The sequence below is a fragment of the Bradyrhizobium sp. USDA 3256 genome, from assembly GCF_054058275.1.
Genome location: NZ_JBSSAE010000002.1, coordinates 2270140 through 2385482 on the forward strand (window position 1 = coordinate 2270140; position 115343 = coordinate 2385482).

Below are 115343 nucleotides of genomic sequence, written 5' to 3' on the forward strand. Positions count from 1 at the left end.
GTTCAGCCTTGTGCACCGCACGGTGAGAGGCTGATCGCTCCAGGCTTTCCCAATCGAGAAGTTTGATCTGTATGAACAGGACATTCGCCGACACGGTCTTCCGCAACGGCCGAATCTACACGTCGAACCGCGGGCAGCCCTGGGCGACATGCGCGGCCGTCAAGGCCGGCCGGTTCATCGCTGTCGGCGAGGAACGCGACGTCGCGGCGCTCATCGGCGAGGGGACGGCGACCGTCGATCTCGGCGGACGCATGGCGATGCCGGGGATCGTCGACATCCACAATCACATCATGATGGGCGGACAGGCCGATCTCTACGAGCTGCGCTTCTCCAACGCCGACAGCATTCCAAGGATCGCCGAGACCCTGCACAAGGCCGCGTCAGCGGCTGCGCCGGGCGCCTGGATCGTCGGCGGGCAGTTCGGCAACAATCTGTTGAACGAGATGAACACCGCAGAGTCCTGCGCGCTGCTGGACGCAGCCTGCCTCGGTCATCCCGTCGTATTGCGCGACGACACCTATCACAATCGCTGGGCGAGCTCGGCGGCGCTGCGGCTGGCCGGCGTTGCGGCCGACACGGCTGATCCGACCGACGGCGAGATCGGCCGCGACCTCAAGTCCGGAACGCTCACCGGAATCATGATCGAGGCTGCCTCCGGCCTGGTCGAGCGGGCGCTCGCGGCCTCCGGTCACTACACGGCCGAGATGGACCGCGCGGCGGTGGCGCGCTCGATCTCGGTGCTGAATGCCTATGGCGTCACCGCCTTCATCGACGCCGCCAGCATGCAGCCGATCATGGCGGCGCTGAAGGGGCTCGACGACCGCGGCGAGCTCACCGCTTGGGCGGTCTGCTCGATGCCGGTGGTCGAGCCGGGCTTCATGTTCGGCAAGGCCGGCGAGGAGCTGTTTGCGTTGCGCGAGGATTACCGCGGCGCCCATGTGAAGCCCGACTATGTGAAGGTGTTCCTCGACGGCGTGCCGGGCGCCAAGACCGCGGCCTTCCACGAGCCCTATGTAACCGATCCCGTGCGCGGCTGCTGCTTCCGCGGCGCGACCATGCTGACCGTGCCGGACCTGATCCGCTGGCTCGGGCGCTGCGAGAAGCTCGGCCTTGCCGCGAAGATCCATTGCGCGGGCGATGCCGCGGTGACGCAGGCGCTCGACGCCATCGATGTCGTGCGCAGCTTCAACGGCCCGACCCATCTGATCCATCAGATCGCGCATGCGAGCTATATCGCACCCGACGATATCAAGCGCTTCGCAGAGCTTGGTGTCGCCGCCGATCTGTCGCCGATCATCTGGTATCCGACCATCTTCCTCGAGGCGCACAAGGCCGCGATGGGCGAGGAGCGCGCGCAGCGCTTCTGGCCCAACAGGGATCTGAAAGAGGCCGGCGCACTGATGGCCGGCGGCTCGGACTGGCCGGTGATCCCGATCCCCGATCCCTGGCAGGGCATCGAGGGCATGGTGACGCGGCAGAATCCGACCGGGGATTTTCCCGGCAAGTCGCTGTGGGCGGAGCAGGCGCTCGACCTCAAAACCGTGATCGACATCTACACCATCGATGCCGCGCGCGCGGCCGGCCTCGGCCAGTCGATCGGCTCGATCGAGGTGGGCAAATCCGCCGATTTGATCGTGCTCGACCAGATGATCTTCGACATCCCGCCGGATCAACTGGCCGATACGCGGGTCGAGATGACCTTCTTCGAGGGCTGCAAGGTCTACGAGCGGGGCGCGTGATGGCAACGGCGGATCAGATCCCGGTCACGGTGCTGACCGGCTTCCTCGGCAGCGGCAAGACCACGGTGCTGAACCATTTGCTGCGCCAGCCCGAGCTTGGCGGCGTCGTCGCCATCATCAACGAGTTCGGCGAGGTGGCGCTGGATCATCTGCTGGTCGAGAGCAGCGAGGACCGCCTGGCGCTGCTCGACAATGGCTGCATCTGCTGCTCGGTGCGCGAGGACCTGATCGAGACGTTGGCCGACCTTGCGTCGCGATGTGCTGACGGCACGATCCCGCCGTTCCACCGGGTGCTGGTCGAGACCACCGGGCTCGCCGATCCCGTGCCCGTGCTGCACACACTAATGACGGCGCCTGATGTCCTCAGTCGCTACCGGATCGACGGCGTGGTCGCGACCGTCGATGCGGTTAATGGTGCGCACACCCTTGCGGCCCATGGCGAGGCCGTCAGGCAGATCGCCGTCGCCGACCGGTTGCTGGTGACCAAGATCGACCTTGCCGCCGAGGACGCACTGGCGCGGCTTGATGCGCAGCTTGCGGCGATCAATCCGGTCGCGACGCGCACGAAAGTGCAGAACGGGATCGTCGATCCGGCGAAGGTCCTCGATGCCGGGCTGTTCGATCCGGCGGCGCGCTCCGCCGATGTCGTGCGCTGGTTCGATCTGGCATCGCAGGCGGCCAACTCGCCACACGGGGATCATCACTGCGAAGGCGAGGCGTGCGGCCACCACAGCCATCACGCGCACGATGCCGGCGTGTCATCCTACAGCCTGGTCATCGACGAGCCGATCCAGCGCGAGGCGTTCGCGCGCTGGCTCGACTATGTCGCGGCGCTCAGAGGCGAGGACCTGCTGCGCTTCAAGGCGATCGTGCACGTCGCCGAGCAGCCCGATGCGCCCATCGTAGTGCATGGCGTGCAGCACGTGTTCCATCCGCCGATCACGCTTGCCGGTTGGCCGTCGGCGGACCGGCGCTCGCGGCTCGTCTTCATCGTGCGCGGCATCCCGCGCCGGATCATCGAAAACACCTTGTGCAAATTCGCCGCGGTGAGCCGTGCGGCGATCCAGCGATCGGCTGCGTGAGCCGCGGTCAGGCATCTTCATTGGTTGTGGAGGGAGAGGGACATGACTGAGACAAAGAGCAATACGGCGTCAGGCCGGCTCGACCGGCGTACTCTGCTGAAAGTGGCCGGTGCCGCCGGTCTCGCATCGGCGATGAACGTGCCACTGGTCAATGTCGCGCGGGCCGCCGGCAACACCATCAAGATCGGCTGGGTCGGCTGCCTCTCCGGCGTCCGCGCGCAGTTCGCCGAGCCCGATCCCTGGATCCATGAGCGCATCAAGGCGCGGCTGAAGGATGGTCTGAAGATCGGCGGCAAGACCTATCAGGTCGAGCTGGTGTTCAAGGACAATCAATCCGATCCGAATCGATCGTCGGTGATCGCGAGCGAGCTGGTGCTGCGTGAAAAGTGCGACCTGATCCTGATCGAGGACGGCGACGCCCAGCCGCCGGTGCAGGAGCTCGCCGACGCCCGCGGCATTCCCACCATCTCGACCATGGTGCCGTGGCAGGGCTGGATGTTCCCGCGCAAGTCGGCGCCGGACAAGGGTTTTCCCTACAGCTACCACTTCTTCTGGGGCGCCGACGACGTCGCGAAGAATTTCTTGGGCATGTGGCAGTCGGTCGAGACCAACAAGAAGGTCGGCACGCTCTACATCGATAACCCGCCGGGCCAGGCATTCTCCGATCCGAAGCTCGGCCTGCCGGCAGGCATCTCGGCGGCCGGCTATCAGGAATTCTCGGCCGGCAAATTCCAGATCGCGACCGACGACTTCACCAACCAGATCGCGCTGTTCAAGAACAACGGCGTCGACATCGTCTCCGGCTTCACCTTCAGCAATCACTGGGTGACGCTGTGGAATCAGGCGGCGCAGGCCGGTTTCAAGCCGCAGATCTGCACGGTGGCGGCGGCCTTCCTGTTCCCGGCCGCGGTGAATGCGCTCGGCGATCGCGGCGACGGCATGTCGACCGAGGTGTGGTGGACGCCGGCTTATCCATTCAAGTCCTCGCTGACCGGGCAGAGCGCCGCCGAACTCGCCGCGGAGTGGGAAAAGACCACCGGCAAGCAGTGGACGCAGCCGATCGGCTACGCCCATGCGCTGTGGGAGGTCGGGCTCGCGGCGTTGCAGAACAGCGATCCCAAGGACAAGAACTCATTGCGCGATGCGATCGCCGGTCTCGACATGGAGACCGTGGTCGGCCGGGTCAAGTTCAAGGACAGCCCGATCAAGAACGTCGCGGTGACCTCGCTGTCCGGCGGGCAATGGCGCAAGGCCAAGGGCGGCAAGTCGAAATACGAGCTCCTGATCGTGCACAACGGAACGGCGCCGTTCATCCCGAAGCAGGCCGATCTCCAGCTGCTCTCCAAGCTGGCCTGAGATGGCACCGCTTCTGCGCGTCAGCGGGCTGGCCAAGCGCTTCGGCGAGATCGTGGTCGCCGACAATGTCAGCTTCGAGCTGGCGCGCGGCGAGTGCCTCGGCGTGATCGGCCCGAACGGCGCCGGCAAGAGTTCGTTGCTGAACCTGATCGTCGGCCTGCTCACGGCCGACGGCGGCTCGATCATGCTCGACGACAGGGAGATATCAGCCCTGCCGCCGCATCGCCGGGCGCGGATGGGGCTCGGGCGGGCGTTCCAGATCCCGCAGCCGTTCCCGCATCTGTCGGTCTACGAGAACGCGCTGGTCGCGGCATCCTATGGCGCGGGCTTCACCGGCGAGGCGGCATCGAGCTGGACCATGGAGGTGTTGCAGCGCACCGGGCTCGACGCCAAGGCGGACAGGCTCGCCGGCGCCTTGCCGCTGATCGACCGCAAGCGGCTGGAATTCGCCAAGGCGCTGGCCTCGAAGCCGAAGCTGATCCTGCTCGACGAGATCGCCGCCGGGCTGACCGAGCCCGAGGTCGAGCGCCTCGTTGCCATCATCCAGTCGGTGAAGGCCGACCATGCCACGATCTGGATCGAGCACATCCCGCACGCGCTGCGCGCGGTGTCGGATCGCATTCTGGTGCTCGACTTCGGCCGCAAGGTGCTGGAGGGACCGCCGGCCGAGGTCATGGACAGCGCGGTGGTGCGCGAGATCTACATGGGATTGAAGGCCGATGGCATTGCTTGATGTGAACGGCCTGCAGATCTTCTACGGCGATCTGCAAGCCGTGTTCGACATGAACTTCACCGTCGCGGACGGTGAAGCGGTGGCGCTGGTCGGCGCCAATGGCGCCGGCAAGTCGACGTTTCTGAAGGCGCTGGTCGGTCTCAACGAGGAGCGTCGCGGCGCGGTGCAGTTCGACGGCATCGATATCTCGCAGATGCCGGCCGAAGAGGTGTCGCGGCTCGGCCTCATCATGGTGCCCGAGGGCCGCCTGCTGTTCGACTCGTTGACGATCGAGGAGAACCTCTTGATGGGCAGCGTCAACCGGCGCAAAGGCAGCTGGACCCTGCGGCGGGTATTCGACCTGTTTCCGATCCTCGAGGAGCGGCGGCGGATGTTTCCCGGCCAACTCTCCGGCGGCCAGCAGCAGATGGCGGCGATCGGCCGCGCGCTGATGTCGAACCCGCGGCTCCTGTTGTGCGACGAGATCTCGCTCGGGCTCGCCCCCGTCGTGGTCGAGCAAATTTACCGCTCCTTTGCCGACATCCGCCGCGAGGGCACCGCCGTCGTGCTGGTCGAGCAGGACGTCAAGCGCGCGCTCGCGACCTCGGAGCGGATCTATTGCCTGTTGAAGGGGCGGGTGTCGCTGACCGGCCCGGCGCAAGGCTTGCAGCCGGAGCAGCTGACGCACGCCTATTTCGGTAACTAGCCAGGATTGGCAACGACATGATCTGGGTTGAGACATTGATCAACGGGGCCCTGCTTGGCGGGCTCTATGGGCTGCTCGGCATCGGGCTCGCGCTGGTGTTCGGTGTGATGCGCGTCGTCAACATCGCGCATGGCGAGTTCATGGTGCTGAGCGCGTTCTGCGCCGTGCTGCTGGCCAACCTGTTTCCGCAGGCGTCGCCGCTGTTGATGCTGATCCCGGTGATTGCGCTGTCCTTTGCGGTCGGATGGCTCTATCAGGCCGCCATCGTCAACCGCGTCGTGACCTCGCCCGATCCGCTCTCGCCGCTGCTTTTGACCTTCGGCGTGTCGGTGATCCTGCGCAACGTGATGGTCGAGGTGTTCGGCGCCGACGTGCGCAGCCTCCAGGTTGGCGAGCTCTCTCGCGCCAGCCTCGAGGTCGCCGGGCTGAACATCGGCATCATGCCGCTGCTCACCCTGGTGCTCGCCGCATTGCTGTTCATGGCGCTGCAACTCGTGCTGCGTCATACCGAGTTCGGCCGGATCGTGCGCGCCACGGCTGACCGCCGGGACATCGTCCGGCTGTCCGGGGTCAAGCCCGACCGGGTCTATAATTACGTCATGGGCCTGTCGCTCGCGCTCGGCGCGATCGGCGGCGTGCTGCTTGCGGTGCGCTCGAGCTTCACGCCGTTCTCGGGTGCCGAGCGGCTGTTGATCGCGTTCGAGGTCGTGGTGCTCGGCGGGCTCGGCTCGTTCTGGGGCGCGCTGCTCGGCGGTATCGCGCTCGGCATGGCGCAATTGATCGGGCTGAAAATCGATCCGAATGCCGGGCTGCTCTATGCGCACCTCCTGTTCTTCATCATGCTGCTGATCCGCCCGTCGGGTCTCGTGTCGAGCAGGGTGTGATTCCGATGCCGACACGGACCATTCTTGTGGCCTCTGCCATCTTGCTCGTCGCGGCAATTGCCGGCGCGCCCTTGGTGCTGAACGAGGGTTTTCTGCGGCTCGCGACCGAGTGCCTGCTCTTGCTGACGATGGCGCAGATGTGGAACCTGCTGGCGGGCTATGCCGGGCTTGTGTCACTCGGCCACCAGGTCTTCATCGCCTTCGGCGCCTATGCGCTGTTCCTGACCTCGGGCTGGCTCGAGGTCGCGCCGATCTGGGTGCTGCCGGTCGCGCCGCTGGTGGCGGGCGCCGTTGCGGCGATCATCGCCTTTCCGCTGTTTCGTTTGCGCGACGCCTATTTCTCGATCGCGATGTGGGTGTTCGCCGAGATCATCGGCGCGTTCACGATGAAGTCGCAGGCCGTCGGCGGCACGTCGGGCGTGCCGCTCGCGACCAGCAGGCTGATCGATTTCGACTGGTTCGAGCCGACGATGTTCTGGCTCGCCGGCGGCCTGACGCTGGTGACCATCGCGGCGCTGTACAGGATGATGACCTCGAGCTTCGGGCTCGGGCTGATGAGCGTGCGCGACAATGACCTTGCGGCGATGAGCGTCGGCGTCGACGTCCGGCATAATCGTTTTGTCGCCTTCGTGCTCTCGGCGGCGGGATGCGGGTTTGCCGGCGCGCTCAACTTCATGGGCAATCTGTTCATCGCGCCGCTGGCGGCCTTCGACGTCAACTGGTCCGTGTACATGATGTTCATCGTGATCATCGGCGGTATCGGAACGCTGGAAGGCCCGATCCTCGGCGTCATCATCTTCTTCGGCCTGCGCGAGCTGATGACCGGACCGCTCGGCCTGTCCGGCGGCTGGTATCTGGTCGGGCTCGGCATCATCGCCGTCGTGGTGATGATTGTGGCGCCGCGCGGCCTCTGGCCGGCCTTGCGCGATCGCATCGGCGTGCGGCTGCTCGATGTACACCGCGCCGCACCACGCCCGGCCGCGGCCGCGATCCTGCCGGCGGCGTCGGAACAGGTTACCGGATGAAGAAGCGGGCCTTCACGTCGCCACCGTTGCTTGTATTCTGACAGTTCTGGCTTTGAGTGGAGGGCGGAATGGCTCTGATATCCCGGCACGGCGTGTGGGCAGTGGCCGGTCTGATGGTCGCGACATTGGCGGCGCCGCTGCCGGCGAAGGCCGAGCGGCGGATGTGGCCGCAGGCGGCCGCAACGCACCCGATGGACGGGCTCACCACCGACGAAATCCGCTCGGTCTCCGATATCCTGCGCGGCGCCGGCAAGCTCGACGATTCGGCGCGGGTCGTCTCGATGTCGGTCGAGGAGGATCCCAAGGACGAGGTGCGGGCGTGGAAGCCCGGACAGCCCTTCACGCGCCGGGCCAGCGCGACGCTGCTGAGCGGCGGGCATCTCTACGAGGCCCATGTCGATCTCGCCGCGCGCAGCCTGCTCGGCTGGCAGGAAGTCAGGGATCATGAGGCTGCGCTGACCTTCGACGAACTGATCTCCGCCGGCGATCTGCCGAAGCAGGACCCGCGCTGGATCGCCGCGATGGCCAAGCGCGGCATCACCGATTTCCGCAACGTGCTGTGCCTGCCGCTGACCGTGGGTCCAGTGACCGATCCGGCGTTGAAAGGCCGCCGCCTGCTCAACGTTCCCTGTGTCGACACCGCGGGCGCCGCCAACAATCTCTGGGGCAAGCCGATCGAGAACCTGTTCGCCCAGGTCGATCTCAAGAGCAAAACGGTGCTGTCGGTGACCGATCTCGGCGTGGTGCCGCCACCGCCGCAGACGCCCTCGCACGCCTATGCCGACTCCGGAACATATCGCAAGCCACCGAAGCCGATCGAAATCGCAGCGCCTGAAGGCAGCAACGTGAAGGTGGAGGGCGGCCAGGTCCGCTGGGACAACTGGTCATTCCATGTCCGTCTCGAGCCGCGCGTCGGCGCCGTGCTGTCGCTGATTCGCTACGATGACCACGGCACGCTCCGCGACATCGCCTATCAGATATCGGCGAGCGAGATGTTCGTGCCCTACATGGACCCGGCGCCGACCTGGTCGTTCCGCGCCTATATGGACATCGGCGAGTACGGCTTTGGCGTGCTTTCCAGCGAATTGCAGCGCGGCGTGGATTGTCCCGAAGGCGCGCATTATCTCGACCTGACGATCTCGGATACCAAGGGTGCGCCGGTCGTTTCCAAAGGCGCGGTCTGCATCTTCGAGCGCCCGACCGGCGATCCGATCTGGCGCCACAGCGAGCTGATCAACAACACCGCCGAGGTGCGGCCGAACAACGAGCTGGTGGTGCGGATGGCGCCGGTGGTCGGCAATTACGACTATCTGGTGGACTACGTGTTCGACCGTGCCGGCAATATCGATGTGCGGCTCGGCGCCTACGGCATCGATGCGACCAAGGGCGTCGCGAGCAAGACATTGAGCGACCCGACGGCTGCGCAGGACACCGCCTTTGGGACGCTGGTCGAGGAACGGCTGCTCGCGGTCAATCACGATCACTACATGACGTTCCGGATCGACATGGACGTCGACGGCACCTCGAACCGGCTGGTCGAGGATCGCTTCAATGTCCGCCGGCTGGAGCAGGGCCAGCGCAAGAGCCTCTGGCAGGTCGACACCAGGCCGGTTGCGACCGAAGGTCCGATCACCATGCCGCTGAACGCGGCGCAGTTCAGGATCGAGAGCACGGGCAAGACCAACGGCCGCGGCTATCGCACGAGCTATCAGCTGATGCCCGGTCACTCCGACGTCTCGCTGCTCGCCAAGGACGATCCGATCCAGCTGCGCGCCGGTTTCAGCGCCTACACGCTGTGGACCTCGGCCTACGCCAAGGACGAGCGCTACGCCGCGGGCCTGTATCCGAACGGAAACCCCGAGGTCGACGGCCTGCCGAAATGGACGGCGGCGAAGCGGCCGATCGAGGACCGCGACCTCGTGCTGTGGTACACGGTCGGCTTCCGCCACGTGCCGCGCGCCGAGGATTGGCCTGTCATGCCCGGCCTGTGGCACGGCTTCCGGCTGCGTCCGTTCAACTTCTTCGATCGCAATCCCGCGCTCGACGTGCCCCCGATGGTGAATGCCAGGGAGACGAAATGAGCGGGCGCGCGCATCGCATCGGAGCGGTGGCCGGCGCGCTGCTAGCGCTATTGGCGGCAGGGCCGGTTGCTGCCGGCGCGGTGGGCGAGAGCAGCGTTGACGACGCGTCCTTGCTCTATCTGAGCAGCAACGATTGGGAGCGCCAATCCGAGACGCGCAAGGTCGCGCTGGCGGCCGACTTCATGCGCATCTTCTGCACCGATCAGACGATGTCGGCCATATCGCTGGCCGATTGCCTCGACCGCGACAAGGCTAATGGCGCCCTGTTCGAGCGCGCCATGGCTTGCGTCAGTGCGCTGTCAACCGGCCGCTGAGAGGCCGGCGTCGATTCCTTCGGCGATCCGTCTCACATCCGCTGCCGTGAGGATCAGGGGCGGGGACAGGATCAGGTTGTTGCCGGAGACGCGCAGCATCACGCCGGCCTCGTAGGCGGCATCGGCAACCTTCGCCATCGTCTTCTTGTCGGCGGCCTTCTTGCTGTCGCGATCAGCGACCAACTCGAGTGCGGCCATCAAACCCTTGCCCCTGACGTCGCCGACCAGCGCATGCTTTGCCTTGAGCGCGGCAAGCGCCCGCGCAAGGTCCTCGCCGCGCGCGTGGGCATTCTCGTCGAGCTTGAGGCGGCGAGTCTCGGCGAGCGCCGCAAGGCCCGCGGCGCAGCCGACCGGATGGCCGGAATAGGTGTAGCCATGGCCGATCGAGCCGAACGCGGTCGTGTCGGCCTCGAAGGCTTCCGTGACCTGCTCGCCGATCAGCGTCGCGCCAAGCGGGAAATAGCCCGAGGTGATCGCCTTGGCCATCGTCATCATGTCGGGCTTCACGCCCCAGAGCCGCGAACCCGACCACGCGCCCGTGCGCCCGAAACCTGTGACGACCTCGTCCGCGATCATCAGGATGCCGTGACGGTCGCAGATCTCGCGCGCCAGCTTCATGAAGCTGTCCGGCGGCACGATCACGCCGCCGGCCCCTAACACCGGCTCCATGATGAAGGCCGCGATGGTGTCGGCGCCCTGGAATGCGATCTCCTCCTCCATCGCCGCTGCGCACAGCTGCGCGAGTTTTGCTGCATCGGTCTCGTTGAAGGGATTGCGGTAGGTCGACGGCGCGGGGATATGGAACACGCCGGGCAGCATCGGCTCATAGTTGCGGCGGAAATTGGCGTTGCCGTTGACGGAGGCGCCGCCGAAATGGGTGCCGTGATAGCCCTTCTTCAGCGCCAGGAACTTGGTGCGGTCGGCCTGGCCCTTGATCTTCCAGTATTGCCGCGCGAGCCGCAGCGCGGTCTCGACCGAGTCCGAGCCGCCCGAGGTGAAGAAAGCGCGCACCATGCCTTCCGGCTTGAACCATTCGGTGAGCTCGTAGGCGAGCTCGATCGAGGGGCCGGATGAGGTACCGCGAAAGCCCGAATAGTACGGCAGCGCGCTGAGCTGGTCCGCGATCGCCTGCTTGATCGGATCGCAGCTGTAGCCGAGATTGACATTCCACAATCCGCCGACCGCATCGATTACGGTCTTGCCGTCGATATCGGTGACTTCGACGCCTTCGCCCTTCATCACGATCCGCGGCGGCTGCGCTCGCATCTCGGCAGGATGGGCCATCGGGTGCCAGATCGGCTTGGCGTTGTTCTCAACCAGGAAGTTTCTGTCGCGCATGGTCGCCCTCTGTCCGGCTGGAGCCTGTTCCGTTTCGATGGAATCGGAACGGGGCTCCAGATTCTGGTTTTGACGCGTTTTCGAACCGGTACCCGCTTCGCTCGAAAACGCTTTAGTCGAATTGCAGCCCGAAATGCCGCAGCGCCTCGCCGTAGGACGCGGCAGGATTGCGCACATCGAACAGCACCGTGCGCATGTTGCACGCGGCGGCGCCTGCGATGTTGCGGCGCTGGTCGTCGACGAAGACGCAATTGTCTGCCTCCAGCGCCAGTTCGTCCAGCACGCTGTGATAGGCGCGGGGGTCGGGCTTCAGGATCCCGGTATGCGTGGCATCGACGATGGTGTCGAAGCGCTTGAGGATGGAGAGACGGCTGCGGAAATCGGCGCCGTAGAACAGGTCGAGCTCGTTCGACAGGATGGCGAGGCGGAACCCGGCATCGGCGGCGAGGGTGATCGCGCGCGCTGCCTCGGGGCGGATCACGGTGTCGGGATCGGCGCCACGCGCGCGTTTCACGAAGGTCTCCATGTCGCGCCAGTCCTCGCCGACCAGGCGCCCGACCTCGCGGCTGCGGGTCAGCCAGTAGTCGCGCTCAGAAATTTCGCCACGCTGCATGGAAGTCCAGAGCGGATCGCTGTCGGGCGCGAACGGTCCGAGCCATTTCAGTGTGCATGGGGCGAGTCCGAGCGTGCGCTCGGTCAGGTCGTGGGTCTCGAACAATGTCTTCGAGATCACCCCGCCGAAGTCGAGCACCAGCGCCTGGGCACGCGGCCTCCTCATGCGGCAACCGTGGTGCGGCCGCGAGGGACAATGCCGGCAGCGACCCATCGGTCGAAGATGCCGAGCACTGTTTCGTTGAATGCGGCGCTGTTGATGTGATCCTTGATCTCGTGCAACTCGACCGGCGCCCTGATCGCCGACCGCATGGCTTCGACGAAGGCGGCGAGGGCGTCAGGATCGTGCAAGGTTTCGCCTTCGCGATCCCATTGCTGGATGCCGCCGGTGGGCAGCACGAAGGCAACGGGAGCGTTGGCCTGGGACAGTTTCTCGGCGATCGCGCGTGCGATCCGTTGGCGATCAGTGGATCCCGACGTTGCCGACGCAAGCAGCCGGTTATGCGCGTGGAACGGGCGATCCGACAGCTCGTTCGGAACCCCAAGCCATGCCGGGAAATCCACCATGTCGATCGCCCCGGGCGCGACGATCTGTGGAATGCCGGCTCTTCCGGCATTCTCAAGCCTGTCAGCGCCGGAATTGACCACCGAGCCGGTGAGCTGGTTGGCGACCTCCTGCAAGCTGAGGTCCAGCACCGCGGCGAAGCCACCTTGCGCGGCGATCGATTCCATCGCGCGGCCGCCCATGCCGGTGGTGTGGAAGACGACGACCTCGTAGCCGCGCCGTTCGAGCTGCGGCTTGAGCTCGACCATGTAGTGCAGGCAGCTCTTGCCGAGCGAGGTGATCGCAACGACCGGCCGGTCCTTGCGCGGCCTGATTGCGCTTCTGGCGGCGCCGACGATCGCGCCGCAGGCTTGCGACAGCACGGCGGTGCAGGCGCCGTTGAGGCCGTAGAGACCGCCGGCCCACAGGATCATCATCAGATCGGCGGCGACGCGCTCGGGCGGGATCAGATGCGAGAAGGCGACGGTCGAGACGATCAGCTTCGGCAGGCCGAGCGGCAGCGCCTGCGCGACGTCGAGCGCAAGGTCGGTGCCCATCGTGCCGCCGATCGCGATCGCGCCGTCGATGGCATCGCGCTCCGCGAGCGCGCGCGCCAGATTGGCGGCGCCAACCGCCATCAGTGACATCGCGGAATTCTCGTCGCCGCTCGATGCGATCGCCTCGATCGTGGTTTGTGCGGCCGCCGCCACCGCGTGCTTGTCATGTGCGGGCCGGTACGGCGGATCGCCGAGCACGCTGATGTCCATCATGATGGTTCGGCCACCGGCGCGCGCGATGCACTCGCTCATGAACAGCAGTTCGTCGGCCTTGGTGTCTCCCGTTCCGATCAGGAGGATGCGGGGCTGCGTCATCTCGGGCATGACCTTCGGCTCGCCGGCAGGCGTAAGGGATGGTGACAACCGGTTTGCATAACGCAGGCGGAGCGCTCGGCCATCGTGCGATCACGCTATGGGGGCGCGCCTTGCCGTGACATCCACCTATCGGTTGATTGCTGCCAAGGCCTTGATTTGGCGAGGATTGCGCCGTGCCAGCGGTCTCGCTCGGAAGCCGCTTTTGTCATTGTCACAATTATCTCGCATGCAGCAAGCCCAGATCGATCGACTACGCGCGGCCGCCATTCCGGCCCAGCAGCTCTTCATCGGCGGCCGGCCGACATCGGCGATCAGCGAGGCACGGTTTGATGTCGTGTCGCCGATCGACGGCCAGGTATTGACCAGCATCGCTGACGGCGATGCGGCCGATGTCGACGCCGCAGTGAGACACGCGCGGCAGGCCTTCGAGCAGGGCAGCTGGTCACGCGCGGCGCCGGCGCAGCGCAAGAAGGTGTTGCTGCGGTTCGCCGATCTCATCGAGCGGCACGCGCTCGAGATTGCGGTGCTCGGCGTGCGCGACAATGGCACCGAGATCAGCATGGCCTATAAGGCCGAGCCGCTCTCGGTCGCCGGCACCATCCGTTACTACGCCGAGGCGATCGACAAGGTCTATGGCGAGATCGCCCCGACCTCAGGTGATGTGCTCGGGCTCGTGCATCGCGAGCCGCTTGGTGTCGTCGGCGTGATCGTGCCGTGGAATTTCCCGCTGATGATCGGAGCGTGGAAGATCGGCCCGGCGCTTGCCGCCGGAAACTCGGTCGTGGTCAAGCCGCCGGAGCTGGCGTCGCTGACGCTGTTGCGACTTGCCGAGCTCGCGACCGAGGCGGGGTTGCCCGACGACGTGCTCAACGTCGTCACCGGCCGCGGCGCATCCGCCGGCGAGGCGCTTGCGCTGCACATGGATGTCGATGTGCTCGCTTTCACTGGCTCGGGCGCGGTGGGCCGGCGTCTCCTGGAATGCTCGGCGCGATCGAACCTGAAGCGCGTCCATCTCGAGCTTGGCGGCAAGTCGCCCAACATCGTGTTCGCCGATGCGCCCGATATCAAGCATGCGGCCAAGGTCTCGGCGAACGGCATCTTCCGAAACTCCGGCCAGGTCTGCGTGGCCGGATCGCGGCTCTTGGTGCAGTCCGCGATCTATGATCGCTTCATGGCCGAACTGCGCGACGCAACCGCCAAGCTCCGCGTCGGTGATCCCCTCGAACTGACCTCGGATATCGGCGCCATCGCGAGCAAGCCGCAGTTGCGCAAGAACCTGGATGCCGTTGCCCATGCGGAAGCGCAGGGCGCGAAGCGGCTGATCGGCGGCGAGCAGATCCGCGTCGAGAGCGGCGGCAACTTCATGGCGCCTACGATCCTCACCGACGTGACGCCGTCGATGCAGGTCTGGCGCGAGGAAGTGTTCGGCCCGGTGCTGGCAGTGACGCGGTTCGAGGGCGAGGAAGATGCCACAGCGCTCGCCAATGCGACCCCCTATGGACTTGCGTCGGCGGTGTGGACCGCAAGTCTGTCGACGGCGCATCGCATGGTGCGCGCCATCAAGGCCGGCGTCGTGCACGTCAACGCCTATGGCGGCGCCGACATCACGGTGCCGCTCGGCGGCTTCAAGCAATCAGGCTTCGGACGCGACAAGTCGCTGCACGCGCTCGACGCCTATACCGACCTCAAGACCGCCTGGATCGCGCTATGACATCTTTGGCTGCCGAACGCGCCGGCGTTCTGAACCGATTGCTCGATGCCGAGCAGGAGCGCTTTCGCGCGCTGCATCCGCGCTCAGCCGCGGCCTGGCAGGAGGGAACGGAGCACTACCTTTACGGCGGCCCGTCGCACTGGATGCGGCGCTGGGCCGGCGGCTTCCCGGTTTATGCCGAGGAGGCGCAGGGCGCGCATATCAGGGACATCGACGGACGCGACTACATCGATTTCTGCCTTGGCGACACCGGCGGCATGTGCGGCCACGCGCCCGAGGCGGTCACTGAGGCGGCGCTCGCTCAGCTCAAGCGTGGCGCGACCATGATGCTGCCGACGGAAGACAGTATCTGGGTCGGCGCCGAACTGTCGCGACGCTTCGGCCCGAAATACTGGACGCTGACGACGTCGGCGACCGACGCCAACCGTGCCGCGATCCGCATCTCGCGCATGATCACCGGCCGGCGCAAGGTGCTGGTGTTCTCCGGCTGCTACCATGGCGGCGTCGAGGAGGCGCATGTCGAGATCCGCGACGGCCGGGTCGGCCTGCGCAACATGATCCATCCGAACGGCATCGATCATGATGCGGTGAGCAGGGTCGTCGAGTTCAACGATGTCGCGGGCCTCGAGGCGGCGCTTGCGCATGGCGACGTCGCCTGCGTGCTGACCGAGCCGCTGATGACGAATTTCGGCATGATCCCGGTCGATCCTGGTTTTCACCAGGCGTTGCGAGAGCTGACCCGCCGCGCCGGCACCGTCCTCATCATCGACGAGACCCACACGCTGTCCTGCGGACCGGGCGGCTACATGAAGAGCCATGGGCTCGAGCCCGACATTTTCGTTGCGGGCAAGGCGATCGCGGGCGGCATCCCCGCCGGCGTGTTCGGGCTCAGCCAGGAGATCGCGGAGCGGCTCTGGAAGATCGTCCCTCATGTCAATCCGCGCGAGCGGCAGTCGGCGCATCTCGGATTCGGCGGAACGCTTGCCGGCAACGCGCTGACGGTCGCGACCATGCGCGCGGTGCTGGAGAAGGTGCTGACCTCTACGAACTACGAGCGGATGATCGGAACCGCGACCTGGCTCGCGCAGGAAGCGCGCCGCCTGATCGCGGCGGCCGGTCTGCCCTGGCACGTGACGCAGATCGGCGCGCGCGCCGAGATCATGTTCATGCCGCAGCCGCCACGCAACGGCGCCGACGTCATTGCGGGCCGGCAACCCGATCTCGAGATCTTGCTGCGTGCGTTCTACATCAACGAGGGCATCCTGGTGACCCCGTTCCACACCATGCTGCTGATGTGTCCGGCGACGTCCGCGCGCGACGTCGACAAGCACACGAGGGTGTTGGCGCAGTTCATCGACGTGCTGCGCGGCGCGGGAGCGATCTGATGCAGGCCCCTCCGTTCAATCTTGACGGTCGCATCGCCATCGTCACCGGCGGCGGCAGGGGGATCGGCGCCGCCATCGTGAGAAGGTTCGCGCAGGCGGGCGCGACCGTGGTGATCGCCAACCGGACTCTTGATGTGGCCGAGGCATTGGCGCGCGAACTCGTGGCCGATGGACGGGCGGCGCATTGCATTCCGTTCGACCGGCTCGATCGCGGCAGCTTGCGGGCGATGATTGACGGTGTCGCCGCCAAATACGGCCGGCTCGATATCGTCGTGCACAATGCCGGCGGTTGCCCGTGGTCATCGCTTGAGGAGCTCGATGAAGCGAAGCTCGAGGATACGCTGGCGCTGAACCTCAACGCCAGCATCTGGCTCGCGCAGGCCGCAATTCCGCACATGCGTGCCGTCAGGTTCGGGCGCATCCTCGTGACATCCTCGGTCTCAGCGCGCGTCGCGATGGGCGGCGGCGCGCATTACTCGGCGGCGAAAGCCGGCGTCAACGCATTCATCCGCGGCGCCGCCTTCGAGCTCGCGCGCGACGGCATCACGGTCAACGGCGTCGAGGCCGGCTTCATCGAAAAGCCGGGCCGCGGCACCATGAGCGCGCCGGAGAACAAGGCGAAGCTCGAGCGTTTTATCCCGATGGGGCAAATGGGCAGCGCAGACGACATCGCCTGCGCGATGCTCTATCTCGCCTCCGCCGAGGCCAAATATGTCACCGGGCAGACCATCGTCGTCGACGGCGGCTCGACGCTGCCGGAGACCGGATTTGCCGTCGAACGGCAGTGGGGAGTCTAGATGAGCATGATCTTCTCGGAAAACCGGTTTCCACTTTTCCGGATCATGCCCTGATGCCGCGGCTCGACGGAAAGACGGCGCTGGTGACCGGCGCGGCCACGGGGATCGGTCGGGCGACGGCGGCGCTGCTGGCGTTGAGCGGCGCGCGCGTCGTGTTGTTCGGCCTCGGCGACGCCGAGCTGCAGGCCGCAGCAGTGAAGTGCGGCGGGCAGGCAATCCATGGTGACGTCACCCGGCCGGACGACATCGCAAAGGCCGTCACCGCCTGCGGAGCGTGGCTCGACATCGTGGTCAACGCCGCCGGCCTGATCGTGCCGGATCAGCCGGCCAGCGTCTCCGACGAGGTGTGGGCCAAAACGCTTGACGTCAACCTCACGGGGACGATGCGTGTCTGTCGCGCGTCCCTGCCGCTGCTCCGGCAGCGCGGCGGCGCGATCGTGAACGTCGCCTCGGTTGCGGCGTTCAATGCCAGCCCGGACAGCGCAAGCTACGCCGCCAGCAAGGCGGCCGTCGTCGCCTATACGCGCTCGCTGGCCTACGCGCACGGCGCCGACGGCATCCGCTCCAATGCGGTGGCACCGGGCTGGGTGCGCACGCCGATGAGCGCCCAAGAAATGCAGCTGCTCGCGGGCCAAAACGGCACCACCGTCGATGCCGAGATTCGCGGCGTCGAACGACGCATTGCCCTGGGACGGATGGCCGAGCCCGCCGAGATCGCCGCGTGCTGCCTGTTCCTGGCCTCCGACGAGGCGTCCTTCGTGACGGGTGCAGTGCTGGTCGCCGATGGCGGCGGCCGCGCGCCGACGCAGAATCGCGCGGTGTAGACGGCCGGTTGGCGTTGGGGGCAGGCGGCCCCCACCTTGATAACGACCGGCGGATTTGGCACTCTCGCGCGGTCACGTCATTCGATCGAGGGGCGTTATGAACAAGTCATTTTCTGTGATCATTGCCGCGGCCGCTTCAATCGTCGTTCTGTCTTCGACGGCGGCGCGATGCGGCGACTACTATCCGTTTGGCGATCCGCCGTACCGGCTGGACTACGTGCAAGAGCCCCAGATCGCATCGGGCTGCTGGAAATGGAATTGGCAGCTGTACCAGTGGCAGGACTACTGCCCGGTCTACGTCAATCCGAAGGCGTATATGTTCTCGCGCTCGTCGCGCGTCGTGCTCCGCACCAAGGGGTGAGGAGAGTTCGGCTGCTTGAGGTGCTCTGCGTCACGCCCATTGGAGCGACGCAGAGCGCGCGCTCATGAATGCGCGATGGTGCACGCCACCTGGTGGCGCTTGCCGAAGTTGAGCAGCGCGTTTTCCCGGAAGCCGTCCAGCCAGACGCCGCGGCCCGCATAGCGATAGCCGACGCCCATCGGAACGTGCCGCACATGGATGCCGCCACGGCCGGTGAGCAGGGAGGCCGTGACCACTTCGCCCTCGACCGACACGGCGCGGGGGCACAGCGGATATTGATGGCCGTTCTCGCAGGTGAAGACGATCTCGGTGCAGGTGCCGACCGGTGCTTTTGTGACCAGGCCAAGGTCCGCCGCCCCCGCCGGCCCGGAGTTGCCGAACGACATTGCACCCAACGCCAAAATGCCCGCGACCGTGTAGCCAAACCGAATACGCATCAGTGCCCCCTCGTCCAGCGATAGGCTAAGTAATTGAAGAAAATATCTCGCGCTAAATGAGCAAAAAAAAACTCTGAGGTCAAACCTCTCTGCCCATTGCGGTGGGGGAGATCCGCCGGCGCCATCGCGAATGGCGTGTCAGGTGTTGCAAGTTTGCTGCAGTGGGTCTGAATTCGGCTGCAAGCTGCCCGGTAGCGTTAATGCACCTTTACCGGCCACAATTGGCCTGCAAGTGGTGTGATGTATTGAGTCGTGTTCCGGAGATTGCTTCAATGAGCTGACCGGATCGCATCACGAACGCATTCGGACGGACATCGGGGGTGGGAATGGACTTCCGTGGTGGCATTGCACGTTCGCTACTGGCCCTGATGATTGTCTCATTGCCTGCGTTGGCAGCTCATGCGCAGACTCAGGCTCCTCAACCGGCGAACGGCCGGGCAGCGGCGGCAGCGCCGGCTCAGGGCGATCAAGCCTTTTCTGGCCCGAGCTTCCGCAAAGGTCTGTGGCGCTTCGTGCGAACGCTCGATGTGGTCAGGACCGCCAACAAAAACTTCAAGTATCGGGTGGTCAACGCGGAGACGACGCGCTGCGTCGACCCGACCCACGCCATGAAGGCGACCTTTGCCTCGGGATCGATCGGAAGCTGCGTCTCGGACAAGCCGGAGAAGGTCGGTAATCAATACACCTTCGGACACCGCTGCGATTACATGGGGACGGTCAGCACCGTCATCACCGTGCGCAGCGACGAGGCCTATACCGAGCTGAACGAGATCAGCACCGGAGAGCATCCCCGGACCGACACGGTCGTCGCGACAAGGATCGGCGACTGCGACGACGGTAGCGCGGCCAGGATTGAGGCCAAGTCTGAGGCCAAGGCTGACAAGTCCGCTGCGGCGGCTTTGCAGCATTAGTTGGCAATCGACGGCGGGTGGCGGCGGACGAGGCGTCCATTCGTCCCCGACGGCGCGGACGCTGCGCTTCCTTTCGCGCCGAAGCTGCCCCGGCCTGGAAGCAACCAGGCATTCACCGTGTTTGGCGCAAGAGCTCGAGAGAGCTTCGAGCAAAGACCAAGCATTTACGGGGTCTTAACACGAAATGCTCCTGAATGATGTGAGGTTGGACGTGCTTCAAGCGAAGTCACGCGATCCGCGTCAATCGGCCGATTAGGGATTCAATAAATGACATCGCGTGAGGGCTTCGCCCCGTCGAAGATCTTCGCGTCCGCGCTTGGCGTCGTGACCGCGCTTTCCGTGTTCGTGCTCGCCTCCCCGAGCGCCATGGCGGAGGAGGGATTCAGCGGGCCGACCTTCCGAAAAGGAATGTGGCGCTTCGTGCGGACGCTGGAAATCGCCACGTCCTCGAACGTCCGGCAAACGCTGCTCGAGCGCGAAATGACGCGCTGTGTCGATCCGACGCAGGCGATGAAGGCGACCTTCTCATCTCCGTCCGTTGGAAATTGCCACTCTTCGCGGCCGGAAAAGATCAACAACAAATACGTCTTCTCCAACCGCTGCGACTATCTCGGGCCGGTCAGCACCGTCATCACGGTTCTCAGCGACGAGGCCTATACCGAGGTCAACAAGACCAATGTTGGTCAGGCGCCGCGGACCGACCGGGTGGTTGCCCGCCGAATCAGCGATTGCCACGAGGATCGAGCTTCGCTCAGCCAGCCGGCCTCCGCATCGGGCGAGGTGTCGTTGCAGCAGGACGAAGCCGAGGGCGAGCCGCTGTAAGGCGATTGGTCGGCGCGCGGGCCTCAGATCGCCCGCAACACCATCAGATCTTCTGCTGCCCGCCTGGTGCACTCACCTTGACGGTGATCTTCTGAATTTCGGTTCGACCGCCTTGATACTTGACCTCGATGGTCAGGGCGTCATCGCCGAGAAATTCCGGAGGCGCCTTGTAGAAGGCGACATAGGCCGGCACTTCGAGCGCCAGGCAGGCCTTGTAATTGGTGGCCTTCGCCTTCGCCGACTTCACCACAACCTTTCCGGCAGCCGGCGCAGTGACCAGGCGGATGGTCGGCAGCGGCCCCGACGTGCAATCAGGTAACACGTTGAGATAGAGACCAATCTGGGTGTCTCGGTTGGCCAGGGCGCGAACCTGGCGCTCCACCGTGGTCTCCCGGGGGACAGGTTGTGCAGGGGCTTGCGCGGCCGCCGCGCCGAAGCAGCCCCAAATCAAGACAGCGGCACACGCCTGAAGAATCACCCGCATCGACTGCTGCTCCAAATCGCCGGGAAGGACGAACGGGGCCGGGGAAATACTGCCTTTGGCCAAGTTAATCCGGCTAAGCCGTTGTTCTTTCAGCTTCGACCTGTCCGATCTTTACCACACTTCCACGGAAAGCATTGATTAACCAAATACATTTCTTGACCGCGGGGAGGGTTAACAATAGCCTAAAACTAAATTTTTCTACAACTTTTCCTCTAATCGCATTTTGCGGAGTTGATAATGCAGGGTTCGTTTCAGGTCGCTCAGGCAACCGGCACCGGCAATTCCACCAATTCGGCTCCCGTACGAATTTACAAGCTGACCAAGCCGCTGACCGATCAGGCGGTGGTCGTCAATCTTGGATACGACCAGAAGGTGAAGGTCGACTTTTCGTCGATCGCCAATGAAAAGATCACGCTGGTTCACGTCGGCGAAAAGCTGATCATCCTGTTCGACAACCAGTCGACCGTCACGGTTGAGCCGTTCTTCGACTCCCGTGCGGATGGGCTGAAGAATGTCACCATCGAGATGGCGCCGGGGCGCGAGGTCTCGGTCCAGGAATTCGCCAGTCTGTTTCCGATCACCACGGACGCCTCCGTGTTGCCGGCGGCCGACAACGGCGGCAACTCGAACGGCAACGCGCAGGCGAGCGGCGCGGATTTCCGCCCGTTCGCGGTTGATCCGTTAGCTCCTGTGCCGACCAACGTGTTGGCGCCGCAGGAAGAGTTGCCGAACCTCGTAACCCCTGTGCCGCCGACCGGCTTCGTGCTGGGCATTGCTCCGCCTCCGACCATTTCCGGCAACCCCCTGTCGGCGCTGATCGTCGACGAGAGCTTCCTGACTGCGGCCACCAACCATGGTGTCGCCGGTTCGGGGCTCGGACCCGCAGGGGCAACGGTCGCGTCTGTGCAGGTGTCGTTCAACGTGACGGTGCCGGGCGGCCAGCAGTCGCTGACCTATGCGCTGTCGGTCACGACACCGAATGAAGATTCCGGTCTGATCGATTCGGCGACCGGTCAGCACGTTCTGCTGACGGTCAACGCGGCCGGCGTCGTGGAAGGGCGCACGGCGATCAGTGGCGATCTGGTCCTCACGGTCTCGGTTGACACCGCGGGTCATGTGACGCTGACCGATCTGCGCGCGGTTCATGAGGCAACACCGGGCAACTTCAATGAAGGGATCACGCTGGCATCGGGTCTGATCACGCTGACCGCCACCGTGACTGACAACAACAATCAGTCGGCAAGTGCGAGCGTCGATGTCGGCTCGCATCTGACGATCCTTGACGATGGTCCGGTGGCCGGCACGGTGACCGGCGCGACCGACACGCTGGTGCTGGACGAAACGCGTCCTGTCGGCAGCGACACCGCAGGCGGCACGACGCCGACCGGCCTCGCCAGCGTGACGGCGGACTTCTCCAACAATTTCACCGGCGGCAGCTATGGCGCCGACGGTGCCGGCAGCACTGCCTACACGCTGCATCTCACCGGCACGAACGTGGCCTCGGGCCTCTATGCGCTGGATCCGACCGACACCAACCCGGCCCATTTCGGGCAGGGCGCGCAGATCGTGCTGAACCAGTCCGGTGACACCATCACCGGTTCGGCCAACGGCACGACCTACTTCACGATCACGATCAACGAGACGACCGGGATCGTGACCTTCACCCAGGTCAACAACATCTGGCATGCCGATCCGACCAACCCGGATGATGCCGCGACGCTGACCCTCTCCAGCGCCAGCCTGCTGCAGGTGGTGCAGACCATCACTGACGTGGACGGCGACAGCGTGACAACGCCGATCAGCCTCGGTGGCGGCGTGTTCACAATTCAGGACAGCGGTCCGACGGCCGGCACGGTGATCGAGAAGGAAGGGCCGGCGGAGACGCTGGTGCTGGACGAGTCGCGGCCGGTTGGCAGCGACACGCCGGCCGGCTTTGCGCCGAGCGGGCTTGCCAGCGTGACGGCGGACTTCTCCCACGACTTCACGTCGGGCAGCTACGGCAGCGACGGACCCGGCCATACCGCCTACACGCTGAAGCTCACCGGCTCGAACGTGGCCTCGGGTCTCTACGCGCTGGATCCGACCGACACGACCACTGCTGACGGCGACGGCATCGGACAGGGCGCGCAGATCGTCCTCAACCAGTCCGGCAACACCATCACCGGCTCGGCCGGCGGGACGACGTATTTCACCATCACGATTGATCCGTCGACCGGGATCGTCACCTTCACGCAGTCGAACAACATCTGGCATTCTGACCCGAAGAATCCGGACGATCCGGCAACGCTGACGCTGTCGAGCCCCAGCCTGCTGCAGGTGGTGCAGACCATCACCGACGCGGATGGCGACAGCGTGTCGACGCCGCTCGATGTCGGCACCCGTGTGTTCACGATCCAGGACAGCGGCCCGACCGCCGGCACGGTGACCGGCCCGACCGACACCCTGGTGCTGGACGAGACCCGTCCGGTTGGCACGGACACCGCGGGCGGCACGGCGCCGACCGGCCTTGATTCCGTGACGGCAGACTTCTCCAACAACTTCACGCCCGGCAGCTATGGCAGCGACGGCCCGGGCCACACGACCTACACGCTGAACCTCGCCGGCGCGAATGTGGCGTCCGGTCTGTACGCACTTGATGCGACCGATACGACCACCGGCGACGGCGACGGCATCGGGCAGGGCGCGCAGATTCTGCTGAACCTGGTCGGCAACACCATCACCGGCTCGGCCGGCGGCACCAATTACTTCACGATCACGATCGATCCCTCGACCGGGATCGTGACATTCACCCAGCTCAACAATATCTGGCACTCCGACCCAACCAATCCGGACGATGCGGCGACGCTGACGCTGTCTGGCGCCAATCTGCTGCAGGTGGTGCAGACCATCACGGACGCGGACGGCGACAGCGTGACGACGCCGCTCGATGTCGGCACCGGCGTGTTCACGATCCAGGACAGCGGCCCGACCGCCGGCGCGGTGATCGCGGCGGCGGATACGTTGGTGCTGGACGAGACCCGTCCTGTCGGCAGCGACACTACGGGCGGCGTCGCGCCGACCGGCCTCGACACCGTCACGGCGGACTTCTCCAACAACTTCTCGGCCGGCAGCTACGGCAGCGACGGCGCAGGCAACACGGCCTACACGCTGAAGCTGACCGGCGTGAACGTGGCCTCCGGCCTCTATGCGCTGGATCCGACCGACACCGACCCGACCCATTTCGGGCAGGGTGCGCAGATCGTGCTGAACCAATCCGGTGACACCATCACCGGTTCGGTCGGCGGGACCACCTACTTCACGATCACGATCAATGAGACGACCGGGATCGTGACGTTCACCCAGGTCAACAACATCTGGCACTCCGACCCAACCAATCCGGACGATGCCGCGACGCTGACCCTGTCGGCCGCGAACCTGCTTCAGGTGGTGCAGACCATCACCGATGCGGATGGCGACAGCGTTGCGACGCCGGTCAATCTCGGCACCGGCGTGTTCACGATCCAGGACAGCGGCCCGACGGCGGGCACGGTGACCGGTCCGACCGACACCCTCGTTCTGGACGAGTCGCGTCCTATTGGCAGCGACACCGCCGGCGGCACGGCGCCGACCGGGCTCGACACCGTGACGGCAGACTTCTCCAACAACTTCTCAGCCGGCAGCTACGGCAGCGATGGTGCTGGGTCGACGACCTACACGCTGAAGCTGACCGGCGTGAATGTGGCCTCCGGCCTCTATGCGCTGGATCCGACCGACACCGACCCGACCCATTTCGGGCAGGGTGCGCAGATCGTGCTGAACCAATCCGGTGACACCATCACCGGTTCGGTCGGCGGGACCACCTACTTCACGATCACGATCAATGAGACGACCGGGATCGTGACGTTCACCCAGGTCAACAACATCTGGCACGCCGATCCGACCAATCCGGACGATGCCGCGACGCTGACCCTGTCGGCCGCGAACCTGCTTCAGGTGGTGCAGACCATCACCGATGCGGATGGCGACAGCGTTGCGACGCCGATCAACGTCGGCACCGGCGTGTTCACGATCCAGGACAGCGGTCCGACGGCGGGCACGGTGACCGGCCCGACCGACACCTTGGTGCTGGACGAGACCCGTCCCACAGGAACGGATACTGCCGGCGGCACGGCGCCGACCGGGCTCGACACCGTGACGGCGGACTTCTCCAACAACTTCACCGCCGGCAGCTACGGCAGCGACGGTGCTGGGTCGACGACCTACACGCTGAAGCTGACGGGCTTGAACGTGGCCTCCGGCCTCTATGCGCTCGATCCGACCGACAAGACCGCCGGCGACGGCGACGGTATCGGACAGGGAACGCAGATCGTGCTCAACCAGGTCGGTGACACCATCACCGGCTCGGCGAACGGCACGACCTACTTCACGATCACGATCAATGAGACAACCGGGATCGTGACGTTCACCCAGGTCAACAACATCTGGCACTCCGACCCAACCAATCCGGACGATGCCGCGACGCTGACCCTGTCGGCCGCGAACCTGCTTCAGGTGGTGCAGACCATCACCGATGCGGATGGCGACAGCGTTGCGACGCCGGTCAATCTCGGCACCGGCGTGTTCACGATCCAGGACAGCGGCCCGACGGCGGGCACGGTGACCGGTCCGACCGACACCCTCGTTCTGGACGAGTCGCGTCCTATTGGCAGCGACACCGCCGGCGGCACGGCGCCGACCGGGCTCGACACCGTGACGGCAGACTTCTCCAACAACTTCTCAGCCGGCAGCTACGGCAGCGATGGTGCTGGGTCGACGACCTACACGCTGAAGCTGACGGGCTTGAACGTGGCCTCCGGCCTCTATGCGCTCGATCCGACCGACAAGACCGCCGGCGACGGCGACGGCATCGGACAGGGAACGCAGATCGTGCTCAACCAGGTCGGTGACACCATCACCGGCTCGGCGAACGGCACGACCTACTTCACGATCACGATCAATGAGACGACCGGGATCGTGACGTTCACCCAGGTCAACAACATCTGGCACTCCGATCCGAACAACCCGGACGATGCGGCGACGCTGACGCTGACGCGCCCTGAGTTGCTGCAGGTGGTGCAGACCATCACGGACGCCGATGGTGATAGCGTGACGACGCCGGTCAATCTCGGCACCGGCGTGTTCACGATCCAGGACAGCGGCCCGACGGCAGGTACCGTGACCGGTCCGACCGACACCCTCGTTCTGGACGAGTCGCGTCCTATTGGCAGCGACACCGCCGGCGGCACGGCGCCGACCGGGCTCGACACCGTGACGGCAGACTTCTCCAACAACTTCTCAGCCGGCAGCTACGGCAGCGATGGTGCTGGGTCGACGACCTACACGCTGAAGCTGACGGGCTTGAACGTGGCCTCCGGCCTCTATGCGCTCGATCCGACCGACAAGACCGCCGGCGACGGCGATGGCATCGGGCAGGGAACGCAGATCGTGCTCAACCAGGTCGGTGACACCATCACCGGTTCGGTCGGCGGGACCACCTACTTCACGATCACGATCAATGAGACGACCGGCATCGTGAGCTTCACCCAGCTTAACAATATCTGGCACTCCGATCCGACCAACCCGGACGATGCGGCGACGCTGACGCTGTCGGCTGCCAATCTGTTGCAGGTGGTGCAGACCATCACCGATGCGGACGGCGACAGCGTGACGACGCCGCTGAACCTCGGCACCGGCGTGTTCACGATCCAGGACAGCGGTCCGACCGCCGGCACGGTGACCGGCCCGACCGACACGCTCGTGTTGGACGAGACGCGTCCTGTTGGCACCGACACCGCGGGCGGCACGGCGCCGAACGGGCTTGTTTCCGTGACGGCGAACTTCTCCGACAACTTCACCGGCGGTAGCTATGGCAGCGACGGTGCTGGTTCGACGACCTACACGCTGAAGCTGACGGGCTCGAACGTGGCCTCCGGCCTCTATGCGCTCGATGCGACCGACAAGACTGCCGGCGACGGCGATGGTATCGGACAGGGTGCGCAGATTCTGCTGAACCAGTCCGGCAACACCATTACCGGTTCGGTTGGCGCGACGACCTACTTCACGATCACCATTGATCCCGCAACCGGGATCGTGACCTTCACCCAGGTCAACAACGTCTGGCACTCCGATCCGAACAATTCGGACGATGCAGCGACGCTGACGCTCTCGAGCGCCAACCTGCTGCAGGTGGTGCAGACCATCGTCGATGCCGACGGTGACAGCGTGTCGACGCCGCTCGACCTCGGCACCGGCGTGTTCACAATCCAGGACAGCGGCCCGACGGCGCCGACAGCGACGGTCAGCGCAGCTACGATCGGCGTGGACGAGACTCCCGGCCTGCAGACCACCGGCGGCGCGAGCGACGTGCTCGGCTCGACTGCGATCACGTTCAACGGTGCCGCCAGCACTGTCGCCGCGCTGTTCAGCACGGTCGCGAACAAGGGCGTCGACACCGATGTGTCGGCAGCGTCACTTGACAACGGTGCGCTCAGCTTTGCCTCGACGGGCGCGAGCAGCATCCTGACGGTGGCCGGAGGCAGCTTCGGCTCTGACGGCGCGGGGTCTACGACCTATGCGTTGAGCGTCCTCAGCGCTGCGTCAGGCCTGACGTTGACGGATGGCACAGGGATCGCGCTGTCGCTGGATGCCAGCGGCCGGATCATCGGTACTGTGGGCAACGATGCCGCCAACCCCAGCCTGACGGGCCAAACGGCGTTCGCGATCGCCATCGATCCGATCACCGGTCAACTCTATGTGGCGGACTATCTCTCGCTCCACCACAACAGCACCGCCAGTCCGAACGATCTGCTGACGATGACGGCCGGCAAGATCGGCGCGACGGTGACGTTGACGGACGCCGATGGCGATCATGTGACGGCCACCGCCGACATCAGCACCCATATCAGCTTCCTCGACGACGGCCCGAGTTTCGGCACGATCGAGCATGGAATCATTGCCGATTACGCGGGGATGTCCGTGCTCGGTAACCTACCCGTGTTCTCCGGCGCCGATGGTTTTGGCGCATATGACTTCACCTTGACTGGAAACACGGCGCCGGCCGGCCTGACGTTCAATGGCCAGGCCGTGCACTATTCCATCGACGCACTTGGACAGAATTTGACGGCCTATATCGGTGCGGCCCCATCGGCAGCGAATAATATCTTCACGCTGAATCTGGATGACACAACCGGTCACTACCTGTTCACACTGCTTCAGCCATTCACGGAGACAACGATCCAGAATGTCGGCAGTTCATCCGCCTTTGGATCGGGACCTTCGGAAGAGCAGATTCTTTCTTCGAACACCGATCAACTGGCGGTTGTTTCGGGAACGACCTCCGGCGGCAGCCAAGGCGGTGTGAACGGATCAACCAACGGTTGGGGCGTCGACAACAATAACTTCGACCCCAATGAAAAGCTGCTGTTCGATTTCACGAGCGGCGCAATCGCCAGTCCGGTCGGCAACGCGGCGTTCCATCCGCCGGCAAACGAATCGGTCGCGAACTACACGTTCTCCAACTACAAGGGCGGAGACGAAATCCATTACGTCGTCACTTATTGGGACGGAGTGCACGCCGCCTCCATCACATCGGTATCCGGTGATTTCGATCCTTCCACCCACACCACGGTCGCCACCGAATGGTCGACGCCCACAGCGCCGGCCGGCCTGCAGCTCTACACTGTCCAGTTCACGGACGTGACAGGCAGCGGCAAGGTCGACTTGGTTGGCGTCGGAGTTTCGTCGACCACGAACGTCTCCCAGGACCTGAGCTTCAACGTGTCGACGATTGACGGTGACGGCGACACGGCGTCGAGCACCATCAATATCAACATCAATGGCACCACGACCCTTCTGGGCACGGCCGGCAATGATGTCATTGTCGCCGGACCAACCAACGAGACGCTCACTGGCAATGGTGGGGACGACAAGTTTGTTCTCAATCTCAGCGCCCACGAAATCATCAGTGATTTCAACAGCGGTGATACACTGCTTCTCGATGTGGCCGGTCTGAGCCTTCCGACGGGCGTTTCAAACGCCCTTACGGCTGGTCAGTTCACGTCATCGGCAGTCACCGGCGGGACCGAGAACAACGCCAGCGCCTGGAGCGAAAGTGGAAGCACGAACAAATTCTTCTTCAACAATACGACGCATGAGCTCTGGTACTCGGCGAATGGCACTGGCTCCGACAAGGTGGATCTCGCACATCTGAGCACTGGCGTGCCGGCGGCCGCGAACGTTCATATTTTCTAGGCCAGGCTCGCAGCAAAATCAGAAATCCGCGGGGACTACTCCGCGGATTTTTCTTGATTGAATTGTCGTCTACTCGCTGGCAATCACATCAGCACGGGCAGGAAGCCGGTGAGGGGGCTCGCTGCATCAAGCGACTGCACCCCCGTCCATTCCGTCTCCGCGGCATTGGCGGCCGCCGGCGCCGCGTCGAGCTCGTCGCCGAGCGGGAGGCGCTTGGCATAGGGGGCTGCAAACAGCTGCACGCCGCGGTCGTTGATCGCGAACATCGGTGTGAAGTTGCCGAGCTCGCCGTCATCAATCAGTTCGGAGCGGCGGCTGTCCAGGATCAGCCAATGGCCGTCCAGGCGCGCCGCCAGCACGGCATGATCCTGGCGGATGGCGCGATCGCGGCCCAGCACCAGGCGCAGATCCTCGCGCGGGAAGCCGGCTTCGCTGAGCGCGATGTATTTTGCGATCGCATAGTCCTCGCAGTCGCCCTTGCCGGTCGCGAAGGTGGCGAGCGGTGCAGTCCAGCGGTCGGCCTCGCCGTGCTGGGCGAAGTCGCTGACATAGCGGATCGCCTGGTTGACGCCACGGTTGACCTCATCCAGCCGGTCGCGTCCGGATTTGGACTTGACCGCGCCGATCAGGCGAAGGAATTGCGCGGCTTGCGACGGGCAGCCGGCGGCGCTCTCCCGGCATTGCTGGAGAACGCTCTGCTCCCTTACGAGATCGGATTCGAGGCCGCGCCATTTGCGCCACAGGCCGTTTTCCGGTGCGCGGAAGGTGAACAGGCCAAACGGCTCGGCGCCGACAGGCGGAAGCGGCTTTGCCGCGGGCACCGCGTCGGTCGCGGTATTTGGCGGCGTGAGCGAGGCGGTGCGAATGGCGTTCGGACCCCGGCCGCGCTGCCGGTCGAGCTTGGCCAGGACGTCGGCGATGGTGAAGAAGGTGGCAGGCGGGCGGTTCGACGCGGCGTCCGCAGCGGGCGCGAGCTCGCCGGCGGGTTTTCCGAGAGAGAGCTCGTCCGCGGCAAACGCGGCAGGCGTGGCGCAAAGACCTATTGTCAGTGCAGCCGCGGCCATGACCGCCGACGAAGCAAACTTCAGCGACTTCATATGACGTCCCCAATGTCGGGGACCGTCGACGTCTGTGCGTCGATCTGCGTCCCCGCTGTTATCGGGACGCAGACTGGCGCTTTGGCCGCTTAAGCGGAGTTAAGTGGAGGGAAGTGCCACCTCGAATGTCGAAAAGGCGGTCAATCCGGGGTTTGCCGGTTCGTTCGAAATTGAACGAACCGAGGTTACGATCGGTTAACCACGGAATCCGTGGTCCCGATCAGCGTTCGCGCAGGGCCTCGTCACGCAGCAGGCGGGCGGGCTTCACGATGTAGTCCAGCACGGATTTCTCGCCGGTCAGGACCTCGACCGTGGTCACCATGCCCGGAATGATCGGCAGCGGATGCTGCTCGGTGCCGAGGTGGTTCTTATCGGTACGCACCATGACCCGGTAGAAGGTCTCCTGGCGTTCGGTCTTTTCCGCCTTGTCGTCGACGATGGTGTCGGCGCTGATGCGTTCGACCTTGCCCTTCAGCGATCCGTAGACCGAGGAATCATAGGCGCTGATCTTCACAACCGCGTCCTGGTCGGGACGGATAAACGCGATGTCCTGCGGACGAATTCGGCCTTCCACCAACAGCGTGTCGTCCAGCGGCACGATGTCCATCAGGTTGGCGCCCGGCTGTACGACAGCACCGATGGTACTGATGTTCAGTTTGTTGACGATGCCGTGGACCGGCGCCTTCAGATCCGTGCGGCGCACCCGGTCCTGGGCGGACTTGATATTCTCGTCGAGCACGGCGAGGTCGGCACGCGATTTGGCCAGGTCCTCGTCGGCCTGTGAACGGAACGACGCGGTGATGTTTGCGATCTTCGACTGCGCTTCGGCCAGCTGTCCCTTCATCTCGGTTGCCTGCCGATCAAGTCGCAGCATCTCGATCTCGGGCACGACCTTCTGCTCATACAGCCTGCGCGTCAGGGTCTGCTCGCGCTCGAGGAGCTTGAGGGAGCCGGAGAGGCGAGTGACCTGCTGGTTGAGGACGTCGATGTCCTGCGCGACCTTCTGCCCCCGCATCCTGAACACGCTGGTCTCGGTCGCGACGGCGGCGGGAACCATCTTGTCGAGATCGTCCGGAAAGGTGATCTCGGCTCGGCCGCGCGCCTCGGCGTCGAGGCGCGCCACCCGCGCCGCCATCGCCGCGCGGCGCTCGCGGATTTCGCCGAACTCTGAAGCGAATTTCGTATCATCGATCCGCATCAGGGACTGGCCCTGCTGAACGATGTCGCCTTCCCGGATCAGGATGTCGCCGACGATCCCGCCTTCGAGCGATTGAACCACCTGCATCTGCCGCGACGGCACGACGCGGCCGCTGCCGCGCTTGACCTCGTCCAGTACGGCAAAATGAGCCCAGATCAAGAACGTCGCAAGCAGCGCGCACGACGTCCACAACAGCATGCGGGAGGTGCGCGGCGTGCGCAGCAGCGCCGCGGACCGGATATCATTTGCAAATGTGAAATCGGAAGACGCCATAATGTATTTGCTCGTTATGCGGATTTCGGCTGAATTGTATTCTCCGGCGACGGGGCCGCGGACGCCGGCCGGCCCTGGAGCAAAGCGAGCACCTTGTCGCGCGGGCCGTCGGCAACCAGGCGGCCATTGTCGAACAGCAGCAAGCGATCGACCATGTTCAGCAATGACAGGCGGTGGGTCGAAATGATGATGGTCATGCGATCATCATTGAGGCCCTTGAGCCGCTCAAGGAACTCCTGTTCGCTGCGAATATCGAAGTGCGCCGTCGGCTCGTCGAGAAAGAGCACGCGAGGCTTGCGGATCAGAACGCGCGCAAGTCCGATGGCCTGCTTCTGGCCGCCCGACAGGCTGCGGCCGCCTTCCGAGATGGGCATGTCATAGCCCATCGGGTGGCCGGCGATGAAGCTTTCGACGCCCGAAAGCCGCGCGGCAAGCAGTACTTCCTCGTCGGTCGCTTCCGGTTTGCCAAGGGCGATGTTGTCGCGCAGCTTGCCGAAGAACAGGTCGGTATCCTGCATCGCAAAGCCGATGCCGGCGCGCAGGTCGGAGGGATCGTATTGGCGCGAGTCGACGCCATCGACCAGGATGCGGCCTTCCTTCGGCTCGTAAAATCCGAGCAGCAACCTGCCGACCGTGGTCTTGCCAGAGCCGACCCTGCCGATGATGCCGACCCTCTCTCCGCCCTCGATCTTGAAGCTGACTTTTTCGAGCGCGTTACCCGGCGCGTTGGGGTAGGCGAACGACACGTTCTCGAAGGCGACCTTGCCGTCTTCGATTCGCCTTGCGACATAGGACCGGGTCGGCGAGCGTTCCCGCTCGATCGACATGATGCGGTCGATCGCCTTGAGGGCCGTGATCGTCTGCGTTCCCTTGGTGATCACCGAGGCGATCCCGGCGATCGGCGCCAGAACGCGGCCGGCGAGCATGTTTGCGGCGACCAGCGCGCCGACGCTCAGCTTGCCGTCGAGGATCAGGAAAATGCCGACGATAACGAGGAGCAGGCTCGTGATCTGCTGGGCCGTGCTCGCGCTCGTCAGCGACATCGACGACCAGAAGTGAACGTCCTCGCCGGATCGGGCGGTCGCGGCAACCGAGCGTTCCCACAAGGTCTGCATGCGGGCCTCGGCGCCGGTCGCACGGACGGTTTCGAGGCCGGACAGCGACTCGACCAGCACGCCGTGCCGTGCGGCGGATTCGGCCTGCAGCCGCTTGATGGCGCGATCGAGCGGGCGCTGCAGCAGGAAGCCGATCAGCATGACCAGCGGCAGCATGATCAGCGGGATCCAGGCCAGCGGTCCGGCGATGAGGAACAGCACCCCAACGAAGAGAATGGCGAACAGCAGGTCGGTCGCCGAAACCACGCTTCCGGAGGTGAAGAACTCGCGCACCGAGTCGAAGTCGCGGAGCTGATTGGCCAGAATGCCAACCGAAGTCGGCCGCTGCGCCATCTTCACCGACATCACGTGTTCGAAGATGTTTGCGGCCAGCACAACGTCGATCGTCTTGCCGGTCACGTCGATCATGCGGCTGCGGACCATGCGGAAGATGAAATCGAACACGATGCCGAGCCCCATGCCGATCGAGAGCGCAATCAGGGAGGGGATCGCTCCGTTGGGGATGACGCGGTCATAGACGCTCATCGTGAACAGCGGTGTCGCCAGCGCGAGGATGTTGGTCAGAAAGGCCGCGACCGCGATGTGCCCGTAGCTGCGCCAATGCGTCTTCACCACCGACCAGAACCAGTGGCTCTTGGGGATGTCGCCTGCGGCGACGGCGCGCGCATCGGCCTGCGGCGCGCTTCTCACCAGGAACGCATAGCCGGTATAGTCCGTGGCGAGCGAGGCGATGTCGGCGACGCGCGGGCTGTTCGGCGTCTCCGGATCAACGACCTTGGTCGACTTGTTCGCCGGGTCGACACCCAGAAGGATCAGCGCAGAGCCGTTCTTCATGACGAGGACGGCGGGCAGGACCAGCGCGGGAATGTCTGAAATGTCGCGCTTGACGGCCTCGGTCTCCAGACCGGCGCGTCTGGCCGCGCGGTCATAGAGCGAAACGGACAAGCGTCCGTCCGTGATCGGAAGTCCGCCGAGGAGAGCTTCGCGGCTCACGGCGCGGCCGTGATGGGCGGCGAGATAAGTCAACGACGCGGTGAGGGGATCGTCGCCCAGCGCATGTGGCCTGTTTGTCGCGGCAGGCTTTGAGGTTGAGTCATCCGGCGAGGGGCGGACGGCGTCGGCCGCCGCGCTGGGGGTGCGAAACAACAACTGAAACCTCGACAAGCAAAATGGAAATGCAGCAATCGCATTAGATTTCGGGCAGACTACAACAAATAGCGAACAAATTCAGCGAAACTTATCTTAACGATTAATAAGGAATCGAAAGGGCCCCGACTTGGGGCCCTTCCGGCAGTCCTGTCCTGAGGTTGTTGGCGGTCGCTACCGAGCGGAACTCGGGAAGGCCGACAGCAGCCAGTGGGGCTTGGTCGACGCATAGGAGCTCGCGTTCGCCGTGACTGAAGGGTCCGCGTAAATGACGTTCGGGCCGTCCGCAGCGGTCTTTTGCTGCTGCATCCATTCCGCTGAACCGGGCACCGCTGCGGTCGTCGTCGCACCGGTGAAGCGGTCCGCAAAGCCAACATCCTTCGGCTGGGCTGCTGCCGCATAGGTCTTGGCAGGACGGGCGACAGGCGCCGGAACGGCGACGCGCAGCGGCTCGGACCCGGTTTGCGGGAGGTTCACGCGAAGGGTCGGGAACGAGTAGCGGGGCAGGCCAATCGAAAGCATGTCCGTCGGCGCAGCATCGACCGGCGGCGGAGCCTTCAGGTACTCGATCAGGGTCCCCATCGCGGCCAGCAGCTGGTAGTCGGCGAAGACCACGACGCCGCGGGCTGAGGTGAGCGAGACCGACGTGTTGAAGAACTGGTTCTGCGCGTTCAAGAGATCGATCAGGGAGCGCTGACCGAGTTCGTATTCCTTCTGGTAGGCCGTGATGGTCTTCCTGGCTGCTTCTAGCTCACGGGTCAGAGCACCGATGCGCGTGGCCGTAATCGTACGGGCATTCCACGCCTTGTCGATCGACTCATAGGCGTCGCGTTGCAGGCGAGCGTGGCGCATGGTGGCTTCGGTGTAGCGCTCGGCCTTCTCTGACCGATTCCACGCGTCCTGGCCGCCGCGGAAGATGTCCCACGACATGACAACCTTCCCACTGTAGTCCTCATGCGTGATGGCGGGAGTTCCCGGGGCCGCCACGTAAGGGTAGGAGTTGTCGTAATGGGTTGCCCGTCCCTCGAGATAGAATTTCGGACCGAACGTGCCGTCGGTGGCCTTGAACGCGTGCTTGGCGGCGTCGGCGTCGGATTGTGCCGCCGCGATCGTCGAATTGAACCGGAGCGTGGTCGCCAGCGCTTCGTCGCGGCTGTGCGGCAATCCCGCGAGAGGGGCGGGGAAACGAACGTTGATTGGCTCGAGGCCAACCGTCTTGCGGTACTTCGCCCTGGCGTCATCCAGGCTGCGCTGGAATTCGGCAAGTGCCGCACGGGCGGCCTCGACGCGCTCGCGGGCTTGCTCCAGATCGCCTTCGCCGGCCCGGCCGCCCGAGAAGCGGGAGTTCACGTTCGAAAATATCTTCTCGTGATTCGCGACGTTTTGCTGGGCAAGGCTGACCAGCCGCATGTAGCGCGTGACGTCGATGTAGCCTTCGGCGGCGTCGAGGGCCAGTAGCTCGGTTCTCTCCTTGACGCGGGAGGCAGCGGCATTGACCCGCGCGGTCTGGCGCCAGACGTCATAGATCGACGAAAAACCGTCCCACAGCAGCTGGCGCACCACGACTGATTCCTGGCTGCCATTGCGCCATGGGCCTGACCCCACGGTCGGCGCTGCCTGAATGTTCGGGGTGATGAAGCCCGGCGATTGATCGAATTTTTCCGGGCCGTAGCTGGCGTCAATGCGCACCTGCGGCAGCAGTGTGCTTTGGGTTTGCCGCAGCTCGCTTTCCGTCGCCCGCCGGTTCGCCGAAGCCTCGCCGATACCCGGGTTGGTCTGCATGGCCTGGCGTAGAGCATCATTAATAGAAAAAACCTCGGCACATGCTGGCGTTGCCGCCAGGCAGAGGCACGCGATAACCGTGTATGCCGATCTCATTATTCCCGCCCCTACTCACAAAAATATTACGTAGAATCCGCCGAAGGGTAACAAAGGACAGTTCCACGACCTATGACATTTCAGCCACACAGGCGCCCTAAGTGGGGGCAGAGCCATCAGTCTCGGTGCGCGGAAATCTAAACATTTTTATTAAAATTCAGTGATTTATATGGTGATCTGTGGTCGCGCGAACTGGTGCCGAGCCGCAACACCGGGGACCGGAACATGAAAGATCAGTTAAGCCCGTCTTAAGGTTGGCGGCAGCCGGCTACTCCTGGCGACAGGTCGCCAGGTAGGTTGCAACGAAGGGCGCGGCCTTGGTGTCCGCGGAGGGGCCTCCCAGTCGGCTCGTTAGTTTGTAGAGCGACCTGTCGCCAAAATAGAACCGGAAAATCTCGGCCGTGGTGTCGTCCGTGCGGGTCGCAAAGATCGACGCGGCGGTACGGCGGGCGGCCGCAAAGACGTAGGTCGTGAGCTTGGCTCCTCCCTTGCCTTCTGCCGCGACAGATGTCCCCCAGGTGACCGTGAAGGTGTCGCCATCGATCACGACGGCGGGCCGGACCGTATCGAGGTCGTCATCGATCCACTGGGCGTCACCGCCTTTGCCTGACGGGCCGAGCTCGATCCGTTTGCCCCGCGGCGTGTCGCAGGTGAACCGGGAAGGTTCGGCGATCGCAGCGCTCGTCGCCGCCAAGAACAGCAACAGGCAGCCGACCGACCTCCACATGGGTGTTACCCTTCGTTTCGTTGTTTGGGGGATAGTGATGTCAGCGCCCGACTCGCGCAATTCGGTGATTTACGGACAAGCAGAGCTGCTTTGCTTCCCCGCCGGAAGAGGCGCCCGCGATTTCACTCGGGCGCGATCGGGTGCGCTGGACGTTCGATCGATGCCCTGAGGCTTTCGAGTTCGAGGAAGACGTCAGCTTGCCTGCGAAGCTCATCGGCGATCATGGGAGGCTTTGTTCGGATGCTGGAAACGACCGTCACGCGGACACCAGCCCGCCTGACGGCTTCGACAACGGCGCGCAAATCACCGTCGCCAGAGAACAGGTACGCGTGGTCGATGCGGTGCGCGATTTCCAATGCGTCGACCGCGAGCTCGATGCCGATGCTGCGCTTCATTCGCCGCCGCCCTTCGCCGTCATCGTGCGTTTTGGCTAACTTTCTCCTGACCGCATATCCGTTGTAATCGAGCCAATCCACCAGCGGCCGAAGGCTGCTGAACTCGTCGTCGTCTCTCACGACCGTGTAGAAGTAGGCGCGGACGATCTGTCCATGCTTGCCGAACTCCGAGAGCAGTCGCCGGAAATCGATTTCAAAACCGAGGTTCTTGACCGTGGTGTGAAGATTCGCGCCATCGATGAAAAGTGCAATGCGATCGGCCATCTCAAATCCCCATGACGCCCGGATCAGTCACTGTATGCTGTGGTTCTGAAATTCCACGGGCGCATCGTGGGTAAGCGCCCGAATTGAAATGACTGATCCTAGAGCAAGGGCTAGGCCGCGAAAAAGCGGAAATTTTCGCCAACGCGGGTCCCATGCGAATCGTGCGCCTGTTGATAACATAACGGTCGAAAGCAGCGCGGCAGGCCGGCCACGCAAACAACACGGTTGTCGTTGAACAAGGATGCGGCCCTTCGCGCCGGCGGCGCATTCGCCAGCGCAGAAAAACTGGCTGCCATGGCGATTCGGTGGCATAGGCGGTCCGAGCGCGTGCGCGCGACGCCGATCCTGATCTCCACAGTATCAGAATAGATGGCGTCGGACGAATGCCGCGGTAGGCGCCAAGCAATGGTGCGCCGCGCCGCTACTCTCAAGCCGACTGTTGCATCACCGACAAAACTACATCTAAAATCAATCTAGTGTAGCGGCATCATTTCGTGTCGGCGCGATATTTCGAGATACCACTTTTTTGCAGATGCAGGTTTTGGTCGATACCAATTTCGCCGGAGGAAGGACAGCCTTGCGTCTTCACATTACGCAGATGGTTTATTCTAGCGGACGGGTGTGGACGCGCGGCGGCGCGTCTGTCGCGCCGACTCAACCAGTCTCTCGTACGCATCGCTAACGAACCATCGCGATCGACCCATTGCTCGATGTGATGTTCGGATCAGCAGGAGGCAGGGTGGGGACCTCACGATGGGGCCTGCCGTGATCGCTATCGCAATCGGGCGCCCGATCGAGGCGGGCGCCAGGGAGTATTGGCCAAGGCGCGCGAGATGCCTGGTCGTTCTCTCGTTCTGCATCCTGCTGTCCTGTTGCGGGGCCGCTCGCCAGGCCGTCGAGAAGGAGGCGGGACCGGTAGCGGAGCCAACAACGGAGACGGCAACAACGCCCACAGAGCCGGCACCAGCGGCGACAACGATACCGGAGGCTACACCGGTACCGACACCGACGGCGGCAACGGTCAACCTGAGCGGCGCGCTCGCGGAATGCCGGAGCGCGTTTCCGGATCAGATCGCGCAAGCCGTGGCGCGGGCGTCCTGCGTGATCAAGGCGACCGACCTCGTACGTCCGCTGCTGCCGTTTCCCGAACTGCTCGACCGGGAGAACGCCCTGCGCAAGGCGCTGGCCGAGCAGGTTCAGACAAGATCAATGTCGCTGCTCGAGCGCAACATCCAGATCCAGAAACTGCATTCGCAGCTGCTCGAAGAGGAGCGCAGCAGGCTATCGGCCGCGCCGGCGGACGGGAGCAAGCCGCCGCCGCTGGCGGTCACGCAGTGGCGACAATCCAACGGGGAGAGTTGCGGCCGGCTCGGAGGGGATTCCGGGACCTGCTACTGAAACGAGCAATCCTGCAAACGGCCATCGGGGGGAATGGAACCGGATTGTGACACCGTCACCTCCGAGATTGTTGTCGCGACAGCGTCACTCCGACGCTGTCACCGTATTCGCACGGAGCAGCGAAGTTGAAATGGTGTGAAATGTCGAAAGTCCTACAATTTAAGGGGTTTCGTGCGTCGTCGTCGAGGCGCCTTGCCGAGGAGAAGGTGTGCGCGGTTACGCCAGTAGGGTTAATAAACGATTACCAATCGACAGTTTTCTCGCGACGCATTATAAGAAAATGCTAGTTGGCACCCGGATTTTGCCCCCCGCCAACGTATCGCGTAAATTTCATCGTAAAAGGGATATTTTCCTATGTTGAAACTGTACATCCAGACCACCGAAGCCTTCAAGCGTCTCCGCTCGGACAAGGACGGCGTTGTGTCGTTCGAGTACGTGATCGTCGCCGCTTGCATCGTGGCCGCCGTCTCTGCTGCGTTCGGTACGGGTACCGCCAGCGGCATCGGCTCGGTTCTGAACGCCTCGATCACCACGATCGCCAGCAAGGTCGCCACCGCAGTCTCCGCTTAACTCCGGATGTTGAATGCTGTTGGCAGATTCCTTCTGTCAACAGCGGTCAACCGGATTGCGATGTGCGCGAGCCTTAAGGAGGCTTTCTCCTATGTTGCAGTCATACATCAAGGTCACAGAAGTATTGAGGCGTCTGCGCACGGACAAGAACGGCGTTGTGTCGTTCGAGTACGTGATCGTCGCCGCCTGTATCGTCGCCGCCGTTTCCGCAGCGTTCGGTACGGGTACCGCGAGTGGCATTGGCAGTGTTCTGACCACCTCGCTCACTTCGATCGGCACCGCGGTTGCCAACGCGGTTAGCGCCTAAGTCCAGAGGGACGGCGCTCCGGAGGGGGGCATTATTTTGTGCCCCCCGCCATTTTTCTAAGGCGATTATTTCATGAATTGGATTGCGTCCACGACCCTGTGTCTGGAAATCGCATTGTTGTTGTATGTCGCAACGATCGATATCGCGACACGGTTGATCCGAAACGAAATTTGTCTGGCGCTGGCGTTCCTTGGGATCGTCGGCCAATTGGCCAGTCCGATGCAGATCGGCCAGTCGCTGATCGTTGCCGCAATCCTGTTCCTGGTGCTCTTCGTGATTTACCTGCGGGGAGCGATCGGCGGTGGCGACGTCAAGTTGCTGGTTGCCCTGGCGATCGGTCTGCCGCTGACCGGCGTGATTGAACTGTTGACGGCAACTGCGCTGGCCGGCGGCGTTCTGGCCGCGGTGCATCTGATGATGCGCCGTTTGCCCCAACCGAGGCTGGCGCCCGCCGGATCATCGCTGATGCGCCGGGTCTACGCGGTCGAGCGCTGGCGTCATTTGCGACATGCACCGCTTCCCTACGGGGTCGCCATCGCATGCGGCGGTATCTGGGCCATTTTGAGCAAAGGAATTTGACATGTCGTCCGCTCTCCGTGTCTCGATCATCATGGTGCTGCTGCTTGCGGCTACGGCGCTTGGAATGATCGCCTACAGCATGAACCGACCCAATGACCCGGTCGTTGCGCAGGCAGTCGAAGAGAAGCCTGCGCCTGTGCCTGCGGCCGCAACGGTCGGCTACTTTGTCGCGACACGCCCGCTTTCGAAGGGAACGCTGGCGCGGGACGAAGATTTCGCGGTGCGCCATACGGCACCGAACCGTGTCCCCGCGGGGGCGATCCTCGAAACGCCTGACTCCAAGGCCGGGCTGCCCGGTTCGCTGGTTCGCAAGTTCGTCGACGCCGGCAGCGCGATTACACTGGACGACATCCTGCGTCCGAAGGATCGCGGCTTCCTTGCCAGCGTCCTGGCGCCGGACAGCCGCGCCATCAGCATCAAGGTCGACGAGGAGACCGGTGTGTCCGGTCTGATCAGGCCGGGCGACAATGTCGACGTGGTGCTGACCCAGGTGTTCGAGAAGGCCGCGCCGGTGAAGCGAGCCGTGAGCGAAACCGTTCTGTCCAATGTGCGCGTGATCGCGATCGACCAGGAGATTGCGCAAGGCGGGCGTCCGATCACCAATGCCGTCCCGGGCAAGACGGCGCAGACCGTGTCACTGGAGCTCAAGCCGGATCAGGTCAAGAAGGTGGCCGTCGCAAAGCAACTCGGCACGCTGTCGCTCGTCATCCGCGCTGCGGCCGAGCAGTGGGACAAGGCCGACACAAGCGTAACGTCCAGCTGCGACGTATCGCCGGAGCTGGCGCGCCAGAGTGCAGTTGCCGGCCAGAGCACGACAGTCGCGATCTATACCGGCAGCGAGGTCAAGCAATACTCGGTCAGGAGACAGGATTTTGACGACGACGCCCGCGCGGGCTGCGACGTGCCGTCCGAACTCGATCGTCAGACCACAGCGGCAGCGAGTGATGTCGGCAAGGGACCGGAGAAACGTTGATGAGTGCGAACATGGCAGTGGTGGAACAACCCGAAGAGACGACGTCTCTTGTCGCGCGCAACCGCATCGTCTGCTTCGTCAACGACGAGCTGAGCGCAGCGGCCCTCCGCAAGGGTCTCGACGGCAGCAATCTGGTGATCCGGCGCGGCACTATCCGTCATGCGACGCGCATGCTCGAGACCGACACCGATCTGTACGCGCTGGTGACCGACATCAGCGGCATCGATGATCCCTTCACTGAACTGGAACGCCTCGCCAGTGTCTGTCCGCCCGATGTGAAGGTGGCCCTGATCGGCGACAACAGGGAGATCATCTTCTACCGCGAGCTGATGGAGATCGGCCTTACTGAATACCTGCCGACGCCGATCACCAGGGATATGGTGCTCGACCAGCTGCGTCCCAAGCTGATCGGGGACGTCGCGCCGGCCCAGAATGACCGCGGCGGGCACGTGGTGTCGATCTGTGGCGCGCAGGGCGGCGCCGGAGCGACCAGCGTCGCGATCAACCTCGCGCTGCAACTGGCCGAAACCACCAAGGCGAAGGTGGCGCTGCTCGACCTGCATCTGCAGGGCGGCGAGACCGCGGTGATGCTGGGTGTTCGTCCGGGACCCGGCCTCCGCATCGCCCTTGAAAACCCGATGCGGGCCGACACGCTGTTTCTCGAACGGGCCGCGATCGAGGTGAACGATCGGGTCTGCCTGATTTCCGGCGACGAGGAGCTCGATGCCAAGCTCGACATCACCGAAGCCGGCGTGCGGCACGTGCTGGGACTGCTCCGTCAGCGGTTCAACTACGTCGTTGTCGATGTGCCGGTGCCGTTCCCGGCATCGATCTATCCGGTCATTCAGATGTCCCGTCATGTGCTGGTGCTGTTGGAGGCGGAAGTAACCGGCCTGCGCAATGCCCACGCGCTGCGCAACGCCGTCACCAACATCGCGGGCAAGGATCGGGTGTTTACCCTGCTCAATCGTGCCGACCGCGCCGGCGGTCTGCCGAGGGCGACGATCGTCAAGGCGCTTGGCGCTGAGCCGGACATGGTGATCCCGGATCTCGGCAAGGGAATGACCCAGGCGGTCAACCTCGGCGTTCCGGCTCTGAAGCACGTATCCGGGCTGCGGCGCCACCTTGCCCCGATCGTACGGGAAATCACCGGCGTCGGTGCCAAGAAAAGGGCCGGGTGGAAGAGGTGGCTCGGGCTATGAAAAAGTTCGGCAGGCGCGCAGACGAAATTCCAGTGCGGATGCCCGCAGCGGTGCCGGACGCCCCGGCAGCGGCACCAAGCGCGCGGCCGGTGCCGCCACCCTTGCCGCCGGCGGAACCGAGCGTGGCGTCCCCGGCGTCCAGCCTGTTTGCATCGGCGCCGAAGCATGAAGAGCCTTCCCACCATCCGGTGATGTCGGCATCCCTGCGCGAACGGGTCATCGAGCAGATCGAGCCGTCGGTGGCCGCGACCGTTCCCCGCGACGTCCTGCGGCGGCAGATCGAGGAAATCATCCACGGCATCGCCAACCAGGAGCGGCTGGAGCTGTCGGGCCGCGAGCAGCTCTTCCTGGCGGAGGAGATCGCCGACGACATGACCGGCTACGGGCCGCTGCGTCCGCTTCTGCTCGACGAGACGATCAACGACATCATGATCAACGGGCCGAGCAACGTCTATGTCGAGCGGGCCGGCAAGCTGGAGCGGGTTGCGGTCCGGTTTCGCGACAACGATCATATCGCCTCGGTCGCACAGAAGATCGCCTCGCAGGTCGGCCGGCGGGTGGATGAATCCAGCCCGATGGTTGACTGCCGTCTGCCGGACGGCAGCCGTGTCAACATCATCCTGCCGCCGCTGGCTATTCATAGCCCCTGCATCTCGATCCGAAAATTTCCGAACCGGCGTCTGAACATCGCCGGGATGATCGAGAACGGCTCGATGACCGCCGCGCTGGGACAGCTGCTGGAGATCGCCTCTCGCTGCCGGCTCAACGTCCTGGTCTCCGGAGGCACCGGTTCCGGCAAGACGACGCTGCTGAACGCCTTGAGTCAGTTCATCGACCATAGCGAGCGCATCGTCACGATCGAGGACGCGGCGGAGCTGCAGCTTCAGCAGCCGCACGTGATCAGCCTGGAGACCCGTCCGGCCAGCCTCGAGGGCACCGGCCAGGTGACGCAGCGCGACCTGCTGTGGAACGCACTTCGTATGCGTCCGGACCGCATCGTCGTCGGTGAGGTGCGCGGCGCCGAGGCGTTCGACATGCTGCAGGCGATGAACACCGGTCATGATGGATCGATCTCCACCGTGCACGCCAACAGCACCCGCGACGCGCTGACGCGCGTGGAGAACATGGTGCAGATGGGGCAGGTCAACCTGCCATCGCGCGCAATCCGCTCCCAGATCGTCGCCGCCCTGGATCTGATTGTGCAAGTCGAGCGCATGCGCGACGGTCAGCGCCGCATCGTGCAGATCAGCGAGGTGATCGGCCTCGAGGGCGAGGTGATCACCACCAACGACATCGCGTTGTTCGAGTACAAGGACGAAGATGTCCAGGGGCGGATATCCGGCACCTACCGCTCCACCAATGCGGTTCCGAAGTTCAAGAGTCGCCTCGTCTATTACGGGCTCGATCGGGCCTGGGCAGAAGCGATGAGGCACATCTGATGTCGACGCCCTTGATCATCGTTCTGCTGCTTCTGTTGTGTGCCGGGGCAAACACCCTTTGGCTCGACGCGCGACAGAGACGAATGGAGCGCCAGCTCGAGATTGCGCTGCCGACGGCTGAAGCGGCAGCCTTGGTGTCCATCCGTCGCGCGGCCAAGACGTCGCGCTGGCGTGCGCTCCAGCGCTTCGCCAATTACCACCCTGATATCGTGCACGTCGTGCGACCGGTCTATGTGCTGCTTGCAGGGGCCATGGCAGGGCTGGGAATCATCTACGTCAATGGATTCCTGAGGTTCCCTGGTTCCTATGGGGCCATTGCGGCTGCCGGCGCCGCCATCATGGTCGTGCGCGGTCTGTTCGGATGGCAGCAGCGGCGCTTTGCAAATCAGCTCTTCCAGCAGCTTCCCGATGCGGTCCAACTGGTGACGAGCACCGTCCGGTCCGGATTGCCCGTCCACGAAGCATTTCGCACCATCGCCCGCGAGATGCCGCAACCGACATCCGGGCAATTTGCCATCGTCTGTAATGAATTGAACCTGGGCAGGTCGCCCGAGGAGGCCGTCGAGGAGATCTATCAGCGAACGCAGGTGTCGGAGTATGCGATGTTTGCGGTGACCCTCGCGGTGCAGCTGAAGACCGGCGGCAGCCTGGCGGAAACACTGCAGACGTTGGGCGAGACCGTGAGTCAGCGGGTCGCGCTGGCGGCCCGTGCGAAGGCGCTGGCGGGAGAGGTCATCTTCTCCTCGCGTGCGCTCACCTGCGCGCCGGTCGTTATCGGCGGGTTGCTTTACCTGATCAATCCGCAGTCGGTCGATCTGCTGTTGTTTGACCGACAAGGAAACGTGCTTCTCGCTTATGCGGTGTGCTCGGTCCTGATTGGGCATTTCGTGATCCGCTGGATGGTCCGAAGGGAAACCACCCTATGACGACTGTTCTCGGTTTTGCCACGCTTGCCGTCGCACTCGCGGCCGCGACCTTCCTGCTGGTCATTCGCGAGATACATCTGCGCACCCTGGACACGCGTGTCTCGAATGCCGTGCTGGGTATCTCCGATCGAACGAATTCGAAGGATCTGATCGGCTGGCTTTCATCGGTCGGCATGCGCTACAGGCGCTACTACGCCCAGGAAAATCTCGACCAGCTGAGGATGGTTCTTCAGTCGGCAGGGTTCAATCACTATCGAACCCTGCCGATCTGGATCGGCTTCAAGACGGTCAGCACATTTGTGCTGCCGATCGCGGCTTTCTCCATTTCGCAGATTCTTGGACGGCCGTTCACCGACGTGTTGATCTTCACGCTGCTCGGCTTGGCGTTTGGAATCATGATTCCGCGCCTGATCTTGCTGGTCGTGAAGCGACGCTTCGATGCTGCGATTCGGCTCGGCACGCCGGACACCATCGATCTGCTTGTGGTTTGCAGCGAAGCCGGCATGGGCCTGGAGAGCGCGATTGAGCGTGTGGCGGAGGAGATGCGGGAGACCAATCCCGCTATCACCCACGTGCTGCGCGGTCTTCTCGATGATCTCCGGATCCTGCCGAACCGTGCCGACGCCTTCGAGAAGCTTGCGTCCACGTCGGAGGGCCTCCGTCGTTTCGGCACCATGGTCAGCCAGAGCCTGCAATATGGCACGCCGCTCAGTCAGGCGCTGCGCAGCATCGCGGTCGACCTGCGCCGGGAACGCATCACCAAGCTCGAGGAGCGGGCGCACAAACTGGGCGCCAAGCTCACCGTTCCGATGGTGCTGTTCCTGCTTCCGGCGATGTTCGTCATTCTGGGCGGAAGCCCGTTCCTTCATTTGATCCGTACATTCTCCAACCTCGGCAATTGAGCCATGAGCGCAGCTGCAATGAGTCTTTCGACGAACCTGGCCTACGATCGGGCGACCCGATTCCTGGGCAGCGCATGGTTCCTGCTGTTGGGACTTGCCGTGACGACCAATCTTGCGAAGACGGGGCAGCCATGGCCGTCGCTCGTCTCGAACTTCCTGGTCGCGGTGTTTTACCTGATGCTGGCGCTGCTGATCCTGATCCGGGGCCCCGCAAAGGCGCAGGCCGAAGGCCTGCTGCCGAGGGTCGCGGCGTTTGTCGGCACATACTGGCCATGGACGATCACGTTTTTCGAGAAGACCGAGGGCGCATTGCCGAATTTGCTGTCCGCGGTTTGCGTGCTGACCGGCATGATCATGATCCTCGTGACCGTTCGTCATCTCGGACGATCGTTCAGCCTGGTGCCGCAGGCGCGTTCGGTGGTGCAAACCGGGCCGTACCGGTGGATCAAGCATCCGCTCTATCTGTCGGAAGAGATCGTGTTCCTTGGTGTCGTGCTGCAGCATCTGAGCTGGATGACCGTGGGCCTGCTGATTCTGCACATCTGCATCCAGGTCTGGCGAATTCACTACGAGGAGGACGTGCTCCGGCGCACGCTTCCTGAATATTCCAGCTACGAGGCGTCGCGCTGGAGATTGATTCCCTATGTCTGGTGAGCGACCATGCGAAGCTGGAAAAGCCGTGTGAGCGGCAAGCGTTCCCTGATCGCGGATCGACGCGGCGCCGTCGCGTTCGAGATGCTGTTCGTTTTCGCTTTCCTGTTCCTGGTTATTCTGCTGCCGCTTGCCGACCTCGCGCTGGCGGGCTTTCAATACATCCAGGCGCTTGCGGCGCTGCGCGGGTTTGGACAATCCATCCAGTACTCCCCGCCGGGCGACGTCACGAACGCATCCAGCTGGGCGGCGGCCGCGCTCGCCAAGGCCGATTCCCGTTATCCGATCCCCAGCATCCAGCTCATCTGCGGCGAGAGCAATGCGGTCTGCGATTCGACGAACTCTGATCCGTCCCAGCCGAAGTACTACGTGTATTCGACGACGATCACGCTGGCGCCGATGGTGTTGAGATCGGCGATTTGCACCAGCGGCAATAGCAATCCCTGTTCGTTCACGCTGACCTATTCGGAACGGTTTCAATGAGGTGGTCCATGCGCAACATGCTTCATTGTCGTCGCGGCTCGGCCGCGTTCGCAACCGTGATTGCGTTGATCCCGTTGATCGGAATGATGGCGCTCGGCGGTGAAGCCGGGTCGTGGTACGTCACCCAGCAGCGCGCCCAGGGTGCGGCTGATGCGGCGGCCTATGCGGGTGCTTTGCGATTGGCGTGCGACGCCGCTCCGCAGCCGGGCACGACCTGCAACAACACCCAGACGTATGATTACCGCGGCAAGCAGGCGGCGGCTCAGAATACGTTCTGCAATTCCGGCGACACCGCCTATCCCGGCTCCAGATGTGTGGCGACCAGCGGCGTCACGCGGACCGTCCAGGTCGCCTCGCTGACGTCGTGGAACGGGGTGGCGGGGACGTACGTTCAGGCCACCATCAGCCAGCAGCAGCCGGGATATTTGGCTCAGGTGCTCGGCTTGTCGACGGTCACGATTGCCGCGACGGCGGTCGCCAAGCTCGATAGCCTGGCGAAACCTCCATGCGTGCTGGCGTTGAAGGACCCCGTCACCTTCCAGGGTAGCGCTACGGTATCGTCGGCCAACTGTGGTATTTCGTCGGACAGCAGCGCGTCGAACGCGATCGGCTTCATCGGCAATTCGGGTATCTCGGTGAATGCGCCGAGCTACACGGTCGGCGGCTGCTCCCAGACGGGCGGAAGTCAATGCACGGGCGTGCAGACCTATCAGCAACCGATCCCTGATCCCTTAAGCGCGGTCAACACGGCGCTGTCCGCGTTGAAGACGTCAGATTTCGCGAACAGTAACAACAACGCAGTACCCCAGCCATATGAGACATGCAGCTGTTACAATAGCTCCAATAATCCGACGTTCAGCGGCGCATTGAACGGCACGTACTATTTTTCGGGGAACGTCAAGATCAACATGAATCCGACCATAACCGGTACGGCTACCCTGATATTTTTCGCAGGAGCAACGCTCACCATTACAGGAACCCCGACGATCCAGCTCACGGCAATGAAGTCGCCTACGGGACCGTCCGTATTGTCGGCATCGGTCAAGGCCCTGATGACAGATCTTCTGATCTACGACGGTGAGGCTTATTCGAAGCAGGGCGTCAATATCAGTGGCACCTCCACCAGCTATTTCAATGGCACCGTCTATATCCCGAATGCCCCCGTGACATACGGAGGCAACAGCTCGTCGAGCGCCCCGGGCACCGGTTGCTATCAGGTCATAGCCTACGCGGTGAGTTTCCAGGGCAATACGACCCTGGACAACAGCAAGTGTACGTCGGATGGGGCAGCGAAGCCGAATGTTCAAACCGTGCGCTTGGTGCAGTGATGAAAAGGCTCGACCAGCGCGGGGTGGCGGCTCTCGAGTTCTGCCTCATCGCCGTGCCCCTGTTCACCTTGATCTTCGCCGTCTTTGATTTCGGACGATACGCGATCACGATGCAATCGTTGCGCCTGCTTGCGGATGCCGGGGCCCGGGCGAACATGATCAGCTGCTACACACCCACCATGCTGGCGTCCAATTCACCATCCAGTTGTACCGGCGACTATCTGACGCTTGCACAGAAGCAGGCCGTCGCGCCCTTCCTGTATGGCGCCAGTCTCACGCCGACCGTGACCACCACCGCGGGGAGCTCCGCGCTGACGGTGACGGCATCCCAGGCGGGTTTCGCCATGATCATGCCGATCTGGGGCACGTCCCTCAACGCGCCGAGCGCGTCCACCACGATTCCGTTCTGAGCAGAGCCCGATTCGGCGAGGCTGATCGGTGGCGCCGGCCTGGGCGGCTGCCAGGGCGGCTCGGCCCGATGGGCGGGCTGGGCAATAGCCCAGGCGGGCTACCGAAGTGGTGCGCGCTGGCAACATCGGGCAGTTTTCTCCCGCGTTGCCGCGGCCGGGCGGACCTCTTTCCTTGCAATCGAGGCGCGTGGCGGGGGATGATTGACCTGCCGCCATTAGCGGCCTTGCGACCCGGGTGAGCGCTCGGTGCGCGGGGAAATGGGAATTTTGCGAGTAACGATTTGTAGTCGGACAGACTGTAAACTCTACGGCGTGGTGGACGAACGGGAGTGATCGGGACGCCGAGGTCGTAGATTTACGGGGATCGTCGCGGAGACGCGGCGAAGGGGATTGGCATGATGGGAAGTCGCGTTTCGGTTGATGCGGGACTTGGGCTGGTTGCCTTGAGCGCGATGGCGTTTGGCGCTGCAATCGCCCTGTTTCATTTCACCGATTCTGCCGTCGCCGCGGACCGGCGGGCGCCGTCGTCCAGCGGCGTGTTCGTCAGCGAGATGAGCGACGTCCAGCGCGTCAGGGTGACCGTCAACAAGTCGCGCACCTTCAGGGTCGATACGGCGTTCTCGTCGATCGTCGCGGGCTCGCCCGATATCGCCGATGTGAAGTCGCTGAGCGATCACCTGATCTACGTCCAGGGCAGGAAGACCGGCACCACCAACGTCATCCTGTTCGACAGCTCGATGAAGCAGATCGGCATTCTCGATGTCGAGGTGACGCTCGATATCGGCAATTTGCAGCAGAATATCCAGGCCGGCACCGGCACGCGCGGCATTCGCGTGTCCGCCTCCGAAGGGCAGGTTGTGCTGAGCGGAATGGCTACCGATGCCGTTTCCGCGGAGCGGGCGATGACAATTGCCCAGGGCAGCGTTCCCAAGGACGCCATCGTCGTCAATGCCATGAGCGTTGCAGCGCCGCAGCAGGTCATGCTCGAGGTGCGCTTCCTCGAGGTGAACCGCGAGGCGGGACGCGATCTCGGCGTGAACCTTTATGCCGCAAACGCTAGTGGATCGAATATTGCCAATACTGGGGTTGGTTCGATCAACACAAACAGCGGCCGAGTTAACATGCCGAACGTGGGGCCCCCGCCGGGCACCATTCCGCTGCTAGGTACGGCGAGTACGCTCGTTGGTTCCGCTGGCGGCGTAGCCGCGCCTCCGTTCGGAAGCTTGTTGACGAGCATTCTTCGAACCAGCAGCGGCGGTTCGGTGGACCTTCTGATTACCGCGCTGGAAACGAAAGGGCTGGCCCGCCGGCTGGCGGAGCCGAACTTGACCACGCTGTCGGGCGATGCTGCGCGATTCCTGGCGGGTGGCGAGATCCCGGTGCCCGTCGCCTCGTCGCCGGTCCCGGGCGCACTGCCGACCGTGACCATCGACTACAAGAAGTTCGGCGTCGAACTGGCGTTCGTGCCAACCGTGCTTTCGCGCGGAGTGATCAATCTCCGCGTTGAGCCCTCGGTCAGCGAGCTCGATTTCACCAACGCGGTGAGCATCTCCGGAACGACGATCCCGGCGTTGACCCGCCGCGATGCGCGCACCACGGTCGAATTGCGCGACGGCCAGAGCTTTGCCATCGCCGGCCTGCTGCAGACGCGCAACCGGCAGGACGTCTCGCAACTGCCCTGGATCGGCTCAGTGCCGATTCTCGGGACCTTGTTCAGCAGCAAGTCGTACCAGCAGCAGGAAACCGACCTCGTCATCATCGTGACGCCGCGCCTGGTCGCGCCGGCGGCGCCCGGCCAGCAACTGGCATCGCCGCTCGATTCGCGCTTGCCGGCCAATGACGTCGACTTCTTCCTCAATGGCCAGATGGAAGTGCGCAAGCGTTACGACGACTACGTCAATTCCGGCGGCGATGTGAAGGGGCCCTATGGTCACATCATCGCGCCGAACGCCGTTGTACCGGCTCCGCCACCGGCCGTCGGTGCGAACCAGCCGGTCGTGAAGACCTTGAACTAGGGAGGCGAGAGATGACCGTCAGATACCTCGCTCTGCTCGCACCTTTCCTGCTCGGCGGCTGCTACGGCCTCTACGGGCACGACGAGATGGACCGCTACGTGCAGCGCTCCGACACCATCACGATGAGCGCCGGCAACGCCAAGGAGGTCAACGCCGTCACCCACACGATCCACCCGTGGCCGGCCTATGTCGGCGATCGCCGGCTCGCGTATGACGCGCGGCGTACAAACGGTGCCGTGCAGCGCTATGGCACTCAGCAACGCCCGCTCGATCAGCTCCCCGACATGGGCGATCCGACCAAGGCGATGGGCCAGGCGCCGCCCGTCACCACAATTCAGAACGTCAACACGACCGGATTGGGAGCCGGGACCGGAGGATCGGTGGCCGTCGGGGTCGGAGGAGGCGGCAGGTAACGTCCTTTTGGCGTCGGCCAGGTGCCGGGGCAGGGATTCGGAAGGGAAGTGCGGCGTTAGGTTTCGGCAGACCTCGGTATTTCGGTCGTGCCGTCTGTTTTCGTAGGTAGTTTTGCGATGGATCTTCGAATGGTGCGGGGGATGCGCTGGACTTGGGCAACGGGGCGAGGATTGCATCGCCTCGCCCCGGCGTTGATCTGTTGCGGCTTGGCGACCGGCCTTGGGGCCTGTGACTACACGACGCGGGAGGCGGCCATCGTCGCCCCCGTGGATCCGCCGGGCGGCGACCCCGTGCAGGAGCCGACCGACGTCAAATACTATCCGTCCGACGAACCGGTGCGGATGGGACTCGAGCAGTACAATCGCGGCAATTACGGAATCTCGCAGCGCTATTTCAAGGATGCGGTCGAGAAGGCGCCGAAGGACGTGACGGCCTGGGTCGGCCTCGCGGCAAGCTATGACAAGCTGCGCCGCTTCGATCTCGCCGATCAGGCCTATGCGCAGGCGATCCGGCTTGGCGGCGAGACCGTCCAGATCCTCAACGATCAAGGCTATTCCCTGATGCTGCGCGGCAATCTGAGCGGCGCGCGGCGGAAGTTCGAGAAGGCGTATTCGCTCGATCCTGGCAACCCTGTCATCGCCAACAACCTCGAGCTTCTCAACGGTAGCCGGAAGTTCATCGAAAGGCCGCCGAACAATCAGCCCTGATCACGCCGCTCAACCCGTCGTTTCGGCAGAGCCAGGCGCGGGCCGCTTGGCGCGTTTTGCTAGTTCGGCATCAGCACGGCATCGATGCGGCGGCTGTTTCGTGTGCTGATGATGATGGCGCCGTTACGGGTTGCAAATCTCGCGCCGACAAGACGCGGCAGCTTCTCCGTCAGCGATGAAGGCAGCGGAATCATTCCGCCGGTGATGGGATCGCCGACGTTGATCGGCGCGACGGCTGCGCCGGCCGAAGGCGCTGCCTTGATGTATTCCCTGATCAACTGAATCTCTTCACGCGAGAGGCTGAGCGCGGCCTGTTCGCCTGCGCCGTCAGGCAGCTTCTTTTCCGCCTCGGCCTTGTCTCGCGCATCTTCCTGCTGGGCGGCATCGCGTTTTGCGACTTCGACCAGTTCGAGTCTGGTGAGGCGTTCCCTCAGCGGCGCGATCTCCCGTCGCAACGCGGCGATGTCTGACTTCAGCGAAGAGAGCTGACCAAGTGCAATCGCGGCGGCAACGCAAGCGACGACCGCGATCAGGCTGAGGCACGCCACCGCCAGCCCCGTCAATCCGCCTCGACGATCCGGGACATCCTCCGCGGATCGCCGTCGCCGCGCGGCGGCGAATTTCGGCTTGATCGTGCCGAGGAAGCTGACCAGACCGGACAGCCGCGCAGCCACCATGCGGTTCGCCTCTTGAAAGGCGCCGAATGCAGGCGCAGGGACGATCGGAGAGTGCGCCGAGGGGATGGCGGGAGCAGCAGCCGAATGGCGCGCGGCGGATGGCTGGCGATCGTCGCGGTCCTCGCGCGTCATGCCGGGGAGCTCGAGATCGACGTCGTCGGGGCGGTCGATCGCGGTATCCGCAACGTAATGGCGCGTGTCGGCCGCAGCGGCGTCCAATCGCTCCGTTTCCTGCTGATCGAGTCCTTGTTCGATGCGGGCGGCTTCAAGCGAGCGCCACAGCGAGAGCCCCGAATCGGTGATCTGCAGGCCCGCATCGTTGATCGATGCCCATCCCGATTGGAAGACGTCGGCGTCGCCAAGCTCGGACGGCCGCTTCGACTGCGTGGCTTCATCGCCGGCCGCGATCATGCGCTTGACCTCGCGGCTGACCTCGTCGATCGCGATCCGCTGCCCGGGCCTTGCGGCCAGCACACTCAAGATCGCCAGATTGAACTTCATGCGGCGCCTCGCGATGCTCCTCAGCTGGCCGTGCCGCCGTTGCGCTCCCATGCAGGCGACGTGCGAGCCTCAGCGGGGTCGAAGCGGATCAATCATGCCGGCGCGGACGTCGGTCGGTCAGGGAGTCAAGCAAGTGTACCGGCTCGCCAAGGGGCAAACAATCCGGCACCAGACCTACGACAGATGGATAAGTCGGTCCGCAAACGACACGCGTCGGGATCGCGTTCGCTGCGCGCCTCAGAGAAACTCGCGAAGCCTGGAGAGCTCGATCACATGCTCGGGTGACAGCACGTCGGGGACGAGGGGAGGCTGCGACTTGGTCCGGATCTCGTAAAGATGTCGCGTCTTCTCGGGCTTGCCCATGAAATCCCGAATGCATTGGTCGAGCGTTCCGTTGACGACCATATAGGGCGCGCGATCCTCTCGCCTGGAGTTGTTGAGAGAAGGCCATTTGTAAAGGTGGGCCGCAGCTTGGAAGTCCACCTGATGGGATTGGTCGGTCATTGCAAAATATCTACCCGAAAAAGCCCTGCGCGGCAAAGTCAGCCGGCTGATGAGTGAGCCGGTGCGGTATCTCGAACCCTCCGCCGACGTGCCTCGCATTGATGCCTCGCAGCAACTCTCCACTCGATCTCCCGCGGACCGAGATCGGGGGGCGATCGGGCGAAGCCGGCTGAAGCAAGCGCCGGCAGACCCCCTCGCGCGGCAAGCGCGCAGCGTGGCAACGCGCGTTGACCACCTGGCGTCGTTCGCGGCGCCGTCGGCCACAATGACGTGCTGGATTGACTCGACTTCAGAGTGTTCCTATTTTGTTCTATCGGCAATTTCCACGTCCGGGGACGGGCGGCTTCGGTCAGGTCAGGGATGAACGGGTCGAGATGGCAGCCGCAGCCACCATCCTTCATGCGGACCTCGATGCATTCTACGCATCGGTCGAGCAACTGCTCGAGCCGTCGCTGCGCGGCAAGCCGATCGCCGTCGGAGGCGGGGTTGTGCTTGCGGCGTCCTATGAGGCCAAGGCCTTCGGAGTGCATGGCGGCATGTCGGGACGGGAAGCGCGCCAACTGTGCCCGCAACTTGTTTTCGTCGGCGGCCATTTCAGCGATTACCAGCGCCTGGGTGATGCGGCCATCAAGGTGATCGGCGACTTCACGCCGCTGGTCGAGCGAATTTCGATCGACGAGGCGTTCGCGGATGTTGCCGGCTGCACTCACCTGTTCGGAACGCCTGCCGAAATAGCCGCGTCGATCCGGTGGCGCGTGCGCAGCGAGCTCGGCCTTCCGATCTCGGTCGGCGTCGCCCGCACCAAGCATCTGGCGAAGATCGCCTCGCAGGTCGCAAAGCCCGACGGACTTGTCGTCGTTGATCCCGACGCCGAGCTGAGCTTCCTTCACGAACTGCCGGTTGAGTTGATGTGGGGGGTAGGGCCGGTCACCAGGACCCGGTTGGACGCGATCGGCGTCGCGACGATCGGTCAGCTCGCCAAATTGTCGGAACGGTCGCTGACGCACTTGCTCGGTCCGGCAGCGGGCGAGAAACTCGCCGCGCTGGCCTGGAATCGCGATCCGCGACAGCTCAAGCCACACCGGCGCGCGCGATCGGCAGGAGCACAATCTGCACTTGGCCGAAAGCCTGCGATCGAGCAAGTCATCCGGCCTACGCTGCTTCATCTCGCCGACCGCGTCGCCACGCGGCTTCGGGCGAAGTCACGGCCTGGACGAACCGTGACGGTGCGCGTCCGCTTCGCCGACCTGAAGTCGGTGACACGCTCGATGACGCTCGATGCGCCGGTGTGCACGACCATCGTCCTGGCCCGGCTCGCCGAGAATCTCGTGCGCGCTGCTCTTGCCGACCATCCCGGCGAGAAGATCATCTCGCTGCTGGCGATCTCGGTGTCGCATCTCGAGGAGCATTGGGATCTTGCATTGGAGCTTCCACTCGGACTGGAGGACGAAGCGCTTCGGCCTGGAAGTCCGACAGGGATGGCCCGCTGGGCGGCGGACCGTGCGATCGACAGGATCCGCGATCGCTTTGGCTGGGAGGCGATCGGATATGGTTCGGCGGCGCTGGAGGCGGTTCATTCGGTGCCCGACGCGTTTCGCAAGCTTGCCGAGAGAGATCTCTAGCTCACCAGTTCACACGGCTGTCACTGCATTACGAAAAGGCAATTTGGAATCGCGCGCTTGTGAGTGGCGACCCCGTACGGCCGGCCTATTTTGAGCCTGCGGAGGATAGCCATGAAGTACAGCGCCGAACTGATCCAGACGATGCGCGATGCGTTGGATGCGGTCATGGCAAGCGTGCCGGCGGATCAATCCGTGTTCGGTCTCAAGGCCGCTGTTGCGGAATGCATCCTGCGAGCTGCGGCTCACGGCCAGACATCGTTCGACGGGCTCGTGACGTCGGCATCCGATCAGCTTCAGTCGATCATCTCGATGTTGGCCTAGGCGATCGGGAGGCGCGCGACCGTCGCGTTCATCTTGCCGCACGGCGCAGTGTTGATGCAATCGCTCAGGCCGCCGGTTCTCTCAGGGCAGCGATACGACCCGTAGATTGTTGGTTGTTCCCGCTTGTCCAAAGGGAATGCCGGCGACCACAACCAGCAGATCGCGGCTTGATGCAAACTGCTCTGCATGCGCGAATGTAGTTGCGCGCTCGACCATCTCCTCATAGCTCTGAACGTCGTCGGAAAGCACGCTGTGAGCGCCCCAAAGCAGGCACAGGCGGCGGGACACTTCGCGGCTTGGGGTGATGGCGAGGATCGGGCGGCTCGGCCGCTTGCGCGCGACGCGTGCCGCCGTGGTACCGCTCGACGTATAGGCCACAATGGCTGCGGCGTGAACGACGGAGGCGAGATCGGCCGCCGCCGTTGCCACGGCATGCGGTGGCGTTTGCTCTTCGCCGGGCTGGGTCGCCTCGACGATCGAGCGGTACATCTTGTGTTGTTCGGTGCTGCGGATGATGCGGTCCATCATCTCGACCGCTTCGCGCGGATATCGGCCTGTCGCGGACTCCGCCGACAGCATCACTGCGTCTGCGCCATCATAGATGGCGGTCGCAACGTCGGAGACTTCCGCACGCGTCGGCGTAGGGGCGGCGACCATCGAGTCCAGCATTTGCGTGGCGACGATCACGGGCTTCACCGCGAGACGGCAGGCCCGCACCAGCTCCTTCTGGCGCCCAGGCACGTCCTCATGCGGGATTTCGACGCCGAGATCTCCCCGCGCAACCATGATGGCGTCGCACAGCTGGATGATATCGTCGATTCGTTCGAGAGCTGCCGGCTTCTCGATCTTGGCCATCAGACCGGCGCGGTCGCCAATGAGGCCTCTCGCCTCGATGATATCCGAGGGCTTCTGCACGAACGACAGGGCAACCCAATCCACGCCAAGTTTCAGGCCGAACTCCAGATCGAGGCGATCCTTCGCGGTAAGCGGTGAAAGATCGAGGACCGTCCCGGGCAGGTTGACGCCCTTGTGATTCGAGATCGTGCCACCGACGATCACCTTGGCTTCGATGAAATCGTCACCGAGCCCGGTAACGCGAACGCGGACCCTGCCGTCGTCGATCAGAAGGTCATGGCCGGGGGCAACGGCGGCAAAGATCTCCCGATGCGGGAGCGGAATTGCGGTTCGGTCGCCTTCCGATCCGGACAAGACGAATCGAATGGTCTCGCCGGCCACTGCGGCGATCTTGCCATCGCGCAAGGTGCCGACGCGGATCTTCGGGCCCTGGAGGTCCATCAGGATGCCGATCGGCCGGCCGACGTCCTGTTCCAGCTTTCGGATCGCCGCGTGAATGCGTGCGTGATCGCTCTGCGTTCCGTGACTGAAGTTCAGGCGGAACGTATCGACGCCGGCCAGCAGCAGCGCCTCGAGCATCTCGGGGGAACTGCTCGCCGGACCAACGGTCGCAACGATCTTGGCTCGTCGATGACGACGCATGGATCACCTCGTCGGTGGCTGGCCGGCTGCGATCAGCACGGCACGGATATCGTTGACGTTCGTAAGCGTCGGCCCGGTGCGCACGAGGTCTCCAAGGCGGTCAAAGAACGTATAGCTGTCATGGGCTGCCAGGTGCGCCCGTGCGTCAAGCAGATTCGCGGCGGCGCGCCGCAGCGTATCCGGACCGATCAAAGCGCCAGCCGCATCTTCCGTTCCATCAATTCCATCGCTGTCGCCCGCAATGGCCCAGATATCGCACGTACCTGATAGGGCTATGACAAGACCAAGCAAAAACTCGGTGTTGCGGCCGCCGCGGCCCGCCGGGCCGCGTCCGATCGTAACCGTCGTCTCGCCTCCCGACAGCAGCACCGCGGGGGCAGGGCCTGGCTGTGCATGCCACGCGACCGACCGGGCGATGCCGGCCATCACGGTTCCGAGTTCCCGTGCCTCGCCCTCGATCGCGTCTCCAAGAATGATCGGCGTCAGGCCTTCGTCCCGGGCGGCGTTGGCCGCAGCGTCAAGCGCATGGAATGGAGCGGCAAGGATGCGGACATCAGCATCGATCTCGCCGGGCTTGGGTGTCTCGTCAGCTTGTTCAAGCACAAGCCGCGCCGCTTCCGGCAGGTCGATGGCAAACCGGCCAACGATCTCCAACGCATCGGCTTTTGTGCTGCTGTCCGGCAGCGAGGGACCGGAGGCGATCGCCGCGGGATCGTCGCCAGGAATATCTGAGATCACAAGGGTCATGACGCGGGCGGGACGGGCGGCCAGCGCCAGCCGCCCGCCCTTGATCGCGGACAGATGTTTGCGGACGACGTTCATCTCGGCAATCGTCGCGCCGCTTGCAAGGAGTGCCCGGTTGACCGCCTGTTTGTCGGCGAGGGTCATCGGAGGTGCCGGCAGGGTCATCAGCGCCGAGCCACCGCCGGACATCAGGGCGATGACGAGATCGTCTGCTGAAAGCCCCTCGACGGCGTGCAGCATGCGAAGGGCCGCGGCCTTGCTCGTGTCATCCGGCACGGGGTGAGACGCTTCGAGCACTTCGATACGGCCGGCTGGAACCGAATGGCCGTGGCGCGTGACGACGACACCTGAAAGCTCGACGTCAGGCCATGCCGCCTCGAGGCCCGCCGCCATTGCCGCCGACGCCTTACCCGCGCCGACAACGATGCATCTGCCCTTCGGCTTTGCCGGCAGGGCGTCGGCAATCGTGATCCTTGGATCGGCGCTCGCGATGGCGGCGCCGAAGATTCGCCGCAGGGCGGTCCGAGCCCGCACATCCGTCCATTCGTCGCTCAATCGCTTGCGCTCCGGCCGATGGGTCTCTTGTTATGGCGCCTTCTCGAGACGGTCGTAAGACACGGGTGCCTCCAGTCGACCGCCTTCACCGGGAAAGACCTTTGCGCGAGCGATTGCGGCGCTTGCCGTCGCTTCACTGCCGAGAATGAACGCGCGCCGCATCGGCTTGATCAGAAACAACGCGGTGAGGGCAGCGGTGGCATTGAGCGCGACCGCGACGATGAACACGGCCTGCCAGCCGAGCTGGGAAGAGATGATGCTCGCGAGCGGCACGAGCAGCGCCGCCGTGCCCTTCGCCGTGTAGAGCATGCCGTTGTTGGTGGTTGCGTATTTGGCGCCGAACGTATCGCCCGACGTCGCCGGAAACAGGCTGTAGATTTCGCCGAAGACGCCAAAATAGATCGCCGTGGCCAGCACGAAGACAACCGGAATGTGACCGTAGGTGGACAGCGTCAGCAACATCAGCGCCGCAGTCGCGAACGCGATGAACATCGTGTGCTCGCGGCCGATGTTATCGGACACCCAGCCAAAGAGCGGACGGCCGAAACCATCGAAGACGCGATCGAGCGAGATGGCAAAGGTCAGCGCCGCCATCTGGAAGCCCGCCAGGGTGACCGGCGTGTCCGCGATCTTGAAGTCATGGGCGATCGGCCCGATTTGCGCGGCGGTCATCAACCCGCCCGAAGCCACCATGACGAACACCAGGTACATGACCCAGAAGATCGGGGTGCGCAACACCTGGGGCGGAGTGTAGTCGATCGCACTCTGAGGCAGATTGAGACGCTTTTTCCTGGGTGCTTCGACGCCATGCGGTGGCCGGACGAACCAGGCCAGCAGGATGACGATGAGGCCTTGTCCGATCCCGAAGGTCAGGAAGGTGCTCTGGTAGCCGCCGGCGGCAATCATGTTGGCAATCGGTACGACGGTGAGGGCCGCACCGGCGCCAAACCCGGCGGCGGTTGCTCCTGCGGCCAGGCCGCGCCGGTCCGGAAACCATTTCAACGCATTGCCGACGCAAGTGCCGTAGACGGCGCCGGCGCCAATGCCCGCGACGACAGCTGCCGCATAAAGTGTGACGAGAGAGGAGGCGTATGAGTTCAAGACCCAGGCCAACCCGATCATCAGGCCGCCGAACATGATGACAATGCGGGGGCCGTATTTGTCCACGAACCAGGCCTCCACCGGCACAAGCCATGTCTCCGTCATCACGAAAATCGTGAAGGCGAGCTGGATGGCTGGACGACCCCAGTGAAACTTCGCGTCGATCGGATCAACGAACAGCGTCCAGCCATATTGCAGATTGGCGATCATCGCCATGCAGACAATTCCGATCGCCAGTTGCAGCCAGCGGAAGCCGCCGGGCGCTGATGCCGGATTCGTGGAGATCATGTACGCTCCTAAGGCAGATAATCGTCGTTTGGACCGGCTGCGTCGGGTTATCGTCCCGCCGCAGCCTACTGACGGAATTCGTTGGTCAACTCGCCGATTCCGTCGATCGCGACGGTGACCGTGTTGACGGGCTCCTTCATGACCCCGACGCCAATCGACGTTCCGCAGCAGATCAGGTCGCCCGGCAACAGCGTCATGTCGTGCGAGATCTTGCTGACCAGCGTCTGTGCGCTGAAGATCATGTCCGCGATCGGGTAGTTCTGGCGCTCGACGCCGTTCAGGATGGTGCGCACCATAAGGCGTGCGGGGTCGAGGCCTGACGCAATCACGGGGCCGAAGGGGCCATATCCATCGAAGCCCTTGGCCCGCGCCCATTGCGGGAAGGTCGGGTCGCGATTGAGGATGTCCGCGGCGGTGACGTCGTTGGTGCAGGTGTAACCGAAGATGAAGGCGTCGGCGTGTTCGGGGGCGACCGCCGTGCAGCTTTTGCCGATGACGATGCCGAGTTCACCTTCGTAGGTCGTCTTGCCATCATAGCCCAAGGGACGCCTGATGACGGCACCAGGCGCGGTGACGCTGGTCGGCGCCTTCAACAGGTACAGCGGTTCGGCGGGCTCAGGTGATTTCAGCTTCTCCGCAAGCGCGTGAAAATTGTTCCAAAGCGCGATGACCTTGCTCGGTTGCGTGGGGGCCAGCAGCTCGACGTTATCCAGCGCCAGCGTTTGTCCAGTCGGTCGCGGGTCGCCGAACATGTCCCCGTCGTGCACGGAGATGCCGGACGGGGTGAGTTGCCCGAAGCCGATTTCGGCATGGTGGCGGAAGCGGACCCAGCGCGTAACATTGGCCATCGGGATCACGCCACCGCCAGCGTTTCTGCTGCTGCGGCGCCGGCCGCCCCGTCATAGAGGCCGGCCAGCCTGGTGCGCTGCGCGACCAGCGCCAGCACCGCATCGAGGGCGGGCGTCGCGATATCAGTCATCCGGCCCATCTCCTGCACCACGGTGATCAACGGATCGATCTCGACCGGACGTCCGCGCTCGAGATCCTGGAGCATCGAGGTCTTGTGTGCGCCAACCTTGCGCGCACCTTCGATGCGGCGTTCGACATCGACGCGGAACTTGACGCCGAGGCTTTCCGCGATCGCCTGGGCCTCCAGCATGATCGCCCGTGACAGCGCGCGCGTGCCGGGATTGCTGCAGATCACGTCGAGGGTCGCGTGGGTGAGGGCGCTGATCGGGTTGAAACAGACGTTGCCCCACAGCTTGAGCCAAATCTCGTCGCGAATGCGGTCGAGGACCGGCGCTTTCATGCCCGCGGCCACGAACAGCTCGGAAAGTTTCTGGACGTCGGATGTGATCTCGCCGGAGGGCTCGCCCAGCGGAAAGTTGTTTCCGTAGACATGGCGGATCACGCCGGGCGCCTCGATTTCGGTGGCGGGGTACACCACGCAGCCGATTGCGCGTTCGGGGCCCAGCTCGTTCCACTGCCGACCGCCAGGATCGATGCTCTCGAGCGTCGATCCTTCGTGCCGTCCGCCGTGCTTGTGGAAATACCAATAGGGAATGCCGTTAACGGCGGTGACGATGCGGGTCCGATCGCCGAGCAGCGGCCGCATCGGCTCGATGACCCCGGTGATCGAATGCGCCTTGAGGCAGATGATGACGTAATCCTGCTCGCCGAGTTCGGCGGGGTTATCGGTACAGCGAGGATGCACGACACGCTCCTCGTCGCCGATCAGGAGCTTCAGGCCGTTCTGCCGCATTGCGGCGAGATGCGCACCCCGCGCGACCAGGCTGACATCGGCACCAGCGCGCATAAATTCGACACCGAGATAGCCGCCGATCGCACCGGCGCCGTAGATGCAGATTCTCATCAGATCCTCGCAAGCAAAGTGGGGACACAGCAGGAGCCGCAGCGGCTCGAACCGAGTAGCAATGGCCTTGGGTAAGTCTGTCAGGCCGCGCAGGCGGCTTCCTCGTAAGCAAGGGTGATGTCCCGCATGCTCACGACGCCGACGAGCCGGCCGTTGTCGATGACGGGGACATAGCGGATCCCATGACGGGCCATGAGGCGCTCGACATCCGTGAGCGCATCTTGCGAATTGCAGGACAGCAGCGGCCGCGGCGAGATGAACTGCGCGACTTTCATCGCAAGACCATTGGTGCCGCGCTCGGCGATCACAGCAACGACGTCGCGCTCGCTGAACATTCCGATCACGGCGGCGTCCTTGCTGCGCGAGGCGTTCCTGACCACGAGGGCGCCGACATTGCTCGCGTACATCAGGTTCGCTGCAATGCTCACGGTTTCGTTCGAGCCGATCGTCACCACGTGCGCATTGTTGGCGCGAAGGATGTCCCCGACGTACATGGCATCGTCCTCCCGGTTGCTTGACTGGGTCGCTGTGAAATGGATCGTGGTATACATTATCCCAGATGTCAAACAAAAGAATCGAGCCATTTGCTAGGAAGAATGGCAAAAATACTGACCTATTCGCGAGTGCTGGCACCTTGACTTCAGGGCATTTTGGTATGCCATATGCCAATTATGGCGCTCGTTCTCGACGAGCAATTTCGTTCTGAACCGCAACCGGTTAGGGGCAGGTCGTGATGAAAAGAGAGCCGATCCGACGCAAGCCGTCCGATCCCGATCTTCGCGCGCAGCCGGAGCCGGACGCGCGCGACGGCGGCGTTCAGTCCGTTGATCGCGCCATGCAAATCCTGGAGACACTTGCAGAGGATGATGAAGGCTATCGGCTGACCGATCTGGCGATCCGCACCGGCCTGTCGCCCTCGACCGTACATCGGCTGCTGACCACGCTCGAGAACCGCAGGTTCGTTCAGTTCGACCGCGACGAATCCAAGTGGCACATCGGCGCGCAAAGCTTCGTGGTCGGCTCGACCTTTGTGCGCCGTCGGAATTTTGCTGCGCAGGCGCTGCCTTATCTGCGCAAGCTGCGCGACCAGACCCGGGAAACGGCCAATCTTGCGGTGGTCGATGACGAATCCATCATCGTCGTGTCCCGCATTGAAAGCCGGGAGATCATGCGCTCGCTGACCAAGGTCGGCGGGCGCGTCGCAATGATCGCCTCCGGAGTGGGGAAGGCGGTGCTGGCTACCTATTCCGACGCCGACGTCAATGCGATCATTCGTCGTCAGGGCATGCCGCGGCTGACGGAAAAATCGATCGTGCGGCCCGGCGAGCTGTTCAAGGAATTGGAGAACGTGCGGCGTCTGGGTTATGCGGTGGATGATGAAGAGGCGCGCCTCGGCCTGCGTTGCGTGGCCGCCGTCGTCTTCAACGATTGCAACGAGCCATATGCCGCAATCTCGGTATCCGGCATGGCGGACAGGCTGACGAACGAACGCTTGCCCGAAATCGGTACGATCGTGCACCGGATCGCAGCCGAACTCACGGCCGAACTTCGTGGAAACCGCACGCAGCAAGCGCAGGCGTAAGGCTGGCTGCAATTCCGTCCGCAACAATTTCCATTTCTACGCTGACGCTAATCGTTTGAAGACGCGCAAGAAATCGCGAGCGTTGCCACAGCGCGGAAATTCCAATCGATTGCGTTGAGATCGATGCTCGCGGGCCTGATGATCCTGCTCAGGCCAACTCATAGCGAAGCGGGATCATCACATGAAGATGCGAGCAGTCGATGCAGCAGTGCGCATTCTCCAACGCGAAGGGATCACGTGCGCATTCGGCGTTCCCGGCGCGGCGATCAATCCGCTTTACTCCGCACTGAAGCGCAACGGCTCGATCAGTCATATCCTGGCACGGCACGTCGAAGGCGCCTCGCATATGGCGGAAGGCTATACCAGGGCGAAGGCGGGCAATATCGGCGTCTGCATCGGCACATCGGGTCCCGCCGGCACCGACATGATCACCGGCCTCTATTCGGCGATCGCGGATTCGATTCCGATCCTCTGCATCACCGGTCAGGCGCCGCGGGCGCGGCTCTACAAGGAGGACTTCCAGGCCGTCGACATCGAGGCGATCGCAAAGCCGGTGACGAAATGGGCCGTCACCGTGCGCGAGCCGGCGCTGGTGCCGCGCGTGTTCAGCCAGGCCTTCCATGTCATGCGGTCGGGACGGCCGGGACCGGTGCTGATCGATCTTCCGCTCGATGTGCAACTGGCCGAGATCGAGTTCGATGACGAGACCTATTCACCGCTGCCGGTCTACAAGCCGACGGCGACGCGCAAGCAGATCGAGAAGGCGCTCGAGATGCTGAACGCCGCGGAGCGGCCGCTGATTGTGGCCGGCGGCGGCGTGATCAACGCCGATGCATCCGAGCTGCTGGTCGCCTTCGCCGAAGCGGTCAACGTTCCGGTGGTTCCGACGCTGATGGCGTGGGGCGCTATTCCTGACGATCATGCGCTGATGGCAGGCATGGTCGGCTTGCAGACCAGCCATCGCTACGCCAACGCCACGATGCTCGAATCCGATTTCGTGCTCGGCATCGGAAATCGCTGGGCCAACCGGCATACCGGCTCAATCGAGACCTACACGAAGGGCCGCAAATTCGTCCATGTCGACATCGAGCCGACGCAGATCGGACGGGTCTTCAATCCGGACCTCGGTATCGTCTCGGACGCCAAGGCTGCGCTGGAAATGTTCGTGAGCGTCGCCAGGGAGTGGCGGAGGTCCGGGAGGCTACGCGATCGGCAAGCCTGGCCCGCCGCCTGTCGCGACCGCAAGCGTTCGATGCTGCGCAAGAGCCACTTCGATAACATCCCGATCAAGCCCCAGCGCGTCTACGAGGAAATGAACAAGGCCTTTGGCCGCGACACCTGCTACGTGACCGTGATCGGATTGTCGCAGATCGCGGGCGCGCAGTTCCTCAATGTCTACAATCCACGCAACTGGATCAACGCTGGCCAAGCCGGCCCTCTCGGCTGGACGCTGCCGGCCGCGCTCGGTGTGCGCGCCGCCGATCCCGACCGCGAAATTGTCGCGCTGTCGGGTGACTACGACTTCCAGTTCCTGATCGAGGAACTTGCTGTAGGGGCCCAGTTCAATCTGCCGTACATCCACGTCGTCGTGAACAATTCATATCTCGGGCTGATCCGGCAGGCGCAGCGCGGCTTCGACATGGACTATCACGTCCAGCTCTCGTTCGAGAACATCAACGCGCCCGAGATCGGCGTTTACGGCGTCGACCACGTGACCGTCGCGGAAGGACTGGGCTGCAAGGCGATCCGGGTCACCGATCCGAACGACGCGCAGGCGGCTTTCGCGACAGCACGCGCGCTGATGGCGAAGCATCGCGTGCCGGTGGTGGTGGAGTTCATTCTCGAGCGCGTGACCAATATCGCCATGGGAACGGAGATCGACAACATCGTCGAGTTCGAGGAGGTGCTCGATCTTCCGCTCGATGACGTGCCGAGCGCATCACGATCCGGCACATTGTTGCCGGCCTGACGACATCTTTCAGCGCTTCAAGCGGAGATACGACCCGTGCCTCAATTTGCCGCCAATCTCACCATGCTCTTCAACGAGCTGCCGTTCCTCGATCGGTTCGCTGCCGCCAAGGCCGCCGGCTTCAACGCAGTCGAGTATCTATTTCCTTATGACTTCGAAAAGGGCGCGTTGCGCGAGGAATTGGCGCGCTGCGGGCTGACCCAGGTGCTGCATAATCTTCCGGCCGGCAACTGGGCCGCCGGCGAGCGTGGCATTGCGATTCTGCGCAATCGGGTCGATGAATTTCGCGACGGCGTGGTGCGCGCAATCGACTATGCAAAGGCGCTGGATTGCCGGCAGCTGAACTGCCTGGTCGGCATCGCGCCAGCCGATACGGATAGGGCAGACCTGCAGGAAGTCCTCGTGTCCAACCTGCGCTTCGCTGCCGGCGCGCTCGCCCAGCACGGCATCAAGCTCCTGGTCGAACCGATCAACACGCTCGATATTCCCGGCTTCTTCCTGAACCGTACGGAACAGGCGGTGCAGCTGATTTCCGAGGTGGGCTCATCCAATGTGTTCATCCAGTACGACATCTATCACATGCAGATCATGGAAGGTGACATCGCGCGGACCCTGCAGAAGCATCTCGGCCGGATCGCGCATGTCCAGCTCGCCGACAATCCGGGGCGTTATGAGCCGGGAACCGGCGAAATCAACTACTCCTATCTGTTCAAGCATCTTGACAGCATCGGGTATCGAGGCTGGATCGGGTGCGAATACAAGCCGCGGACGACCACGCTCGAAAGCCTCGGCTGGCACGCCGCACAGACTTTCGTGACCTAGAGGTTTTTCCGTTCCGATTGAATCGGGACGGAGCTCTGGAATTTTATTTGACGCATTTTCTTCACGCGAGCCGAGAGTCGCTCGCCGGAAAAACGCCTTCACCCGGCTGACAGGGAGCAACGACAATGAAAGACATCGGATTCATCGGACTTGGCACTATGGGACGTCCGATGGCCGGCCACCTCCTGGCTGCCGGCTATCGTCTGTTCCTGCACGACGTCGTACCTGTTGCGCCCGAGTTGATCGCGGCCGGCGGCATCGCTTGCGAGTCTGCCAGGCAGGTGGCGCAGGAAGCGGACGCCGTGATCATCATGGTACCGGACACTCCGCATGTCGAAGCCGTGCTGTTCGGTCAAGGCGGCGTCGCGGAGGGTATCTCCAAAGGCATGATCGTGACGGATATGAGCTCGATCTCTCCGCTGGCGACGAAGGAGTTTGCACGCTGGATCGATGCGCTCGGGGCCGACTATCTCGACGCGCCGGTCTCCGGCGGCGAAGTTGGCGCAAAGGCGGCCAGCCTGACTATCATGGTTGGCGGGCGGGAGCGCGCGTTCAATGCGATGAAGCCCCTGTTTGAAACGATGGGGAAGAATGTCACGCATGTCGGCGGCAATGGCGACGGCCAGACCACCAAGGTTGCGAACCAGATCATCGTGGCGCTGACCATAGAGGCGGTGAGCGAGGCGTTGCTGTTCGCCTCCAAGGCGGGGGCCGACCCCGCGCTGGTGCGCCAGGCGTTGATGGGTGGCTTTGCGTCGTCCCGGATCCTTGAAGTGCATGGCGATCGCATGCTGAAGCGCAATTTTGATCCGGGCTTCCGCATTGAGCTGCATCAGAAGGATCTCAACCTCGCGCTGGAAGGCGCGCGCGCGCTCGGCTTGTCGCTGCCAGGCACTGCCGCCGCCCAGCAGCTGTTCAACGCCTGTACCGCCCTCGGCGGCAAGAGCTGGGACCATTCCGCTATTCTGAGAGCGCTGGAGGTCATGGCAGGCCACGAGGTTGCCGCTGCCTGAGCTCCATGGGAGGGCGGCGCAGGACGTCAGGAGGTACCTGTCGGCTTGGACATTGCTGAAAGCGCGCGTCTCAGGGCAGTGGCGGCGACACCGCCTGCGCAGCAGCCGGCGCCTTTGACGAATATGTCTTTTATGTAGCCATGCCTGCCGGCGAGCAGCTTTTGAATGAGTTCGAAGCCGACAATGACGGCGAGCAGTGCCAGCAGGATTGGCAGGACATGCTTCGGATAGGCGAGCGAAAAGACGGCTCCGACAACGAAGAGCGCCGCAAAGCGATCGGCGTTTGGCGATATCAACGTGTGGGGACGAAATGCCAGCGTTGTATCGGTGACGATGAAGAGGCCCAGGATCAAACCCCAAGCCAAATATCGGAATACGGTTCGGGGCATTTCTGAGCTCAACGGGCCATGCCGCCGGGCGCGACATTGAGCGGTGCGCCGCCAATCGAAATGGGACCCGAAGGCTTGGCGGCCCGAGGCGGCGGTTTTCTCGGCTGCGGGGTAGTTGGCGCTATCGGGGCACGCGGCACCTCGGCCGTAACAGGTGGCGGCGGCGCTGCCGGCGAGGGCAGATGCTGCAACTCTTCGACCTTCGAGGTCAGGACCGCCAACTGGTCGGTAATGGCCTTCAACTGCGCCTGGCCGTCGGCTACCGACCGATCGAGTGCGGCGAGGTCTTCCTCGAGCTTCTGTTGGGCCGCGAGGAGAGTTGGCAACGCCTCCTTGTCGCTCGTCGTCATCGCTCCGCCGGACGATTCGTGGCTTATGGCGGGGACCAATGCCGCGACTTCGGGCCAAGCGTAGACGCTGCCGGCGCCGACAAGGGCGACGACGACGATCAGAAGAAACCACGGCCAGCGGCGGCGACCGGCGGGCAGGGGGCTGTTCGGCGCATGGCCGTGCCACGCCTGGTCGGAATCGTTGTCCATCAATGCTTCCTAGGCGCCTCTGGCATTCGTTGCAATCGATACGGAGTTCGACCATGTTACCGGGTAATGCTTCATTTGCCCGTTCCCCCCTCAGCGCCTACCCGTACTTCCCAACTCCTCGAAGAACTCGTCGCGCAAGCACCTGACGGCCCCATCGACCTCGAATGGCTCCTCAGCCATCTGGACAGGCGCTCGTTCGGGCTGCTCCTGCTGTTGCTGGGGCTGCTTGTGATCGTCCCCGGCGTGGCCACAATTGCGACGCTGGCCCTCCTGTTTCCGGCGGTCGAGATGATGTTGGGGCACAGTGCTCCATCTTTTCCCCGCTTCCTGTCGAAGCGGCCGTTCGACTTCAAGCGATTCAAGCGCTTCACCGTCAGGGCGGGTCCGCTGCTGCGCGCGATCGAGAACATCAGCCGGCCGCGCTGGAACGCGCGCCATGACGTGACTGACCGGCTTGTTGGGCTGGTCGTGTTCCTGTTGGGTCTGTTGGCGGGCTGGCCCCTGCCTCTGGTCAACGTCATTCCCGGGATTGTGGTCGTCCTGATCGCGATCGCTTACCTGCAGCAAGATGGTCTGCTGTTGGCCGTAGCAATGGCGGCCGCGGTGATGTCCCTGCTTGGCCTTGGATGGACGCTCTGGACGTCGGCCGCGGCCGTGATCAGCTGGATCGCGATCTGAAATACCGCGGCAAGTCGCGGGGTAGATGCGCTACAGGATCGATGAAGCTTAAGACATTGGTTATCACTTTGCTTTCATTTTCACCGCCTCATTCAACAAAGAGGCACCATGTCTGACATCACCATTCCCGGCGGAAAAATTCGTTCCTTCATCGAGCGGATCGAGAATCTGGATGCTGAACTGCAGGAACTGAACGAGCAAAAGAAGGAAGTGTTTTCGGAAGCCAAGGGTGAGGGTTTCGACGTGAAGATCCTCAAGGAGATCGTCAAACTGCGAAAGCAGGATCAGGATGAGCGCGACGAGCGCGAATCGCTGCTCGATCTCTATATGCGCGCGATGGAAACGGCACCGGCCGACAAGGCTGCTGCGAAAGCGGCGTGAGACGCCCGATGCGTTCCCCGCGATCGACATCCGGGGGCGCGCGATCTCTCGGCGGACGAACTTCCCAAGCTCGTCCGCCCCGTCCCATCAACCATTCGCGCGGCGTTGGTCGCACCTTCCGTTCATGATTGCGTCTTCCGGTCGGATCGAAGTAGCGCTCGATCGGGGTTGATGCGGCGATACGCGGTTGAACCGGCAATCCAAGGTCATCGCGACGCTTTGGCGCCCCGCGCCATGGTTCGAAAGGTGATCGAATATCTGGGGGCCTCGACCGGCGGAATGCTGTGCTCCCATATCTGCCGTGCATCACCGGTCATCAGATAGAGCGATCGGGGCGCCGCATCGAGCGTGAACCGCTCCCATCCGCTTTCCGTCCGGCGTCGGAAGCGGAACTTGCATGCGGATCCCAGGGACAGTCCGACAATCCTGTCGAAATGCGGCTTGTCGCGGTGCCAGCCGATACCGACGCCGCGATCATACTCGGTGCACAGGATCTGCCCGATCTCGGTCGACGCGCCGCCGAAGGATTGGATCGCAGCGACGATGCCGCTTAACCAGGAGGGGATCGGTTCGGCACATTCCAGTCGGCGCGACCCATAGTCGTACCGGTAACCGAACGAAGCCACGCGGCGCTTGCCTTCGAACTGTCCGAACTGGAAGGGGGCAAGCGGAAGTGCCCCGATGTGGCTGATGAGTTCGCCCTCGGTCGCTTTGGACATGAAATCCGGCGCGTAGTGCAGACCCGCCGGTCCTGCGGCGGGCCCATCGAACATCGACAATTGCTCGGACAATCTGGTGCCGTCAGTGTTTGCGAACCTGTCACGCATATGGGCGCGCCGAGACTGAATTTAAACCGGCCGTCAGGTCACTCGGGTTTCCACCTGGCGCGGCTTCGATGGGAAGACGGCGTCAACGCGCGGTCGCGGCATTCTCTTTCGCCACGATCTTTAGGCCTTGGCCAGGAAGCGACCGCCGCTACGTCGTCGGTTCGTCCCTCGCCACGGCTGATGGCGCTGTGAGGCCCAGTCGACCTCAGGCGGCAAGCACTCAGGCCTAAATGTATCCAATATCGACGCGTCGGCTTCAAGAAGCTGATCAAACTGAGGAAAGTGCGCTTCGATTGGGCGCAGCCGATTGTGCATATATCTAAGTATTTGCAAATAGTTAATTGATATTCAGGTGTAAGCGCATCCTTGGGTCGAACTGGTTGCTGTCCAAATCTTGGATACGGAGATTGACTTCTGGATACATTCTGTTCAATTTCCACCCACAATAAAATCAATCCTGGGAGGACCCGGTGACCGGCAGTTCGGGCGCGCGCGGGGCGAAATTGACGCAGACGACGGCCGTGCTGGTGATGTGCGCGGTCCTGATCGTCATTTTTTCGATCTTCCTGAAGGGCTTCCTGACGCTGGGCAATGTGTTCGCGCTGGCGCGCAACATTTCGATACTCGGCATTCTCGCGCTCGGCATGGCGGTCGTCGTGATCGGACGTGGACTCGATCTGTCGCAAGTCGCCTCCTTTGCCGCTTCGACCGCGATCGCGATCATCCTGATGAACTCGGGCTACGCGACGCCGATCGCGCTGCTGATCGGCTTCGTGATGGCGATCGCCATCGGCATCCTGAACGGGTTTCTGATCTCGGTGATCGAGATGCCGCCGCTGTTGACGACGCTGGCGTCGAGCCTGGCGGTGCTGGGGATCGTGCGCACCACAGCGGTGCAGCACTATGTCGTCTATCTTTCCAAGGGGCATGACGAATTCCTGCGGCTCGGCGGAAACATCTGGGGCGGCGTTCCGATCTCGATCCTGATCTTCGCGGCTACCGCGGTCGTGGTGCATCTTTTCCTGTCGCGCACCGTGATCGGGCGCTTCGTCTATGCCCATGGCGACAATCCCGACGCCGCGCGTCAGACCGGTCTGCCGACCCGCCCGCTGACCATGATCGAGTACGCGCTGTGCGCCGCGATCGGGTATGTCGGCGGTGTCGTGATGGTCGCCCAAACGGCGCTGATGCATCTCCAGGTCGCGGAATCGACGATCATTTTCGACGTCATCATGGTTGTGGTGCTCGGCGGCGTCAGCCTCGTCGGCGGCCGCGGCAACGTGATGAGCGTCATCGCCGGAACATTGCTGATCGGCGTGCTGCTGAACGGCATGACCATCATGGACATGGACGTGCAGACCCAGAACATCGTCAAGGGAGTCGTGCTGCTGATCGCGATCCTGCTCGATTCCCGGCTGCATCCGCGCGACGAGGAGACGTCGAAGCAGGGCGATTAAAGCTCTGTATCAACCAACGGGCCGCAACAGTCGGCCGACATAACAGGGGAGGAATTGACATGACGAAAGCTGTGCACAGAAGGGCGTTCGCCGGCATCGGACTGGCCGCGATGGTGGCAACCGCCGCACTGGTGGCGGCCCCATCGCAGGCGGCCGGACCGCGCGACCAGCTGCGCGAGAAGTTCGACAAGTCGCTCAAGGGCAAGACGGTGGCCTGGTCGCCGGTCTGGATGGGCGTTCTGGAATCCGAATGGACGCGCGTGATGAAGGATCGTTTCGACGATTACGGCATCAAGCTCGTCACCCGCGACGCCAACATGAAATCCGACATCCAGCTCCAGACCGTCAGCGACTACATCAACGACAAGCCCGACGTGATCGTAGTGCAAAATCCGAACGTCACGCTGCTCGCCAAGGAGCTCAAGCGTGCGATGGACGCCGGCATCTACGTCGTGCAGGTCAACATGGCATCGAACACCCTGACCGACGCCTATGTCGGCGTCGATGCCAAGGATCTCGGCACCAAGATCGCGCGCGAGGTCATCAATCAGTGTGGCGGCGGCAAGGGCTCCGGCGAGGTTGCGATCCTTGAAGGCGAGGCGACCGCGGCCTATTCGCTCGACATGAAGAATGGCGCGATGGAGGTGTTCAAGACCGACCCGTCGATCAAGGTCGTGTCGTCGCAGCCGACAAGCTGGGACGCCAACAAGGCCGGCGATATCACGACCACCGTGTTGCAGCAGCATCCCAAGCTGTGCGGGATCCTCAGCGTCTGGGGACCGCAAACCGCGGGCGCGGCGCAGGCGATCAAGGCCGCCAACATGGGTGACAAGGTGAAGGTGTTCGTCGCCAGCGACGGCCAGCCTGCGGATTGCGATCTGCTCGAGCAAGGCGCGTTCTCCGCGAACCTGTCGTATCGCGCCGACGTGCAGGGCCAGACCATCGCCGACGCGGTGATTGCGCTGTTGCAGAGCGGCGACAAGCCGGGCGCGAAGAACATCGCCTATTACACGACCCCCGCCTGGGTGAAGTCGAAGGATGATCGCATGTACTGCTTCAGCATCCCGAAGGGCGCGAAGTAAGTCGTTTCGGCGCCCGCGCCCACCGCGGCGCGGGCAAGCCGGAGCTGTCGATCCCAATCCCCTGCGTCGTCCCGCCGTTCGGCCGCTCCGCGCCGAGCCCGCCGGAGTCTGTTGATGAAGAGCCTGCAACGAGCCTGGCACCGCCATTCGCCCCAGTTGTTCCTGGGCGAACTGCTTGAGAAGCGCTGGATGGAGCCGATCATTCCATTCACGCTGACGATCGCGGTTTTCCTGGCCTTCGCGATCATGATCCCGCGCTACCTGACGGCGGGCAGCCTGCAGGAATTGATGCGGAATTTCGCGGAGCAGGGGATGGTCGCGGTCGCGATGGCCTTCTCCGTGCTGTCGGGCGGCATCGACCTGTCGGTCGGCGCGGTGTTCGCGATGTCGAACTTCCTCGCGCTCTATCTGTATCTCATCCTCGGGCTGCCGCTGCCGGTGACCATCGTGCTTGTCGTCCTGTTCGGCGCGGCGATGGGCGCGATCAACGGCGGCCTGATTGCCTACGGCAAGACCCGGCCGTTCCTGACGACGCTCGTCGTCCTCATCATTGTCCGCGCCGCCTACAACAAGGTGACGGTCGCGTTCACGAACGAGCTCGCGAGCATCGACAGCGGGTCCAGTACCTGGGACTTCATGGGATCGGGGAGGGTTCTCGGCATTCCCTTCAATATGCTGGTGCTGATCCTGCTTGCGGTCGGAACCCACTTCTTCCTCACCCGCATCAAGCCCGGCGTCCACATCATGGCGGTCGGGTCGAGCCGCAAGGCGGCCCGCCACGCCGGCGTCAACGTCAAGCGCGTGCTGTTCTCGGCCTATGTGATGTCGGGCGCGATCGCGGCGCTCGCGGGAATCCTCTATGCCGCGCGGCAGAGCAGCTCGGGCACCGACACCGGCGTCGGCTGGGAGATCAACGCGCTGGCCGCGGTGGTTCTCGGCGGCATCAGCCTGGCCGGCGGCCGCGGCACCATCGCGCGCGCCGTCATGGGCGCGGCGATCATCTTCATGCTCACCAGCGGCATGGTCCGGCTCGGCATCTCCGGCAACCTGACGACCGCCATCATCGGCATCATCCTGCTGCTTGCGGTCGGATTCAACGTGAAGTGGGTCAAGAACAAGGGCAAGGTGCTGCAAAAGGTCTATGTCACCCCAAGCTGGGTTGATTTCGAGCCGCCGCCGTCGGTCGAGCGGGGCAGCGGCACGCCGTTCGCGGAGAACGATCGCCTGAAGAACGCGGAAGCGATCGCGCTCAACATGATCGAGGGCCCGGAAGACATCATCCTTGACCGCAAGGACAACCTCTACACCGTCAACCGCAACGGCTCGATCATCCGCTTTCTCGCGCCTGACTATACCGTGCGCGAGGAGTTCGCACGCATCGGCGGCCGGCCGCTCGGGTTGGCGTTCGATCGGGATCAGAACCTCCTTGTGTGCATCGCGGGCATGGGCGTTTACGGCGTGAAGCCCGATCGCTCGGTCTTCAAGGTCACCGACCGCACCACGCGCACGCGTACGCGCCTCAAGGACGACTCGCGGCTCTATCTCGCTGACGATCTCGACGTCGCGCCGGACGGCAAGATCTATTTCAGCGAGGCCTCGACCCGCTATGAACTGACCGACTGGGCGCTCGACGGCTTCGAGGGGCGCGGCAACGGCCGGCTGATCTGCCATGATCCGAAGACCGGCACCACCAGGACGGTCCTCAAGAACCTGACGTTCCCGAACGGCATCTGCATTTCGCATGACGGTCAGTCGGTGCTGTGGGCGAGCACCTGGCTATGCCAGATCAACCGCTTCTGGATCGCCGGCCCGAAGGCGGGCACCAGCGAAATCCTGATCGACAACCTTCCGGGCTATTGCGACAACATCAACCGCGCCTCCGACGGCAAGTACTGGCTCGCCTTTGTCGGCCTGCGCACGCCGGTCTACGACCTTGCGATGCGCAACCCCGTTTTCCGCACCCGCATGGTCAAGCAAATCCCGCCGGACGAGTGGCTGTGCCCCGGCATCAACTACGGCTGCGTGGTCAAGTTCGACGACAACGGCGCGGTGACGGAATCGCTCTGGGATCCAGGCGGGCTTTCGCATCCGACCATCACGTCGGTCCGTGAACACAAGGGCCATCTCTATATCGGGGGCTTGGAGAACAACCGCATCGGCCGCATCCGCCTGCAGGACGCCGACCCGACCTGGGAAGCGCACAAGTCCTATTGGGGAGGGGCCTGAGCCATGTCTCTGCTTGGCGATATCATCGATCGCGTGCTGTCCCCGAACCGGGAAATTCACGGCATTCCGGTGCTCGACGGCGCCTTCTCCCCGAACCAGCGGCTCGATCAGGCCCGCCAGCTCGGCGACGAGATCGAGCGACCGGACGACATCGCGCTCGGGCAGGACGGTGCACTCTACGTCTCGACCGGCAACCGCGTCCTGCGTTGCACGGGAGACGACTTCAACACGCGCGCGGAGTTCGCGACGCTCGACGGCCCGGTCGGCGGGCTTGCCTGCACGCCGGACGGCCGGCTGCTCGCCTGCGTCTCTGGCGTGGGGTTGGTGGCGCTTTCGCCAACTGGCGAGATCGCCGGCAAGCTCGAAAGCGTCGGTGGTGAGAAGATTGCCTGCCCGTTGTCGGTGACGGTCGCGCCGGACGGGGCGATCTTCCTGACCGACGGCTCGCGAAACAATCGGGCAGAGCATTGGCTGACCGACCTGATGCAGAACCGCGCCCCGTCGGGCCGGCTCATCGCTTGCAATTCCTCGCTCGGCAGTGCGAGCGTGCGTGCGGACAAGCTCGCATGGCCGCTCGGCGTGGTCGTATCCGGTGACGGCAGAGAGGTCTGGGTCGCCGAATCCTGGGCCCACCGCCTGACCGCTTTTTCGCGCGCGGGTGACGACAGGCGCGTGATCGTCAAGAATCATACCGGCTACCCGGCGCGTCTTGCCCGAGGCGCGAACGGTGAGGTCTGGATGGCCTTCCTTGCGCTGCGCACGCAATTGACCGAATTCGTCCTGCGCGAGCGGGCATTCTGCGAAGAGATGATGCGGACGGTACCACCGGAGCTTTGGATCGGGCCGGCGCTGGATGGCCGCCTCAATCCGCGCGAACCGACCCAGATCGGCCGCATCAAGAAACTTGGTATCCAGAAGCCGTGGGCCCCGCCGCGTTCCTATGGCCTTGTCGCCCGGCTCGACGCCAAGGGCACGGCGACCGAGACGCTGCACAGCCGGGTCGATGGTCGGGTTCATGGAATAACCGCCGTCCGCCCGATCGGCTCGCGTGTGCTGGCGGTGTCCAAGGGACGCGATTGCCTCGTCGAACTGCCGCCTGGTCGCGGCATGCAGGAAGGATGAACGCCATGCCGGCGGAACAACAGGCAGGGACGCCGCTGCTTCAGATCGTCAACGGCAGCAAGGTCTATGGCGGTCTGCACGCGATCGACGGTGTCAATTTCGATCTGCGGCCGGGCGAAATCCACGCGCTGCTGGGGGAGAACGGCGCGGGGAAATCGACGCTCTGCAAGGCGATCGCCGGTGCGATCGTGCTGACTTCCGGCGACTACTTGATCCAGGGACGCAAGGTTTCGTTCGCGTCGCCAAAGGAAGCGCTCGAGGGTGGGGTCGCGATGGTCTACCAGGAATCCAGCCTGGTCCCCTCGATGACGGTGGCGCAGAACCTTGAACTCGGTATGGAGAAATGGGTCACGGTCTACAGCAAGATCAACATTGCGGCGACCCAGTCGCTGCAATCGATGAACTTCAACGTCGACCCGCTGGTGCTGGTGGAGAATCTCGGAACCGCCAAGCGGCAGATGGTCGAAATCGTGCGTGCGGTTCGCCACAACGCCCAGGTCTTCATCTTCGATGAGCCGACCGCATCGCTGACCCCTGAAGAGACTCAGCATCTGTTCCATCTTCTCAACACCCTGAAGGAGAAGGGCGCCGGGATCATCTTCATCTCGCATGCACTGGAAGAGGCATTGAACATCGCCGATCGCATCACCGTGCTGCGCGATGGCAAGCTGGTCGCCACCGTACCGGCGAAGGACGTCACGCGGGACGCACTCGTGCGGATGATGGTTGGCCGTGAGGAAACGGCAGCGCAGTACGCGACCCACGGGGCTGATCCGGATGCGCCGAAGCCGCATGCCTCCCGCGGTAAGAAGGTGCTTTCGGTCGAGAACGTGACGATGGGCAGCATCGTCAAGAACATGTCGTTCTCGGTGTTCAACGGAGAAGTCGTCGGGATCTTCGGGCTGGTCGGGGCAGGGCGCTCCGAGATCGCGCAGATCGTCAGCGGCGCGCGCAAGCGCAACTTCCTGCGCGGCGGGATGATCTATCTGCGGGACAAGCCGGTCCGCTACCGGGTGCCGCGGCAGGCGGTGCGCGACGGAATCGCCTATATCACCGAGGACCGCAAGGTCGACGGCTTCTTCGAGACGATGACGGTGGATCAGAATATCTATCTTGGCTATCTGTCGTCGCCGCGCGTCAAGCGGTTCCTTTACTCCACGCGCGAGATGAAACGGATCGCCGATCAATGGATCTCGGCGCTCTCGATCTCTGCATTGAAGCGGACGCTGAAAATTGTCGAATATTCCGGCGGCAACCAGCAGAAAGTCGTGGTGGGAAAGTCTCTGTCCCAGGAGCCTACGGTGGTCATCTTCGACGAACCGACGCGCGGTGTCGATGTGAGCGCCATTCCACAAATTCACGAGGCGATTCGCAGGCTGGCGCGCGAGAACAAGGCGGTTGTCGTTATTTCTTCCTATCTGCCGGAGATTCTGGCTATCTCGGATCGGATCCTGGTCGCTCGTGGCGGACGTATCGTCGAGGAAATGGCTCGGGCTGATGCGACCGAGGACAAGATCATGTACGCGGCCATTCATTGAAGGAGGGCCTTTCATGAGTCCTTATCAGCGGCCTCCCCATTGGAAGGACATGACGCGGGACGGCAACGAAGACGATCCGGAGTCCGGTCGCCTGATGAGCGAGAGGATCGCAAGCGAGATTCGCAGCGCGGTGCTGAGCGGCGAGATGCGGCCAGGCACGCGGATTCGGCAGGAGCTCCTTGCGGCTCATTTTGGAGCAAGCCGCATTCCCGTGCGCGAGGCGCTGAAGCAGCTCGAGAACGAGGGGCTCGTCGTGATGGCGCCGAACCGTGGCGCCTGGATTGCGGACGTCAATTCGGAAGAATCGATCGAGATCTACAAGATTCGTGAAGCTGTCGAGCCGCTCGCCATCGGCGAAAGCGTTCCAAATCTGACCGACGAGGATATCGAGACGCTTGACCGCATTGTGCGCGAACTTGAGCAGGTCACGACGCTCGAGGAATACATCCAGCTCGATCGGGAGTTCCATCTGCGGACCTATTCGCGGGCGCGGATGCCGCAACTGCTTGCGATGGTCGAACGCTTCTGGAACAGCACGCAGCATTTCCGGCGGCAGTTTGTGAGCGAGACCTACGCCAAGGACGGGTTTCCGTTCTCCGATCCCCAGCATGTCCTGATCATGGACGCGATCCGGGCGCGCGATGTCGAAGCTGCACAGGTGTTGGTGCGCCTCCACATCCGGCGCACGCGCGTTGTCATTCAAGCAAAAGAGAGTGGGGCGGCCCAGCCGCCCCTTGCAAGCCGTGCCGCGCTTCCGCATGCGCGTCTCGGCTCGGTCTATCGAGGAAAAAGTGCCAATGAGTAGTGGCGGCGAACGTCTTTTGCCACGGTTCCTGCTGCGCCAGGTGGCGGCGGCGGACCATAGCGGCCGCCGGACCGGACGGGGCTGCCATCGTTACGACACTGGTGGCGAGCGGCGATGACGGTCGGCCTGGATTCTGTGTCGCGGGCGCGCGCTTACGAGGAAGCCGCGGGCCGGCTGCGCGCGCGGCTCGGCGAATCGTCGATCGCTCCGCCCGATCCTGGACAGCGGACGGCGCTCGATCTGTTTCGTGCCGCGCCGCGCGAGGCGCCGGCGGTGTTCTATTTCGATGCGACGCAGACCTATGCCGATATCGATCGGCTGAGCGACCGGCTCGCCGCCCGCTTCGCGCAAAAAGGAGTCGGGCGCGGCGATCGGGTGGCCGTCATTCTTCAGAATGTGCCGCAGTTCGTCATCGTCAGCGTGGCGGCCTGGAAGGTCGGGGCCATAGTCGTCAGCCTCAACCCGATGTACCGCACGCCGGAGCTTCGCAAGCTGTTCGGGGATTGCGAACCGAAGGCGGTGATCTGCCACGACGATCAATGGGAGAACGTTTTTCCGGCCGCCGGTTCGGTCGATTCCGGGCTGGTGTTCTGGACCGGCGCTCGGGAATTCCAGACGCGAAACGACGTCCGGGTGCTGCCGGTGCCGGGCGCAGCTCCGCCCGCCCAGGCGCTGGCGACGGTTTTCGCCGAAAATGCACCCGCACCACCGGCACCAGTTCTGACTTCCGACGACGTCGCCCTTCTCTTGTATACCTCTGGAACCACGGGCGTTCCAAAGGGCGCCATGCTCACGCATCGCAATCTGGTGGCGACCGCGTTGATCTGTTGCGATCATTTCGAATTGAACGGCACGTCGCGCATCTTTGGGGTCGCGCCGCTGTTCCACATCACCGGCTTTGAAATCCAGATGGTCGCGGCGTTTGCCGCGCGTGCGGCGATGGTGCTGACCTATCGCTTCCAGCCCCAGGTCGCGCTCGATGCCTTCCTTGAATGGCGGCCGACATTCATCGTCGGTGCCATCACCGCGTACATCGCGCTGATGAACCAGGCTGACGCGACGAGCCGGCATTTCGAAAGCTTCGTACATATCTATTCCGGCGGCGCGCCGATCGCGCCCTCGGTCATCGATGCCTTTGCGAGTCGGTTTGGACGGGCGATCCGCAGTTCCTATGGAATGACCGAACTGACCTCTGCAAGCCATCTTGCGCCCAACGAAGGTCGGATTCCGGTCGATCCTGACTCAGGCGCGCTGTCGATCGGCAGGCCGACTTCGGGCGCCGATGCGATCGTCGTCGACGACGAGCGCCGCCCGCTGGGACCCGGCGTGCATGGCGAGGTGGTTGTGCGTGGCTCAGGTGTGATGGCCGGCTACTGGAGGAAGCCGGCGGAAACCGACGAGGTGCTGACCAACGGCTGGCTGCATAGCGGCGACGTCGGCTTCTTTGACGAGAGCGGCTGGTTCTACCTCGTGGATCGCAAGAAGGACATGATCTCCGCGTCCGGCTTCAAGGTCTGGCCGCGCGAAGTCGAAGACGTGATCTATGGCTTTCCGGGCGTGCGCGAAGCAGCCGTCGTCGGCGCCGCCGATCCCTATCGTGGCGAGACGGTGGTCGCCTTCGTCTCCGCTCAACCCGGCATCGTGATCGACGTTGCCGCGCTCTCGCGCTTTTGCCGCGAGCGACTGGCGGCCTACAAGTGCCCGGTCGACATTCGCGTGCTGGACGATCTGCCGAAGACGGAATCCGGAAAAATCACCCGAAACACGCTCAGGGACGGCCTGCGCGGCCGGTAAGGAGAATCTACGTGGATATCACCCAAAGCGAGCGCAGCCAGCAACTGGCCGCGGGTCTCCAGCGCTTCATGATGGAGCACATCTACCCGAATGAGCGCCGATACTATCAGGAGGCCGAGCGGCTCGGGCCCTGGGCTGTGCACCCGGTTGTCGAGGAACTGAAGCCGCGCGCACAACAGGCCGGCCTGTGGAACCTGTTTCTGCCCGCTCACGAGGACGGGCTGACCAATCTCGAATATGCCCCGCTATGCGAGATCATGGGGCGTTCGCATCTTGCTCCCGAGGTCTTCAATTGCAGTGCTCCTGACACGGGCAACATGGAGACCATCCTGCGCTACGGTACGGAGGCGCAGAAGGAAAGCTGGCTGAAGCCCTTGCTGGCCGGCGAGATCCGTTCTTCCTTTGCGATGACGGAGCCCGACGTTGCCTCGTCTGACGCGACCAATGTGGCCAGCTCGATCGTCCGTGATGGCGACGATTACGTGATCAACGGTCGCAAATGGTACACCACCGGCGCCACCGATCCGCGATGCAAGATCATCATCTTCATGGGGCAGACAGATCCGCAGAATCCGGATCGCCACAAGCGTCAGTCGATGATCCTCGTGCCGAAGGAGACGCCCGGCGTTCATGTCGTCCGTTCGCTGCCCGTGCTCGGCTTCTACGGCGTACCGGATCGTGCATCCGAGGTGATATTCACCAATGTACGCGTGCCGGCCGCCAACATGCTGCTCGGTGAGGGGCGTGGGTTCGAGATCGCGCAGGGGCGGCTGGGACCCGGACGCATTCATCATTGCATGCGGTTGATCGGCCTCTCCGAGCGCGTGCTCGAGCGCATGTGCCGGCGCGCGCTGAAACGCGTCGCCTTCGGCAAGCCTCTCGCCGAGCAAACCGTGACGCTCGAGCGCGTGGCCGAAGCGCGCATGAAGATCGACCAGGCGCGGCTGCTGACGCTCAGAGCTGCCTACATGATGGACACGGTTGGCAACAAGGCAGCGCGGCAGGAAATCGCGATGATCAAGGTCGTTGCGCCGAACATGGCGCAGACCATTGTTGACTGGGCGATCCAGGCGTTCGGGGGAGGCGGCACCAACAACGACCATTTCCTTTCGGCAGCACTCGCGACGACTCGCTTGTTGCGACTGGCCGACGGCCCCGACGAGGTTCATCGCAACCAGATCGGCAAGCTCGAATTGCGCCGATGGCTCAATGTCGATCCCGCACGAACCGGCGGTGGCGCAGATCCGTTGTCGCCCGATGAATCTGAATCCTGGTCCGAAGGCGGCTTGTGGCCGCGCCCGAAGGATTTGCCATAGGCGCGTTGGGGAGAGCTGGAGCCGGAGGGCATCGGCTCCAGCGATGATCAACAAAAGGAGAGTTGTGAGCGATCTCACAGGGGGACGTCGAGTCCTGCACTAGTCAGGAATTTCTCAGAACCAACGGAGGTTCGCGTGAAGCTCCTGATGATCGCCGGCCTGACCGCCTTCGCGCTTTTTCTGGCTGCGACGAATGTCCCGAGATCGCATCCATCGTCCGTCAGCCACACGTCAGCGGCGGGGATGCCCGCTGTGCAAGAACAAGACAAACTGCCGGTCGAAGATTTCGACGATCGATCGCTGGTGTTTCCGAGGGGAACTCAGCAGTAGAGAGAAATGGTGCCGTCGCATCCGAACGCATTGCGGTTCGGGGCGAGCGGGCCGGAAATCGTCTGGCGTTGAACGGCCCGACGCGTCGGACGATTTGTCCGCGTGCACGACCGTCCCCTCGCGGGCTGTGTTTCAAAAGCTCATGAAGATCGGGTTGATCCCCGCGGGATCGCCGACATGTCCCGGGAATTGAAACGGCGCACGGTGGCGATCGACTATCAGGATTGCCAGAAGGAGCGCTAAGACGGCAACGATGTAGATCAGCAGTGGCGACGCGTCCCGGGTGGCGGGATTGCGATCCCGCGGCGGCAATACGCGAAAGTGCCAAAAGCGCGAGATGAACTGCAGATATGCTTTCGGATGTATTTGCATGTTCGACCTCGATTGTGAGGCGCCTTTGCCAAGACTGCGACCGCGTGGGCCGCCCTTCAAGGCGCCGCTTGTCGCACCCCGAACCGAATACGAGCTCCCTTGTTGACTACTGGTGAAATGGGCACGTTGTTGCCAGGGGCCAAGCCCGTCGCCCACAGACACGCCAGATTTCCAGAACGATCGCCGGTGGGGCCGATGGACGCCAGGGGAGCACTTTGGCCGGGCAGCAAAAACGGGCAGAATGGCCCGGGGGCTTCGCTGCGAGTGTCTCCGACGGACATGGATTTGATTTTGCGTCTCGCCACGTTCCTTGTGACGGCATCGCTGCTTCTTGCGCTGCAACCCGCGCAAGCGCAATTGGCCGGACACGGCGGACCTGTCCGCGCGATCGCCGTTTCAGGCGACGGCAGGACGGTTCTGTCGGGCAGCTTCGACACTGCGGCGATCCGATGGTCGCTGGCAACCGAGTCTGCGGAGCAGGTCCTTCGATTCCATTCGGGTGCGGTGAATGCGGTCGCCTTCCTCGGCGATGGAAGAATGGCAACGGCGGGTGCGGACGGCCGGATTGCGATCTGGACGTCGGGCCGGCCGCAGCCGGACCGGGTCTTCGCAGACCATACGGGACCCATCGTCGGGCTCGCCGTTTCGCCCGATGCATCGAGGCTCGCATCGGCCTCGTGGGACCATACCGTGCGGCTCTCGTCGTTGTCCGACGGGGGCTCGCGCGTGCTGCAAGGTCACTCGCAAAACGTGAATGGCGTGGCCTTTGCCCCCGACGGACAATCGCTGGTGAGCGTGGGCTACGATCTGACGGTGCGGATCTGGCGCCTGCCGGACGGCAGCGCCGAGGTCGTCACGGTGCCGTTGCCGCTGAATGCCGTGGCCATCTCGCCTGACGGCGAAATCGTCACCGGCGCAGCGGACGGCAAGCTGCGCATGATGTCCGCCGAAGGCAAGGCAAGCGGCGAGGTCATGGCCGGTGCCACGCCGATCGTCGCCTTGGCGGTCTCGCATGACGGCGCCTTGATCGCCGCGGCGGCCATTGACGGCACGGTGGCGATCGTCGATCGCAAGGCGCGCAGCGTGCTACGCACGCTCGCCGGGCTGGGCGGGCCGGCTTGGTCGGTGGCATTCCTGCCCGATGGCGTGACGCTCCTGACCGGCGGCGCCGACGGCAAGATCAGGCGCTGGAATGCACTGACCGGCGCGGCGGCCGGATCGAACGTGGTGGGCACGCCGGGGGACCCGCTCGCCGGCTTTGCCGGCGACCACGGCGCCGAAGTCTTCAGGGCCTGCGTCGCCTGCCACACATTGTCGGAGACGGAGGTGCAGCGTGCCGGTCCGACGCTTGCCGGCCTGTTCGGTCGGAGGATCGCCTCGCTGCCGGGCTATCGCTTCTCCGACGCACTCAAGACGATGGACATCGTCTGGACGCCGGAGACCGTCTCAAAATTGTTCGAGATCGGGCCGAACGCCTATACGCCAGGCACGAAGATGCCGGAGCAGCAGATCGGCTCGGCCGAAGATCGCCGCGCGCTCACGGACTTCCTGGCGCGCGCGACGTCGAAATAGCCCGATTGGCGCTAGCCGCCTTGCGGCGTCCTCAAGCGAAGGCGTCACGCCGCGATATGAGGCTCTAATATCCCGGCCATTGCTCCACTGGAATTTTCGTCAGCTCCGGGTTCTCCTTGAGCATGTGAGCGATATTAATGTTGGGATGTTCCTTGAGCGCCGCCACGACGCACTGGTTGACGTATTTGCGGCGGGACAGCCACTTGATCTTCTTGCCCTTCGCCTCGGCCTTGCAGGCGACGACCGCCTGCTTGAGTGCAACCTTTTCGGCTTTGGTAAGCGTGGCGGCCTCGACGGCTGTGCCGCCAAGGACGGTGGTGACAAGGCACGTCGACAGAACCTTCATGAATCGAGGCATGCGGCTAGTCCTTGTTCTCGCGTTGACGCAGGTAGTCATCCGTCGTCCGTGGTGGCGCGCGTTCCGGCACGTCCTGGATCGGATCGAACTGTTGTTCGCTCATGACAATGACCCGGCAATCGGCGCACATCCGCAAGGCCTCGGTCCGGCGGTCCCCGGCAGGGTACATCCAATGCCGTCCCTCGAGTTTGGTCGCGATCCGATCGATCGTGCTCTTGACGCCGAACGGCGTGCCACAGCGAACACACAGGGCCGGTTCTTCTTCCTTGATCACCCGCGCCGGCGCGCGTCTTGCCCGGAAATCGATCTGCGGGGTGAGCCTGATGACTTTTTCAGGACAGGTGCTCTGACACAAGCCGCACTGCACGCAGGCGTCTTCCACGAATTTGAGGACGGGGCGGTCCGGATCGGCGCGGAGCGCGCCGGTTGGGCAGGCCGAAACGCAGGACAGGCACAGCGTGCATCCGCCGATATCGACGGTGATCGCACCGATCGGTGCACCCTCGGGCAAGGCGATCACGTCAACCGGTTTGGGGGCGAGGCGATGCAGTTCGCTCAAGCCGAAGCGAAGCAGATCGCCGCGCTTGCCGACCGTCAGGAAAGTCGCGGGATTATCGAGACCGGCGAGGGGGCCAATCCCCGTCAGTTGCTCGGCCAGAGTGTCGGGATCGTCGGTTTCGATCGTGCTCACGCGGCGGCCGTCAAATCCGAGTCCGGCGAGAATGGTCTCGGCCATCCGGATTGTCTGCAACGAACCGGTCACGTCGTGTCGTGGCTTGGCGCGCAGCAGGAGCCGCACGGCAGCTGCGCCATAGGCGAAGGCCCCGATGATGGCTTCCAGGCCGATCTGCGTCAGCTCGTTGACGGCGAGCGGAAGCACATTGGCCGGCAATCCGTCGCCATGGCGGGCGAGCGCATCGATCAGCGGCGTGCCATGCTGGCTGTCATGCAGCAGCAGGACCGGATGCGTTCCGCCGGCCTCGCGATAGGCGCGCAACATGGCGCGGAGGATCTGCACCTGGGTATCGGCGGGTGGCAGCGCGTAGGATGCCGCTCCCGTGGGGCAGGCGGCCGCGCATTGCCCGCAGCCTGCGCACACCTCCGCGTTGACCGCGACATGGTCGCCGTCCGGCGTGATCGCGCCGGTCGGGCACAAATCGAGGCAACGATGGCATCCGATCAGCTTCGAGCGCGAATGCGCGCACAGACTGGGTGTGAAGTCGACATATCTCGGCTTGTCGAAGCTTCCGACGAGGTCACGGGCCGCAAGCACCGCACGCAGCACGGCCGCGGGATCTCCCGGATCCGCGCGGAGATAGCCGTCCCGCAGATCGTGTGCGGGAAACAGAGGCGGCTCGCCGGAGAGGTCGAGCACGAGATCACAGCGCGAGATCGCGCCGTTGCGCGGGCCGTCGAACACGAACCGGGCGCGTGAGGACGGGCGTGGCTGGGCGTAGTCGTCGATCGTGAGCTCGAAGCCGCCAAAATGCCCCCGTGCGTTGCGGATCGTGCCCTTCACGATCGGGAACACGGCTGCGGCAGGCGGCACGACGTCCGCCGGCTTCCTGAGCATGACCGTGACGTCGAGATGGTCCGCCAGCAGCCGGCCGGCCTCGATCGCGGCCTCGTCGCGCCCATAGATCAGGATGATGCCATCGCTCGACAATGTGACCAGCGGATAGTCCGGCGCGGGAACCGCCGCCGCCGCAAGCAGTGCCGCCATCTTCGGGCCCGCCTTCGCGCCGTCGCGCGACCAGCCTGCCGTCTCGCGGATGTTGACGAAGCTGGTCGGGCCAGCGCGTTCGCCCATCTCATTGGTGAACTGGCCGGCCTGCTGTGTGCAGGCGACGGTCAGCGGGCCGTCGGCTTTCGCGGCGTTGCGGAAATGTTTGAGCTCCGCGCCGCAGAGATGACGATGGCTCCTGATCTCGCAGTTGGGACATCCACGCTGGATCGCGGCCACGTCAAGGCGCATCGTGTCTTCACACGAGCAGATCAGGACGGTCTTCGCTGGCTGCTCCAGGTCGATCCCTCCGTTGGTGCGGCGCCGTCTTACGGACTCGCGCCATTCCTTCACCTCGTATAGATATTCACTATCGGGAAGAAAAGGAAAGTGGAGGACCTTGCGGTCGACCCGAACCAGCCGGGTCTCCGTGGCGGAAGCGATCCATCTGCCGCCGCCATTCACGCTCGTCCGGTTGCGTGAGAGCGGAGACGCCTTTGCTCACGCTTGCCGCATTGCACCTAAAGGCGGTGCCGGCACGCTGGTGTGCGTCGGCCGGTTCGATCTTGCCGAATTCGCCGTGGTGCTCGAGCCGGGCGAGCCCTTGGCCACCGCACGGCGCGCCTTCTATGCGGGCATGGTCGCACTCACCGACGCTCTGCGCGCCTATGCGCCGCCGCACAAGACGGTCGCGATCGGCTGGCCCGACACCGTCGTGATCGACGGTGGGCTGGTCGGCGGCGGACGGATGGGATGGCCGAGGTCCGCGCGCGAGGACGAGCCGCCTGCCTGGCTGGTGTTCGGCGCCATGATCCGGACGGTGGCAATGGCCGATCAGGGACCCGGCGTCCATCCGCTCGCGTCCGCGCTGGATGAGGAGGGGTTTGGCGAAGCGGGAGCCGTGCAGGTGACCGAGAGCTTTGCCCGGCACCTGATGCGGGCGATCGATACCTGGCAGACCGATGGCTTTGGCGGCCTCGCGCGCGACTATCTCAGCCGGGTTCCCCGCGAGGGGCGAACCGTGCTGCGGATCGATGACGGCGGCGATCTCCTCACGCGCCGCATCGGTGCCGACAGGATTGAACGCAGCGTACTCGTCAAGGCGCTCGGAACGCCGTCCTGGTTCGATCCGAAGCTCGGAGGGCCGCGACTGTGAAACTGCTGCGCAGCATCGCGCTCGATCCCTCCGACACCTTCGTATTCGATGTGGCGGCCGAGCCCGGCGAATGGGCCGTCTCCGGTGCCTTCCGCTTCTGCGACCAGGATCCGACGAAGCTGACCGGCAAGGCGCGCGTCGCGTTCCGCAGCGGCTTCCTCGGGGTGCAATCCTGGGGCTGGTCGACGTTGGCGCAGATTGTGCCTGCCACCGAGAACGATTGCAGCGCGTTGATCGACCACCTTGCGAGGCAACTCGTCGATCGCTTCGGTGCGCCGGATCTGGCGACCGCGCGGACGGCAGCGGAAGAGGAGGTCGTCTTCGCGCAGTCGCTCTGCAACCATCCGGTCAGCTCGCTCATTGCCGTTCACCGTTCGGTGAGCGACGGCGAAGTCCGGGAGTCGTTCCGCAGGCTGCAACTGCGCCAGGGTCAGGGACACAGCAAGGCGTTTTCGTTCATGGAAGTCGAAGACGATGTCGAGCCTGACGGTGATCCCAGGCTTGCCGATATGAGCGGGGAGCCGCGGCACCGATGAATGATTTCTGGATCGCGTGTGGCCACCATCTGCTCGATCGCGACGAGAGCGGCGGGCTTTGCGTTACCGACGAGTTCCTGAAGGCCTATTTTGCTCGTCCGGAGCTGATTCCGCCGGACGAAGCATGCCCGGTCGAGCGGCGGCTGCACCGCGCGCTGCTCGCGGGTCCCCGCAGGCCGGTCGGCGCGGAAGAAATCGATGCGATTGTCGATGCGGATGCCCGGGAGAACTGGCGGCTCGTGCTTGCCTTCCGCGATCTCCTCGTGCGGCATCCGACGCTGGAGCAGGCCTATCTTGCAACCGTCCGGTCCGGGACGAACGATTTGCCGCCGCTGTTCGTCAATCAGCTTGTGCACGTGATCCTGCGCAATGCGCTCGATGGCTGCGATGACCCGTTCGTGCTGCGCGCAGCCGAGCTGTTCTTCCGCCCGCAGCGCATCCTGCCGCAGGAGCAGGCCCTGCTGCTCGGCGATGAAGAGGTCGTCGGTGGACAGACTCCGACCCCGGTGCTCTCGCTGATGTCGATGCTGGGGGCGGTGACCGATGCTGAGCTCGACGTCTTGCGCGAGGACAATGCCGACGACTACTGGCGCCGGAGCGATCAGTTCGACATGGCATTCGACCTCACCGCAGGCGGCCACGGGCCGGCGGCGCTGGCACAGGCGATGGTGCGCTGGATCTCCCATCTGCTCGGGATCGACGTCAGCATTGAGCCGCTGCGCGAGCTGCGTGATGCACGTCTCACCTGGTATGTCGGGCTCGACGCCGACGCGACCAGGCTCGGCGACCGTCTCTGGCATGGCGAGCAGCTCGACGACCGCAGCGCCGGACGTGTGCTCTCCTTGTTCCGCCTGACGTTTGCGGAAACGAGCGCGGCCGCAGACGAGACGCGGGGCGAGCCGGTCTATCTCATTCTGTCGATGAACGCCGATCAGAAGCTCCGGATGAAGCCGCAAAATTTGCTGACGGGGCTGCCGGTCAAACATCTGGAGATGGCGACATGAGCCCGGCTGCGCTGCCGCTTGTGCGCGTCCCCGTCGGCGTTGTGGTCGAGCGGCACCAGGCGGATTCGCCGTGGACCGACTTTGTCTGGCGCGCTGTCGCTGTGTTGCCCGACGAGCCGGACACCAAACCCTGGACGGTGCTTCGCGAAGAGAACGGGACGACGCTGTTTTATGCCGGCAGCGCCACGGTCGATCTCTATGGTTCCGAGACGGCGCGCTATCGCGACAATCTCGCCTCGGGCAGTCCGGCCATCTGGACCGTCTTGTCGCCGGCGGAAGGCGCCCGGCCCTATTCGGTGGCTGCCGCGACCGCCGATCCTTCGGAGGGCGAGGCGTTCACGGAGGCCGGTGCGAACCTGGTCGAGGCCGTTCCCATGCCGGAGATGCTGCGTGAGCAGATTGAAAGCTTCATTGCCGAGCACCACGTCGAACGGGAGTTCTTCAAGCGCAAGCGACGGCAGGCCGATCCGGAGGCGCTCGCGCGCCGGCAGCATGAAGGCGGACACGAATGAGTGAGGACAAGTTCCTGGCGCGCTGGTCCCGCCGCAAGCAGGAGGCAAAGGCGAACGCCACGCAACCGGACCCGGCAATGTGCGACGACATGCAGTCGATGCCGCCGCCTGCCGTGAACGATGATGACGCGGAATTCGACCTTTCGAGCCTGCCTTCGCTTGACTCGATTACGTCGGCGACCGACATCACGGCGTTCCTGCGCAAGGGAATTCCGCAGGAGCTGACGCGTGCGGCGCTTCGTCGCGCCTGGAGCGCCGATCCCGTCATTCGCGACTTTGTCGGGCTTGCCGAGAACGCCTGGGACTTCAACGATCCGGCCGCGATGCCGGGCTTTGGCCCGCTGGATTGCTCCGAGGCTGAGCTCACCGCGCTCATCGACAGGATCGTCGGCGGCCTCGGCAAGCCGGCCGAGGCGCCGCCTGCGCGTTCGGTTGAAGTCGCGGATTCGTCGCAGGAATTGCGCGAGGTCGAGTTGCCGGGCATCGCCACCGAAGAAGCCGCGACCACGGGATCTGCACCTGATCCTGCTGCAACGCAACGAACGCTCGCCGAAAGCTCCGACGGCGAACGGGTGTCGGTTGAGCGCCGCACGCACGGCAGTGCGCTGCCTCGCTAGGGACCGCGACGAAAGGCCATAGCTTCAGACTATGCGAGCTGATTGACCCCCCGTTGGGCCGGGACTAGGCTTCGCTAGCGCTTTGTAAGAAAAGCAAAATCAGCACCCGGGACTTGGATGGAGGTCCACGTGCGCGATGCTGGCCTTGAGCGAGCCATTGACGCCGCTGGCGGCGTTGCAGAGCTTGCGCGCAAAATCGGGATCAGCCAGCCCTCTGTTTCGAACTGGAGCAAGGTGCCCGCGCAACGGGTGATCGCTGTCGAAGCCGCCACAGGCATATCGCGCGATAATTTGCGGCCTGATCTGTACGGCGAGCCGCTCCTCTTCGAAGCGCCGATCGATTCTGTCGATGTCGCGCGTGCGCAGGAATATCTGCTGCTCGCGACACTGTTGTCCGCCGCACCATCGAAGAAACTGCTCGATCAACTGGCTGCATTGACCGCCGATGCGACGCCGCTTGGGCGCGCGCATGCCGCGCTGGTCGAATCCGCCGCCAATGCAGTCGCGGCGAAGGTCGAACGCGAATATTTCGATCTGTTCACAGGTCTCGGCCGCGGCGAACTCTTGCCCTACGCCTCCTATTATCTCACCGGCTTTCTCAACGAGCGGCCGCTGTCGCGTCTGCGCGCCGACCTCGCTGCGTCCGGGATCGAGCGCATCGCGAACAATTCCGAGCCGGAAGATCACGCGGCGATCCTGTGCGAGATCATGGCAGGCTTCGCGGGAGGGCGTTTCCCGGCGCCGTTCGACACGCAGCGCGCCTTCTTCGGCAAACACGTCGCGCCGTGGATGGGGCGGCTGTTCGTCGACATCGAGCGCGCGGAGAGCGCCGTCTTCTATCGTGCGGTCGGTGCGCTTGGTCGCGCCTTTATCGAGATCGAGACAGAAGCATTCACGTTCGCGAACTGACCCGCATCCGCGGGTCCAGGAGAGATGCGATGAGTGAAGACAGGACTACCACAGTCGGGCGCCGCGATTTCCTGCGCAAGGTCGGCGTCGGCACGGTGGGCGCCGGCGCGACCCTCGCAACGCCGCTGGTCGGCTCTGCGCAGGCTGACAGCGAAACGAACGATGAGAAGCGCAAGGCGCGCTACAAGGAAACCGATCACGTCAAGGCCTTCTACCGCGTCAATCGTTATCCGGCCAAGGGAGGTTGACCGTGCTGATCAAGCGAACAAACCAGCGTTCCCCGCGCCAGGGTTCCGCCGCCAGCTCCCCTGCAGATCAGGCCGGTGGCCTCGACCGCCGCAGCTTCCTGCGCAAATCCGGTCTTGCCGGCGGCGCGCTTGCCGCGTTCGGCACCTTGCCGCTCGGCAGCGTGCGCAAGGCGGAAGCCGCGGCGGCCGGTCCGCTCACGGCGGGTGCGACCGTCCGCAAGAGCATCTGCACGCATTGCTCGGTTGGGTGCACGGTGACGGCCGAGGTCTTGAACGAGGTATGGATCGGCCAGGAGCCGAGCTGGGATTCGCCGATCAATCGCGGCTCGCATTGCGCCAAGGGCGCCTCCGTGCGTGAGCTCGTGCACAGCGAGCGGCGGCTGCGCTATCCGATGAAGCTGGTGGGCGGGCAGTGGACCCGCGTCTCCTGGGACACCGCAATCAATGAGATCGGCGACAGGATTCAGGCTGTCCGTGAGAAGTCGGGTCCCGATTCCGTCTATTGGCTCGGCTCGGCCAAGATGACCAATGAAGGCGCCTACCTGTTCCGCAAGCTCGGCGCGTTCTGGGGCACCAACAATACCGATCACCAGGCCCGCATCTGCCATTCAACCACCGTCACCGGCGTCGCCAACACCTGGGGCTACGGCGCGATGACCAACAGCTACAACGACATCCGCAATGCGAAGACGCAGGTCATCCTGGGTGGCAATCCGGCCGAGGCGCATCCGGTCTCGCTGCAGCATCTGCTCGAGGGCAAGGAGCTGCAAAAGGCCAACTTCATCGTGATCGACCCGCGCCTGACGCGCACGGCCGCACACGCGACCGAATATGTGCGGATGCGGCCGGGCACCGACATCCCGGTGCTCTACGGCATGATGTGGCACATCCTACAGAACGGCTGGGAGGACAAGGAGTTCATCCGGCAGCGCGTCTACGGTTTCGACGACCTCAAGAAGGAGGTCGAGAAATGGCCTCCTGAGGAAGTCGAGCGCGTCACCGGCATTCCCGGCGAGCAGCTCAAGCGCGTCGCCAAGATGTTCGCTACCGAGAAGCCGGCAACGCTGATCTGGGCCATGGGCCAGACGCAGAAGACCGTCGGCACCGCCAATGTGCGGGCGAGCTGCATCGCGCTGCTGATGACCGGCAATGTCGGCAAGGCCGGCGCCGGCGCCAACATCTTCCGAGGCCACGACAACGTACAGGGCGCGACCGATGTCGGGCTCGATATCGTCACGCTGCCGTTCTACTACGGCCTCGCCGAAGGCGCCTGGAAGCACTGGTCGCGGGTCTGGGAGGTCGACTATGACTTCCTGAAGTCGCGGTTCGATTCCAAGCAAATCATGGAAACCCCCGGCATTCCGCTGACCCGCTGGTTCGAAGCGGTGACGTTGCCGAAGGAGCAGGTTGCCCAGAAGGACAACGTGAAGGCGGTGTTCGTGCAGGGCCACGCCTCCAACAGCATCACCCGTATCCCTGAATCCCTCAACGGCCTGAAGGCGCTCGAGCTGCTCGTCATCGCCGATCCGCATCCGACGACCTGGGCCTCGCTCGCGGTCGAGGCGGGACGCACGGAAGGCGTCTACATTCTCCCGGTCGCCACCCAGTTCGAGTGCAAGGGCTCGCGCGTCGCTTCCAACCGATCGCTGCAATGGGGCGAGCAGATCGTGAAGCCGATCTTCGAGTCGAAGGACGATCTCGAAATCATCTATCTGATGGCGAAGAAGCTCGGCTTCGCCGATCAGATGTTCAAGAAGATCAAAGTCGAGAACAACCTGCCCGAGGCCGAGGACGTGCTGCGCGAGATGAACCGCGGCAGCTGGTCGACCGGCTATTGCGGACAATCGCCCGAGCGCCTCAAGGCGCACATGAAGAACCAAGCGAAGTTCGACATGCTGACGATGCGGGCGCCGAAGGACGATCCCGAGGTTGGCGGCGACTATTACGGCCTGCCTTGGCCGTGCTGGGGATCACCCGAGGTCAAGCACCCCGGCACGCCGCTGCTCTACAACACCAATCTGCACGTGATGGACGGCGGCGGCACGTTCCGGCCGCGGTTCGGCGTCGAGCGCGAGGAGAAGCTGCCGGACGGCACGACGCGGAAGGTAAGCCTGCTCGCGGACGGCTCCTATTCATTGGGGTCGGGAATCCAGGACGGCTATCCGGAATTCACGCTGGCGAGCCTGAAGAAGCTCGGCTGGGACAGCGAGCTCACCGAAGCGGAAATGGCCGTGATCAACAAGATCAATCCGGCCAATCCGGACACGGTGTCGTGGTCGCTCGATCTGTCGGGCGGCATTCAGCGCGTCGCGCTGGCGCACGGCTGCGTACCTTACGGCAACGGCAAGGCGCGCATGAATGCCTTCGGCTTGCCGGATCCGATCCCGGTCCACCGCGAGCCGATCTATACGCCACGCGTCGATCTCGTCGCCAAATACCCGACACTGCCCGACGCCAAGCAGTTCCGGATGCCCAATATCGGATTCTCGGTGCAGAAGGCCGCAGTGGAGAAGGGCATTGCAAAGCAGTTTCCGCTGATCCTCTCGTCCGGCCGTCTGGTCGAATATGAGGGCGGCGGCGAGGAGACGCGCACGAACCCGTGGCTTGCCGAGTTGCAGCAGGACATGTTCATCGAGATCAATCCTGCCGATGCCGCCGATCGCGGTGTCAAGGACGGTGGCTGGGTCTGGGTCACCGGCGCCGAGAACAATTCCAGGGCAAGGATGAAGGCGCTCGTCACCGAGCGGGTCGGCAAGGGCGTTGCATGGATGCCCTTCCATTTCGGCGGCTGGCTTGCGGGCAAGGATCTTCGCGGCAACTACCCGAAGGGCACCGATCCGATCGTGCTCGGCGAAAGCGCGAACACGATCACCACCTACGGATACGATCCCGCGACGGGCATGCAGGAGCCCAAGGTCACTCTCTGCCAGATCGCGGCGGCATAAGGGAGCAACGACGATGGCACGTATGAAATTTCTCTGCGACGCCGACCGTTGCATCGAGTGCAACGCCTGCGTCACGGCTTGCAAGAACGAGCACGAGGTGCCCTGGGGCATCAACCGCCGCCGGGTCGTCACCATCGCCGACGGCAAGCCGGGCGAACGCTCGGTCTCGATGGCCTGCATGCACTGCACGGACGCGCCCTGTGCGGCGGTGTGCCCGGTGAATTGTTTCTATACCACCGCCGACGGCGTGGTTCTGCACTCCAAGGATCTCTGCATCGGCTGCGGCTACTGCTTCTACGCCTGTCCGTTCGGCGCGCCGCAATATCCGAAGGTCGGCAATTTCGGCTCGCGCGGGAAAATGGACAAATGCACCTATTGTGCTGGCGGCCCCGAGGCCGATGGCAGCAAGGAAGAGTACGAGAAATACGGCGCGAACCGGCTTGCCGAAGGCAAGCTGCCACTGTGCGCGGAGATGTGCTCGACCAAGTCGCTGCTCGCCGGCGACGGCGAGATAATTGCCCAGATCTATAAAGAGCGCGTGCTGAAGCGCGGCTACGGCTCAGGCGCATGGGGCTGGAAGACCGCCTATCGCGAGACGATCGAGTCCTGACGACGACCTGGCGCGGGTCGCGTCGATATCGGGAGGACCTTATGGCGTGTTTTGCACGATTTGTTCGGCTCGTCCTTGGCGTGGCTGGACTCCTGCTGCTCGTCTCCGCGGCTTCCCCGTCCGTAGCCCAGCAGGTCAACCCGACTGCAAGCGCGGTCAAGGAGCAACAGCTCCTGCAGGAACTGAACCGGGTGCAGGGACGCGTCAGCATTCCCGACCAGCGCTCGGGCGTTCTCGAACAGCCGGCCGGCCGTGAATGGCGCGAGTTCCGGAACGTGACGCTGCGCTGGATCGGGGGCATCGCCATACTTGGCATGCTCGCGGCGCTGGTCATCTTCTATCTCAGCCGCGGGATGGTGCGGCTGCAGAGCGGTCGTTCCGGCCGGACCATCGTGCGCTTTTCCGCATTCGAGCGCTTCGTGCACTGGATGACGGCGACTTGCTTCATCATTCTGGCGATCTCGGGGTTGAACGTCACTTTTGGACGTCCATTGCTGCTGCCGTTGATCGGCCACGAGGCGTTTTCCGAATGGTCGCAATGGGCGAAATATGTTCATAACTATCTCAGCTTCCCGTTCACCATCGGCGTCGTGCTGATTTTCCTGATGTGGATCGCCGGCAACATCCCGAACAAGGTGGATGTCGATTGGATCAAGCGTGGCGGCGGCATCGTCGGGCACGATCATCCGCCGGCCTATCGTTTCAACGCCGGCCAGAAGGCGATCTACTGGATCGTGGTCATCGGCGGAGGTCTGGTGGCAGCGACGGGATATGCGCTGATGTTCCCGTTCTACCTGTCAGGCATCGAAGGGATGCAGCTCGCCCAGATCGTCCACTCCATCGTGGCGATGCTCTTCACGGCAGTGATGCTGGCGCACATCTATATCGGCACGATCGGCATGGAAGGCGCGTTCGAGGCGATGGGAAGCGGCACCGTCGATGTCAATTGGGCCAGGGAGCACCACAACCTCTGGCTTGAAGAAGAGAATGCGCGCGATGCGCGACCCCAGCCCTCCGTCACCGCGGCGGAGTAGGGCGCGCGCAGCCGTTGAACGCGAAATTGCTATAGCCGTACGCCCGTCGTTGCAAAGGCCTGTGCGACCGGTTCTTGCACCCGGTTCAGCGCCAGGGCCCCGATTGCCGACACGACGACGGCGGCCACGCAGGCGAGCAAGAAGACTTTCATTGTTGTTCTCCCAAATCGATCGGGATGCCGTGAGAGTTTACACAAGATGAAGCGTTGCGGACATCGTTGTCCGGCGCGTGTGAGCGGCCGTAGCTCAAGCCATGGGGCGCAAGCGGCGGCTTTCCGGGACGCTGCACCCTCGAGACGCCGCATCCCGCGTTAGGTTGCCTTGGCGACCAGCAGTTCGCGTGGAGCGTGGATTGATCGCGCATTTCGAGCCTAATGGGATTCCTCAGGCGGTCCAGTCCCCTCAAGGATCGGGGGCAAAAAGAAACAAATGAACTGAACGACTTAAGGTGAAGATTGTCGGTGACCCGATGCTGGATTGGACCGGCTGATCCTAAGGTCCCGGTAGATGATGTTCGCTCTCGGCACAGAGCGTGCGCTTGAGGGTCAGCGTCGCTCTCTAGACGTCAAAATGGCGCTGCCGCCTGCGCGCTTGCTGAATTGGGTTTGATTCAGATCAACCCACGATGCGCGTCGATGCTCTGTTTATAGTGGGAGGTCCCGGGTCCAATGGGGAGCGCCGTGGCAGCCTGGAAACACGCTTTGAGGGTCCTCCGCGCGACATTTATCGACGGCGACGCAAACGGCCGGAGCGCCACGCATGGGTTGCTGCCACCCCGAAGCGATGTCGCAACGGGTCGGCTTCATTCTCGAGCGCCTGCAATTCGCCCGATGCGGATTGCGGGATGCGTTTTGAGCATCGCGGTCGTGCTGACCTCGACGAACTGTCTCGCGATGGAGTTCTCCCGTGTCCGGGGGTGCTTTGGAGATGTCTTGAAGCTCAGCGGAGATATTCGGGATGGGGACTTTGTCCGCTTTCGCGGATATCTGGCGACTGAGCGCCGGGTCGTTGGCCTCGATCTCGATTCCCGAGGTGGGTCCCTCTACGAAGGCTTCCGAATCGCCATGCTCGCGCACCAGAAGCAAATCGCCAGTTACGTTTCCGGAGAATGCGACTCGGCATGCGCTTTCATTTTCCTGGCGAGCAGGAAGCGTTATGTGGCGTCAAATGCCAGGATCGGCGTCCATTCGGTTTCCAATTTACACGGCAACGAGGACAGTCGAACGATTCGTGACACGATCAAGCTTGCGAGGTTGTCGGCCAAGCTCCGTATTCCTCCGTCGGCCATCGGCAGGATGGTCATGACTCCGCCGGGAAAGATCTCCTATTTGAACAAGGAGGAGCTCGCTTCGCTGAAGGTCATGGAGCGGAATCCGTTTGATCGCACCGCTCGCACGGCGACCGCGGAATCAAGAAGTGGCTCCATGTGCGGCGCGGCGCCCTCGAAGAGCGCGTCGGAGGAGGAGCGGCCGATGCGGAACGCCGCCGGCTCGAAGGGAAGCTAGAGCGCTGGTTGAGTGGGCCTTGGGCCGAGTCGGCTCGGATAGCCCAATTGGGTCAGTCAAGCCGTCGCACGTGACCCTGACTGCTTGGCACAAGCTGCACTGGTCTCCCCGTTTCACCGCGATCTACAATCGCAGCCATGGGGTATGCCAGCGACAGATTTCGGGGAGTGCGTGGCGCAAGCCAGCCGGCGGGCGCTCGCAATTGGCTGCGTCGCTGGCTTGAAGCGGCCGACGGCGATATTGCCTTCAAGGTCGTGGTCGTGACGGCCGGGATGCTGTCGAGCGCGGCGATCGCCTTTGGATTGCTATCGTCCTGAGCGCGCCTCTTGTTGGCCGTGCGTGATGCTGTAATCGTCGTTCTGAGGTGCTCCGCCCGCGAAGCTCTGACAATATGAGCTATCGTCTTCAGCACGACACGGATGATTCCCGGCGGCAATGAATGCACTTCGAATTAGCTGAAAAATCGAGCGGACGTCGAGACCGTCTGGCGGCCAGGTTGGGCGTCGGGGCCTGCGCCGCGACCTTCCTGTTTTGCTGCGCGCAACAGACGGCCGCGCTGCCGCTGACGCCTTTCCGCTATGAAGCCCAGGCTCAGCGGCATTGCCCCGGCGATAGCGTGGTCTGGCTCGATTTTCGGCGCGGACGCTACTACCTCAAAGGGCAAAGCCGCTATGCCAGGGGCTTCGATGGTGGCTTCGTGTGCAGGAATGAAGCGCGCGAGAGCGGCTATCGGCGTTCGCTGCTCGGCCTTCGGTGACATCACCGAAGGCCGGCCTGTCACGCAAAAGCGGCGCTACCATCCATAATCGTAGCGTGGCCGAGCGTAATAGCCATAGCCTCCTCCCGGCGGACAATAGTCGTAGCCATAGCCGCCGCCATAGCCGTATCCACCGCCATAGTAGGGATACCCGCCATAGTAGGCCGAGCTCGCGATGGCTCCGCCAACGATCGCACCGGCGGCAGCGGCGCCCCAGCCTCGATAGCCCCATCCACGATAGCCTCCCCAGCCGCCGTAGCCGCGCCAACCGCGATAGCCCCAGCCGCCCGCCGCGCCAGCCGCCCCAGCGCACCTGATGGGCGGTGTTGCTCTCGACCATGCCCTTCATGGCCGCGACATTGGTCGGCAGCGGGGCCGCCTGGCTCGCGCCAATGCCGACCATGCTCGCAAGCAGGATCAAGGCCGGCAGGGTCTTGGTGTTCGTCATGACGTCCTCCACATCGGGGTGACACAGGCAGTCGCGATCGAAAGACAGCCAAATCGAGAGCGGCTTTCCGATCCATGAGCAGGCGGAGCCTGTCAGCCGCGGCCGGCCCGAAGCTTGATTTGAATCAAAGTGGCAAGAGGGCGGTGCGGACGATTGATCCTCCACCTGGGACAATTGCCGCGGATAGGCAGGCCGCCGCCCGATGGGGCGCGATCGCGCTCGTGATCCCGACCGCGAACGCATCCGGGCGAAGTCGGAGCGGCCCCTGATTCCTGCCCCCGAACCGGGCCGCTACTTCGGTGAAAGTCCGGACGCGTCACGCTTGATCTGAATCAAGCCGTGCGCAGCAAGGCGATGGCATCGCTTCCCGCGTAGCTGCTGATGCTCGATCGAAAGCACGCTCTTGAAAACCCTTCGCCAACTCGTGACCGGAGATGAGTTCATCCAGCTCGCAATTCGCCTCGGATTGCTGGCGCTGTTGATCTACTGGTCGTTCGTCCTGGTCAGCCCGTTCGTGCCGATCCTGGCCTGGAGCGTGGTGCTCGCGGTCGCGCTCTATCCCGTCTTCACCTGGCTCGCAGCAATGCTCGGCGGCCATGCCGGCATCGCGGCGCTCGTGCTGACCTTGATCTCTCTGGGAGTCGTCATCGGGCCGGCGACCTGGCTCGGAATCGGAGCGGTGGAGGGGGTGAGGGAGCTCGCCGAACAACTCGGCGCCGGCCACGTTGTCGTGCCGTCGCCGCCGGCCGAGATCAAGGATTGGCCGCTGATCGGCGGCCCACTCCATGAAATCTGGGATCGGGCGTCGACAAATCTGCGTGCCGTGCTGCGCGAGGTCGTGCCGCAACTGAAGCCGTTGGCCGGGACCCTGTTTGCATTTGCCAGCGATGCCGGGATCGGGATGCTGAAGTTTCTGCTGGCGGTCGTCGTGGCAGGGTTTCTGTTTCCCTATGGCTTGCAGCTTGCAGCGGCGTGCCGGAGCTTTCTGTCCCGCATCGTGCCGGAGCAGAGCGAGCACTTCCTCGATCTTGCAGGTGCGACCATCCGGGCGGTGTCCCGCGGGGTCATTGGCGTCGCCGTCCTGCAATCGCTGCTGGCCGGCATTGGCTTCAAGCTGGCGGGGATTCCGAGTGCGGGGCTGCTGGCGTTTGTCGTGATGCTGCTCGCGATCGTGCAGATCGGAGCGGCAATCGTGCTGTTTCCGGTCATCATCTGGCTTTGGTCGGCCAAGGATTTCACGACCGCACTCGCCCTCACGTTCTTCTTCCTGGTCGTCGGCGTCCTCGACAATGTGCTGAAGCCGCTGGTGATGGGGCGGGGCTTGACCACGCCGGCGCTCGTCATCTTTGTCGGCGTGATCGGCGGCACGCTTGCCCACGGCATCGTGGGCCTGTTCATCGGCCCAATCATTCTCGCGGTCGCCTGGGAATTGATCACGGCATGGATCCGGGACGACCGCGCCCGGCTGGCGGGAGAGCGATAATGCTGCTTCAGCTCCTCGTGGGATCGGCGGTGAGCGCGATCAACATCGCGATCCATTCGCTGTGGACGGTCGCGGCCATCGGGTTGCTTCGCAACATTGCCTTGAGCGCGGCCGGCCGGGCGGGGCTACAGCTCAGCGGCGTGATGGTCGCAACCGCGCTTGCGCTGATGCTGGCTCACACGCTCGAGATCGTGGTGTGGAGCCTGGCCTATTGGGTGCTCGGCGCCGCGCCCGCCGGCAGCGATCTGCTGTATTTCGCCTTCGTGAACTACACCACGCTCGGCTATGGCGACGTCATCCCGGTCAAGCAGTGGCTGTTGATCGGACCGATGGCGGCCATGAACGGCATTCTCATGTTCGGGTGGTCGACCGCGGTCTTGTTCGAAGTGTTGCAAAAGACCATCGAGCGCCAGGATGCGCTGACGAAATCCCCCTGACGTCGGCTAGTTGTCCAGCCTGGACAGCTGGTCGCGGTCGACCAGCATGATCTCGCGCTGGTTCGAGCCAAGAAAGTTGAGCGCGCCGTAGGCGTGCAGCTTGGATAGCGCACGTGACACGGTTTCGAGCGTCAGTCCGAGATAGTCGGCAATATCACGCCGGCACATCGGCAAGGCGACGACGCCGACTCCGGTCAGCCGGCGATCCATTTCGAGCAGAAACGCGGCAACCCGCTCCAGCGCGGTCTTGCGGCCGAGCAGCAGCATGTGCTCCTCGGCGTGCCGCAGGTTGCTGGTCGTCATGACCAGCAGGTTGCGAGCCAGGGCGAAATCGGAATCGGCCACGCGTTCGAGGCTGGTCCGCCTGATCAGGTGTACGTTGGTGTCGACGATGGCTTCCGCGGTAAAGCGATGGGTTTCGGCATTCTCGAGGCCGAAAATATCCCCGACGAGGTGAAAGGCACCGATCTGGCGGCGTCCGTCGGAGAGTAGCTTGTAGCTGCGGACCGCCCCTGAAACGACCTGGTAGACGTACTCGGCCGGCTCCTTCTCCCCGTAGATCTCGGTGCCTTTCCTGTAGTGGAATTCGCTGGTGATGCAGTTGGCGTGCCGGGCGGTCACCCCACCGAGGATGCTCGGCACATTGGCGGGTCTGGCATTGACGCGAGCGAACATGGACTAACTCTCTTGGGTTACGACTGATGCAGCGTCCGGGGCGGCTCGAAATGCGTATCCGCGCGCAATGACTACGACAGGGCCCGGCCAGTCTCTATTGGTCTTGAGGTCATTGTCCTAAAGGACAGGGTGCGTGAAATGCGGCAATTTGTTCGTAAATTGGTGCGCACAGTCTTAGATTACTTTTCAATTTTCTCGGCGACAACCGGGTGCTAGGTTTTGAACCTGTTGGTCTCCGGCTCCGAACGTTATGAGCAGTGCAATTCGGCTCTCTGGACTGATCATCCTGCTGGCTGCTTTGTTGGCACCGGCTGATCTCCGGGCGCAACAAACACGCCCGCATTCCATGCTGGTGCTGGACCAGTCTGATCGACGCGGCCCCTTCTACTACCAGGTGTTCGTTGGCTTAAGGGATGCGGTGAGCGCTCACGGGCACGCGCCGACCACCGTCTACACCGAAAGCCTCGATCTCAATCGCTTCGGCGGCGAGGCCTATCAGGAGGATTTCCGGCGATTCCTCGAGGCGAAATATCGCAATCGGCCGATCGGCGTGGTGGTCACTATTGGCGCGGCTGCGCTTGAGCTTGCGCTCCGCTGGCGCCCGCAGCTCTGGCCCGACACGCCAATCGTGTTTTCGCTGGTCGAAGAGGCCGATTTCAAGCGATTGCAGCCGCCGGCCTATGTTACCGGCGGCATCGTGAACTTGAAACTCAAGGATGCCGTCACGGCTGCCCGCGCCGTGGTGCCGGAGCTCAAGACCGTCGTGCTCGTTGGCGCGGACTGGGAGCGGCAGGTTCTGTTTCGCAATTGGAATGACCAGGCGGCGGCCGGCATTCCGGGCCTCGACATCATCGAGATCATTGGACGTCCGATGCCGGAGATCGTTGAGCGGGTCGCAGCGCTTCCCGACCACAGTGCGATCATCTACACCGGCCTCTATAGCGACGGCAAAGGCAACTACTATCCGCCCTCGGATGCGCTCTCTTTTCTCGCAGCGAAGGCAAATCGTCCCATCGTGGTTGCGGCGGAGACGTTCCTCGAACCGGGCGGCATCGGCGGATTTGTTATCGTCCCATCCCTGATCGGTGCCGAGGCTGCAGGCAGGGCGCTGCGCATTCTGGATGGCGAGACGCCGGAAAGCCTCCCACCGTCGGTCATCGACGTGGTGAAGCCGATCTTCAACTGGCGGCAGATGCAGCATTGGAACGTCAGCGAAGCCAGTCTGCCAAAAGGCAGCGAAGTTCATTTTCGTGAACCGTCCTTCCTGGAAAAATACCGCTGGCGGGCCGTTGCGCTGGCAATGGCGCTGCTGGTTCAAACCGCCCTGATTGCGTTCCTGCTCCACGAGCGTCACATGCGGCGGAGTGCCGAGGTCGAAGCCCGCAGTCGCCTGTCCGAGCTCGCCCATATCAATCGACAGGCCACTGCCGGTGAGCTCTCGTCCTCGATCGCCCATGAGCTCAACCAGCCGCTGGGGTCGATCCTGACCAATGCCGAGAGCGCGGAGTTGATCCTCGCTTCGCCGACGCCCGACCTTCAAGAGGTGCGGGAAATCATTTCGGACATCAAGCGCGATGATCTGCGTGCAAGCGAGGTGATCCGCAGGATGCGCAGCCTGCTCAAGCGTGCGCCGTTTGAGAAGAAGGAGATCGACCTCAACCAGACCATGCGGGAAGCATTCGATTTCCTCAAGCTGCAGGCCTCGACACGCAACGTCGCGATCTACCTGCAGACCTCGCCGCAGACCTTGCGGGTGAAGGGCGACCCGGTGCAGTTGCAGCAGGTCATTCTCAACCTCGTGGTCAATAGCATGGACGCGATGGCCAAAATGCCCTACGGGCGCACCATCATCGGCCGTACGGAGGTCAATGGGGACGCGTCGGCGGTGATTTCCATCTGCGATTCCGGTCCGGGAATTCCGCAGGACAGGCTGAACGACATTTTCGATCCGTTCTTCACCACAAAGGAGCAGGGCATGGGCATCGGCCTGTCCATCGCACGGACGATCGTTCTGGCGCATAGCGGCCAGCTCTGGGCCGAGAATCAGTCCGGAGGAGGGGCGGTATTCCACCTTTCGCTGCCGCTGGCCGCGTAGCGCGTTTGGGTCTTGTTTGCCTGATTGCAAGGTTCGATTTACGACGAACGCAGCATTTTCAGATCGCCGCTGATGGACATTCTACAGGTAGCGGCGATCATCCGGCGATGGAGCAGCAATGCACGCTTACGTGCACATAGTCGACGACGACGCCTCGTTTCGCGCAGCGCTCGAGCGCCGGCTCAAGCTCGCAGGCTATCGCGTCGTCACCTACGCGTCGGCCCGGGAATTGCTCGATCAATTGCCTGACGACGAAGGGGCCGGCTGTATCCTGCTGGACGTACGCATTCCCGGAATGAGTGGTCCCGAGCTGCAGGGGCGCCTCAACGAGCTGGGATCGACGCTCCCGATCGTATTCCTGACCGGACATGCCGACACCGCGACCACCGTCCAGGCGATCAAGGCAGGTGCCGAAGATTTTTTGACCAAGCCGATCGCGTCGGAACAGCTGATCGAGGCGATCAATCGCGCCCTTGCGCGGCACGAACTGGCCCGTGGCCGGCGAACCAGGCTCGATTCGCTGCGCGCGCTGCTGGCGAAGTTGACCCCGCGCGAGCGGCAGGTGTTCGATCTGATTGTGTGCGGGCGGATCAACAAGCAGATTGCTCACGAGCTTGGCACGACCGAACGCACGATCAAGGCGCATCGTCACCAGGTCATGGAGAAGATGGAGGTGCAGTCGCTTGCCGAGCTGGTTTCGATCGCGGAGCAGCTCGGCACGCGCGCGTCCGGTGGCGAGGTCAAGGCTTGATCTGCCGGGCAGCTCTGCTCCTCCTGTCCCATGGTACAATATGAAAGCTCTGTGACGCAGCGTATCTCCGATCTTGGCCGCGAGAATATTGCGCGCCGGTAGCCGCTTGACGTGCCCTTTATCCACACGCGGGCCAAGGTCATTCAGCGATAGAGTGAGGCTTCAGGATTTGCCGACCGCGAAACTCGTTTTCGTCGTGGATGATAATCCCTCCATGCTCCGTGGAATCGGACGGCTTCTACGGCAGTGTGGATTTGCATCCAGGTTATTCGAGACCGGAAGCGCGTTACTGAGACATGGCAGCTTTGACAGCGCGGTTTGCCTGATATTGGACATCAATCTCAGCGATGGGTCCGGGATCGAGCTGCGGCACCGCCTGGCGGATCAGGGCATCGAAATCCCCGTCATCTACATCACCGGAAATGACAATCCGGCGACGCGAATGGCGGCAATGGCATCGGGATGCGTGGCCTATCTGACCAAGCCCTTCACCGCCAATTCGCTGATCCAGCCGATTGAACGGCTGTTGGCCGGCGTGGTCTAGCGGCTGCCGGTCTCAATCATTCATCGATGACCTGATCGAGTGTCAGCGCGGGCGCGCCCTTGCGCACGCTTGCAAAGCGGTCGAGCGGCACCGATGTCGTCATCGTCAGAATGCTGGTGTCGACGACCTCGATCGAGAGCGTCTTTCCGCCATCCATGTCCTCGAGGAGCTTGGGATCGGCGACATCCGCCGCGATGCACATGTTGGTCGCGCACCAGGTATAGGGCAGGCGATACACTTGCTTCTGGTCGACCGATAGCTTGACGCCGGCCTGCAGATACATCCCGACCGGCAGGAATAGCTGGACGCGGCTGCTGCCGTCCTCTCGCTCGATCAGATCGAGGCGAACGGCCGTCTGCCCGGTTCCGAAGGTGCCCGTGATCGTCGTCCGGCATAGTGTCTTGGCGCCGGCGGCATTGAAGCAGAGCTTCTTCCACTCGCCATACTTGATGTCTCGCGCCGCGCGCGCGCCCCGCGGGGCCACCTCGCCACCGTCTTTCGCCGCAGCCGGTGGTGAGGGCGTCTGTTGACCGTGGGCAGCACTGATGCCGGCCGCAAACAGCGCCAACTTCGCCAAGGCACCATATCGGACCATGGATGCTCCTCCAGCGGGAACGGCCGCCTAGCGAACCTTGTCGAGAAATCGTTCGACCAGGGGCGACCACGTGGGAATGGAATCGGGTGAGCCGATCAGGAAATGCCCTTCGTCGCCGAACGGCGGCAAAAGATGGTACTCGGCACGACCGCCGGCGCGCGTGAAGGCCTCGTGCATTCGCTTCGACAGGGCCGGGCCGAAGAATGTGTCGTTCTCAATGTAGAACCACAGCATCGGCACCCGCGACGTATGGCCGAACATGCCGGTGGCCTCGACCAGTCTGTCGGGGCCGCAATTGTTGTTGGGTTTGCCGTCGACACGGCCGCCGCGGCCTGCCGCGAAGGTGATGATGGCCTTGACCTGCGGCGGGTTGAGGCTCGACAGCGCGATCGCAGCCCAGCCGCCGGCCGACTGTCCGACGACGATGACGTCCTTCGGCAAGGTGCGCTTTTCGGCGGCCATGTAATCAATGATCCAGAGATCGACCTGCGCGACGGCGAGGCCCGCATCGAGGAAATTCGGATTGGTGCATTTGCCGATCTTGGAGAAGAACGGGCCATAAAGACCGCGTTCGGGAATATCGATGGCCGCCGCGCCATAGCCGGTCCCGACCGGTGCCACCACGAGATAGCCGCGCCGTGCAAACCACATTGCGGCATCGCGAAATTCGACCAGCGGGAAGAAGCTGCGATCCCTGGCGTTCAGTGACACGCCGTGGTTCATGATGACCAGTGGGAAAGGGCCATCGCCGAGTGGGCGGACCAGATAAGCGAACATTGGCAGCGGGGTTGGCAACGCCCAGATCTCTTCCTGGATGCGCTGGGATGTGTCTCGGTCCTCCGTGCGCGCCGGAGCGATCATGCCAAGCAACAGCAGCGCTGCGGTTGCGAAGGTCCGTAAGCGGTGCTGACGCATGCCATGCGCTCCGGCAGTCATCTGGCAAATCTGCAGGTCACGTCTGCAGGTCACGACGATCGAGCCGCGCAAGATCAGAAGCACATCGAGGACTGCGAGGCTTGATCTGAATCAACGCGCATCGGGCCCGCCGGCGCAACCACATGCGAACATTGTGGCGTCACACGGCGGGCTTGATGTCGATCCAGGCAGAGACGAGTTGGGTGCGCTGGTTTCCGCCGGCGAACTGGCTCGCCGACTACCGCGCATCCTGGCTTGGGGCGGACGCAATCGCCGGGGTCACGTTGGCGGCCTACGCGATTCCGGTGTCGCTGGCCTATGCGGGGCTCGCGGGTCTGCCGCCGCAGATCGGCGTCTATGGCTATCTGCTCGGCGGCGTGGGCTACGCCCTGCTGGGCTCGTCCCGGCAACTCGCGGTCGGGCCGACGTCGGCGATCTCGCTGATGATCGCCGGCGCCGTCGGCATACTGGCCGGCGGCGACGCCACGCGTTACGGGCAGATTGCCAGTCTCGTGGCCTTCAGCGTCGCAGTGCTCTGCCTGATTGCCTGGCTGTTCAAGCTCAGCGTGCTGGTGCGATTGATCAGCGACAGTATTCTGGTGGGCTTCAAGGCCGGAGCGGGTCTCACCATCATCATGAGCCAGCTGCCCAGCCTGTTCGGCGTCGCTGGAGGCGGTCACAACTTCTTCGACCGCGTGATCAAGCTTGCCGGCCAGCTGGGTGACACCAGGCCGCTGGTGCTCGGCGTCGGTCTGACTGCGACGGTGCTGCTCTTGCTTGGCGAGAAGAGACTGCCGGGAAAGCCCATTGGGTTGGTGGTGGTCGCGCTCTCGATCCTGATGGTCTCCGCGCTCGGGCTCGCGCAAATGGGACTGCCGGTGACCGGGCCGATCCCGACCGGGCTGCCAACGATGTCGTTACCGACATTTGGTCTGCTCGAATTTGACGATCTCTTTCCCATCGCTGCCGGATGCCTCGTGCTGGCCTATGTCGAAGGGGTGTCCGCCGCGCGAAGCTTTGCGGCAAAGCACGGCTATCCGCTGGATGTCAGGCAAGAGTTTCTGGGACTCGGCGCGGCCAATCTCGCCGCGGCCGTCGGGCATGGCTATCCCGTCGCCGGCGGGCTGTCGCAGTCGGCCGTGAATGACGCCGCCGGCGCACGCACGCCGCTGGCGCTGGTGTTCTGTTCGGCAACCCTCGCGCTCTGCCTGCTGTTCTTCACGGGCCTGCTGACCAATCTGCCGAAGACCGTGCTGGCCGCGATCGTTTTCTCAGCCGTCTACAAATTGGTCGATATTCCGGCGCTCGCCAGAATGTGGCGGATCAGCCGGATCGATTTCTATGCCGCTATCATCGCCCTGGTGTCCGTGCTGTTCCTCGGGATATTGCAGGGCGTGCTGCTGGCGGCCGTCGCCTCGATCTTCCTGCTGCTGTTGCGGGCGTCGCAGCCCAATATCGCGTTTCTGGGCCGTCAAGCCGGCAGCGGGCGCTATTCCGACCGGGCGCGACACGATGACGTCGAGCCCCTGACCGGGATCATCGCGTTCCGCCCGGAGACCTCGCTCCTTTACGTCAATGCCGAGACGATCTTCGAAACGGTGCTGGCGGCGCTTCGGATGTCGCCCGACGTCAAGCTGGTGGCTTGTGACCTATCGGCCTCGCCGTTCATCGACCTTGCGGGCTCGCGCATGCTGCACGACCTTCATCAGGAGCTCGCATCGCGCCAGATCACATTCTGCATCGTGGGCGCGCACGCGCAGTTGCGGGATCTGCTTCGGGCGGATGGTCTTGCCGACAAGACCGATAGCGGCGACTGGACGCGTACGCTCGACAGCGTATTGAGCAACAGGAAGCCGCAGGCAAGCGGCTAGCGTGCCGTACGGACCGCCGCGACATTCCAGCCTTGTTGCGTCGCAAGGCGTCGCGATCATGCGCGCTTGGGGGCTGTCTCAATCCAGCTTGCAGCTTGACTTGGATCAAAGGGCGCAGTGGGCCCCGTTTGTACGATTGGACAGAACCAGCGCTGAGATCACGAGATCAGGAGACACTCATGGCCAACGACGCGAAGCCGGCACAGCAGCGCATCGACCAGTTCTTCTCCGGGCCTGGCGGACGAGCCGACAATTGGCGCGATCTGGTTGAGGCGGCGAAGGTGTGGAACAGGGGCGGCAACCGCGCGGCGTATGACGCCGCGCTGACGGCGCTTGCGGTGACGGAGGAGTTTCACGGCTATCCGGGCCTTCGTTTGATGGCGGCGTTGAAGGAAGCCGCGGCGGCGGGCGACGCCGCCACCTCGCATGTGCTCGCGACGCGGATCGCCCAGGCACTTCAGACAAAATCCTTCCGCCAGCATGCAGGTGACTGGAGCACGCAGGACGAGGGCAATGGCGACGTTCCCGACCTGCTTCCGCCAACTCTGGGGCAATCGGCGGCGCGCCGTCCTTACTTCGAGACCCTGATCGTGACCGGGGTGCCAGCCAGCAACTGGCCGGGACTCCTGTCGGAGTGGCGCAAGCTGCGGCGTCCGGTCGACGCCTTCATCTATGAGCCCGTGGTCGTGGGCAACCTCGAGGACGCCTTCTGTGCGGCAATGCTGAACCCCAACATTGCGGCGGTGGTGATCAATGAAGGCTTTGCGCTGCGCTCGCGACACGATGCGCCGGTGCTTCGTGCCATGACCGGTGCCATGGGGCTCAACGAAGAGTCCGATGCGTCCGCGCTCCGGTTGGCCCATATCCTGAAGCGGGTGCGTCCCGAGCTTGATCTCTACCTCATGTCCAATCGCGACGTTGAGGAGCTGGCCGGCAATCCCGAAGCCGATGTGGTGCGCCGGGTATTCTACTCGGTCGAGGATATCCTCGAATTGCACCTTTCAATTCTGGAGGGCGTGCAGGACCGCTTCGACACGCCGTTCTTCGACAATCTGAAGAAATATGCGCAGCGGCCGATCGGTACCTTCCATGCGCTGCCGATCGCGCGCGGCAAGTCCGTGTTCAAGTCGGACTGGATCCGCGACATGGGCGAATTCTACGGTCTGAACCTGTTCCTTGCCGAGAGCAGTGCGACCACCGGCGGCCTCGACAGCATGCTGGAGCCGACCGGCAACATCAAGAAGGCGCAGGAGAAGGCCGCGCGCGCGCTCGGCGCCGACCGCGTCTACTTCGTGACCAACGGCACCTCGACATCCAACAAGATGGCGGTGCAGGCGCTGCTGGGTCCCGGCGACATCGCAATCGTCGACCGCAATTGCCACAAGTCGCACCACTACGGCATGGTGCTGGCGGGCGCGCAGCCGCTCTACGTCGAGGCATTCCCGATGACGGAATACTCGATGTATGGCGCGGTGCCGTTGCAGACGATCAAGCGGGCGCTTTTGAACGCGAAGGCGGACGGCCGGCTCGACCGGGTCAAGATGATCGACCTGACCAATTGCACCTTCGATGGCCACATCTACAACACGCGGCGCGTGATGGAGGAATGCCTCGCGATCAAGCCTGACCTGATCTTCCTCTGGGACGAGGCCTGGTTCGGCTTCGCGCGGTTTTCACCGTTCCTGAGGCGGCGAACCGCGATGGGCGCGGCGAACGAGATCGAAGCCTGGATGCGCGATCCGAAATCGGTCGCCGCCTATGAGAAACAGCAGGCCGAGCTCGGCAAGAACCCGTCGGACGAGGTGCTGCTCAAGACCAGGCTGATCCCCGATCCGCGCCAGATCCGGCTGCGCGTCTACCAGACCAACTCGACGCACAAGTCGATGTCGGCGATCCGCCAGGGCTCGATGCTGGCGGTCAAGGACATCGAATTCCATACCGTCGAAGCGCAGTTCAAGGAGGCCGTATTCACGCACGCCTCGACCAGCCCGAACCAGCAGCTGATCGCCAGCCTCGACGTCTCGCGCCGGCAGATGGAGCTCGAGGGCTATGGACTGGTGGCCAATGCGATGGAGATCGCGTTCGCCATCCGCAACGCGGTCAACACCAATCCGTTGATTTCGAGATATTTCCGCGTCCTCGGCGCGGATGCCATGGTGCCGAAGGAATATCGCCAAAGCGGGTTCACCGACTATCTGGCGGCCGGTACCAATTGGGCGAGCGCCCTGAGGAGCCTGAACGACGACGAGTTCTGTCTCGATCCGACCCGCATGACGCTGGTCTGCGGCACGGCCGGGTACGACGGAACGTCGTTCAAGGGGCTGCTCGCCAGCCGCTACAACATCCAGGTCAACAAGACCTCGCGCAACTCGGTCCTGATCCAGTCCAACATCAACAATACGCGGAGCGATGTCGCGCATCTTGTCCGGGTGCTGGCCGAAATCTCTGGCGAAATCGATCGCGGCCTGGCCAAGGGCGGCGCGAACGCCAGGGTCGACTTCGACATGCGGGTCAACAGCCTGATGAAGGACGTCCCCGACCTGCCCAACTTCTCGCATTTCCACGACGCCTATCGCAGCGATGCCGGCACGAAGACGAATGAGGGCGACATCCGCGGCGGGTTCTATTCGGCCTATGACGCTGCAGGATGCGAATATATTCGCCTGCACGATCCCGAGATCGACAGGCGCCTGAAGAACGGGCCCGATCTCGTCTCCGCCAACTTCGTGATTCCCTATCCGCCGGGCTTCCCGATCATGGTCCCTGGCCAGGTCATCACGCAGGAGACCATCGATTTCATGCGCAAGCTGGATGTGAAGGAGATCCATGGCTACGACGCGGCGGAGGGCCTGAAGCTCGTGACCACCGAGGCATTGGCCAGGATGGGCAAGCCGCGAGCGGCCGCGCCGAAGTTCAAGGCTGCATCATAAACGAGGGAGATTCCGCAAGGCGTCTTCGCATTCTTGCGGCGATGAGTCTTGCGCAACAAGGCGTAACGCAACCGGTTCCTGGAGGGACATGATGAGGAAAGTGAGTTTGATTGGAGCTCTTGCTATGCTGGCGATTGGATTGGCCGGCTTCAGCGCGCCGTCACTGGCTGAAACCGGCTCGGTCGCCGTCATCTTCACCAAGGGTGGATTCATCGTTGGTGTCGGAGGCGGCGAGGGCGTGTTGACGCTGCGCGGCAAGCACTATCCGTTCACGGTGTCGGGCATGAGCGTCGGCTTCACGATCGGCGCTTCGACCACCAAGCTGGTCGGGCGCGCCCTCAATCTCAGAGGGCCTGCCTCGATCGAAGGCTCCTACAGTGCCGCAGGCGCCGGTGGGGCGATCGCCGCGGGCGCCGGCGGCGTGCAACTGCAGAACGCCAATGGCGTGATCCTGCAGCTCAGCGGTCCGAAGGTGGGCGCCGAAGTCTCGGCCGCCGTGGGCGGGGTTTCCATCCGTTTGAAATAGGTCCGGAGAGGTCCAGGCCGCGCCCTTCGCGGCCTGGACCTCTAGTAGCGTTCCTCGACGAACTTCATTCCGCGCAGTCCGGCCTGATCATTGTAGCGCCCCTTGTTGGAGCGCTTGGGGAGCTTGACCTTGTCGCGCTTGACCCGTCCGTGAGGAATTGTCTTCAGCAGGAACGAGATGCAGTTCAGCCGCGCCCGCCGCTTGTCGTCGGAACGGATGACGTTCCAGGGCGCGTGCTCCGAGCTCGTCGCCTTGAACATCAGGTCGCGCGCACGGGAGTAATCGTACCAGCGGCGGTAGGATTCCGTGTCCATCGGGCTCAGCTTCCACTGCCGCATCGGATCGTCGATCCGGGCCCTGAAGCGGCGCTCCTGCTCATCCATCCCGACCTCGAGCCACAGCTTGATCAGGATGATGCCGCCCTCGATGATGTATTGCTCCATCTGCGGGCAGAGCGAGAGAAACCGCTTGTGCTCCGCCGGCGTGCAGAACCCCATCACATATTCGACGCCCGCGCGATTGTACCAGCTGCGATCGAAGATCACGATCTCGCCGGCCGCCGGAAACTGCTGCATGTAGCGCTGGATGAAAAGTTGAGACTTCTCACGATCCGAGGGCGCGGGCAGGGCGACTACGCGAAACACGCGCGGGCTGACCTTCTCGGTCAAGGCCTTGATCGTTCCGCCTTTGCCGGCCGCATCGCGTCCCTCGAACAAGATGATGACCCTGAGCTTGTTCGCCTGCACCCAATCCTGGAGCTGGCAGAGCTGGGCCTGCAGCTTCTGCAGCTCTTCCTCGTAGTCCTTGCGCTTCATCTTCCCAGTCGGCTTGTCTTTCGCCATGGATATCCGTCCATCGTTTCAACTAATCACCCCAGGCAATGACAATGCCGATGTCGCCGGGCATGCCGCCGGGGTAATCGACGATCTGATAGCGGATGCGGTAGCCGCGCGGCTGCAGGTAGTCAGCCCAAAGCTGATATATTTCCCTGGGGATACCCGTCAGCGTCTTCTCCCAGCCGGACTCCATCTGATTGATGGCTCGCCCCTTGTCGGTGCACAGCGTATTGGGGAAGCGATAGACCTGCACTTCGCTCAGCCCGTTGCGCACCGCCCGCTGAATCACCGTCGACGCCAGCTTGACCTTCTCGTCCTCGCTGAGTCCGGAGGGCTTGCTCAGCCGCTCGATCAACGCTCGCTTCTCGGCTTCGATAGCGGCCGCACGCTTGGCGTGCTCCTCGGCTTTCTCCGCTTCCTTCAGCGCTGCCTGCTTCTGGATCTCGTGCGCCTTCGGGATCAGGTCATCGATTTTGTCTCGCATGGCTGGGGACTCCTAAGCCCGATCTTCCACCTTGCCCCCGGAACGGTAGGGATGAGCCGACCGGCTTCCTTGATCCAGATCAAGCAAGCGCGATAGGATCGTCAGCAGTGTCAATCAAGATTCGCCTGCGGTGTTATTGCGACCGGGAGACTTGGCTTGAGCGAACAGATGCATCCGGCAGCCCCCCATCATCTGCCGTTTTTCATTCCCGGCGCCGATGGGTCGGACGCCCTGATGGTGGTGATGGGCATTTTCCTCGTAGCCACGGTCTTGTGGGTTGGCACTCTGTACTGGAAGCTGCACAGCCTGCCGGAGCGCATGGCGCACAAGAGCCAGAAACTTCAGTTTGAGATCGTCGCCGTCCTCGGGCTGATATCGCTTTTCACTCACATGCATATCTTCTGGGTCGCCGGCCTGTTGCTGGCACTCATCGATCTGCCGGATTTCGGCACGCCGATGCGCAGCATCGCCGATTCCGTCGAGCGCATAGCAGACGCCACGCCGGGCGCTGCCGAACCGGAAGCTGAATCCGTACCTGGCGGCGGTCCCGACGTCCGGACGCCCGCCAAGCAAGAGGTGCACAACCATGCTTGAGCTGATGATCTGCTCGCTGGTGACGATCCTGCCGGATTACCTCTACCGCCGCTATCGGCAAGGCAAGCGGTTCGGCAAGGAGATCACGTTCTTCTCTGTCTGGTACGAACTGAGATGGGGGATCACCGGCTGCCTGATGCTCACGATTTCGCTGATCACGATGATCTTCTACTTTCATCCTTCGACAACCTCCGCGGCGATCTACTTCAGGACCGTGCCGATCCTGCCCGAAGGCTCCGGTCGTGTCGTCGAGGTCAATGTCGACTTCACCGCGCCGGTGAAGAAGGGCGACGTTCTGTTCCGGCTCGACAGTTCGAAGCAGGAGGCCGCGCTCGAGACCGCCAAGCGAAAGATCGCCGAGGTCGATGCGTCGTTGATCGCGGCGCAGGCCGACGTCGTCAAGGCGGACGCTCAGATCGGGGAGGCGAAAGCCTCCTTGCAGCAGGCCAAGGACGAGCTGGAGGTGAAGAGCGAGTTGCAGCGCCGCAATCCCGGCATCGTGCCGCAACGTGACATCGAGAAGCTGCAGGTGCTGGTTGATCAGCGGCAGTCCGGCGTCGATGCCGCCAGCGCCGTCAAGGAATCGGCGACGTTGCGGGTCTCCACGCTGTTGCCGGCCGAGAAGGCGAGCGCCGAGGCCGCGCGGGCGCAGGCGCAAGTGGATCTCGACAAGACCTTCGTCCGTGCCGGCGTCAATGGCCGCGTCGAGCAATTCCTCGTTCGCCCCGGGGACCTCGTCGCCCAGATCATGCGGCCGGCCGGAATCCTGATACCGGACGAAGCGGGCCGCAACAAGTTGCAGGCGGGATTCGGGCAGATCGAGGCCCAGGTGATGAAGCCTGGCATGGTCGCGGAAGCCACCTGCATGTCGAAACCCTGGGTGATCATTCCGCTGGTCGTCACCAGCGTGCAGGATTTCATCGCCGCCGGCCAGTTTCGGGCCACCGAGCTGTTGATCGACCCGCAGAGCCTGCAAAAGCCAGGTTCGATCCTCGTGTTCCTGGAGCCGCTTTACAAGGGCGGCCTTGACGGCGTGACACCGGGCAGCAGTTGCATCGTCAATGCGTACACCAGCAACCATGACGAGATTTCCGATCCGAAAACCGGCACGTTGAAAGGCTTTGCCCTGCACGCCGTCGACGCGACTGCACTTGTTCATGCCTTGCTGCTTCGGATTCAAGCTCTGCTGCTGCCGATCAAGACGCTGGTGTTAAGCGGTCACTGACGGGCGCGAACGGGGAGACGGCATATGAAACCGAACTGCAAGTTTCGCGCAATCGTGGCGACGGGCATGATCTTCGGATTGCCGGGTTACGCGCACGCTTTCGATCTCACGGGTGCCTGGGCCACGAGCGCCGAGCAATGCCGAAAAGTGTTCGCCCACAAGGGCAGGGCGAACCAACTGACCTTCACGAACTTCTCAGGCGTCTATGGCGGCGGATTCATCGCCGAGCCCGATCGCCTCCGGAGCAAGTTCGAGAACTGCAAGATCAAATCGCGCAAGGACGACGGCCAGACCATCAACATCATCGTCGGCTGTGCGTCCGGAATCATGGTATCCAATGTGCAGTTCTTCCTTAAGGCCGTCGACGACGATACCATTACGCGCCAGTTCCCGGGCATCGATGGGATGGAGGTCAACTATCATCGTTGCAAGATCTAGCGTCCGGTCCCCGCACTGGCTCAGCGCCGCCGGACCGTTGTCAGCTGACGCCGGACCGATTGGGTAGCGCGCCGTGGATCCCAGCAGGTTGCCGAGGTCATTGCGCATCGCCCTGGTGGCCGGGCTTGTGCTTTTGGTTGGAGGCGGGAGCCTATTCGCCTATCGCTGGTACGAGCGGCCGACGACCCTGACGATCGCGGTTGGTTCGCTGGACGGCGAGGCCGGCAGACTGGTCTCGGCGATCGCAGGAAAGTTCGCCCAGTCGAAAGCGCCAGTCCGGCTCAGCCTGGTCCAGACGCCGGGACCGCTCGAGTCCGCCAAGGCATTCGCGTCCGGAAAGGTAGACCTCGCGGTCGTCCGTGGAGACGTCGGTGATCTCTCGCAGGCCCAGGCCGTTATCGTGTTGGCCCATGCCACCGTCCTGTTGGTCGCGCCGCCCGGCGCTGCGATATCTGACGTGGCGGAGTTGAAACGCGCCACGATCGGTGTGATTGGTGCCGAAGCCAATCAGAAGCTGATCAAGGTGCTGACCGACGAATACGATCTGACGCGCGCGGGCGTGACGTTCAAGCCGCTCGCCCCTGCGGACGCGCGCCGGGCGCTCGACACCAAGGAAGTACGAGCAATCCTGCTCGTCATTCCCTTGACCGAAAAGTACCTTGCGCTGCTGCGCAATGTCTTCGCGCGCACCACGCGAGCCGGCCCGGTGATGATCGCCATCGAGTCCGCCGGAGCCATCGCCGAGAAAGAGCGTGCCTATGAAAGCTTCGACGTACCCAAGGGAACCCTGCGCGGCTCGCCGCCCATTCCTGCTGATGACCTGACGACGCTGCAGACGTCGTTTTATCTGGTGGCACAGAAGAAGCTTGGGAATGACGTGATCAGCGACCTGACTCAGTCGATCATGAACGCGCGGCGACAGTTGCTCGCCGAACTGCCGGCGCTCTCCCAGATCGCCACGCCCGATACCGATGCAGGTGCCTACATTCCCGTGCATCCCGGGGCGGCAGCGGTCTATGAGGGGACCAGGGAGAGCTTTCTCGACCAATGGGGCAATGCGATCTTCCTGGCGCCGATGATTGCCGGAGGACTTGCATCGGTGCTCGCGGCGGCGTGGAAGTTTCTCCGCTCGAGCGAGACACCGAGCCGGAAGGAGGCGCTCGACACGCTTTATGCACTGGCAGGACGAATTCGGATGGCTAGCCGTGTGTCGGACCTCGAAGAGATCGAGCGCGAAATCGATCAGGTGCTGCGTACGCAGCGCGAGCAGCCGGTCGCGGATGACAAGGCCGAGCGTGCCGTTACGGCGGTGAACGTTGCCGCCCATCGGCTCGAGAACCTGATTCACGACCGCCGCATCCACCTTGCGTCGCGACAGCCGGGCCAGGCCGAAAGCCAAATCGAAAGCTGAGCCGAAGGACAG

Annotated in this window: 107 protein-coding genes; 76 read left to right on the plus strand and 31 right to left on the minus strand. The window is 63.6% G+C overall.

Features of this window, described 5'->3' with window-relative positions:
- The first annotated feature begins 71 nt into the window (after nt 1-71).
- The 9 genes from ACVWY5_RS12155 (at nt 72) to ACVWY5_RS12195 (ending at nt 9899) form a co-directional block, all read left to right on the plus strand.
- Nucleotides 72-1739, plus strand: a complete 1668-nt coding sequence (locus ACVWY5_RS12155; protein WP_028331400.1) for an amidohydrolase — start codon at nt 72-74, stop codon at nt 1737-1739.
- Nucleotides 1739-2821 (plus strand): CobW family GTP-binding protein, encoded by a 1083-nt coding sequence (locus tag ACVWY5_RS12160; protein WP_028331399.1) that lies wholly within the window; start codon nt 1739-1741, stop codon nt 2819-2821. The genes ACVWY5_RS12155 and ACVWY5_RS12160 overlap by 1 nt, the downstream gene beginning before the upstream one ends.
- A gap of 42 nt (nt 2822-2863) precedes the next feature.
- Nucleotides 2864-4177: an ABC transporter substrate-binding protein gene (locus ACVWY5_RS12165; protein WP_028331398.1), complete on the plus strand. Its 1314-nt coding sequence runs from the start codon at nt 2864-2866 to the stop codon at nt 4175-4177.
- 1 nt (nt 4178) lies between these two features.
- Complete coding sequence (locus ACVWY5_RS12170; RefSeq protein WP_028331397.1) at nt 4179-4910, plus strand: ABC transporter ATP-binding protein; 732 nt, start codon at nt 4179-4181, stop codon at nt 4908-4910.
- Nucleotides 4897-5595, plus strand: a complete 699-nt coding sequence (locus tag ACVWY5_RS12175; RefSeq protein WP_028331396.1) for an ABC transporter ATP-binding protein — start codon at nt 4897-4899, stop codon at nt 5593-5595. Before ACVWY5_RS12170 ends, ACVWY5_RS12175 begins: the two co-directional genes overlap by 14 nt.
- Before the next feature lie 17 nt (nt 5596-5612).
- Nucleotides 5613-6479, plus strand: coding sequence for a branched-chain amino acid ABC transporter permease (locus ACVWY5_RS12180; RefSeq protein ID WP_028331395.1), 867 nt, complete (start codon nt 5613-5615; stop codon nt 6477-6479).
- A gap of 26 nt (nt 6480-6505) precedes the next feature.
- A complete protein-coding gene (locus ACVWY5_RS12185) occupies nt 6506-7504 on the plus strand; it encodes a branched-chain amino acid ABC transporter permease (protein WP_321176770.1) in 999 nt (332 codons plus the stop codon).
- A 68-nt stretch (nt 7505-7572) separates the two neighbouring features.
- On the plus strand, nt 7573-9585 hold the full coding sequence (locus tag ACVWY5_RS12190; protein WP_080666907.1) for a copper amine oxidase: 2013 nt from the start codon (nt 7573-7575) through the stop codon (nt 9583-9585).
- A complete protein-coding gene (locus tag ACVWY5_RS12195) occupies nt 9582-9899 on the plus strand; it encodes a hypothetical protein (protein WP_028331392.1) in 318 nt (105 codons plus the stop codon). The genes ACVWY5_RS12190 and ACVWY5_RS12195 overlap by 4 nt, the downstream gene beginning before the upstream one ends.
- On the opposite strand, the gene ACVWY5_RS12200 is transcribed toward ACVWY5_RS12195, so the two are convergent.
- The 3 genes from ACVWY5_RS12200 to ACVWY5_RS12210 all read right to left on the minus strand — a co-directional run bounded on the left by ACVWY5_RS12200 (nt 9885) and on the right by ACVWY5_RS12210 (nt 13274).
- Nucleotides 9885-11237, minus strand: coding sequence for an aminotransferase class III-fold pyridoxal phosphate-dependent enzyme (locus tag ACVWY5_RS12200; RefSeq protein WP_028331391.1), 1353 nt, complete (start codon nt 11235-11237; stop codon nt 9885-9887). The genes ACVWY5_RS12195 and ACVWY5_RS12200 overlap by 15 nt on opposite strands.
- A 112-nt stretch (nt 11238-11349) precedes the next feature.
- Nucleotides 11350-12015 (minus strand): HAD family hydrolase, encoded by a 666-nt coding sequence (locus ACVWY5_RS12205; protein WP_028331390.1) that lies wholly within the window; start codon nt 12013-12015, stop codon nt 11350-11352.
- Nucleotides 12012-13274 (minus strand): Tm-1-like ATP-binding domain-containing protein, encoded by a 1263-nt coding sequence (locus ACVWY5_RS12210; RefSeq protein WP_028331389.1) that lies wholly within the window; start codon nt 13272-13274, stop codon nt 12012-12014. Before ACVWY5_RS12210 ends, ACVWY5_RS12205 begins: the two co-directional genes overlap by 4 nt.
- Nucleotides 13275-13491: 217 nt before the next feature.
- Between ACVWY5_RS12210 and ACVWY5_RS12215 the strand changes: the two genes are divergently transcribed.
- From ACVWY5_RS12215 to ACVWY5_RS12235, 5 genes are all read left to right on the plus strand, one after another.
- Nucleotides 13492-14976: an aldehyde dehydrogenase gene (locus ACVWY5_RS12215; protein ID WP_028331388.1), complete on the plus strand. Its 1485-nt coding sequence runs from the start codon at nt 13492-13494 to the stop codon at nt 14974-14976.
- Nucleotides 14973-16361, plus strand: coding sequence for a transaminase (locus ACVWY5_RS12220; RefSeq protein ID WP_051375965.1), 1389 nt, complete (start codon nt 14973-14975; stop codon nt 16359-16361). Before ACVWY5_RS12215 ends, ACVWY5_RS12220 begins: the two co-directional genes overlap by 4 nt.
- The gene (locus ACVWY5_RS12225) at nt 16361-17158 is read left to right on the plus strand and encodes an SDR family oxidoreductase (protein ID WP_028331386.1); all 798 of its coding nucleotides are present in this window, start codon (nt 16361-16363) and stop codon (nt 17156-17158) included. Before ACVWY5_RS12220 ends, ACVWY5_RS12225 begins: the two co-directional genes overlap by 1 nt.
- A gap of 53 nt (nt 17159-17211) precedes the next feature.
- Nucleotides 17212-17982, plus strand: a complete 771-nt coding sequence (locus ACVWY5_RS12230; RefSeq protein ID WP_038377076.1) for an SDR family NAD(P)-dependent oxidoreductase — start codon at nt 17212-17214, stop codon at nt 17980-17982.
- A 97-nt stretch (nt 17983-18079) separates the two neighbouring features.
- A complete protein-coding gene (locus tag ACVWY5_RS12235) occupies nt 18080-18343 on the plus strand; it encodes a hypothetical protein (RefSeq protein ID WP_028331384.1) in 264 nt (87 codons plus the stop codon).
- A gap of 62 nt (nt 18344-18405) precedes the next feature.
- Here ACVWY5_RS12235 and ACVWY5_RS12240 read toward each other — a convergent pair whose 3' ends face one another.
- The gene (locus tag ACVWY5_RS12240) at nt 18406-18780 is read right to left on the minus strand and encodes a hypothetical protein (RefSeq protein WP_028331383.1); all 375 of its coding nucleotides are present in this window, start codon (nt 18778-18780) and stop codon (nt 18406-18408) included.
- 326 nt (nt 18781-19106) lie between these two features.
- Here ACVWY5_RS12240 and ACVWY5_RS12245 point away from each other — a divergent pair, with 326 nt between their 5' ends.
- Entirely contained in the window at nt 19107-19691 is a 585-nt protein-coding gene (locus tag ACVWY5_RS12245; protein ID WP_160321810.1) for a DUF3617 family protein, read from the plus strand.
- 267 nt (nt 19692-19958) lie between these two features.
- A complete protein-coding gene (locus tag ACVWY5_RS12250; RefSeq protein WP_028331382.1) occupies nt 19959-20513 on the plus strand; it encodes a DUF3617 domain-containing protein in 555 nt (184 codons plus the stop codon).
- Between the two features lie 43 nt (nt 20514-20556).
- On the opposite strand, the gene ACVWY5_RS12255 is transcribed toward ACVWY5_RS12250, so the two are convergent.
- Nucleotides 20557-21060, minus strand: coding sequence for a hypothetical protein (locus tag ACVWY5_RS12255; protein WP_244978433.1), 504 nt, complete (start codon nt 21058-21060; stop codon nt 20557-20559).
- Nucleotides 21061-21234: 174 nt separating this feature from the next.
- On the opposite strand from ACVWY5_RS12255, the gene ACVWY5_RS12260 reads away from it, so the two are divergent.
- Nucleotides 21235-29265: a DUF5801 repeats-in-toxin domain-containing protein gene (locus tag ACVWY5_RS12260; RefSeq protein ID WP_456671671.1), complete on the plus strand. Its 8031-nt coding sequence runs from the start codon at nt 21235-21237 to the stop codon at nt 29263-29265.
- 83 nt (nt 29266-29348) lie between these two features.
- Here ACVWY5_RS12260 and ACVWY5_RS12265 read toward each other — a convergent pair whose 3' ends face one another.
- From ACVWY5_RS12265 to ACVWY5_RS12290, 6 genes are all read right to left on the minus strand, one after another.
- Nucleotides 29349-30362 carry a transglutaminase-like cysteine peptidase gene (locus ACVWY5_RS12265; protein WP_028334077.1) on the minus strand — a complete coding sequence of 338 codons (1014 nt, stop codon included), beginning with the start codon at nt 30360-30362 and terminating at the stop codon, nt 29349-29351.
- A gap of 220 nt (nt 30363-30582) precedes the next feature.
- Nucleotides 30583-31833 carry an HlyD family type I secretion periplasmic adaptor subunit gene (locus ACVWY5_RS12270; RefSeq protein ID WP_028334078.1) on the minus strand — a complete coding sequence of 417 codons (1251 nt, stop codon included), beginning with the start codon at nt 31831-31833 and terminating at the stop codon, nt 30583-30585.
- Between the two features lie 14 nt (nt 31834-31847).
- Complete coding sequence (locus ACVWY5_RS12275) at nt 31848-34001, minus strand: type I secretion system permease/ATPase (RefSeq protein WP_038377477.1); 2154 nt, start codon at nt 33999-34001, stop codon at nt 31848-31850.
- A gap of 267 nt (nt 34002-34268) precedes the next feature.
- Nucleotides 34269-35972: a TolC family outer membrane protein gene (locus ACVWY5_RS12280; RefSeq protein WP_038377451.1), complete on the minus strand. Its 1704-nt coding sequence runs from the start codon at nt 35970-35972 to the stop codon at nt 34269-34271.
- Nucleotides 35973-36240: 268 nt separating this feature from the next.
- Entirely contained in the window at nt 36241-36699 is a 459-nt protein-coding gene (locus ACVWY5_RS12285) for a hypothetical protein (RefSeq protein ID WP_028334080.1), read from the minus strand.
- Nucleotides 36700-36821: 122 nt separating this feature from the next.
- A complete protein-coding gene (locus ACVWY5_RS12290; RefSeq protein ID WP_038377452.1) occupies nt 36822-37358 on the minus strand; it encodes a LabA-like NYN domain-containing protein in 537 nt (178 codons plus the stop codon).
- A 1101-nt stretch (nt 37359-38459) separates the two neighbouring features.
- On the opposite strand from ACVWY5_RS12290, the gene ACVWY5_RS12295 reads away from it, so the two are divergent.
- From ACVWY5_RS12295 to ACVWY5_RS12370, 16 genes are all read left to right on the plus strand, one after another.
- Nucleotides 38460-38756, plus strand: coding sequence for a hypothetical protein (locus ACVWY5_RS12295; protein ID WP_321176792.1), 297 nt, complete (start codon nt 38460-38462; stop codon nt 38754-38756).
- Between the two features lie 354 nt (nt 38757-39110).
- A complete protein-coding gene (locus ACVWY5_RS12300; protein WP_028334082.1) occupies nt 39111-39326 on the plus strand; it encodes a Flp family type IVb pilin in 216 nt (71 codons plus the stop codon).
- 91 nt (nt 39327-39417) lie between these two features.
- Nucleotides 39418-39633 carry a hypothetical protein gene (locus ACVWY5_RS12305; RefSeq protein WP_028334083.1) on the plus strand — a complete coding sequence of 72 codons (216 nt, stop codon included), beginning with the start codon at nt 39418-39420 and terminating at the stop codon, nt 39631-39633.
- 72 nt (nt 39634-39705) lie between these two features.
- The gene (locus tag ACVWY5_RS12310; RefSeq protein WP_028334084.1) at nt 39706-40212 is read left to right on the plus strand and encodes an A24 family peptidase; all 507 of its coding nucleotides are present in this window, start codon (nt 39706-39708) and stop codon (nt 40210-40212) included.
- Nucleotide 40213: 1 nt separating this feature from the next.
- On the plus strand, nt 40214-41185 hold the full coding sequence (cpaB, locus tag ACVWY5_RS12315; protein ID WP_028334085.1) for a Flp pilus assembly protein CpaB: 972 nt from the start codon (nt 40214-40216) through the stop codon (nt 41183-41185).
- A gap of 170 nt (nt 41186-41355) precedes the next feature.
- Nucleotides 41356-42387 carry an AAA family ATPase gene (locus ACVWY5_RS12320; RefSeq protein ID WP_321176793.1) on the plus strand — a complete coding sequence of 344 codons (1032 nt, stop codon included), beginning with the start codon at nt 41356-41358 and terminating at the stop codon, nt 42385-42387.
- Complete coding sequence (locus ACVWY5_RS12325) at nt 42384-43826, plus strand: CpaF family protein (RefSeq protein ID WP_038377454.1); 1443 nt, start codon at nt 42384-42386, stop codon at nt 43824-43826. Before ACVWY5_RS12320 ends, ACVWY5_RS12325 begins: the two co-directional genes overlap by 4 nt.
- Nucleotides 43826-44752, plus strand: a complete 927-nt coding sequence (locus ACVWY5_RS12330) for a type II secretion system F family protein (protein ID WP_038377456.1) — start codon at nt 43826-43828, stop codon at nt 44750-44752. The genes ACVWY5_RS12325 and ACVWY5_RS12330 overlap by 1 nt, the downstream gene beginning before the upstream one ends.
- Nucleotides 44749-45654, plus strand: coding sequence for a type II secretion system F family protein (locus tag ACVWY5_RS12335; protein ID WP_028334089.1), 906 nt, complete (start codon nt 44749-44751; stop codon nt 45652-45654). The genes ACVWY5_RS12330 and ACVWY5_RS12335 overlap by 4 nt, the downstream gene beginning before the upstream one ends.
- Before the next feature lie 18 nt (nt 45655-45672).
- Nucleotides 45673-46308: a methyltransferase family protein gene (locus tag ACVWY5_RS12340; protein WP_152977789.1), complete on the plus strand. Its 636-nt coding sequence runs from the start codon at nt 45673-45675 to the stop codon at nt 46306-46308.
- A gap of 27 nt (nt 46309-46335) precedes the next feature.
- A complete protein-coding gene (locus tag ACVWY5_RS12345; RefSeq protein ID WP_321176794.1) occupies nt 46336-46788 on the plus strand; it encodes a hypothetical protein in 453 nt (150 codons plus the stop codon).
- An 8-nt stretch (nt 46789-46796) separates the two neighbouring features.
- The gene (locus tag ACVWY5_RS12350) at nt 46797-48116 is read left to right on the plus strand and encodes a pilus assembly protein TadG-related protein (protein WP_050386265.1); all 1320 of its coding nucleotides are present in this window, start codon (nt 46797-46799) and stop codon (nt 48114-48116) included.
- Nucleotides 48116-48526, plus strand: a complete 411-nt coding sequence (locus tag ACVWY5_RS12355; protein ID WP_321176795.1) for a TadE family protein — start codon at nt 48116-48118, stop codon at nt 48524-48526. Before ACVWY5_RS12350 ends, ACVWY5_RS12355 begins: the two co-directional genes overlap by 1 nt.
- Before the next feature lie 395 nt (nt 48527-48921).
- Nucleotides 48922-50541: a type II and III secretion system protein family protein gene (locus ACVWY5_RS12360; protein ID WP_028334094.1), complete on the plus strand. Its 1620-nt coding sequence runs from the start codon at nt 48922-48924 to the stop codon at nt 50539-50541.
- Nucleotides 50542-50552: 11 nt separating this feature from the next.
- Complete coding sequence (locus tag ACVWY5_RS12365; protein WP_028334095.1) at nt 50553-50954, plus strand: hypothetical protein; 402 nt, start codon at nt 50553-50555, stop codon at nt 50952-50954.
- 171 nt (nt 50955-51125) lie between these two features.
- Nucleotides 51126-51662 carry a tetratricopeptide repeat protein gene (locus ACVWY5_RS12370; protein WP_028334096.1) on the plus strand — a complete coding sequence of 179 codons (537 nt, stop codon included), beginning with the start codon at nt 51126-51128 and terminating at the stop codon, nt 51660-51662.
- A gap of 59 nt (nt 51663-51721) precedes the next feature.
- Here the strand turns inward: ACVWY5_RS12370 and ACVWY5_RS12375 are convergent, their stop codons facing one another.
- A complete protein-coding gene (locus tag ACVWY5_RS12375) occupies nt 51722-52840 on the minus strand; it encodes a hypothetical protein (RefSeq protein WP_051376130.1) in 1119 nt (372 codons plus the stop codon).
- A gap of 237 nt (nt 52841-53077) precedes the next feature.
- Nucleotides 53078-53344, minus strand: a complete 267-nt coding sequence (locus tag ACVWY5_RS12380; protein ID WP_016846025.1) for a hypothetical protein — start codon at nt 53342-53344, stop codon at nt 53078-53080.
- Nucleotides 53345-53718: 374 nt separating this feature from the next.
- Here ACVWY5_RS12380 and dinB point away from each other — a divergent pair, with 374 nt between their 5' ends.
- Together dinB and ACVWY5_RS12390 are read left to right on the plus strand one after the other, a co-directional pair.
- A complete protein-coding gene (dinB, locus tag ACVWY5_RS12385) occupies nt 53719-54966 on the plus strand; it encodes a DNA polymerase IV (RefSeq protein ID WP_028334097.1) in 1248 nt (415 codons plus the stop codon).
- A 111-nt stretch (nt 54967-55077) separates the two neighbouring features.
- Entirely contained in the window at nt 55078-55287 is a 210-nt protein-coding gene (locus tag ACVWY5_RS12390; RefSeq protein WP_028334098.1) for a hypothetical protein, read from the plus strand.
- An 81-nt stretch (nt 55288-55368) separates the two neighbouring features.
- On the opposite strand, the gene pyk is transcribed toward ACVWY5_RS12390, so the two are convergent.
- From pyk to ACVWY5_RS12420, 6 genes are all read right to left on the minus strand, one after another.
- Nucleotides 55369-56784 (minus strand): pyruvate kinase, encoded by a 1416-nt coding sequence (pyk, locus tag ACVWY5_RS12395; RefSeq protein ID WP_028334099.1) that lies wholly within the window; start codon nt 56782-56784, stop codon nt 55369-55371.
- Nucleotides 56785-56787: 3 nt separating this feature from the next.
- Nucleotides 56788-58083 carry a glycerate kinase type-2 family protein gene (locus ACVWY5_RS12400; protein ID WP_028334100.1) on the minus strand — a complete coding sequence of 432 codons (1296 nt, stop codon included), beginning with the start codon at nt 58081-58083 and terminating at the stop codon, nt 56788-56790.
- Between the two features lie 30 nt (nt 58084-58113).
- Complete coding sequence (gene oxlT / locus ACVWY5_RS12405; RefSeq protein WP_028334101.1) at nt 58114-59472, minus strand: oxalate/formate MFS antiporter; 1359 nt, start codon at nt 59470-59472, stop codon at nt 58114-58116.
- A 65-nt stretch (nt 59473-59537) separates the two neighbouring features.
- Entirely contained in the window at nt 59538-60320 is a 783-nt protein-coding gene (locus tag ACVWY5_RS12410; RefSeq protein WP_028334102.1) for a fumarylacetoacetate hydrolase family protein, read from the minus strand.
- A 5-nt stretch (nt 60321-60325) separates the two neighbouring features.
- Nucleotides 60326-61345: a 2-dehydropantoate 2-reductase gene (locus tag ACVWY5_RS12415; protein ID WP_028334103.1), complete on the minus strand. Its 1020-nt coding sequence runs from the start codon at nt 61343-61345 to the stop codon at nt 60326-60328.
- 80 nt (nt 61346-61425) lie between these two features.
- Nucleotides 61426-61839: a CBS domain-containing protein gene (locus tag ACVWY5_RS12420; protein ID WP_028334104.1), complete on the minus strand. Its 414-nt coding sequence runs from the start codon at nt 61837-61839 to the stop codon at nt 61426-61428.
- Between the two features lie 239 nt (nt 61840-62078).
- On the opposite strand from ACVWY5_RS12420, the gene ACVWY5_RS12425 reads away from it, so the two are divergent.
- From ACVWY5_RS12425 to ACVWY5_RS12440, 4 genes are all read left to right on the plus strand, one after another.
- The gene (locus ACVWY5_RS12425) at nt 62079-62927 is read left to right on the plus strand and encodes an IclR family transcriptional regulator (RefSeq protein ID WP_028334105.1); all 849 of its coding nucleotides are present in this window, start codon (nt 62079-62081) and stop codon (nt 62925-62927) included.
- A 181-nt stretch (nt 62928-63108) separates the two neighbouring features.
- Nucleotides 63109-64896 carry a glyoxylate carboligase gene (gene gcl / locus ACVWY5_RS12430; protein ID WP_028334106.1) on the plus strand — a complete coding sequence of 596 codons (1788 nt, stop codon included), beginning with the start codon at nt 63109-63111 and terminating at the stop codon, nt 64894-64896.
- 36 nt (nt 64897-64932) lie between these two features.
- On the plus strand, nt 64933-65718 hold the full coding sequence (hyi, locus tag ACVWY5_RS12435; protein ID WP_028334107.1) for a hydroxypyruvate isomerase: 786 nt from the start codon (nt 64933-64935) through the stop codon (nt 65716-65718).
- Between the two features lie 125 nt (nt 65719-65843).
- Entirely contained in the window at nt 65844-66731 is an 888-nt protein-coding gene (locus ACVWY5_RS12440) for a 2-hydroxy-3-oxopropionate reductase (RefSeq protein WP_028334108.1), read from the plus strand.
- A 26-nt stretch (nt 66732-66757) separates the two neighbouring features.
- Here the strand turns inward: ACVWY5_RS12440 and ACVWY5_RS12445 are convergent, their stop codons facing one another.
- Nucleotides 66758-67084, minus strand: a complete 327-nt coding sequence (locus ACVWY5_RS12445; protein WP_051376131.1) for a hypothetical protein — start codon at nt 67082-67084, stop codon at nt 66758-66760.
- Between the two features lie 44 nt (nt 67085-67128).
- On the minus strand, nt 67129-67659 hold the full coding sequence (locus ACVWY5_RS12450; RefSeq protein WP_050386257.1) for a hypothetical protein: 531 nt from the start codon (nt 67657-67659) through the stop codon (nt 67129-67131).
- Between the two features lie 66 nt (nt 67660-67725).
- Here ACVWY5_RS12450 and ACVWY5_RS12455 point away from each other — a divergent pair, with 66 nt between their 5' ends.
- Nucleotides 67726-68337: an exopolysaccharide biosynthesis protein gene (locus tag ACVWY5_RS12455; RefSeq protein WP_028334109.1), complete on the plus strand. Its 612-nt coding sequence runs from the start codon at nt 67726-67728 to the stop codon at nt 68335-68337.
- Nucleotides 68338-68445: 108 nt separating this feature from the next.
- Nucleotides 68446-68718 carry a DUF2312 domain-containing protein gene (locus ACVWY5_RS12460; RefSeq protein WP_016842183.1) on the plus strand — a complete coding sequence of 91 codons (273 nt, stop codon included), beginning with the start codon at nt 68446-68448 and terminating at the stop codon, nt 68716-68718.
- 206 nt (nt 68719-68924) lie between these two features.
- On the opposite strand, the gene ACVWY5_RS12465 is transcribed toward ACVWY5_RS12460, so the two are convergent.
- Nucleotides 68925-69509, minus strand: coding sequence for an alpha-ketoglutarate-dependent dioxygenase AlkB (locus tag ACVWY5_RS12465; RefSeq protein ID WP_321176796.1), 585 nt, complete (start codon nt 69507-69509; stop codon nt 68925-68927).
- A gap of 506 nt (nt 69510-70015) precedes the next feature.
- Between ACVWY5_RS12465 and ACVWY5_RS12470 the strand changes: the two genes are divergently transcribed.
- From ACVWY5_RS12470 to ACVWY5_RS12510, 9 genes are all read left to right on the plus strand, one after another.
- Complete coding sequence (locus tag ACVWY5_RS12470) at nt 70016-71002, plus strand: ABC transporter permease (RefSeq protein WP_051376134.1); 987 nt, start codon at nt 70016-70018, stop codon at nt 71000-71002.
- A gap of 59 nt (nt 71003-71061) precedes the next feature.
- Nucleotides 71062-72084, plus strand: coding sequence for a sugar ABC transporter substrate-binding protein (locus ACVWY5_RS12475; protein ID WP_028334112.1), 1023 nt, complete (start codon nt 71062-71064; stop codon nt 72082-72084).
- A 114-nt stretch (nt 72085-72198) separates the two neighbouring features.
- Nucleotides 72199-74310, plus strand: coding sequence for an ABC transporter permease subunit (locus ACVWY5_RS12480; RefSeq protein WP_028334113.1), 2112 nt, complete (start codon nt 72199-72201; stop codon nt 74308-74310).
- 3 nt (nt 74311-74313) lie between these two features.
- Complete coding sequence (locus tag ACVWY5_RS12485; protein ID WP_028334114.1) at nt 74314-75432, plus strand: SMP-30/gluconolactonase/LRE family protein; 1119 nt, start codon at nt 74314-74316, stop codon at nt 75430-75432.
- On the plus strand, nt 75429-76970 hold the full coding sequence (locus ACVWY5_RS12490) for a sugar ABC transporter ATP-binding protein (RefSeq protein ID WP_051376137.1): 1542 nt from the start codon (nt 75429-75431) through the stop codon (nt 76968-76970). The genes ACVWY5_RS12485 and ACVWY5_RS12490 overlap by 4 nt, the downstream gene beginning before the upstream one ends.
- 145 nt (nt 76971-77115) lie before the next feature.
- Nucleotides 77116-77775 carry a GntR family transcriptional regulator gene (locus ACVWY5_RS12495; RefSeq protein ID WP_233285872.1) on the plus strand — a complete coding sequence of 220 codons (660 nt, stop codon included), beginning with the start codon at nt 77116-77118 and terminating at the stop codon, nt 77773-77775.
- A gap of 114 nt (nt 77776-77889) precedes the next feature.
- A complete protein-coding gene (locus ACVWY5_RS12500; protein WP_028334117.1) occupies nt 77890-79569 on the plus strand; it encodes an AMP-binding protein in 1680 nt (559 codons plus the stop codon).
- Between the two features lie 11 nt (nt 79570-79580).
- A complete protein-coding gene (locus tag ACVWY5_RS12505) occupies nt 79581-80885 on the plus strand; it encodes an acyl-CoA dehydrogenase family protein (protein ID WP_028334118.1) in 1305 nt (434 codons plus the stop codon).
- Nucleotides 80886-81020: 135 nt separating this feature from the next.
- Nucleotides 81021-81215 carry a hypothetical protein gene (locus ACVWY5_RS12510; protein WP_028334119.1) on the plus strand — a complete coding sequence of 65 codons (195 nt, stop codon included), beginning with the start codon at nt 81021-81023 and terminating at the stop codon, nt 81213-81215.
- A 132-nt stretch (nt 81216-81347) separates the two neighbouring features.
- Here ACVWY5_RS12510 and ACVWY5_RS12515 read toward each other — a convergent pair whose 3' ends face one another.
- The gene (locus ACVWY5_RS12515) at nt 81348-81587 is read right to left on the minus strand and encodes a hypothetical protein (protein ID WP_028334120.1); all 240 of its coding nucleotides are present in this window, start codon (nt 81585-81587) and stop codon (nt 81348-81350) included.
- Nucleotides 81588-81866: 279 nt separating this feature from the next.
- Here ACVWY5_RS12515 and ACVWY5_RS12520 point away from each other — a divergent pair, with 279 nt between their 5' ends.
- A complete protein-coding gene (locus ACVWY5_RS12520; RefSeq protein ID WP_028334121.1) occupies nt 81867-83159 on the plus strand; it encodes a c-type cytochrome in 1293 nt (430 codons plus the stop codon).
- Nucleotides 83160-83223: 64 nt separating this feature from the next.
- Here the strand turns inward: ACVWY5_RS12520 and ACVWY5_RS12525 are convergent, their stop codons facing one another.
- A complete protein-coding gene (locus tag ACVWY5_RS12525) occupies nt 83224-83505 on the minus strand; it encodes a beta/alpha barrel domain-containing protein (protein WP_038377457.1) in 282 nt (93 codons plus the stop codon).
- A gap of 16 nt (nt 83506-83521) precedes the next feature.
- Nucleotides 83522-85492 (minus strand): 4Fe-4S binding protein, encoded by a 1971-nt coding sequence (locus ACVWY5_RS12530; protein ID WP_028334123.1) that lies wholly within the window; start codon nt 85490-85492, stop codon nt 83522-83524.
- Nucleotides 85493-85640: 148 nt separating this feature from the next.
- Between ACVWY5_RS12530 and ACVWY5_RS12535 the strand changes: the two genes are divergently transcribed.
- From ACVWY5_RS12535 to ACVWY5_RS12580, 10 genes are all read left to right on the plus strand, one after another.
- Nucleotides 85641-86396: a biotin/lipoate--protein ligase family protein gene (locus ACVWY5_RS12535; RefSeq protein ID WP_038377458.1), complete on the plus strand. Its 756-nt coding sequence runs from the start codon at nt 85641-85643 to the stop codon at nt 86394-86396.
- Nucleotides 86393-86932 carry a DUF6505 family protein gene (locus tag ACVWY5_RS12540; protein ID WP_028334125.1) on the plus strand — a complete coding sequence of 180 codons (540 nt, stop codon included), beginning with the start codon at nt 86393-86395 and terminating at the stop codon, nt 86930-86932. Before ACVWY5_RS12535 ends, ACVWY5_RS12540 begins: the two co-directional genes overlap by 4 nt.
- Nucleotides 86929-87936, plus strand: coding sequence for a DUF6352 family protein (locus tag ACVWY5_RS12545; RefSeq protein WP_028334126.1), 1008 nt, complete (start codon nt 86929-86931; stop codon nt 87934-87936). Before ACVWY5_RS12540 ends, ACVWY5_RS12545 begins: the two co-directional genes overlap by 4 nt.
- Nucleotides 87933-88448: a DUF3305 domain-containing protein gene (locus tag ACVWY5_RS12550; RefSeq protein WP_028334127.1), complete on the plus strand. Its 516-nt coding sequence runs from the start codon at nt 87933-87935 to the stop codon at nt 88446-88448. The genes ACVWY5_RS12545 and ACVWY5_RS12550 overlap by 4 nt, the downstream gene beginning before the upstream one ends.
- Entirely contained in the window at nt 88445-89065 is a 621-nt protein-coding gene (locus ACVWY5_RS12555) for a DUF3306 domain-containing protein (RefSeq protein WP_028334128.1), read from the plus strand. The genes ACVWY5_RS12550 and ACVWY5_RS12555 overlap by 4 nt, the downstream gene beginning before the upstream one ends.
- Nucleotides 89066-89194: 129 nt before the next feature.
- A complete protein-coding gene (locus ACVWY5_RS12560) occupies nt 89195-89974 on the plus strand; it encodes a Cro/CI family transcriptional regulator (RefSeq protein WP_028334129.1) in 780 nt (259 codons plus the stop codon).
- A 29-nt stretch (nt 89975-90003) separates the two neighbouring features.
- On the plus strand, nt 90004-90222 hold the full coding sequence (locus tag ACVWY5_RS12565; RefSeq protein WP_028334130.1) for a twin-arginine translocation signal domain-containing protein: 219 nt from the start codon (nt 90004-90006) through the stop codon (nt 90220-90222).
- A 2-nt stretch (nt 90223-90224) separates the two neighbouring features.
- Entirely contained in the window at nt 90225-93167 is a 2943-nt protein-coding gene (locus tag ACVWY5_RS12570) for a formate dehydrogenase subunit alpha (protein WP_028334131.1), read from the plus strand.
- Between the two features lie 13 nt (nt 93168-93180).
- A complete protein-coding gene (fdh3B, locus tag ACVWY5_RS12575) occupies nt 93181-93777 on the plus strand; it encodes a formate dehydrogenase FDH3 subunit beta (RefSeq protein ID WP_011088224.1) in 597 nt (198 codons plus the stop codon).
- 41 nt (nt 93778-93818) lie between these two features.
- A complete protein-coding gene (locus ACVWY5_RS12580) occupies nt 93819-94811 on the plus strand; it encodes a formate dehydrogenase subunit gamma (protein ID WP_028334132.1) in 993 nt (330 codons plus the stop codon).
- A gap of 29 nt (nt 94812-94840) precedes the next feature.
- On the opposite strand, the gene ACVWY5_RS12585 is transcribed toward ACVWY5_RS12580, so the two are convergent.
- Complete coding sequence (locus ACVWY5_RS12585) at nt 94841-94963, minus strand: hypothetical protein (RefSeq protein WP_283809427.1); 123 nt, start codon at nt 94961-94963, stop codon at nt 94841-94843.
- 699 nt (nt 94964-95662) lie between these two features.
- On the opposite strand from ACVWY5_RS12585, the gene ACVWY5_RS12590 reads away from it, so the two are divergent.
- The 5 genes from ACVWY5_RS12590 to ACVWY5_RS12610 all read left to right on the plus strand — a co-directional run bounded on the left by ACVWY5_RS12590 (nt 95663) and on the right by ACVWY5_RS12610 (nt 99441).
- Nucleotides 95663-96316, plus strand: coding sequence for an ATP-dependent Clp protease proteolytic subunit (locus tag ACVWY5_RS12590; protein WP_080667075.1), 654 nt, complete (start codon nt 95663-95665; stop codon nt 96314-96316).
- 137 nt (nt 96317-96453) lie between these two features.
- Entirely contained in the window at nt 96454-96633 is a 180-nt protein-coding gene (locus ACVWY5_RS12595; protein WP_160321798.1) for a hypothetical protein, read from the plus strand.
- A 122-nt stretch (nt 96634-96755) separates the two neighbouring features.
- Nucleotides 96756-97073, plus strand: a complete 318-nt coding sequence (locus ACVWY5_RS12600) for a hypothetical protein (protein ID WP_028334134.1) — start codon at nt 96756-96758, stop codon at nt 97071-97073.
- An 851-nt stretch (nt 97074-97924) separates the two neighbouring features.
- Nucleotides 97925-99004, plus strand: a complete 1080-nt coding sequence (locus ACVWY5_RS12605) for an AI-2E family transporter (protein ID WP_028334135.1) — start codon at nt 97925-97927, stop codon at nt 99002-99004.
- On the plus strand, nt 99004-99441 hold the full coding sequence (locus ACVWY5_RS12610) for a potassium channel family protein (protein WP_028334136.1): 438 nt from the start codon (nt 99004-99006) through the stop codon (nt 99439-99441). The genes ACVWY5_RS12605 and ACVWY5_RS12610 overlap by 1 nt, the downstream gene beginning before the upstream one ends.
- Before the next feature lie 6 nt (nt 99442-99447).
- Here the strand turns inward: ACVWY5_RS12610 and ACVWY5_RS12615 are convergent, their stop codons facing one another.
- Nucleotides 99448-100116 (minus strand): helix-turn-helix domain-containing protein, encoded by a 669-nt coding sequence (locus ACVWY5_RS12615; protein ID WP_028334137.1) that lies wholly within the window; start codon nt 100114-100116, stop codon nt 99448-99450.
- Between the two features lie 418 nt (nt 100117-100534).
- Here ACVWY5_RS12615 and ACVWY5_RS12620 point away from each other — a divergent pair, with 418 nt between their 5' ends.
- From ACVWY5_RS12620 to ACVWY5_RS12630, 3 genes are all read left to right on the plus strand, one after another.
- Nucleotides 100535-102211, plus strand: coding sequence for a sensor histidine kinase (locus tag ACVWY5_RS12620; protein ID WP_456671672.1), 1677 nt, complete (start codon nt 100535-100537; stop codon nt 102209-102211).
- Between the two features lie 118 nt (nt 102212-102329).
- A complete protein-coding gene (locus ACVWY5_RS12625; RefSeq protein WP_028334139.1) occupies nt 102330-102962 on the plus strand; it encodes a response regulator transcription factor in 633 nt (210 codons plus the stop codon).
- Nucleotides 102963-103116: 154 nt separating this feature from the next.
- Entirely contained in the window at nt 103117-103506 is a 390-nt protein-coding gene (locus ACVWY5_RS12630) for a response regulator transcription factor (protein ID WP_428841139.1), read from the plus strand.
- 16 nt (nt 103507-103522) lie between these two features.
- Here the strand turns inward: ACVWY5_RS12630 and ACVWY5_RS12635 are convergent, their stop codons facing one another.
- The gene (locus ACVWY5_RS12635) at nt 103523-104101 is read right to left on the minus strand and encodes an invasion associated locus B family protein (RefSeq protein WP_028334141.1); all 579 of its coding nucleotides are present in this window, start codon (nt 104099-104101) and stop codon (nt 103523-103525) included.
- 27 nt (nt 104102-104128) lie between these two features.
- A complete protein-coding gene (locus ACVWY5_RS12640) occupies nt 104129-105016 on the minus strand; it encodes a dienelactone hydrolase family protein (protein ID WP_028334142.1) in 888 nt (295 codons plus the stop codon).
- A 176-nt stretch (nt 105017-105192) separates the two neighbouring features.
- Between ACVWY5_RS12640 and ACVWY5_RS12645 the strand changes: the two genes are divergently transcribed.
- From ACVWY5_RS12645 to ACVWY5_RS12655, 3 genes are all read left to right on the plus strand, one after another.
- The gene (locus tag ACVWY5_RS12645) at nt 105193-106887 is read left to right on the plus strand and encodes a SulP family inorganic anion transporter (protein WP_028334143.1); all 1695 of its coding nucleotides are present in this window, start codon (nt 105193-105195) and stop codon (nt 106885-106887) included.
- Between the two features lie 179 nt (nt 106888-107066).
- Nucleotides 107067-109817 (plus strand): aminotransferase class I/II-fold pyridoxal phosphate-dependent enzyme, encoded by a 2751-nt coding sequence (locus ACVWY5_RS12650; protein ID WP_028334144.1) that lies wholly within the window; start codon nt 107067-107069, stop codon nt 109815-109817.
- A 91-nt stretch (nt 109818-109908) separates the two neighbouring features.
- Nucleotides 109909-110343 carry a hypothetical protein gene (locus tag ACVWY5_RS12655; protein ID WP_028334145.1) on the plus strand — a complete coding sequence of 145 codons (435 nt, stop codon included), beginning with the start codon at nt 109909-109911 and terminating at the stop codon, nt 110341-110343.
- Nucleotides 110344-110384: 41 nt separating this feature from the next.
- Here ACVWY5_RS12655 and ppk2 read toward each other — a convergent pair whose 3' ends face one another.
- Together ppk2 and ACVWY5_RS12665 are read right to left on the minus strand one after the other, a co-directional pair.
- Entirely contained in the window at nt 110385-111185 is an 801-nt protein-coding gene (gene ppk2 / locus ACVWY5_RS12660; protein WP_028334146.1) for a polyphosphate kinase 2, read from the minus strand.
- Nucleotides 111186-111207: 22 nt separating this feature from the next.
- Nucleotides 111208-111663 (minus strand): hypothetical protein, encoded by a 456-nt coding sequence (locus ACVWY5_RS12665; RefSeq protein ID WP_028334147.1) that lies wholly within the window; start codon nt 111661-111663, stop codon nt 111208-111210.
- Nucleotides 111664-111819: 156 nt separating this feature from the next.
- On the opposite strand from ACVWY5_RS12665, the gene ACVWY5_RS12670 reads away from it, so the two are divergent.
- The 4 genes from ACVWY5_RS12670 (at nt 111820) to ACVWY5_RS12685 (ending at nt 115331) form a co-directional block, all read left to right on the plus strand.
- Nucleotides 111820-112257 carry a hypothetical protein gene (locus tag ACVWY5_RS12670; RefSeq protein WP_028334148.1) on the plus strand — a complete coding sequence of 146 codons (438 nt, stop codon included), beginning with the start codon at nt 111820-111822 and terminating at the stop codon, nt 112255-112257.
- Complete coding sequence (locus tag ACVWY5_RS12675; RefSeq protein ID WP_028334149.1) at nt 112250-113482, plus strand: HlyD family secretion protein; 1233 nt, start codon at nt 112250-112252, stop codon at nt 113480-113482. Before ACVWY5_RS12670 ends, ACVWY5_RS12675 begins: the two co-directional genes overlap by 8 nt.
- Nucleotides 113483-113506: 24 nt before the next feature.
- Complete coding sequence (locus ACVWY5_RS12680; protein ID WP_244978539.1) at nt 113507-113920, plus strand: hypothetical protein; 414 nt, start codon at nt 113507-113509, stop codon at nt 113918-113920.
- A gap of 100 nt (nt 113921-114020) precedes the next feature.
- Complete coding sequence (locus ACVWY5_RS12685; protein WP_321176798.1) at nt 114021-115331, plus strand: TAXI family TRAP transporter solute-binding subunit; 1311 nt, start codon at nt 114021-114023, stop codon at nt 115329-115331.
- The last annotated feature ends 12 nt before the right edge of the window (nt 115332-115343 follow it).

Coding starts and splice junctions, on each gene's coding strand:
- ACVWY5_RS12340 (WP_152977789.1), top strand. CDS start 45,673: ATGAGTCTTTCGACGAACCTGGCCTACGATCGGGCGACCCGATTCCTG.
- cpaB (WP_028334085.1), top strand. CDS start 40,214: ATGTCGTCCGCTCTCCGTGTCTCGATCATCATGGTGCTGCTGCTTGCG.
- ACVWY5_RS12320 (WP_321176793.1), top strand. CDS start 41,356: ATGCTCGAGACCGACACCGATCTGTACGCGCTGGTGACCGACATCAGC.
- ACVWY5_RS12335 (WP_028334089.1), top strand. CDS start 44,749: ATGACGACTGTTCTCGGTTTTGCCACGCTTGCCGTCGCACTCGCGGCC.
- ACVWY5_RS12490 (WP_051376137.1), top strand. CDS start 75,429: ATGAACGCCATGCCGGCGGAACAACAGGCAGGGACGCCGCTGCTTCAG.
- ACVWY5_RS12270 (WP_028334078.1), bottom strand. CDS start 31,833: ATGGCGTCTTCCGATTTCACATTTGCAAATGATATCCGGTCCGCGGCG.
- ACVWY5_RS12230 (WP_038377076.1), top strand. CDS start 17,212: ATGCCGCGGCTCGACGGAAAGACGGCGCTGGTGACCGGCGCGGCCACG.
- ACVWY5_RS12220 (WP_051375965.1), top strand. CDS start 14,973: ATGACATCTTTGGCTGCCGAACGCGCCGGCGTTCTGAACCGATTGCTC.
- ACVWY5_RS12580 (WP_028334132.1), top strand. CDS start 93,819: ATGGCGTGTTTTGCACGATTTGTTCGGCTCGTCCTTGGCGTGGCTGGA.
- ACVWY5_RS12635 (WP_028334141.1), bottom strand. CDS start 104,101: ATGGTCCGATATGGTGCCTTGGCGAAGTTGGCGCTGTTTGCGGCCGGC.
- ACVWY5_RS12190 (WP_080666907.1), top strand. CDS start 7,573: ATGGCTCTGATATCCCGGCACGGCGTGTGGGCAGTGGCCGGTCTGATG.
- ACVWY5_RS12200 (WP_028331391.1), bottom strand. CDS start 11,237: ATGCGCGACAGAAACTTCCTGGTTGAGAACAACGCCAAGCCGATCTGG.
- ACVWY5_RS12615 (WP_028334137.1), bottom strand. CDS start 100,116: ATGTTCGCTCGCGTCAATGCCAGACCCGCCAATGTGCCGAGCATCCTC.
- ACVWY5_RS12425 (WP_028334105.1), top strand. CDS start 62,079: ATGAAAAGAGAGCCGATCCGACGCAAGCCGTCCGATCCCGATCTTCGC.
- ACVWY5_RS12210 (WP_028331389.1), bottom strand. CDS start 13,274: ATGCCCGAGATGACGCAGCCCCGCATCCTCCTGATCGGAACGGGAGAC.
- ACVWY5_RS12330 (WP_038377456.1), top strand. CDS start 43,826: ATGTCGACGCCCTTGATCATCGTTCTGCTGCTTCTGTTGTGTGCCGGG.
- ACVWY5_RS12585 (WP_283809427.1), bottom strand. CDS start 94,963: ATGAAAGTCTTCTTGCTCGCCTGCGTGGCCGCCGTCGTCGTGTCGGCA.
- ACVWY5_RS12565 (WP_028334130.1), top strand. CDS start 90,004: ATGAGTGAAGACAGGACTACCACAGTCGGGCGCCGCGATTTCCTGCGC.
- ACVWY5_RS12160 (WP_028331399.1), top strand. CDS start 1,739: ATGGCAACGGCGGATCAGATCCCGGTCACGGTGCTGACCGGCTTCCTC.
- ACVWY5_RS12280 (WP_038377451.1), bottom strand. CDS start 35,972: ATGAGATCGGCATACACGGTTATCGCGTGCCTCTGCCTGGCGGCAACG.
- ACVWY5_RS12420 (WP_028334104.1), bottom strand. CDS start 61,839: ATGTACGTCGGGGACATCCTTCGCGCCAACAATGCGCACGTGGTGACG.
- fdh3B (WP_011088224.1), top strand. CDS start 93,181: ATGGCACGTATGAAATTTCTCTGCGACGCCGACCGTTGCATCGAGTGC.
- ACVWY5_RS12555 (WP_028334128.1), top strand. CDS start 88,445: ATGAGTGAGGACAAGTTCCTGGCGCGCTGGTCCCGCCGCAAGCAGGAG.
- ACVWY5_RS12675 (WP_028334149.1), top strand. CDS start 112,250: ATGCTTGAGCTGATGATCTGCTCGCTGGTGACGATCCTGCCGGATTAC.
- ACVWY5_RS12365 (WP_028334095.1), top strand. CDS start 50,553: ATGACCGTCAGATACCTCGCTCTGCTCGCACCTTTCCTGCTCGGCGGC.
- ACVWY5_RS12245 (WP_160321810.1), top strand. CDS start 19,107: ATGGACTTCCGTGGTGGCATTGCACGTTCGCTACTGGCCCTGATGATT.
- ACVWY5_RS12325 (WP_038377454.1), top strand. CDS start 42,384: ATGAAAAAGTTCGGCAGGCGCGCAGACGAAATTCCAGTGCGGATGCCC.
- ACVWY5_RS12520 (WP_028334121.1), top strand. CDS start 81,867: ATGGATTTGATTTTGCGTCTCGCCACGTTCCTTGTGACGGCATCGCTG.
- pyk (WP_028334099.1), bottom strand. CDS start 56,784: ATGCGTCGTCATCGACGAGCCAAGATCGTTGCGACCGTTGGTCCGGCG.
- ACVWY5_RS12440 (WP_028334108.1), top strand. CDS start 65,844: ATGAAAGACATCGGATTCATCGGACTTGGCACTATGGGACGTCCGATG.
- ACVWY5_RS12665 (WP_028334147.1), bottom strand. CDS start 111,663: ATGCGAGACAAAATCGATGACCTGATCCCGAAGGCGCACGAGATCCAG.
- ACVWY5_RS12305 (WP_028334083.1), top strand. CDS start 39,418: ATGTTGCAGTCATACATCAAGGTCACAGAAGTATTGAGGCGTCTGCGC.
- ACVWY5_RS12180 (WP_028331395.1), top strand. CDS start 5,613: ATGATCTGGGTTGAGACATTGATCAACGGGGCCCTGCTTGGCGGGCTC.
- ACVWY5_RS12205 (WP_028331390.1), bottom strand. CDS start 12,015: ATGAGGAGGCCGCGTGCCCAGGCGCTGGTGCTCGACTTCGGCGGGGTG.
- gcl (WP_028334106.1), top strand. CDS start 63,109: ATGAAGATGCGAGCAGTCGATGCAGCAGTGCGCATTCTCCAACGCGAA.
- ACVWY5_RS12645 (WP_028334143.1), top strand. CDS start 105,193: ATGTCGATCCAGGCAGAGACGAGTTGGGTGCGCTGGTTTCCGCCGGCG.
- ACVWY5_RS12450 (WP_050386257.1), bottom strand. CDS start 67,659: ATGGACAACGATTCCGACCAGGCGTGGCACGGCCATGCGCCGAACAGC.
- ACVWY5_RS12625 (WP_028334139.1), top strand. CDS start 102,330: ATGCACGCTTACGTGCACATAGTCGACGACGACGCCTCGTTTCGCGCA.
- ACVWY5_RS12260 (WP_456671671.1), top strand. CDS start 21,235: ATGCAGGGTTCGTTTCAGGTCGCTCAGGCAACCGGCACCGGCAATTCC.
- ACVWY5_RS12235 (WP_028331384.1), top strand. CDS start 18,080: ATGAACAAGTCATTTTCTGTGATCATTGCCGCGGCCGCTTCAATCGTC.
- ACVWY5_RS12495 (WP_233285872.1), top strand. CDS start 77,116: ATGCGGCCAGGCACGCGGATTCGGCAGGAGCTCCTTGCGGCTCATTTT.
- ACVWY5_RS12195 (WP_028331392.1), top strand. CDS start 9,582: ATGAGCGGGCGCGCGCATCGCATCGGAGCGGTGGCCGGCGCGCTGCTA.
- ACVWY5_RS12290 (WP_038377452.1), bottom strand. CDS start 37,358: ATGGCCGATCGCATTGCACTTTTCATCGATGGCGCGAATCTTCACACC.
- ACVWY5_RS12390 (WP_028334098.1), top strand. CDS start 55,078: ATGAAGTACAGCGCCGAACTGATCCAGACGATGCGCGATGCGTTGGAT.
- ACVWY5_RS12170 (WP_028331397.1), top strand. CDS start 4,179: ATGGCACCGCTTCTGCGCGTCAGCGGGCTGGCCAAGCGCTTCGGCGAG.
- ACVWY5_RS12310 (WP_028334084.1), top strand. CDS start 39,706: ATGAATTGGATTGCGTCCACGACCCTGTGTCTGGAAATCGCATTGTTG.
- ACVWY5_RS12475 (WP_028334112.1), top strand. CDS start 71,062: ATGACGAAAGCTGTGCACAGAAGGGCGTTCGCCGGCATCGGACTGGCC.
- ACVWY5_RS12460 (WP_016842183.1), top strand. CDS start 68,446: ATGTCTGACATCACCATTCCCGGCGGAAAAATTCGTTCCTTCATCGAG.
- ACVWY5_RS12655 (WP_028334145.1), top strand. CDS start 109,909: ATGAGGAAAGTGAGTTTGATTGGAGCTCTTGCTATGCTGGCGATTGGA.
- ACVWY5_RS12515 (WP_028334120.1), bottom strand. CDS start 81,587: ATGCAAATACATCCGAAAGCATATCTGCAGTTCATCTCGCGCTTTTGG.
- ACVWY5_RS12525 (WP_038377457.1), bottom strand. CDS start 83,505: ATGAAGGTTCTGTCGACGTGCCTTGTCACCACCGTCCTTGGCGGCACA.
- ACVWY5_RS12455 (WP_028334109.1), top strand. CDS start 67,726: ATGCTTCATTTGCCCGTTCCCCCCTCAGCGCCTACCCGTACTTCCCAA.
- ACVWY5_RS12380 (WP_016846025.1), bottom strand. CDS start 53,344: ATGACCGACCAATCCCATCAGGTGGACTTCCAAGCTGCGGCCCACCTT.
- ACVWY5_RS12225 (WP_028331386.1), top strand. CDS start 16,361: ATGCAGGCCCCTCCGTTCAATCTTGACGGTCGCATCGCCATCGTCACC.
- ppk2 (WP_028334146.1), bottom strand. CDS start 111,185: ATGGCGAAAGACAAGCCGACTGGGAAGATGAAGCGCAAGGACTACGAG.
- ACVWY5_RS12545 (WP_028334126.1), top strand. CDS start 86,929: ATGAATGATTTCTGGATCGCGTGTGGCCACCATCTGCTCGATCGCGAC.
- ACVWY5_RS12360 (WP_028334094.1), top strand. CDS start 48,922: ATGATGGGAAGTCGCGTTTCGGTTGATGCGGGACTTGGGCTGGTTGCC.
- ACVWY5_RS12410 (WP_028334102.1), bottom strand. CDS start 60,320: ATGGCCAATGTTACGCGCTGGGTCCGCTTCCGCCACCATGCCGAAATC.
- ACVWY5_RS12600 (WP_028334134.1), top strand. CDS start 96,756: ATGCACTTCGAATTAGCTGAAAAATCGAGCGGACGTCGAGACCGTCTG.
- oxlT (WP_028334101.1), bottom strand. CDS start 59,472: ATGATCTCCACGAATCCGGCATCAGCGCCCGGCGGCTTCCGCTGGCTG.
- ACVWY5_RS12265 (WP_028334077.1), bottom strand. CDS start 30,362: ATGAAGTCGCTGAAGTTTGCTTCGTCGGCGGTCATGGCCGCGGCTGCA.
- ACVWY5_RS12650 (WP_028334144.1), top strand. CDS start 107,067: ATGGCCAACGACGCGAAGCCGGCACAGCAGCGCATCGACCAGTTCTTC.
- ACVWY5_RS12550 (WP_028334127.1), top strand. CDS start 87,933: ATGAGCCCGGCTGCGCTGCCGCTTGTGCGCGTCCCCGTCGGCGTTGTG.
- ACVWY5_RS12250 (WP_028331382.1), top strand. CDS start 19,959: ATGACATCGCGTGAGGGCTTCGCCCCGTCGAAGATCTTCGCGTCCGCG.
- ACVWY5_RS12375 (WP_051376130.1), bottom strand. CDS start 52,840: ATGAAGTTCAATCTGGCGATCTTGAGTGTGCTGGCCGCAAGGCCCGGG.
- dinB (WP_028334097.1), top strand. CDS start 53,719: ATGGCAGCCGCAGCCACCATCCTTCATGCGGACCTCGATGCATTCTAC.
- ACVWY5_RS12175 (WP_028331396.1), top strand. CDS start 4,897: ATGGCATTGCTTGATGTGAACGGCCTGCAGATCTTCTACGGCGATCTG.
- ACVWY5_RS12155 (WP_028331400.1), top strand. CDS start 72: ATGAACAGGACATTCGCCGACACGGTCTTCCGCAACGGCCGAATCTAC.
- ACVWY5_RS12355 (WP_321176795.1), top strand. CDS start 48,116: ATGAAAAGGCTCGACCAGCGCGGGGTGGCGGCTCTCGAGTTCTGCCTC.
- ACVWY5_RS12285 (WP_028334080.1), bottom strand. CDS start 36,699: ATGTGGAGGTCGGTCGGCTGCCTGTTGCTGTTCTTGGCGGCGACGAGC.
- ACVWY5_RS12640 (WP_028334142.1), bottom strand. CDS start 105,016: ATGCGTCAGCACCGCTTACGGACCTTCGCAACCGCAGCGCTGCTGTTG.
- ACVWY5_RS12300 (WP_028334082.1), top strand. CDS start 39,111: ATGTTGAAACTGTACATCCAGACCACCGAAGCCTTCAAGCGTCTCCGC.
- ACVWY5_RS12215 (WP_028331388.1), top strand. CDS start 13,492: ATGCAGCAAGCCCAGATCGATCGACTACGCGCGGCCGCCATTCCGGCC.
- ACVWY5_RS12415 (WP_028334103.1), bottom strand. CDS start 61,345: ATGAGAATCTGCATCTACGGCGCCGGTGCGATCGGCGGCTATCTCGGT.
- ACVWY5_RS12500 (WP_028334117.1), top strand. CDS start 77,890: ATGACGGTCGGCCTGGATTCTGTGTCGCGGGCGCGCGCTTACGAGGAA.
- ACVWY5_RS12595 (WP_160321798.1), top strand. CDS start 96,454: ATGGGGTATGCCAGCGACAGATTTCGGGGAGTGCGTGGCGCAAGCCAG.
- ACVWY5_RS12610 (WP_028334136.1), top strand. CDS start 99,004: ATGCTGCTTCAGCTCCTCGTGGGATCGGCGGTGAGCGCGATCAACATC.
- ACVWY5_RS12530 (WP_028334123.1), bottom strand. CDS start 85,492: ATGCGCCTTGACGTGGCCGCGATCCAGCGTGGATGTCCCAACTGCGAG.
- ACVWY5_RS12480 (WP_028334113.1), top strand. CDS start 72,199: ATGAAGAGCCTGCAACGAGCCTGGCACCGCCATTCGCCCCAGTTGTTC.
- ACVWY5_RS12240 (WP_028331383.1), bottom strand. CDS start 18,780: ATGCGTATTCGGTTTGGCTACACGGTCGCGGGCATTTTGGCGTTGGGT.
- ACVWY5_RS12485 (WP_028334114.1), top strand. CDS start 74,314: ATGTCTCTGCTTGGCGATATCATCGATCGCGTGCTGTCCCCGAACCGG.
- ACVWY5_RS12165 (WP_028331398.1), top strand. CDS start 2,864: ATGACTGAGACAAAGAGCAATACGGCGTCAGGCCGGCTCGACCGGCGT.
- ACVWY5_RS12350 (WP_050386265.1), top strand. CDS start 46,797: ATGCGCAACATGCTTCATTGTCGTCGCGGCTCGGCCGCGTTCGCAACC.
- ACVWY5_RS12680 (WP_244978539.1), top strand. CDS start 113,507: ATGAAACCGAACTGCAAGTTTCGCGCAATCGTGGCGACGGGCATGATC.